This is a genomic window from Bacillus sp. P14.5, assembly GCF_003316765.1.
Taxonomy (GTDB): domain Bacteria; phylum Bacillota; class Bacilli; order Bacillales; family Bacillaceae_B; genus Rossellomorea.
Map to the genome: position 1 here is coordinate 56,025 of NZ_NIJF01000083.1, position 115,343 is coordinate 171,367.

General features: G+C 41.6%; 101 protein-coding genes, 7 pseudogenes and 2 other annotated features (1 of these 110 only partly in view). Of the genes and pseudogenes, 37 read left to right on the plus strand and 71 right to left on the minus strand.

Going from position 1 to position 115,343, the window contains the following annotated elements:
• Both B9Z54_RS14950 and B9Z54_RS14955 read right to left on the minus strand, forming a co-directional pair.
• A protein-coding gene (locus tag B9Z54_RS14950; protein ID WP_113929147.1) for a hypothetical protein crosses the window boundary here: on the minus strand, nucleotides 1-109 show its start. 323 nt of this gene lie to the left of the window's left edge; 109 of the gene's 432 nt are visible here — the first part of the coding sequence; its start codon is at nucleotides 107-109; its stop codon lies off the left edge, out of view.
• Nucleotides 110-494: 385 nt separating this feature from the next.
• Complete coding sequence (locus B9Z54_RS14955; protein ID WP_113929148.1) at nucleotides 495-704, minus strand: hypothetical protein; 210 nt, start codon at nucleotides 702-704, stop codon at nucleotides 495-497.
• A gap of 254 nt (nucleotides 705-958) precedes the next feature.
• Here B9Z54_RS14955 and B9Z54_RS14960 point away from each other — a divergent pair, with 254 nt between their 5' ends.
• Nucleotides 959-1,633, plus strand: coding sequence for an HAD family hydrolase (locus B9Z54_RS14960; RefSeq protein ID WP_113929394.1), 675 nt, complete (start codon nucleotides 959-961; stop codon nucleotides 1,631-1,633).
• A 131-nt stretch (nucleotides 1,634-1,764) separates the two neighbouring features.
• Here the strand turns inward: B9Z54_RS14960 and B9Z54_RS14965 are convergent, their stop codons facing one another.
• The 6 genes from B9Z54_RS14965 to B9Z54_RS14990 form a co-directional block, all read right to left on the minus strand.
• Entirely contained in the window at nucleotides 1,765-2,190 is a 426-nt protein-coding gene (locus B9Z54_RS14965; RefSeq protein WP_113929149.1) for a DUF1801 domain-containing protein, read from the minus strand.
• 171 nt (nucleotides 2,191-2,361) lie between these two features.
• The gene (locus tag B9Z54_RS14970) at nucleotides 2,362-3,225 is read right to left on the minus strand and encodes an alpha/beta fold hydrolase (RefSeq protein ID WP_162785237.1); all 864 of its coding nucleotides are present in this window, start codon (nucleotides 3,223-3,225) and stop codon (nucleotides 2,362-2,364) included.
• 49 nt (nucleotides 3,226-3,274) lie between these two features.
• A complete protein-coding gene (locus B9Z54_RS14975) occupies nucleotides 3,275-3,853 on the minus strand; it encodes a histidine phosphatase family protein (RefSeq protein WP_113929151.1) in 579 nt (192 codons plus the stop codon).
• A 156-nt stretch (nucleotides 3,854-4,009) separates the two neighbouring features.
• Complete coding sequence (locus tag B9Z54_RS14980; protein ID WP_113929152.1) at nucleotides 4,010-4,507, minus strand: GNAT family N-acetyltransferase; 498 nt, start codon at nucleotides 4,505-4,507, stop codon at nucleotides 4,010-4,012.
• Complete coding sequence (locus tag B9Z54_RS14985) at nucleotides 4,500-5,078, minus strand: D-glycero-alpha-D-manno-heptose-1,7-bisphosphate 7-phosphatase (protein ID WP_113929153.1); 579 nt, start codon at nucleotides 5,076-5,078, stop codon at nucleotides 4,500-4,502. The genes B9Z54_RS14980 and B9Z54_RS14985 overlap by 8 nt, the downstream gene beginning before the upstream one ends.
• Nucleotides 5,079-5,186: 108 nt before the next feature.
• Nucleotides 5,187-5,645 (minus strand): alpha/beta fold hydrolase, encoded by a 459-nt coding sequence (locus B9Z54_RS14990; RefSeq protein ID WP_240189947.1) that lies wholly within the window; start codon nucleotides 5,643-5,645, stop codon nucleotides 5,187-5,189.
• A gap of 108 nt (nucleotides 5,646-5,753) precedes the next feature.
• Here B9Z54_RS14990 and B9Z54_RS14995 point away from each other — a divergent pair, with 108 nt between their 5' ends.
• From B9Z54_RS14995 to B9Z54_RS15005, 3 genes are all read left to right on the plus strand, one after another.
• Entirely contained in the window at nucleotides 5,754-6,206 is a 453-nt protein-coding gene (locus B9Z54_RS14995) for an OsmC family protein (protein WP_113929154.1), read from the plus strand.
• Nucleotides 6,207-6,826: 620 nt separating this feature from the next.
• Nucleotides 6,827-7,207 (plus strand): SET domain-containing protein, encoded by a 381-nt coding sequence (locus tag B9Z54_RS15000; protein ID WP_113929155.1) that lies wholly within the window; start codon nucleotides 6,827-6,829, stop codon nucleotides 7,205-7,207.
• 250 nt (nucleotides 7,208-7,457) lie between these two features.
• Complete coding sequence (locus B9Z54_RS15005) at nucleotides 7,458-8,036, plus strand: VanZ family protein (RefSeq protein ID WP_113929156.1); 579 nt, start codon at nucleotides 7,458-7,460, stop codon at nucleotides 8,034-8,036.
• Between the two features lie 35 nt (nucleotides 8,037-8,071).
• On the opposite strand, the gene B9Z54_RS15010 is transcribed toward B9Z54_RS15005, so the two are convergent.
• The 8 genes and pseudogenes from B9Z54_RS15010 to B9Z54_RS15040 all read right to left on the minus strand — a co-directional run bounded on the left by B9Z54_RS15010 (nucleotide 8,072) and on the right by B9Z54_RS15040 (nucleotide 14,951).
• On the minus strand, nucleotides 8,072-8,503 hold the full coding sequence (locus B9Z54_RS15010) for a hypothetical protein (protein ID WP_113929157.1): 432 nt from the start codon (nucleotides 8,501-8,503) through the stop codon (nucleotides 8,072-8,074).
• 179 nt (nucleotides 8,504-8,682) lie between these two features.
• Nucleotides 8,683-9,854, minus strand: a pseudogene (gene tnpB, locus B9Z54_RS15015) (IS200/IS605 family element RNA-guided endonuclease TnpB).
• 311 nt (nucleotides 9,855-10,165) lie between these two features.
• Entirely contained in the window at nucleotides 10,166-10,930 is a 765-nt protein-coding gene (locus tag B9Z54_RS15020) for a nucleotidyltransferase domain-containing protein (protein ID WP_113929158.1), read from the minus strand.
• A 9-nt stretch (nucleotides 10,931-10,939) separates the two neighbouring features.
• A complete protein-coding gene (locus tag B9Z54_RS26525) occupies nucleotides 10,940-11,506 on the minus strand; it encodes a M20/M25/M40 family metallo-hydrolase (protein WP_345840746.1) in 567 nt (188 codons plus the stop codon).
• A complete protein-coding gene (locus tag B9Z54_RS26530) occupies nucleotides 11,413-12,072 on the minus strand; it encodes a M20/M25/M40 family metallo-hydrolase (RefSeq protein ID WP_345840739.1) in 660 nt (219 codons plus the stop codon). Before B9Z54_RS26530 ends, B9Z54_RS26525 begins: the two co-directional genes overlap by 94 nt.
• Nucleotides 12,073-12,234: 162 nt before the next feature.
• Nucleotides 12,235-13,224 carry a M24 family metallopeptidase gene (locus B9Z54_RS15030; RefSeq protein ID WP_113929159.1) on the minus strand — a complete coding sequence of 330 codons (990 nt, stop codon included), beginning with the start codon at nucleotides 13,222-13,224 and terminating at the stop codon, nucleotides 12,235-12,237.
• A 50-nt stretch (nucleotides 13,225-13,274) separates the two neighbouring features.
• The gene (locus tag B9Z54_RS15035; RefSeq protein ID WP_113929160.1) at nucleotides 13,275-13,481 is read right to left on the minus strand and encodes a hypothetical protein; all 207 of its coding nucleotides are present in this window, start codon (nucleotides 13,479-13,481) and stop codon (nucleotides 13,275-13,277) included.
• Between the two features lie 366 nt (nucleotides 13,482-13,847).
• Nucleotides 13,848-14,951 carry a cation:proton antiporter gene (locus B9Z54_RS15040; RefSeq protein WP_345840740.1) on the minus strand — a complete coding sequence of 368 codons (1,104 nt, stop codon included), beginning with the start codon at nucleotides 14,949-14,951 and terminating at the stop codon, nucleotides 13,848-13,850.
• A gap of 228 nt (nucleotides 14,952-15,179) precedes the next feature.
• Between B9Z54_RS15040 and B9Z54_RS15045 the strand changes: the two genes are divergently transcribed.
• On the plus strand, nucleotides 15,180-15,428 hold the full coding sequence (locus B9Z54_RS15045) for a hypothetical protein (RefSeq protein ID WP_113929161.1): 249 nt from the start codon (nucleotides 15,180-15,182) through the stop codon (nucleotides 15,426-15,428).
• A gap of 357 nt (nucleotides 15,429-15,785) precedes the next feature.
• Here the strand turns inward: B9Z54_RS15045 and B9Z54_RS15050 are convergent.
• The 3 genes and pseudogenes from B9Z54_RS15050 to ltaE form a co-directional block, all read right to left on the minus strand.
• Nucleotides 15,786-16,781 (minus strand): annotated as a pseudogene (locus B9Z54_RS15050) (zinc-binding dehydrogenase).
• Between the two features lie 211 nt (nucleotides 16,782-16,992).
• The gene (locus B9Z54_RS15055; protein ID WP_113929162.1) at nucleotides 16,993-17,406 is read right to left on the minus strand and encodes a sporulation protein; all 414 of its coding nucleotides are present in this window, start codon (nucleotides 17,404-17,406) and stop codon (nucleotides 16,993-16,995) included.
• A gap of 340 nt (nucleotides 17,407-17,746) precedes the next feature.
• Entirely contained in the window at nucleotides 17,747-18,772 is a 1,026-nt protein-coding gene (gene ltaE / locus B9Z54_RS15060; RefSeq protein ID WP_113929163.1) for a low-specificity L-threonine aldolase, read from the minus strand.
• 324 nt (nucleotides 18,773-19,096) lie between these two features.
• Between ltaE and B9Z54_RS15065 the strand changes: the two genes are divergently transcribed.
• The 3 genes from B9Z54_RS15065 to B9Z54_RS15070 all read left to right on the plus strand — a co-directional run bounded on the left by B9Z54_RS15065 (nucleotide 19,097) and on the right by B9Z54_RS15070 (nucleotide 21,973).
• Nucleotides 19,097-20,353 carry a helix-turn-helix transcriptional regulator gene (locus B9Z54_RS15065; protein WP_113929164.1) on the plus strand — a complete coding sequence of 419 codons (1,257 nt, stop codon included), beginning with the start codon at nucleotides 19,097-19,099 and terminating at the stop codon, nucleotides 20,351-20,353.
• A 12-nt stretch (nucleotides 20,354-20,365) separates the two neighbouring features.
• A complete protein-coding gene (locus tag B9Z54_RS26220) occupies nucleotides 20,366-20,500 on the plus strand; it encodes a hypothetical protein (RefSeq protein WP_262370752.1) in 135 nt (44 codons plus the stop codon).
• Between the two features lie 240 nt (nucleotides 20,501-20,740).
• Nucleotides 20,741-21,973: an aminopeptidase gene (locus B9Z54_RS15070; RefSeq protein ID WP_113929165.1), complete on the plus strand. Its 1,233-nt coding sequence runs from the start codon at nucleotides 20,741-20,743 to the stop codon at nucleotides 21,971-21,973.
• 73 nt (nucleotides 21,974-22,046) lie between these two features.
• On the opposite strand, the gene B9Z54_RS15075 is transcribed toward B9Z54_RS15070, so the two are convergent.
• Nucleotides 22,047-22,202 carry a DUF3934 family protein gene (locus tag B9Z54_RS15075; protein WP_113929166.1) on the minus strand — a complete coding sequence of 52 codons (156 nt, stop codon included), beginning with the start codon at nucleotides 22,200-22,202 and terminating at the stop codon, nucleotides 22,047-22,049.
• Nucleotides 22,203-22,404: 202 nt separating this feature from the next.
• Here B9Z54_RS15075 and B9Z54_RS15080 point away from each other — a divergent pair, with 202 nt between their 5' ends.
• Nucleotides 22,405-22,605: a DUF2188 domain-containing protein gene (locus tag B9Z54_RS15080; RefSeq protein ID WP_113929167.1), complete on the plus strand. Its 201-nt coding sequence runs from the start codon at nucleotides 22,405-22,407 to the stop codon at nucleotides 22,603-22,605.
• A gap of 182 nt (nucleotides 22,606-22,787) precedes the next feature.
• Complete coding sequence (locus B9Z54_RS15085) at nucleotides 22,788-23,624, plus strand: alpha/beta fold hydrolase (RefSeq protein ID WP_162785238.1); 837 nt, start codon at nucleotides 22,788-22,790, stop codon at nucleotides 23,622-23,624.
• Between the two features lie 710 nt (nucleotides 23,625-24,334).
• Here B9Z54_RS15085 and B9Z54_RS15095 read toward each other — a convergent pair.
• A complete protein-coding gene (locus B9Z54_RS15095; protein WP_113929170.1) occupies nucleotides 24,335-25,198 on the minus strand; it encodes a DUF1206 domain-containing protein in 864 nt (287 codons plus the stop codon).
• Between the two features lie 237 nt (nucleotides 25,199-25,435).
• Between B9Z54_RS15095 and B9Z54_RS15100 the strand changes: the two genes are divergently transcribed.
• The 5 genes from B9Z54_RS15100 (at nucleotide 25,436) to B9Z54_RS15120 (ending at nucleotide 31,524) form a co-directional block, all read left to right on the plus strand.
• The gene (locus tag B9Z54_RS15100) at nucleotides 25,436-25,963 is read left to right on the plus strand and encodes a D-glycero-alpha-D-manno-heptose-1,7-bisphosphate 7-phosphatase (RefSeq protein WP_113929171.1); all 528 of its coding nucleotides are present in this window, start codon (nucleotides 25,436-25,438) and stop codon (nucleotides 25,961-25,963) included.
• A gap of 223 nt (nucleotides 25,964-26,186) precedes the next feature.
• A complete protein-coding gene (locus B9Z54_RS15105; RefSeq protein WP_113929172.1) occupies nucleotides 26,187-28,388 on the plus strand; it encodes an MMPL family transporter in 2,202 nt (733 codons plus the stop codon).
• Between the two features lie 482 nt (nucleotides 28,389-28,870).
• Nucleotides 28,871-29,968: a cyclic nucleotide-binding domain-containing protein gene (locus B9Z54_RS15110; protein WP_113929173.1), complete on the plus strand. Its 1,098-nt coding sequence runs from the start codon at nucleotides 28,871-28,873 to the stop codon at nucleotides 29,966-29,968.
• Nucleotides 29,968-30,783, plus strand: coding sequence for a putative nucleotidyltransferase substrate binding domain-containing protein (locus B9Z54_RS15115; RefSeq protein WP_113929174.1), 816 nt, complete (start codon nucleotides 29,968-29,970; stop codon nucleotides 30,781-30,783). The genes B9Z54_RS15110 and B9Z54_RS15115 overlap by 1 nt, the downstream gene beginning before the upstream one ends.
• A gap of 3 nt (nucleotides 30,784-30,786) precedes the next feature.
• A complete protein-coding gene (locus tag B9Z54_RS15120) occupies nucleotides 30,787-31,524 on the plus strand; it encodes a 3'-5' exonuclease (RefSeq protein WP_113929175.1) in 738 nt (245 codons plus the stop codon).
• Nucleotides 31,525-31,637: 113 nt separating this feature from the next.
• On the opposite strand, the gene B9Z54_RS15125 is transcribed toward B9Z54_RS15120, so the two are convergent.
• The 12 genes and pseudogenes from B9Z54_RS15125 to B9Z54_RS15180 all read right to left on the minus strand — a co-directional run bounded on the left by B9Z54_RS15125 (nucleotide 31,638) and on the right by B9Z54_RS15180 (nucleotide 45,210).
• Entirely contained in the window at nucleotides 31,638-32,399 is a 762-nt protein-coding gene (locus B9Z54_RS15125; RefSeq protein WP_113929176.1) for an SDR family oxidoreductase, read from the minus strand.
• Between the two features lie 33 nt (nucleotides 32,400-32,432).
• Nucleotides 32,433-33,713, minus strand: a complete 1,281-nt coding sequence (locus B9Z54_RS15130) for a TRAP transporter large permease (protein ID WP_113929177.1) — start codon at nucleotides 33,711-33,713, stop codon at nucleotides 32,433-32,435.
• Nucleotides 33,710-34,186: a TRAP transporter small permease gene (locus tag B9Z54_RS15135; protein ID WP_162785240.1), complete on the minus strand. Its 477-nt coding sequence runs from the start codon at nucleotides 34,184-34,186 to the stop codon at nucleotides 33,710-33,712. Before B9Z54_RS15135 ends, B9Z54_RS15130 begins: the two co-directional genes overlap by 4 nt.
• A 73-nt stretch (nucleotides 34,187-34,259) precedes the next feature.
• Complete coding sequence (locus B9Z54_RS15140; RefSeq protein ID WP_162785241.1) at nucleotides 34,260-35,279, minus strand: TRAP transporter substrate-binding protein; 1,020 nt, start codon at nucleotides 35,277-35,279, stop codon at nucleotides 34,260-34,262.
• A 258-nt stretch (nucleotides 35,280-35,537) separates the two neighbouring features.
• Nucleotides 35,538-36,176, minus strand: coding sequence for a GntR family transcriptional regulator (locus B9Z54_RS15145; protein WP_162785242.1), 639 nt, complete (start codon nucleotides 36,174-36,176; stop codon nucleotides 35,538-35,540).
• A gap of 212 nt (nucleotides 36,177-36,388) precedes the next feature.
• Entirely contained in the window at nucleotides 36,389-37,651 is a 1,263-nt protein-coding gene (locus B9Z54_RS15150; protein WP_113929181.1) for a glutamate-5-semialdehyde dehydrogenase, read from the minus strand.
• Between the two features lie 98 nt (nucleotides 37,652-37,749).
• Nucleotides 37,750-38,883, minus strand: a complete 1,134-nt coding sequence (gene proB, locus B9Z54_RS15155; RefSeq protein ID WP_113929182.1) for a glutamate 5-kinase — start codon at nucleotides 38,881-38,883, stop codon at nucleotides 37,750-37,752.
• A gap of 166 nt (nucleotides 38,884-39,049) precedes the next feature.
• Nucleotides 39,050-39,892, minus strand: a complete 843-nt coding sequence (gene proC, locus B9Z54_RS15160; RefSeq protein ID WP_113929183.1) for a pyrroline-5-carboxylate reductase — start codon at nucleotides 39,890-39,892, stop codon at nucleotides 39,050-39,052.
• A gap of 1,079 nt (nucleotides 39,893-40,971) precedes the next feature.
• The gene (locus B9Z54_RS15165) at nucleotides 40,972-41,907 is read right to left on the minus strand and encodes an LCP family protein (RefSeq protein WP_113929184.1); all 936 of its coding nucleotides are present in this window, start codon (nucleotides 41,905-41,907) and stop codon (nucleotides 40,972-40,974) included.
• Between the two features lie 1,320 nt (nucleotides 41,908-43,227).
• A complete protein-coding gene (locus tag B9Z54_RS15170) occupies nucleotides 43,228-43,410 on the minus strand; it encodes a hypothetical protein (protein ID WP_481747799.1) in 183 nt (60 codons plus the stop codon).
• A gap of 131 nt (nucleotides 43,411-43,541) precedes the next feature.
• Nucleotides 43,542-44,452: pseudogene (locus tag B9Z54_RS15175) on the minus strand (NAD(P)/FAD-dependent oxidoreductase).
• Between the two features lie 128 nt (nucleotides 44,453-44,580).
• Nucleotides 44,581-45,210, minus strand: coding sequence for a class I SAM-dependent DNA methyltransferase (locus B9Z54_RS15180; RefSeq protein ID WP_240189948.1), 630 nt, complete (start codon nucleotides 45,208-45,210; stop codon nucleotides 44,581-44,583).
• Between the two features lie 207 nt (nucleotides 45,211-45,417).
• Here B9Z54_RS15180 and msrA point away from each other — a divergent pair, with 207 nt between their 5' ends.
• Nucleotides 45,418-45,933 (plus strand): peptide-methionine (S)-S-oxide reductase MsrA, encoded by a 516-nt coding sequence (gene msrA / locus B9Z54_RS15185; RefSeq protein WP_113929396.1) that lies wholly within the window; start codon nucleotides 45,418-45,420, stop codon nucleotides 45,931-45,933.
• A 1,062-nt stretch (nucleotides 45,934-46,995) separates the two neighbouring features.
• Here the strand turns inward: msrA and katA are convergent.
• Both katA and B9Z54_RS15195 read right to left on the minus strand, forming a co-directional pair.
• Nucleotides 46,996-48,450: a catalase KatA gene (gene katA, locus B9Z54_RS15190; protein WP_162785243.1), complete on the minus strand. Its 1,455-nt coding sequence runs from the start codon at nucleotides 48,448-48,450 to the stop codon at nucleotides 46,996-46,998.
• Nucleotides 48,451-48,781: 331 nt separating this feature from the next.
• On the minus strand, nucleotides 48,782-48,892 hold the full coding sequence (locus B9Z54_RS15195) for a YjcZ family sporulation protein (RefSeq protein ID WP_113929187.1): 111 nt from the start codon (nucleotides 48,890-48,892) through the stop codon (nucleotides 48,782-48,784).
• A 335-nt stretch (nucleotides 48,893-49,227) separates the two neighbouring features.
• Between B9Z54_RS15195 and B9Z54_RS15200 the strand changes: the two genes are divergently transcribed.
• Both B9Z54_RS15200 and B9Z54_RS15205 read left to right on the plus strand, forming a co-directional pair.
• A complete protein-coding gene (locus tag B9Z54_RS15200) occupies nucleotides 49,228-50,451 on the plus strand; it encodes an MFS transporter (RefSeq protein ID WP_113929188.1) in 1,224 nt (407 codons plus the stop codon).
• A 132-nt stretch (nucleotides 50,452-50,583) separates the two neighbouring features.
• Complete coding sequence (locus B9Z54_RS15205; RefSeq protein ID WP_162785244.1) at nucleotides 50,584-51,063, plus strand: hypothetical protein; 480 nt, start codon at nucleotides 50,584-50,586, stop codon at nucleotides 51,061-51,063.
• Between the two features lie 101 nt (nucleotides 51,064-51,164).
• Here the strand turns inward: B9Z54_RS15205 and B9Z54_RS15210 are convergent, their stop codons facing one another.
• The 7 genes from B9Z54_RS15210 to B9Z54_RS15245 form a co-directional block, all read right to left on the minus strand.
• Nucleotides 51,165-52,025, minus strand: coding sequence for a CvfB family protein (locus B9Z54_RS15210; protein WP_113929190.1), 861 nt, complete (start codon nucleotides 52,023-52,025; stop codon nucleotides 51,165-51,167).
• 293 nt (nucleotides 52,026-52,318) lie between these two features.
• Nucleotides 52,319-53,503, minus strand: coding sequence for an MFS transporter (locus B9Z54_RS15215; protein WP_113929397.1), 1,185 nt, complete (start codon nucleotides 53,501-53,503; stop codon nucleotides 52,319-52,321).
• Between the two features lie 371 nt (nucleotides 53,504-53,874).
• Nucleotides 53,875-54,612 carry an STAS domain-containing protein gene (locus B9Z54_RS15220; RefSeq protein ID WP_113929191.1) on the minus strand — a complete coding sequence of 246 codons (738 nt, stop codon included), beginning with the start codon at nucleotides 54,610-54,612 and terminating at the stop codon, nucleotides 53,875-53,877.
• 342 nt (nucleotides 54,613-54,954) lie between these two features.
• Nucleotides 54,955-55,473, minus strand: coding sequence for a YhcN/YlaJ family sporulation lipoprotein (locus B9Z54_RS15225; RefSeq protein ID WP_113929192.1), 519 nt, complete (start codon nucleotides 55,471-55,473; stop codon nucleotides 54,955-54,957).
• 761 nt (nucleotides 55,474-56,234) lie between these two features.
• Entirely contained in the window at nucleotides 56,235-58,466 is a 2,232-nt protein-coding gene (locus tag B9Z54_RS15235; RefSeq protein ID WP_162785245.1) for an alpha/beta hydrolase family protein, read from the minus strand.
• Nucleotides 58,467-58,711: 245 nt separating this feature from the next.
• On the minus strand, nucleotides 58,712-60,649 hold the full coding sequence (locus B9Z54_RS15240) for an endonuclease MutS2 (RefSeq protein WP_113929194.1): 1,938 nt from the start codon (nucleotides 60,647-60,649) through the stop codon (nucleotides 58,712-58,714).
• A 544-nt stretch (nucleotides 60,650-61,193) separates the two neighbouring features.
• The gene (locus B9Z54_RS15245) at nucleotides 61,194-61,472 is read right to left on the minus strand and encodes a YkvA family protein (protein ID WP_113929195.1); all 279 of its coding nucleotides are present in this window, start codon (nucleotides 61,470-61,472) and stop codon (nucleotides 61,194-61,196) included.
• Nucleotides 61,473-61,720: 248 nt separating this feature from the next.
• Here B9Z54_RS15245 and B9Z54_RS15250 point away from each other — a divergent pair, with 248 nt between their 5' ends.
• Nucleotides 61,721-63,319 (plus strand): ABC-F family ATP-binding cassette domain-containing protein, encoded by a 1,599-nt coding sequence (locus B9Z54_RS15250; protein ID WP_113929196.1) that lies wholly within the window; start codon nucleotides 61,721-61,723, stop codon nucleotides 63,317-63,319.
• Between the two features lie 691 nt (nucleotides 63,320-64,010).
• On the opposite strand, the pseudogene recQ reads toward B9Z54_RS15250, so the two are convergent.
• The 8 genes and pseudogenes from recQ to B9Z54_RS15280 form a co-directional block, all read right to left on the minus strand.
• Nucleotides 64,011-66,121, minus strand: a pseudogene (recQ, locus tag B9Z54_RS15255) (DNA helicase RecQ).
• Entirely contained in the window at nucleotides 66,102-66,377 is a 276-nt protein-coding gene (locus tag B9Z54_RS24910) for a hypothetical protein (protein WP_162785246.1), read from the minus strand. Before B9Z54_RS24910 ends, recQ begins: the two are co-directional and overlap by 20 nt.
• Nucleotides 66,378-66,574: 197 nt before the next feature.
• Nucleotides 66,575-66,745 carry a hypothetical protein gene (locus tag B9Z54_RS24915; protein ID WP_162785247.1) on the minus strand — a complete coding sequence of 57 codons (171 nt, stop codon included), beginning with the start codon at nucleotides 66,743-66,745 and terminating at the stop codon, nucleotides 66,575-66,577.
• 106 nt (nucleotides 66,746-66,851) lie between these two features.
• Nucleotides 66,852-67,793: a nucleoside hydrolase gene (locus B9Z54_RS15260; RefSeq protein ID WP_162785248.1), complete on the minus strand. Its 942-nt coding sequence runs from the start codon at nucleotides 67,791-67,793 to the stop codon at nucleotides 66,852-66,854.
• A gap of 196 nt (nucleotides 67,794-67,989) precedes the next feature.
• Nucleotides 67,990-68,193 carry a cold-shock protein gene (locus B9Z54_RS15265; protein WP_113929198.1) on the minus strand — a complete coding sequence of 68 codons (204 nt, stop codon included), beginning with the start codon at nucleotides 68,191-68,193 and terminating at the stop codon, nucleotides 67,990-67,992.
• Between the two features lie 132 nt (nucleotides 68,194-68,325).
• Nucleotides 68,326-68,526 (minus strand): cold-shock protein, encoded by a 201-nt coding sequence (locus tag B9Z54_RS15270; protein WP_006834898.1) that lies wholly within the window; start codon nucleotides 68,524-68,526, stop codon nucleotides 68,326-68,328.
• A gap of 255 nt (nucleotides 68,527-68,781) precedes the next feature.
• On the minus strand, nucleotides 68,782-68,913 hold the full coding sequence (locus tag B9Z54_RS15275) for a YuzL family protein (RefSeq protein WP_113929199.1): 132 nt from the start codon (nucleotides 68,911-68,913) through the stop codon (nucleotides 68,782-68,784).
• Nucleotides 68,914-68,962: 49 nt separating this feature from the next.
• Nucleotides 68,963-69,730 (minus strand): hypothetical protein, encoded by a 768-nt coding sequence (locus B9Z54_RS15280; RefSeq protein ID WP_113929398.1) that lies wholly within the window; start codon nucleotides 69,728-69,730, stop codon nucleotides 68,963-68,965.
• A 174-nt stretch (nucleotides 69,731-69,904) separates the two neighbouring features.
• Here B9Z54_RS15280 and B9Z54_RS15285 point away from each other — a divergent pair, with 174 nt between their 5' ends.
• From B9Z54_RS15285 to B9Z54_RS15305, 5 genes are all read left to right on the plus strand, one after another.
• A complete protein-coding gene (locus B9Z54_RS15285) occupies nucleotides 69,905-71,341 on the plus strand; it encodes a spore germination protein (protein WP_240189949.1) in 1,437 nt (478 codons plus the stop codon).
• Nucleotides 71,342-71,468: 127 nt separating this feature from the next.
• Complete coding sequence (locus B9Z54_RS15290; RefSeq protein ID WP_113929201.1) at nucleotides 71,469-72,581, plus strand: GerAB/ArcD/ProY family transporter; 1,113 nt, start codon at nucleotides 71,469-71,471, stop codon at nucleotides 72,579-72,581.
• On the plus strand, nucleotides 72,578-73,744 hold the full coding sequence (locus tag B9Z54_RS15295) for a Ger(x)C family spore germination protein (RefSeq protein ID WP_113929202.1): 1,167 nt from the start codon (nucleotides 72,578-72,580) through the stop codon (nucleotides 73,742-73,744). Before B9Z54_RS15290 ends, B9Z54_RS15295 begins: the two co-directional genes overlap by 4 nt.
• A gap of 478 nt (nucleotides 73,745-74,222) precedes the next feature.
• Nucleotides 74,223-75,734 (plus strand): HD-GYP domain-containing protein, encoded by a 1,512-nt coding sequence (locus B9Z54_RS15300; RefSeq protein WP_240189950.1) that lies wholly within the window; start codon nucleotides 74,223-74,225, stop codon nucleotides 75,732-75,734.
• Nucleotides 75,735-76,043: 309 nt separating this feature from the next.
• Nucleotides 76,044-77,123, plus strand: a complete 1,080-nt coding sequence (locus B9Z54_RS15305; protein WP_113929204.1) for an AI-2E family transporter — start codon at nucleotides 76,044-76,046, stop codon at nucleotides 77,121-77,123.
• A gap of 284 nt (nucleotides 77,124-77,407) precedes the next feature.
• On the opposite strand, the gene B9Z54_RS15310 is transcribed toward B9Z54_RS15305, so the two are convergent.
• Nucleotides 77,408-77,746, minus strand: a complete 339-nt coding sequence (locus B9Z54_RS15310) for a DUF1033 family protein (RefSeq protein ID WP_113929205.1) — start codon at nucleotides 77,744-77,746, stop codon at nucleotides 77,408-77,410.
• 158 nt (nucleotides 77,747-77,904) lie between these two features.
• Here B9Z54_RS15310 and B9Z54_RS15315 point away from each other — a divergent pair, with 158 nt between their 5' ends.
• Both B9Z54_RS15315 and B9Z54_RS26710 read left to right on the plus strand, forming a co-directional pair.
• Nucleotides 77,905-78,264: a hypothetical protein gene (locus B9Z54_RS15315; protein ID WP_240189951.1), complete on the plus strand. Its 360-nt coding sequence runs from the start codon at nucleotides 77,905-77,907 to the stop codon at nucleotides 78,262-78,264.
• Nucleotides 78,261-78,359, plus strand: a complete 99-nt coding sequence (locus tag B9Z54_RS26710; RefSeq protein ID WP_481747800.1) for a cupredoxin domain-containing protein — start codon at nucleotides 78,261-78,263, stop codon at nucleotides 78,357-78,359. Before B9Z54_RS15315 ends, B9Z54_RS26710 begins: the two co-directional genes overlap by 4 nt.
• Nucleotides 78,360-78,422: 63 nt before the next feature.
• Here B9Z54_RS26710 and B9Z54_RS15320 read toward each other — a convergent pair whose 3' ends face one another.
• From B9Z54_RS15320 to B9Z54_RS15330, 3 genes are all read right to left on the minus strand, one after another.
• The gene (locus tag B9Z54_RS15320; RefSeq protein ID WP_113929206.1) at nucleotides 78,423-78,782 is read right to left on the minus strand and encodes a fluoride efflux transporter FluC; all 360 of its coding nucleotides are present in this window, start codon (nucleotides 78,780-78,782) and stop codon (nucleotides 78,423-78,425) included.
• A complete protein-coding gene (gene crcB, locus B9Z54_RS15325) occupies nucleotides 78,779-79,162 on the minus strand; it encodes a fluoride efflux transporter CrcB (RefSeq protein WP_113929207.1) in 384 nt (127 codons plus the stop codon). Before crcB ends, B9Z54_RS15320 begins: the two co-directional genes overlap by 4 nt.
• Nucleotides 79,163-80,879: 1,717 nt before the next feature.
• Nucleotides 80,880-82,040: a D-alanyl-D-alanine carboxypeptidase family protein gene (locus tag B9Z54_RS15330; protein WP_113929208.1), complete on the minus strand. Its 1,161-nt coding sequence runs from the start codon at nucleotides 82,038-82,040 to the stop codon at nucleotides 80,880-80,882.
• 205 nt (nucleotides 82,041-82,245) lie between these two features.
• Here B9Z54_RS15330 and B9Z54_RS15335 point away from each other — a divergent pair, with 205 nt between their 5' ends.
• The 3 genes and pseudogenes from B9Z54_RS15335 to B9Z54_RS25795 all read left to right on the plus strand — a co-directional run bounded on the left by B9Z54_RS15335 (nucleotide 82,246) and on the right by B9Z54_RS25795 (nucleotide 84,569).
• The gene (locus B9Z54_RS15335) at nucleotides 82,246-82,524 is read left to right on the plus strand and encodes an acylphosphatase (RefSeq protein ID WP_113929209.1); all 279 of its coding nucleotides are present in this window, start codon (nucleotides 82,246-82,248) and stop codon (nucleotides 82,522-82,524) included.
• 269 nt (nucleotides 82,525-82,793) lie between these two features.
• Nucleotides 82,794-83,375: pseudogene (locus B9Z54_RS25790) on the plus strand (5-bromo-4-chloroindolyl phosphate hydrolysis family protein); the annotation flags it as partial.
• Between the two features lie 42 nt (nucleotides 83,376-83,417).
• Nucleotides 83,418-84,569: a toxic anion resistance protein gene (locus tag B9Z54_RS25795; protein ID WP_148952832.1), complete on the plus strand. Its 1,152-nt coding sequence runs from the start codon at nucleotides 83,418-83,420 to the stop codon at nucleotides 84,567-84,569.
• A gap of 531 nt (nucleotides 84,570-85,100) precedes the next feature.
• On the opposite strand, the gene B9Z54_RS15345 is transcribed toward B9Z54_RS25795, so the two are convergent.
• The 3 genes from B9Z54_RS15345 to B9Z54_RS15355 form a co-directional block, all read right to left on the minus strand.
• Nucleotides 85,101-87,020 (minus strand): vWA domain-containing protein, encoded by a 1,920-nt coding sequence (locus B9Z54_RS15345; RefSeq protein WP_113929211.1) that lies wholly within the window; start codon nucleotides 87,018-87,020, stop codon nucleotides 85,101-85,103.
• An 11-nt stretch (nucleotides 87,021-87,031) separates the two neighbouring features.
• Nucleotides 87,032-87,913: an ATP-binding protein gene (locus B9Z54_RS15350; RefSeq protein WP_113929212.1), complete on the minus strand. Its 882-nt coding sequence runs from the start codon at nucleotides 87,911-87,913 to the stop codon at nucleotides 87,032-87,034.
• A gap of 323 nt (nucleotides 87,914-88,236) precedes the next feature.
• Entirely contained in the window at nucleotides 88,237-88,440 is a 204-nt protein-coding gene (locus B9Z54_RS15355) for a DUF6501 family protein (protein WP_113929213.1), read from the minus strand.
• A 188-nt stretch (nucleotides 88,441-88,628) separates the two neighbouring features.
• Here B9Z54_RS15355 and B9Z54_RS15360 point away from each other — a divergent pair, with 188 nt between their 5' ends.
• On the plus strand, nucleotides 88,629-88,973 hold the full coding sequence (locus tag B9Z54_RS15360) for a hypothetical protein (RefSeq protein WP_113929214.1): 345 nt from the start codon (nucleotides 88,629-88,631) through the stop codon (nucleotides 88,971-88,973).
• 2 nt (nucleotides 88,974-88,975) lie between these two features.
• Here the strand turns inward: B9Z54_RS15360 and B9Z54_RS15365 are convergent, their stop codons facing one another.
• The 4 genes from B9Z54_RS15365 to B9Z54_RS15380 form a co-directional block, all read right to left on the minus strand.
• Nucleotides 88,976-89,584, minus strand: a complete 609-nt coding sequence (locus B9Z54_RS15365) for a DedA family protein (RefSeq protein ID WP_113929215.1) — start codon at nucleotides 89,582-89,584, stop codon at nucleotides 88,976-88,978.
• Between the two features lie 35 nt (nucleotides 89,585-89,619).
• Nucleotides 89,620-90,423: a GNAT family N-acetyltransferase gene (locus B9Z54_RS15370; protein WP_162785249.1), complete on the minus strand. Its 804-nt coding sequence runs from the start codon at nucleotides 90,421-90,423 to the stop codon at nucleotides 89,620-89,622.
• Nucleotides 90,424-90,569: 146 nt separating this feature from the next.
• Nucleotides 90,570-91,442 carry a gamma-glutamylcyclotransferase family protein gene (locus B9Z54_RS15375; RefSeq protein WP_113929217.1) on the minus strand — a complete coding sequence of 291 codons (873 nt, stop codon included), beginning with the start codon at nucleotides 91,440-91,442 and terminating at the stop codon, nucleotides 90,570-90,572.
• Nucleotides 91,443-91,709: 267 nt separating this feature from the next.
• On the minus strand, nucleotides 91,710-93,350 hold the full coding sequence (locus tag B9Z54_RS15380) for an AMP-binding protein (RefSeq protein WP_113929218.1): 1,641 nt from the start codon (nucleotides 93,348-93,350) through the stop codon (nucleotides 91,710-91,712).
• A gap of 433 nt (nucleotides 93,351-93,783) precedes the next feature.
• Between B9Z54_RS15380 and sda the strand changes: the two genes are divergently transcribed.
• Complete coding sequence (sda, locus tag B9Z54_RS15385) at nucleotides 93,784-93,918, plus strand: sporulation histidine kinase inhibitor Sda (RefSeq protein ID WP_113929219.1); 135 nt, start codon at nucleotides 93,784-93,786, stop codon at nucleotides 93,916-93,918.
• 399 nt (nucleotides 93,919-94,317) lie between these two features.
• Here sda and odhB read toward each other — a convergent pair whose 3' ends face one another.
• Both odhB and B9Z54_RS15395 read right to left on the minus strand, forming a co-directional pair.
• A complete protein-coding gene (gene odhB / locus B9Z54_RS15390) occupies nucleotides 94,318-95,565 on the minus strand; it encodes a 2-oxoglutarate dehydrogenase complex dihydrolipoyllysine-residue succinyltransferase (RefSeq protein ID WP_113929220.1) in 1,248 nt (415 codons plus the stop codon).
• 19 nt (nucleotides 95,566-95,584) lie between these two features.
• The gene (locus tag B9Z54_RS15395) at nucleotides 95,585-98,347 is read right to left on the minus strand and encodes a 2-oxoglutarate dehydrogenase E1 component (RefSeq protein ID WP_481747801.1); all 2,763 of its coding nucleotides are present in this window, start codon (nucleotides 98,345-98,347) and stop codon (nucleotides 95,585-95,587) included.
• Between the two features lie 691 nt (nucleotides 98,348-99,038).
• Between B9Z54_RS15395 and B9Z54_RS15400 the strand changes: the two genes are divergently transcribed.
• Together B9Z54_RS15400 and bcbE are read left to right on the plus strand one after the other, a co-directional pair.
• Nucleotides 99,039-99,548 carry an Hsp20/alpha crystallin family protein gene (locus tag B9Z54_RS15400; RefSeq protein WP_113929222.1) on the plus strand — a complete coding sequence of 170 codons (510 nt, stop codon included), beginning with the start codon at nucleotides 99,039-99,041 and terminating at the stop codon, nucleotides 99,546-99,548.
• A gap of 566 nt (nucleotides 99,549-100,114) precedes the next feature.
• Nucleotides 100,115-101,338: a bacillibactin exporter BcbE gene (gene bcbE, locus B9Z54_RS15405; RefSeq protein WP_113929223.1), complete on the plus strand. Its 1,224-nt coding sequence runs from the start codon at nucleotides 100,115-100,117 to the stop codon at nucleotides 101,336-101,338.
• Between the two features lie 164 nt (nucleotides 101,339-101,502).
• Here the strand turns inward: bcbE and trpA are convergent, their stop codons facing one another.
• From trpA to shc, 8 genes and pseudogenes are all read right to left on the minus strand, one after another.
• Nucleotides 101,503-102,300 carry a tryptophan synthase subunit alpha gene (gene trpA, locus B9Z54_RS15410; RefSeq protein ID WP_113929224.1) on the minus strand — a complete coding sequence of 266 codons (798 nt, stop codon included), beginning with the start codon at nucleotides 102,298-102,300 and terminating at the stop codon, nucleotides 101,503-101,505.
• Entirely contained in the window at nucleotides 102,293-103,495 is a 1,203-nt protein-coding gene (gene trpB, locus B9Z54_RS15415) for a tryptophan synthase subunit beta (protein WP_113929225.1), read from the minus strand. Before trpB ends, trpA begins: the two co-directional genes overlap by 8 nt.
• Entirely contained in the window at nucleotides 103,492-104,124 is a 633-nt protein-coding gene (locus B9Z54_RS25290; protein ID WP_187444266.1) for a phosphoribosylanthranilate isomerase, read from the minus strand. The genes trpB and B9Z54_RS25290 overlap by 4 nt, the downstream gene beginning before the upstream one ends.
• Nucleotides 104,117-104,911, minus strand: coding sequence for an indole-3-glycerol phosphate synthase TrpC (gene trpC / locus B9Z54_RS25295; RefSeq protein WP_205207720.1), 795 nt, complete (start codon nucleotides 104,909-104,911; stop codon nucleotides 104,117-104,119). Before trpC ends, B9Z54_RS25290 begins: the two co-directional genes overlap by 8 nt.
• 1 nt (nucleotide 104,912) lies before the next feature.
• Nucleotides 104,913-105,938 (minus strand): anthranilate phosphoribosyltransferase, encoded by a 1,026-nt coding sequence (gene trpD, locus B9Z54_RS15425; RefSeq protein WP_113929226.1) that lies wholly within the window; start codon nucleotides 105,936-105,938, stop codon nucleotides 104,913-104,915.
• The gene (locus B9Z54_RS15430) at nucleotides 105,910-106,518 is read right to left on the minus strand and encodes an anthranilate synthase component II (RefSeq protein ID WP_113929227.1); all 609 of its coding nucleotides are present in this window, start codon (nucleotides 106,516-106,518) and stop codon (nucleotides 105,910-105,912) included. The genes trpD and B9Z54_RS15430 overlap by 29 nt, the downstream gene beginning before the upstream one ends.
• Nucleotides 106,515-107,912, minus strand: a complete 1,398-nt coding sequence (gene trpE, locus B9Z54_RS15435; RefSeq protein ID WP_113929228.1) for an anthranilate synthase component I — start codon at nucleotides 107,910-107,912, stop codon at nucleotides 106,515-106,517. Before trpE ends, B9Z54_RS15430 begins: the two co-directional genes overlap by 4 nt.
• A gap of 112 nt (nucleotides 107,913-108,024) precedes the next feature.
• Nucleotides 108,025-108,270: a binding site (T-box leader), on the minus strand.
• 123 nt (nucleotides 108,271-108,393) lie between these two features.
• Nucleotides 108,394-108,647, minus strand: a binding site (T-box leader).
• A gap of 536 nt (nucleotides 108,648-109,183) precedes the next feature.
• Nucleotides 109,184-111,058 (minus strand): annotated as a pseudogene (gene shc, locus B9Z54_RS15440) (squalene--hopene cyclase).
• Nucleotides 111,059-111,229: 171 nt separating this feature from the next.
• Here shc and B9Z54_RS15445 point away from each other — a divergent pair.
• The 4 genes and pseudogenes from B9Z54_RS15445 to B9Z54_RS15465 all read left to right on the plus strand — a co-directional run bounded on the left by B9Z54_RS15445 (nucleotide 111,230) and on the right by B9Z54_RS15465 (nucleotide 114,977).
• Nucleotides 111,230-112,285: a hypothetical protein gene (locus tag B9Z54_RS15445; RefSeq protein WP_113929229.1), complete on the plus strand. Its 1,056-nt coding sequence runs from the start codon at nucleotides 111,230-111,232 to the stop codon at nucleotides 112,283-112,285.
• A 165-nt stretch (nucleotides 112,286-112,450) separates the two neighbouring features.
• Nucleotides 112,451-113,149, plus strand: a complete 699-nt coding sequence (gene pxpB / locus B9Z54_RS15450) for a 5-oxoprolinase subunit PxpB (RefSeq protein ID WP_113929230.1) — start codon at nucleotides 112,451-112,453, stop codon at nucleotides 113,147-113,149.
• Nucleotides 113,150-113,247: 98 nt separating this feature from the next.
• Nucleotides 113,248-114,101: pseudogene (locus B9Z54_RS15460) on the plus strand (5-oxoprolinase subunit C family protein).
• 141 nt (nucleotides 114,102-114,242) lie between these two features.
• Nucleotides 114,243-114,977, plus strand: a complete 735-nt coding sequence (locus B9Z54_RS15465; RefSeq protein WP_113929233.1) for a 5-oxoprolinase subunit PxpA — start codon at nucleotides 114,243-114,245, stop codon at nucleotides 114,975-114,977.
• Nucleotides 114,978-115,343: the final 366 nt, after the last annotated feature.

The window sequence follows — 115,343 nt, forward strand, 5'->3', positions numbered from 1 at the left end:
ACCTGAAGCCATGCATGATCCAGCTTTCACTAAAAAACAATGATGCTATCAAGAAAATCATTATCAGCATCTTTGTTTTTTTGTCTATTTCAACTCTTATGTAAGTCATTTTAAATCAGCTCCTCTTAAAGGGCTGTCATGAACAGCCGCCCCCAATTTAGAAGTCGTCCAAATACACCGGTTCATATTTTATGATAAAAGGAAATGTTATCTGGAAAAGGATTGATAAAAGAAACACCATGAAGAGTGTTGTCAAAAAGTCCATATCACTGAATGTCGTTAGGGTGGCTACAGCGATAATCAGAAGGAAATCCAAGATAACTACCTGACGCCTTCGCTTCGTATTGTTCGTTCCGCAATAAGCGCACTTAATTTTAATTTTACTGCCAGGGTTCGGATGAAATGTCCTTGAATACCTTCCACCTGGAGAGCTGCACCCCGGATTCCCGGCATTTTGGCAACCCCACCATTCCACCTCCCTGTTCATTCGATAATTAGTCCCCGGATTTCGATTTCCCCTCTAATTCTTTCTCAATCTCTTCATCAGAAATTGCGGAAGGTTCATTCAGTTTTTCCATGAAAAACCGGCGAATCACCTGTCCTGTTTCGGAATTATCGATTCCTCTTCTCACTCCGGATTCGATGATGGCAAGCAGGATAAACAAAAATAGAATAATAAGTAAAATTCCAAAAATGAACTCCATTTAATTTAAACCTCCGAATGCTCTTTTGAAAATTTTACCACATCAAGACTTATTTGTGATTAAAGATTCTGAAAATATAAAAAGAGAGCTCAATTGATAGACGATTTCAGCCTTAGAAAGTTTCAATCTAAAGATCACCGGTACCTCTTACAACCGTCCAAATGATGTATGATAAGTTATGACAGAAAACATAGAAAGTATAAATTAAGATTATGGCAGAAAGGAATTAAAGGGAGATGAGAGGTTGTAAAGCAATGCTATTTGATCTGGATGATACATTATTGCATAGAGATGAAGCAGTAGATAATATATTTACCCTTATTTTAGAGAATTGCTATGAAGAGGTTGGACATTCAGCGAAGATTGCAATGCGGCAAAAATTCAAGGAGTATGACAAAAGCTGTTATGGTAATAACGACAAAACAAAAGTACTGAACTCTTTATATGCTAACTTCCCTCCAAAGCATAGGTTGGCAGACCAATCCATCCAAGATTTCTGGAATGAATACTTTCCTAAATGTTTTTCTATAAACCACCAGCATATTAATATTATTAATACTCTAAAGAATGAAGTGAAGGTTGCTATAATAACAAACGGCTCAACTCAAAGGCAGAAAGCCAAAATCAGAAACACAAGATTAAATAACTGTTTTGATATTGTTGTTATTTCTGAAGAAGCTGGATTCAGCAAGCCTGACAAACGTATATTTGAATCAGCTATAGAAAAACTTAATGTGAAACCGGGAGACGCATTATTCGTTGGTGATGACATATATAAGGATATTGGCGGCTCTCAAAATGCTGGTATAAAGGGCATATGGTTCAATCCCCATAGGAGCAAGAATGATACTGATATAAAACCATATGCAGAAATCCAATCTCTTGAAGAATTGCTGCATTTAATTCAAATTCTCAATTTTAAACGATAAAGTATACAGCCTCTGCTAAGCCCAGTCCGAAATCCTTTAACAAATTAAAACAGTAAAAGGGACAGTCCCTTTTACTGCTTTAGCGAAGCAACGTATCATTCCCTGTTATTCTGTGTTTTAGGCACCGGTACTTAAGGTTGATCTGGATAAGTCTTCTGCAAAAACTCCACAGATTGGTTTATCAATTCTTTTAATACTTCCTCATTGATATCTGCCACTTTATTGATATACACACACGCTTTGCCTGAAGTATGCTTGCCGAATTTCTCAAGAAGCTCTTCCCTGTCAGGATCTCCGGTTGCAAAATAGAGACTGATTTTCGTTTTTCTCGGAGAAAATCCTACAAGCGGAGCATCCCCTTCATGACCGGTCTTGTACTTATAGTGGTACGAGCCGAATCCAATAATGCTCGGTCCCCACATCTTAGCCTGATATCCTGTTGTCTCTGTAAAGATATCCAAAAGTTTATATGCATCTTCCCTCTTTTTCGGGCTGTCAACATTTTCGATAAACTCAATTACACTGCTGTCATTTTCTTTGGTTTTTAGTTCGTACATGCAGGTATCTCCTTTCCAATAAATATGTATTTCTTCCCTATTCAGTATAACCTAAAGGCTGTCTTTCTCCTTTTCTCATGGGTGATTTTTTCATTGGGGGTATTTGAAAAGGCTCTGTCAGTCTATTGATAAGTGCTGTAAAAAACAGTAGGAATCGTTCCTGCTTTTACCTTATTTCACCTCTTTAAGTTCAACTGTCCTATTTATCATATTGACTAATTCTTCAATAACAATAGCAGGTTTTTCAACATGCACTGAATGTCCGGTATCCGCCTCGATTTGTTTCGTATTCTGTGTCAGCTTAACCATCAGCTTTTGATTTTGATTCCACTCTTTTGAAGAATTCGCGGCACTAATAACTGTAACGGGCAAATCAGCCGGCAGCGGTTTTGCTTTTAAGATCTGTTGAGCCGATTTGCCTGTATCCCTGAATTCAAAGTAAAGAGATTGATAGGCTTCTGGAGTATGGCCAATATAATTCAACGTTTTTTCATGTTCCGGACCAAGATATTTCCTCCCGACCTTGTGCCTCATCAGTCTTGGAAGACCAGCCAATGAAGTCATATAACCAAATCTGGCAAGAAGGTTGAATTTCTTGATTCTTTTTTGATTAGAAGCATTTTCGATATATTGATTTTCATGAGCTGCGTCTACTAATATCAAACCCTTAGTATCATTGGGATAGGTACTTGCGAATAATCTCATAATCATTCCGCCATATGAATGACCAACCAGAATATACGGCGGCTTCACATCAAGAACACACAACAATTCCTTCAGTTCTTCTACTGAATCCCCGGCTGTCCTCGTCTGTCTTGTTGTCCGGCTCCATCCATAACTTCCCCGGTCGTAAGAGATGACTCTGGCAAATTTTGATATTTCCGGCTGAACAAAACACCAGTCAATTGAAGCGGAACTTAATCCAGCCTCCAAGATTACAGTGAGCGGACCAGTTCCTGAATCCATAACATGTATAGTAGAATCCTTGGTTTTGACCATTTTACCTGGCGGTGGAACTTTCCTGGATCTGTTCATAAACAAGTTCCATGCTGTAAGGGGAAAACCCGCTGCTGCCAACCCCCATCTAGTTACATTGTCTAAGTTCATTGTCTGATTCCTTTTCATTTGTTTTCGCTGATGGAAACGAGTATGTCTTGTAATCTCCATTGTCACTGGAGTATTCCAATATGTTTCGATTCTCGGGAATGCCATGGAAATAGGCACCTATCCCGCCTGTCGTACAGCGGTGCCCGGATATCAATATATTGAGATCCTTCCCACTGACGGTATCCTCCAGTTCGGATAGAAACTCGAAAACTCTTGCAATGAAAGACTCTTCTTTTTCCACTCCCTTATATACCGTGCGGTCAGGAAGCATGCCTTTCACTTTCACTTCTTCTTTTCTTAATCCGTCTGCTTCTCCTAAATCGAACACATTCAGTCTCTCATCTATGACAGGAGATACTCCAGCAGCTATCTCCGCAGTCTGCACCGCCCGCTCTTGAGGAGATGAGTATACATAATCAAATTTAATACTTCCTAAGACGGAGTTTAGTTCCTTGGCTTGGCCAAGCCCCTTTGAATTCAGAGATATACCGTCTCGTCCTTGAAGTCTTCCTTCCCTATTCCAGTCTGTTTCACCATGCCTGACAACATAAATCATGTAAAGCCTCCTAATAAAAATTCCTATTATCCCCAAAAACAACTTTAATCCTCTTTATATCAGCTGTGCCTGCAGCACTGTTCATGATTCTATAATTAAGCGCTTTCTATAAAACTTTGTTTCTAAATATGTGCCGCTAACTCCTGCCCATAAAGACTAACGGCGGCTTATGATAAGGACCATCCTCTTCATGTCTGTAAGGTGCCCATACAAATTATCCTGAAATACAGAAACCGTTTGGAATCCTTTTGCATGATAAAAAGCAGTTCCTTTATAATTGTCTTTTTCCACGTTTATGTATACCTTTTTGATGCCTTTGATAGTCTCTGCTCCCTTGTTCAATAAAAGTGTGCCCGCTCCTTTTCCCTGATGTTCGGGCAATAGATAGATCGCTCCCAATTCCACTTCACCCTCCGCTTTTAGCGTTGAGAAATTTGCGAAGCCTGCAATGAGTCCATTAATTTCAGCTACATACAGGTGGGAAGCCATCAATCGCTTCTTCATCATTTCATTATTATAAGCAGAGGAAAGAAATCGCTGTTGAATCTCCTCTGGAATAATGTCTCTGTATGTATCTTTCCAGCTGGTTTCTGCAATATTCTGTACTGCGGGAATGTCTCCAGCTTTCATTTCCCTGATACTATATTCAGTCATTTGAAATCACCTTCTTATCCTCTTTAAAATCATTGACAATCCAATTTACCGCACCGACTAAATCTTCTGCTATGAAATCAGGCTGAACTCCTTCCCAGGTATGTCGGTGGGTTGTTAAAGAATTCATGCCCCACCCCGTTTTGACAAGGACTTTTCTAGCTCCGGCTGTATTTGCAGCAATCATATCAGAGCTTCCTGTGTCCCCCACTATATAGCACTGTTCGAGCCGGAGATTATATTTCCGCTGGGCTTCCATTAGAAGTCCAATGCGGGGCTTTTGACAAGTGCACCCGTCGTCGGGCTTATGGGGACAGTAGAAAATATCATCAAGGAATGCAGAGTGACTCTTCAATTCTGATTTGATCCTTTCAAAACCATTGAGTAATTGTTCCTCTGAAAAATACCCTCTTCCCACTCGTGTCTTATTGGTGAAGAGAAACACTTTTAATCCTGACTGGTTAAGAGATTTTATTGATTGGGGTGAAAAATCATACAGGGTGAATTCATCAGGATGCATTCCGCCGCCCGTTCCCCCGATCGTGCCGTCACGGTCCAGAAATACAGCTCGCAATTGCCCTCACTCCTTTTCCACTATAATTTTTCCTGTTCCTTTCCCTTTTCGGATAAACTCTATTACTCTCTTCTTAATCAGGCTCCCTTAATCTGTCGTTTTTCACCTTTACTCCATGGCAGCCAGCCAATTGTTCACGCATGCATTTGCCATTTCTCTTTTCTCGATATGAAGCATATGCCCCGCCCCATCTAGAACATTGAAAGAGGCTCTAGTGAACTTTTTGAATACCTCATACTGATCTTCCCATCCACAGATCCAATCTTGTTTGCCTATAAGAAATAATGCTGGTACATTTATGGACTCAAGGCTGCTAAACGGAGCAGATTCCAGAAAGTAGTGGTCAGTACCTTTAAATTCTTTACTGATCGTGCTTTTACCATGGGCAGGCAGATCTATATAGATTCGCTTAAACTTTTCATGTTTTGAAAAAACCGGCTCCAGCCAGGCCTCCATTGCCCTATAATCTGTCCCCATGGAATGAAGAATGAAGACAGGTCTGCCCTCGCCTATAATTTTGTAATGTATCTTGCCATAAGGAACTTCACATTCCATATCTTCCAGCACCTTCCTGTTTTCCTCCCTTAAATAATTTCGACTCAGGTTTGATTTCTCCTCCTGCTGTAGTGAATCTGATAGAATGAATTTACCTATTATGTTACAGGAGGAATTTCAATGGCAGAACATATATTTCATTTAAAAGCAAACTGGCCTGGCTTGAGGAATGACATAGGAGACATCGAAACAAAGAATATGAAAACGGCCATCTCGATTCCAAAAGAGATGGATGGGCCCGGGATTGGGACAAACCCAGATGAGATGCTTCTTGGTGCAGCCGGAACCTGTTTTATTATTACACTGGCAGCAATGATGGAAAGAAGCCGCCTGGATAAAAGTGATCTCACACTTGAATCTGAAGGAATCGTGGATGTCACCAAAGGAATCATAACTTACAAAAAAATCATCCATAAACCACTGATCACTTTGAAAAGTGATGCAGCAGAAAAAGATTTCGCTCTGGCCAGAAAACTAGCAGAGAAGGCCGAGGCATCCTGCATGATCACTCGGGCTATCAAGGGGAATGTAGAGGTTGAACTTCAAGCTGAGGTAGTGAGAGAAGGAGAATAAAAAGGAATGGCGGGGTGATTTACACTAAGTTGTTCCCTTTTTTGATAAACACCCCTATTTACAAATGGCTCTTTTAAGAGCAAATCTTTGTATGCGAGAAGGATCCTATAATTGGAAAACTTCTGAAGCTAAAATAAGTGCTAAAACACTCTATTAAAAGGCTGTTTCTGTTACGCTTTAGAATACGATTCCACCTGCCCCCCTTTACGTAAGAGGATTGGAACGGAAGGAGGACGATCTCCTGCGGGACTAGCGGACGTCTAGTTCCAGCACCTATCCCCTCGGGGTCAAATAACCTCAAGAGAATAAAAGGAAAACCGCCTTTTTTTCTCTTGAGAACATTTGCCTGTCGGGGCTGAACAAGGTGCTTCCACTTTTGATGACAGGTGAGACCCCGCAGGCGCAGCCGAGGAGGCTCACCGCCCGCCCCGCGGAATCGTCCGCCTGGAGCGGAAATCCTTTAATTTTCAACAGCCCCAATCTTTGCGAAAACAGCCTTACAAATTAAAGATATTGAAAAGGCAAGTATCCACTCTTATCTACAAAAGGCTTGATTTCTTCGCTTTCAACTGACAAACTTAAGAAACAGTATTTAATAAGACAGAAATGAAGGTGAAGTCATGATTGAAGTACGTACATCCAAAGTAAGTGACGGAGATTTAAATAGAGGGGTTTTTGCTACCCGTGATATTAAAAAGGGAGAATTAATCCACGAAGCTCCGGTACTTCCCTACCCGAATAAGGAACATGAAATGATTGAGAAAACCCTTCTGGCTGATTATGCCTTTGAATACGGCATAAATCATACAGCTCTGCTGCTGGGCTACGGGATGCTGTTTAATCATTCCTACGAACCCAATGGCACATATGAAATCAATTTTGATAACCACACGTTCGACTTTTATGCATACCGGGACATTAAGGCCGGCGAAGAAATATTCATCAATTATAATGGTGATGAAGAAGACCAGGAACTTCTCTGGTTTGATAAGGAAGAGTAAACAGATTCGCAAGTAAAAACACAATTTGAAAGCTTCCTGAGATGGGGAGCTTTCTTTTTTAAATAGCTGTTTATCCATAAACGCTGCTTTCGGATATGCCCGTATACTAAGGTTTTCTCTCTCATCGGAGTAATTAGCTCTTTTCTTTCTTGCTTACCAGGATAGTCAAGGTGAATTATGGCGTTACCTCACCAACTTTATATTAAACAGCAGCAAAGTTTACGAAAAGAGCTTTTAAAATGGAGGTACTATGAGAACCAGCTTGATTCTTTCACAGGTATTATTCTTTGTTCTATTCCCTATTTGGCTGGAGTTGACGAACTATTTACACCCTATCGTGATAGCCGTCGTTTGGCTCTGCTACAGCTTCCTGGCTGTGTACATTATCTGTCTAGTTAAGGGAGTAATCATTCCTATCAGAAAAAACCTGCTTCATGTTTTAATAGGCTTATACAGTTTCAGTTTACTTATTTTATTATTCATGAGGCCTAATAACCAGGAATACAATGATGTGAACTTCACTCCTTTTGAAACGATCTCTTATTACTTATCTGGAAAAGTGGAATTCCTTGTGGCATTTTATAACCTGGGAGCCAACATCGCCCTTTTTATCCCATTTGGATTGTATTATCGGTATGTCAGCAAATTTTCCGGAGTTGGAAAGCTTGTTATTCTGGCAGCCCTCTGTATAAGCATGATTGAAGGAGGGCAATTTCTGACACACCGCGGAAGTTTAGATATCGATGACTTCGTTCTTAATATTGCCGGGGTGCTTATGGGATATTATATGTTTCCTTTGGTTCAACACGTGTTCAAAGTCAAGAACTAAAGATATTTAAACACCATTTGATTATGATGTACTCTTTACTTTTTTATAGCAAAATACAAACCGGCGGGAAGAAAGATGATCAGCATCAGTAAGATGGAAAATGATAAAGTCATATTCTCGTCGGACTGTTCACGTTCGAGGTACTTTTGTTTCCTTACTGCCTTTCTAAAAGTTCCTTCCTGCACTTCAACCGCTATGGCCTCATCAGTGCTTAAGTTGGTTATTGAAAAGTATCTAGTTCCGACACTGAATTCGTTTGAAAAGTTCCCGGGTAACTCTTCCATGTCGGAATATACAGTAACCTCTCCTATTTCTTTCTCCATAGCTGTTACAATTTCATCAGTCATCACATAGACATAATCATTCCACACTACAAATGAGTACGCCCATGAAGTGGCCATTGCTTTAAACGGGATAAAGAGAAGGACCAAAGATATACCAATCAAGTAAAAGCATTTACGGGACATAAGAATCATCACTCCTAATCAGATTTGAAAACCTTCTTAGCTGATTAGACGTTAGCATTTAAAAAATGTTTCTGTTTCTCTGATGCCGGGTCAGTTAGAAAGAGAAAGAAATTTACTTATTCCAGCGTTGAACTACCAACCACTTACCGCCCTTACAGGTCGCTTGAAGTGGGGGATTCCTAAGAACACAAACCTATTGGTTCGTTTTTGGTTAGGCTATCTCCGCAGTCCCTGCGGTTAATCGCAATGCTTCATTGCGAAGATTTATACTTGCGTTAAGATCCCTTTGATGGTTGCTTTTACAGTTTGGACACGTCCATTCACGCAACGCAAGATCTTTAACGGCTTTATACTTATAATTACATACAGAACATAGCTGGCTGGAAGGGAAATTTTTCGCTGCGGCTACCACCTGTTTACCGTACCATAATGATTTGTATTCCAACATAGACCTGAATTGGGCCCAGCTTACTTCGCTGATCCCTTTTGAAAGGTCTTTGTTTTTACCATATTTTGACAGACAAATCTTCAATGCCGATAATGTCGTGGTTTTTGACTATTTCGGTAGAGATTTTATCCAACATATCTTTTCTTGCATTAGCGATTTTTTCGTGCAGCCGGGCAACTTTCTTTTTTGTTTATTCCAGTTCGAAGAACCCAATTGCCTCCTAGAAAGAATGCGTTGGGCATTCATTATTTTCTTTTCTAGTGTACGGAAAAAGCGGGGGTTTTTATAAGTTGTGCCATCTGAAAGAGTAGCGAAATCCTTCAAACCTACGTCGATTCCGACAGAGGTGCCGGTTTTCTTATAGTGTTGAACTTCTGATTCAGCCAATATCGAAACGAAGAACTTACCTGAAGGGTTTCGTCTAATGGTGGCGTTCATTATTCGGCCTTCCACCTCACGACTCTTGGCAAAGCGAACCAGGCCGAGTTTTGGCAATTTGATGTGTTTATCTTTCACTTGTATATTCCCGTTCACAAACTTTGTGGTATAGGATTGAACAGGATTCTTCTTCGATTTGAAGCGAGGTAAACGATTTTGTTTCTTGTAATACCGTGTGTAGGAATCATGAACGATTTCAACTGATTTCTGAAGGGCAATACTATCGACTTCTTTCAAGAATGAATAGGTCTTCTTGAGATCTCGAACAGCTTTGATGGATTGGTTCTTGTTGAAAAATTCACCTTTCCAATTGTTCTGTGAAAGCTGCCCATTCTGTACCATATCATTTACGATCGACCAATAAGCGTCTTTGTTCTTTTGTTTCCCAACAAAATAGTTGTAGATGAACCGGGAACAACCGAACGTTTTATTGATTAATTCAATCTGTTCGTGATTTGGATAGATCCTGAATTTAAAGGTTTTTTAACATTCAAATGGTTTCACCTCCTGGTAGTAATTATACCAAGAAAGATGGTCCCTTGGGAACATCTGTTTCTTTCAAAGTTTTTTTAGTAGAGACCATAGGCAGGCGATTCATCTCCCCCTTACCGTTGGGCTATGCCCTTCACACGCTTTAAGAGGGAGTTTTCTCCCCATCTTTAGATAAAAATTTAAAAAAGGCGAATTCCCTCTCAGGAATTCGCCTTTCGCAACAGATGTATTGGAATCTTAAATAGTTTTTGAATGCAGCGTAATAACCTTTTACAACTACACATTCAGTTCTCGTTCTTGATTATTTCTCTGAACGCCCGGTTCACTTCCTTGGAAGAAACGACATCACTTTTTTTGAAGAGGGGTGTTTTTTCAGATAGTCGTCTCATCTGTAATTCTATAAATGAATAAAGTGTAACGGAATATGTATCAATGGTCTCTGCGCCGCTTTTTTTCATTTCCACTAACCTCTGAATTTCTTCTTTCAGCTTTAAGTCATACACAGATTGATGGAAAAGGAGGCTGAATGGAACAGGGGGGAAAGTTTCTTTTTCTTTGATCCATAAGCAGCAAAGCAGTCCTCTCAGTAAATGTAGAGTCAATTTGACTGATTTCATGGAATCCCTCTGCCACTTATTCCAATTTGTTTTCGTCATATTATAATAATGATGATAACAAGCTGAAGGTGAAAAAACCAGCTCCTGTAATGGAAAGACCTTCTCGCAAAAGTACTTGTCCTCGATGAGCCTGTCTTCTGTTTGCAGCCACTCCAGCATAGTCGGATTGGATTTCTTTAAAAGCAGCATTGCTTTCTTGAGATCCCAGCCACTTAACTCCAGCTCTTTACCACTTTGCCATTCAATGACATCCCTTTTTTGGTCCAAAGATAGATACCAATTCAATGGATGCTTGTATATAAAGCGGATATCAAAATCACTGGCAGGCGACTCAAAGCCCCAAGCCCTGCTCCCTGCTTGAACAGCATAAAGGATATCGACTTCATGTTCTTGTTCTATTTTATTCAATTCCGCCAGAATACGGTTCTTCATGAACTCACCTCATTCTGAGAGATTTTCAATGACCTTAGCTAAAAGCAATGTCCTCTCGGGAAGAGACGAGATTTCCAAATATTCCTTGTCACTGTGGGCATTGCCCCCTACTGGTCCCATTCCATCAATGGTCGCGATGCCGGCAGCCGAAGTAAAGGAAGCATCTGACCCGCCGCCTGTGGAGGTATCGGTGATTGCAATTCCCATCTCTTCTCCCACTAGCATGATCTTTCGCAGAAGCTGTCTGTTCCGCTTGTTCTTTTCCATAGGAGGTCTGTTGATTTCACCTTCAAGGGTGATCTCAGTGCCAGGAACATCCGTCCTCGAACAGATCTTTTCCATTTTTTCTTCAACCCTGTATCCTTGGTCTGTTTCCGCAATCCTGATTTCCATCTGTGCACTGGCATGGTCTGAAACCGTATTGACAGAGGAGCCTCCTTCAATTAGACCGACATTCACGCTGATGCCGTTTTCGTGATCGTTCAACTCATGCATCTGGATGACCTTATGGGCAAGCTCTTCAATCGCACTTCTTCCTTTCTCAGGCTCAATACCAGAGTGTGCCGCTCTCCCGATGACATTGAGGGTATAATTTCCTTTGCCTCTCCTTGAAGACACAAGTGAACCATCTTTTCTCGCCGGCTCCATGATGAGTGCGTATTTTTTCCTCCTGCTGCATCTATAATAAGTTCTTTTGATGAAGGCGATCCAATTTCCTCATCACTATTCAATATTATCTGCACATTTTTGTAGTGCGGTGAACCTTCTTTTATTAATGCTTTCATTGCAAATAAAAGAGTAACCAGACTGGACTTCATATCAATGACTCCTGGTCCGTAAGCCTTATTTCCATTCCTTCTGAAAGGCCTCTCTATAGCAGTACCAAATGGAAAAACGGTGTCCATATGGGCGATGACAAGGATTTCCGGCTCATCCGCTTCTTTGTGTTGAATGAATAAATGGTTTCCGTATTCTTCCTGTGGTACCTCATGAATCATAAATCCAATTTTCTCATACTCCGCTTTCAATCGACTTCCAACCAAGTCGACTCCGGCTTTGTTGACAGAACCACTGTCGATATTCACCAGTTCTTCTATCAGCTTTAGCATTTCGTCTTGTTTATATTGTATATATTCTTTCACCTTTGTTCTCTCCCAGCTTTCTCACGACTCTTTACGAACGTTTTTTCAATTACCTACTATTATACCATTTAGTTAATGAAAGGTTGGATTTCCAGTAATAAGAATATATTCGGTAATGCGTTCCTTCATGCGGACAGCCGGCAGTTGGTTTGACTGTGACTACTAGCGTATTAAGTAAAATTCTTTTTGGCGCTTTGCCAGGTAAACAACTCTTCCATCAATAAAGGCTATTGGCTCCTCCAAATAAATTGGAACTTCCTGATTCCACTCAGGGATATGCTTCCGGATATTGAATTCAAGAGCGTAGCAAGTATTGTTCTTTATAAGCAATTCTCCCCTTCCTGGAATTTCTTCCTGCCTGTCGTACAGACCGATCAATGGTCCGGCTCCATGGCAGTGTACACCAAGCGGATGAGAATACAACATAGCCTTTATACTATTTTCCCGGCTGGTTTTTATGCTTTCCACGAAAACACGGTTACCGCTCCTGCCTTCTTGAATAGTACTGGACACAATGTCTTCAAACTTTAAAGCTTCCTCAAAAGCTGATATCAAGCCTTTAGGGACGGTTTCTTCCCCTTTCTTCAACACATAAGCAAGCTGCTGTGTATCTGTTGCCAGCCCCAGGTAAAGTATACCGAAATCCAAATGTACAACGTCACCCTGCATGATGATTGTGTTCTCCAATCGGTCTGTCTCTGATCCTTGCCTTTGGATATCTACTGTGGGATAAAAGGAAGTTTGAAAACCAGAATCCACCACCCTTTGTCTAATCCAGTCCACCACATCTTGTGAAGACGTTACTCCTGGGTGGATCACCCGATTGGAAAGTGCTTCTTCAGCAATCTCCCTCGCGAGTTCACATATATGTGGATAGGCAGCAAGTTCAAGTGAACTCCTTGTCTGAAGCCAATCCACCAAAAGGCTTTCAGAGCTGACAAACCTCTCTTTCTCAATCCCGGTTTCCTGGTGCAAAATGTTAAAAGAATTCACTGTCAAACCATCACTCATCGAATGCAGCTTCCCCATATTCACAGCGATGCTGGCTGGTCCCCTTTCCCGGATAATCCTGGCTGCACACTCCCACTGAGTTTCTTTTTTATCCTGCCACACATTTTGATAAAAAGGCTGAAATGCAGGATTCGTACTCACGACAAAGCGATTGATTTCCCCATTAGTATCCTTGCAGAATATAAATATTGTCAGCCTTCTTGAGCTGTCGACAGCAGAAGGAAAAAAGTATGTATGACAGGATCTTCATTGTATTCCCTGCCTATGGTGACCCACATTTCAATATCGTTTTCTTTCATGATTCCGGGTAAAATTGTATGTAATCTTTCATCAAGAACTCTGTCTCTGAATTCGTCTCTTTCTTTCAATCTCATTATTTTTGCAAAACCACTCTTCATCTTTTCGCCCCCTCCTGTATACTTTTCGCCTTTTTATGGGTTGTTTCCTCTTTATCGCGTTAAAGGAATGTTCTCTTATGATTTGCTCACTCTTTCATTTTGCATTTCATTCAAATGTACCAAGGCTTAATGAGCGTTCAGAGCGCCCATTATGATAAGAGGCATCCTCGTATCTTCCGGATATCACCTGGATATCAGGAGTTTTCTTTGAACGAGCAGAGCAGCTCTTTCTTTACGGCTAACCAATGTATAGAAGTGATTTGACTCTCTTTTACCATAACCTTATGCAAGGTGTTAAAACAGCCACTCTCTTTGCGAAAATCTTTTACAGGAGCACAATAGAAAAAGCCGGCCATATGACCAGCTTTAAGGGCTTCGCTTGGAAAACCAACATGATAATGGGTAGACCAATGAACTCTGAATGATCAAAGATAAGACAATGGCCCCGTAAGACAATGATAAAATCGTATCAGTCTGTGCTGCACTTTCTGCTGCCAATCCGAGCAAAAGCGCCACCGACATAGTCCCTTTAATTCCTGACCAGGTAATCAATGATATTTCATCCCATAGAAACTCTCGTCTCCAGACTTTAAACATTTTCAATATCCCTGCAAGCACGAGGAAACGGACTATAAGAGATAACCCAAAGATAATGAATATAAAACCGATATTACCAAAATCAATATGTTTCATGAATTCAATGCCAATCAGCAAGAAGAGAATAGACAAGATACTGGGTTCGACGACCTCCCAAAAGGAATCCAGGTAATTGCGAAGATCCTCCTCCTTATCCGTTGTATCCAGCTTCCAAGAAAGCAGGGCTCCTGCCGAAACTGAAGCAAGCACTCCTGAAACACCGAAATGTTCGGCTGAATAAAAACTCCCATAAGCCAGTACAATGCTCAGCATGACCTGATACTGTCTGTGATGGGTATAATGAAGAATCTTGCTTGCCAACCAGCCGAATACCATTCCAATAATGATTCCTCCAGCAGAAACAAGCAGAAAATCGCCTATTGCCGAGGTCAGCTTAAACCTCTCATCCGACAAATACAGATGGGAAATGACGGTGAAAAGAACGACACTTGTACCGTCATTGAGCATCGACTCCCCTTCCACCACATCTGCAATTTTCGGACTATTGGATGATTTCTTAAGAATCGAAACAACCGAGACCGGGTCTGTCGGCGTCAAAATTGAAGCGATCAACAACGCACCCATAAAAGATAAAGATACCAAGCCGACAAAGTAAATCGCAGCTCCAAACATGAGAACTGCCAAGACCAGACCAAGAGTACTCAGGACACTTATGACGCCTATGTTCTTCTTTAGTCCTTCCGTTTTAAATTGATAGGCAGATATAAAGAGAAGTGCCGGCAGAAACACATTGAAGATCATGTCTCTGGTAATGTTTACGGAAGAAAAGAAGGACGTAAATGATAAAAGGATTCCAATCAGCAGCAGAACCATTGGTACAGGTAAAGTTTTTTTTTTTTGTCGATAGTAAATACCACATATCCAATGAACAAGAGTAAAAAGATGTGAATGTATCCCATGGCTGAACCTCCAACTATAAATCTCTTACTACTCTTTTTCCTTTTCTTTTGCTGATTAAACAGAACCGCCGGATGGAATGTTTACTCTTTCCGCCTGGCGGGTAAATAAACTTCTATAATACTTGCAAGGAGGAATAAGGGTATGCGACTAAGTTCAACCTTGATTTTGGGAGCAGCAGCAGGAGCCGGGCTTCTTATGAGAAAGAAAGAAAATCGCGACAAACTTCAAAACTTCATGGAAAGTACCAAGCAAAAATGGGTAAACCGCAATAAAACAGATTTTACCGTTGAAAAAGCAGGCAATCCTGATCCAGCTGACGTAGAGGATAATACTATGGTCAGTGAGGGAGCTCAAACTTCCGTTCAATATTATAACTCCATTACACAATAAACTCGAAACTATTAAAAAAACCTTGCGCTTGGATGCAAAATTCACAGCTTGGAGAAAAAGTTCTCTTAAAGAGAATTTTCCTCCAAGCTTTTTGCTTTTTACAAAAGGTTGTTTTCGTAAATATTGCTTTCTGAAAAAATCCCAAGAGCCGGATTTTTTCCCGGATGCTATTGTTTCTTCAATGAGGAAGCAGCTCTTTTCTTTCTAGCTTACCAGGTTATTTTCCATGAATGAGGGCGTAATCTCTTGGAATTCATATCAAATAACAACAAAGTAAGCCCAGCAATCTATTATGCCAGCTTTACATGGAGACATCAAAAAAGGCCTTACCGATACTCAGTAAGACCCTCTTTTAGACTATTCATCAATGCGAAAAGCTATCTTCCCTAAATTCTTACTATCCTTTAAGCGTTTAAAGGCCTCTTCATATTCTTCTAATGCATATACACTGTCCACCACAGGGGTTATGCTGTGTTTTTCGATGAATTGCAGCATCTGACTGAATTCTTCTGCACTTCCCATTGTGGAGCCCTTCAGATTCAGCTGTGAGTAGAAGAAGTGACGGATATCAATCTCAACTTTATCCTCGGTTGTCGCTCCAAATGTGGCAACCGTTCCGCCCTTTCTTACTACATTTAAGGATTTTTCGAAAGTTGTCCTCCCGATACTTTCAATAACGATATCAACAGTTTCGTCGTTGAGATCCTCATTCCAGTCACTGTTTGTGGAAATGCTTCGGTCGGCACCAAGCTCCAAGGCTTTTTGCTGTTTGTCTTCGCTTCGGGACGTCACGATCACTTTTGCACCTGCAGCTTTAGCAAATTTCAATAAAAAAGTCCCCACTCCGCTGCCTATGCCAGGTACCAGGACCGTGTCTCCTGCTTTTAATTTTGCCCGCGTAAATAATACCCGGTAAGCTGTCAATGCAGCCAGTGATAACACACCCGCTTCTTCCCAATTCAGATGAGCAGGCTTCTTTTCCACATTAGCAGCAGGAAGCGTAATATACTGGGCAAACGTGCCATGATCAGGAAGACCGACGATTTCAAAGCCAGCTGGCGGAGCTTCGCTGTTTTGACTCTATCCCAATCCCGGATTGATGATCACTTCATCCCCTTCAGCTGCATTTGTTACATCGCCAGCTGCTTCTACTATGGTGCCCGCACCATCTGATCCAATAATTAAAGGAGGCTGTTCTTCTTTATGCCTGGTAAGGACCATAAGATCTCTCCTGTTCAATCCAGCTGTCTTTAATTTAATTTTTACCATGCCGCTATTCACTTCCGGCTCTTGGAAGTCTCTGAGTGAAAGTCCTTCTATTCCTTGTTTCCCCTCATGAATGATTGCTTTCATTATACTCCTCCTTTTTTTATGGCTTTTTCGTAAACTTTGCTGCTAGTAAATATAAATTTTACAGAACACCCCGTTTTTCTGAACTACCCTGGTTGGAGCGAAAAAACTTAGTATACAGGGGAAAAATCCGGTTCTTGGGGTTTTTCCGAGAGCAACAGTATACACGAGACCAGCCTTTTCTATAGAGTAATTCATTCCTTTCTACTTCTGGTTACAGGCTTTTGACAACCTTGATGCTGTCTTCATCCTCGGGATTTACTGCCTGTGGAATATCAACTAATGTTCTTAAGAAAGTTTCTGTTCTTTTATCAGAAAGTGGATGTTCTTTAGACAAAGAAAATTTGAAAGGAACCCTCTTCACTTCTTCTGCTTTTACGACTCCTATCTCTTCCAAAGCAAGACCATGCAGCTCTTTCTCATGATAGGAGAAATCACTGTCTTCCCGGTAGTCATCTTCCCTGACAAAGATAGTCAAAACGATTTTATTCACTTCCTGATCAGACATGCCGCCTTCTATCAAGACTTCACCTTTTAGCTCGCTGCCAGGTGTCAAAGTAGGATTTTCGACGATTGTATCTACTTTGATATTGCCGATTCCAATACTAGATAAAAACTCTTTCCACATCCTTATTCATCCTTCCATTCGGTTTGTCACAGTCAACTATTCAATATGTACAGCAGCCGTTATGTATAGTGCTATTGGTGAAAATGATACTAACTACAGAAGAGAAAAGCAAGAAATCCTATAAGAACCATTCTAGAAAGCGGAAAGGCCCTTTCAGCCCCGGCAGACAAATGTTCTCTGGAGAATAATAGAGACTTTTTTCCTCCAGAGGTTTTTTGACCCCAAAGGGCTGGGGCCTTGGAGCTAGACTCAGAAACGCTAACTAATTTTCGAGCTGAATATTATATACTTCCTTATCTATTAAAAAGAGACCACTCTTTATGAATGATCTCTCATGCTTTTACTCTTCGGCGAGGTTCTTAATAATGGAAATGGTCTTTTTAATATCATCTTTGTTGACATCAAAATGAGTGGTAAAACGAACGAGCGAGGGCCCAAAGGTAACGGCAAGTACTCCTTTTTCCTTAAGCTTCTCCGTAAATTGAGCAGCGTTCATGCCTAACTGAGATACATCAGCGACGACGATGTTGGTATCAACCTCATTCACTATTGTCAAAGAAGGAATCGCATTAAGTCCATTTGCAAGCAGTTCTGCATTATTATGGTCTTCTGACAGCCCTTCTCTCATAGAAGTCAGGGCATATAATCCGGGCGCAGCTATGATTCCCGCCTGTCGCAGACCCCCTCCCAAACGCTTTCTCCATTTTCGGGCTCTTTTGATAAACTCCCTATTTCCCGCTATGATGGATCCGACTGGTGCACCCAGTCCTTTTGAAAGGCAGACTTGGACTGTATCACAGTATTGAGTGAATTCTGTCAGGGGTACCCCCAAAGCCGACGCTGCGTTAAATAATCTGGCTCCATCAACATGAACAGGAATGGCATTCTTTTGAGCTATACTGTAAATTTCTTTCATATTAGAGGAGGGGACAATTGCACCTCCAGCACGGTTATGAGTGTTTTCAATGCAAATTAATGATGTCTCTGGAAAATGTTGATCATCTTCCCTGATTGCCGCTTCTACCTCTAGAGGGTCCATGGCTCCACGCGCCCCTTTGATCGTCCTTGGCTGAACTCCCGCAAAAGCTGAAATTGCACCGGATTCATAATAAAAAATGTGAGATTCAGCCTCCATTATCACTTCGTTGCCAGGAGAACAATGAGTCAGCACAGCTATCTGATTCCCCTGAGTGCCGCTTGTGACAAACAAGGCCGCTTCTTTTCCCAGCAGACTGGCTGCCGTTAGTTCTAGCTCAATGACAGAAGGATCTTCTCCATATACATCATCCCCCACCTTTGCATTCAGGGCGGCCTCTCTCATTTCCTTAGTCGGCTTGGTCACTGTGTCACTGCGTAAATCGATCATGAAACCCACTCCTTTCAATATGTAATTTCCCCTAAGGATCATCAAGTGAAATTATAACACTACTCATAATGTACTGTATTTTTCCTGTTAATTCCAAGTAAACGCATCAAAAATATAATTATAGGAATATTCGGACTATATTCCTTTTTTCTGTGGTAATCTAATGATGATTCCATGCTGGATGCTGAGGAAAATTTTCATGAGAAAGCATTTAATTTCAGGATTCTTTGAGAGGTGATGGGGCTCATTTTCCCAAGCAGCCAAACTCGTTCTAAATACGGGATTATTTTATACTATTACTATAGATAGAGAGGAGATAAAATCATGACGATTGGAAGCAAGATCCGTTACCATCGCATGAAAAAGAAATTAACACAAGAAGAACTTGCAACAGGAATTCTATCCGTCTCTTATCTTTCCAAGATTGAAAATAATCAAACCACCGCTTCTAATGAAGTCATCGAGCTTCTCTGCAGCAGGCTTGGAATCTCTTTGATTCAGAATGAGGATGAAAGCTTGAAGAAAACATTCTCAGAATGGAACAAGGCGCTATTGAAAAATGATTGTAAGGAAGCCATCCGATTATATGAATTGGTCTCCCCGCAAATCATCGACATCGATGACGTCACTCTTCTCAACAGCTATCACATCCTTATGATCCGCTATTATATTTTACTTAAAGATTACGAGAGTCCGAGAGATTCCATCCAAGCAATCGAAAAAGGCTATAAAAATCTTTCTGATAAGCTGAGATTCTACTTTCATAAGTTTGTCGGCAATCTTTATTACGCCAGGGGGAATTATGAGGAAGCCAACAGCCATCTTAAAGATGCGGAACATTATTTTGTCCTGGGAAGCATTTTGGACAGCGAAGAAAAAGCTGATTTATTTTATCTGAAGGCTCTCACATTTGTTCAATTGAGGAAGCATGCCCTCGCGATCCATTATTCCGAGGAATCCCTGACGCTTTATCAAGGTCTGTATCACAATAAAAGGTGTGCAGAGATTCACCTGCTTCTGGGAGTCTGTTATAGACGTACCCAAAACATCAGTGAAGCTATCATCCATTATGAATGGGCCAACGAAATCAGCAAGAACATAGAATATGTTGTGATGAGGGGAAAGGTTGAGCAGAATCTTGGCTATCTCAAGGCAATGGAAAACCGGACAGAAGAAGCCATCGCCCATTATCTGAAAAGCCTCCAATTCAAACATGACGACCAGGACAGCAAACTCACCACCATTCTTGCGCTGGTCAAGGAATATTACAAACTTCAAAGAGTAGATGAAGCCTCCAGCTGGTTAAAGGAAGGAATTCTCTTGTCCACGCAGCAGAGGAATAAAGAAAAGTATTATGAATTCAGGATCTTTGAATATGCAGTTGAAAAACTGGATGAAGAATTTGAATGCTTTATGAAAGACGAGGCCCTTCCCTACTTCGAAAACACCGGGAACCCTCATCTACTTGCACAGTATTCTAAATTTCTTGGTAACTATTATCAGGAAATTAGAAAATATAAATATGCCGCACACTACCTTACTAAGGCAAACGTGGCATATGAAAAAATAATAGGTTTATAGGAGGAGATTTAAATGAAGAAACTAAAAAGAATCACAGTAGCAGCATTGGTACTAATCGCATTATCAGCAGCAGGAGCATCTGTAAGTGCACAGGAAGAGGACCTGCCGCCTGCAAATGGAGTTACACCACTTGTATCAGGCAAATAATTTAAGGTACTTTGCTTAGAGAGAAAGCCACTCTAGGAATTTTTCAAGAAACAGCTATACATCTTGATGAAGAAAACCCTGGTTCCATTACGGAAGCAGGGTTTTTTAGCGCTTTAAAGTGCTAAAAGATACAGTCCCTCTTAACACTTTAACGTATGAAAGCACTCTAATTCAAAATGGTAAATTTACTAATCACATAGTATATTAAGCTTGTAAGCTATTTATAAGGGGGATTCAAACATGGCTTCAAAAGAAACAAAATTAGAGAGATATGCCGATTTACTGATCCGGGTGGGAATCAACCTTCAGGAGGGGCAGACACTCATCATCAATGCCCCTATCACAGAAGCTGATTTCGTGGCACAGCTTGCCGAAAAAGCCTACGAAACGGGTGCAAAAAATGTACTTGTTGAGTACTCTGATGAAAAACTGACAAGATTGAAGATGGAAAAGGCTCCAGAGGAAGGCCTGAAAGACTTCCCGCTTTGGAAGGCAAAAGGCTTTGTAGAGATGGCGAAAGAAAATGCAGCTGTCCTTAATTTAACCGCTCCAAATCCTACTTTATTAAAAGGTATAGATGCTAATCGTGTTTCCATGGCCAATAAAGCCAGCGGCAAAGCTTTTAAAGACTTCCAGCCATTCATCTCAGGAGGGCGGATCAGCTGGCTGATTGCAGCAGTGCCTTCAAAAGCATGGGCAAAAACTGTTTTCCCTGACCTTAGTGATGAACAAGCTGTAGAGGAATTATGGGAAAAAATCTTTTATACCACCAGAGTCGATCAGGAAAATCCTGTCCATCTATGGGAGAAACATATTGAAAATATGACAAAGAACGCCGATCATCTTAATGACCGCTCATTCCGTAAACTGCACTATAAAGCACCAGGCACGGACTTCACAGTGGAACTGCATCCGCAAAGCAAGTGGATATGCGCTCTCTTCACCAATGACAAAGGAATAGACTTCGTTCCAAATCTTCCGACTGAAGAAGTGTTCACCATTCCAGTCCGGAACAGTGTCAACGGTACCGTCAGCAGCACGAAACCTCTGAATTACAGCGGAAACTTGATTAATAATTTCAGCCTCACTTTCAAGGATGGAAAAGTAACCGAATTCAGTGCGGAAGAAGGCTATGATACGTTAAAAGGCCTGCTTGAAACGGATGAAGGTGCATCATTTTTAGGGGAAATTGCATTAGTACCTCATGATTCACCGATCTCAAACACTGATATAATTTTTAATAACACTTTATTTGACGAGAATGCTTCCTGTCATATTGCTCTTGGAAACGCTCTTTCAATTTGTGTTGAAAACGGTAAAAATATGAGCAAAGATGAGCTTAAAGAAATTGGCTTTAACGAAAGCTTGACTCATGTAGATTTTATGATTGGCTCGGAAAACCTCGATATTGATGGTATACGTGAAGATGGCTCCATAGAACCAATCTTCCGCAAAGGAAACTGGTCGTTTTAATCATCGGCTTCTGAATGTCTCTTTACTGAAAAAGAGAGCTGCATCCTAAAAATAGGATGCAGCTCTTTTAATCTTATTTACCAGAGGAATCCCTTTCAGATCCACTCCCATGTTTGGTACCTTTGCTTGTATAGGGTTTAGCAGCTTTTTTCTTCGCACTTTTCTGCCAGCGGTTCCAGCCTTTTTTCCCGGTGCCTTTTCCTGTTCCGCCGCCTTTGCTCTTGCTCACAATATCAACTCCATTATTTGGTCGTACTATTCATTTTGATTGAAGGTCCATTATATCAGAGATTCACTTCCTTGAACAAAAACAGAAGGAATTTTCTCTTATCCGCTCATACTCCCCTCGCTTAAGAAGAAAGCATTATATGTTTTGCCTTATTTTAAATAGGGAATCAAAAAATTGAAGACTTAGAAAGGAGCGATATAATATGAAGGAATATTACGTTGTACCGAACAAAGATGAAAGCGGCTGGTTTGTAAAAATAGAAGATGTTGCTCCAACATCTCTTTTCAATGGCCAGTCTGAAGCGATTGCGGAAGCTGAGAAGCTTGCAAAAGAGAATCAGCCTGCTAAGGTGCTGGTGGAAAACGAAAACAATGAAGTAGTAAGCGAAAAGACATTTTCATAAAATACAGAAAAAAGGTGCCATTTCAACCATTTTTCGATGGTTGAAATGGCTTTTTTCTTTTGTCTTTTAGAAATACCAAATATTACACCTAATATTACAGAAGAATTTCAGATAAAACATTTTCAAGTCATACATTATCGTTTATGATTAATACATCAGGTATAAAAGGAGAACAACTTCTAATGATAAGCAACCTAACTCGGAAGAAGGCTTTATCAGTCGGGGCTCTGCTCCTGCTGACCTTCTCATTAACTTATATTACACTAAAATCACAGATAGCTGAATCTAAAGAAAATTCTTCAGAGGTGTCCGCCAACATCCCAACAGTATTCGTGCACGGCTATAAAGGCACCTATAATTCATTTAAAACAATGTTATACCGCTTTGAAGAAAATAATTGGGCTAAAAGAGAACTCGTAGTATACGTCTCTGCGGATGGAGAAATTACTTGGAGAGGAACCTTAAGTCCCTCATCCAAGCTCCCTTCTCTCGTGCAAATTGTTTTTGAAAAAAACAAAGCTTCCATTTCTGAAACCTCCTCCCGTTTGCAAAGTGTCATGAAGGAACTAAAAAGCAAATACAACGTCGGCCAGCTCAACCTTGTCGGACACTCCATGGGAGGACTGGTTTCAACGAATTATTTACAACAAACTAATGGAAATCTCCAATATCCAGAGACTGTTAAATTCGCTGTAATCGGAAGCCCCTTTGAAGGGATAGCAAAAGAGTCCTATCACCGTGTCAATACTGGTGAAGCTCTAATTGACTTAAGACCTGAATCTGAAGCTCTTAAGAATTTAGTAGTTAATCGGGAGCAATTCCCTGCTGACCTGGAAGTGCTGGCCATTGCAGGAACAGGAGATCAAGTTGTGGAGGTTGAAAGTGCATTTGCTATCCAAAAAATAGTTCCAGAGTCTAATCTGGAGATGAGCCTCATTGAAGATATGCAAATTGACCACAGCGGCCTCCATGAAACAGAAAAGGTCGATAAAATAGTAAAGAAGTTTCTTTGGAACTAGCGAAAAAGCCTTGATTATTCAATGATCAGGCTTTTTTATTTAGTGCGGAAGGTTCCTTATATGGACAATTGACCTAAATAAAAGAAAACAAGAATTCGTATGGCCTATAGCTCTTTTGACTGCATGGATTCTGGAGAGATGAAATTCGATGAAGCTAGATAGCTCTTCTGATTGCATCGATTCTGGAAATTTGAAATTCGATGCGGCCAGATAGCTCTTCTGACTGCTTCGATTTTGGAAATTTGAAATTCGATGTTGCCAGTAAGCCCTTCTGACTGCTTCGATTTTGGAAATCTGAAATTCGATGTTGCCAGATAGCCCTTCTGACTGCATGGATTCTGGAAATTTGAAATTCGATGTTGCCAGATAGCCCTTCTGACTGCATGGATTCTGGAAATTTGAAATTCGATGCGGCCAAATAGCCCTTCTGACTGCATGGATTCTGGAGAACTGAAATTCGATGCAGCTAGATAGCTCCTCTGACTGCATCGATTCAGGCAAATTATATATCGATGCCGGCTCCCAGCAGTTTTAGTTACTCCCTTTTCAGAAGCAAAACCCTTTCCCCTCCCCCTACTCCAAGGACATGCAATCGCGACAACACACCTATTGGTTTACATAACATTTTTATCATAAACCGAAAAGAGACTGCCAACTACTTGGCAGCCTCTCTTGAAAAACTAATTATTATTCTATCTTGAAGTCAGTCCTTAATAAAATGCCATATTCTTATTCTTGCCTTTGAGGATCTGAAATACTCCATAAGCAGCCAGACCGATTGCAACCAAGCCAAGCATCCACTGGCCAAAAGGCTGCTGGGCAATTTCAGATAGTGCCGCATCCAGTCCTTTCGCATTGTCAGGATTTGTTGTAATGGCGGTTTGGATCAAGAAATAGCCTGTCATACAGAAAACCACACCTCTTGCCATTAATCCCGCTTTTCCTGTTTTCTTTCCGAGCTCGTATTCTTTTTTATCCATTTTGCTTCTTTGGAAAGATTCAGTGAACTTTTCGCTGTATCCTTTATAAATTTCATATAGTCCATATCCAATGACTGCCGCACCTGCTGCACCGACTAACCATTGACCGAATGGCTGAGAAAGAATCTGGGCAGTGACCGTCTGCTTGCTTCCTCCGCTTCCTCCGCTGCTTCCCGCATTGGTTGCAAGTTGAAATGCTCTATAAGCCAAACCTGCATAAACAATTGCACTAAAGATAAAACCGATTCTGATTATTATTCCTTTTGCATCGTGTCCCTTGTTTTGGGGATCAGTAATGGCTTCAACGATCTTCCAAATTACATAACCCGCGAGTCCGATGGCCAGAATCCATAATATGATTTCGCCAAATGGTTTACTCGCAATAGAAGCAAGAGCTCCTTGTGTCCCGGTTGTTTCACCTCCAACCCCGATGGCGGCCATAAATGCCAGCACACCAATCAAAACATATACACTTCCTTTTGCGATGTAACCTGCGCGGCCAAGACCCTTGACCCATGGCTTGGCCTCATGAGCTCCTTTCTTGGCCTGATGCGCACCTTTTTTGGCATGTCCTTTTGCCGTTTCAGTATTCATATACCTGCTCCTCTCGCTTTCTCTTATTTCTATGCTTCTATTTTTGGATTCCCGAATATAGGGTAATGAAAACTTCTCTTTGCTCCGGTATTATAGTTTTAGAGAGAAAAGTAAATACTAATTGAGGAAATCTATTCTTTAAAGAGGAAAAATTTCCGACTATTTCCCCGGAAAGCGCAGAATGCGACAAGAATTGACCCCTCTGGGATATTATGTATATAAAAAGGGAGAATAACAGTGAATAAAGCGATTTTCTTAGACCGGGATGGAGTAATAAATGAAGTTTTGTCGAAAAGAGTGAAGTTCGTCAATGGATTATCTGATATTTTTTATCTGGAAAAGGTACCTGAAGCAGTTGCGATTCTTAACGGCGCCGGCTACAAAATTTTTGTGGTTACCAATCAAGGTGGAGTCGGACTGGGTTACCTTTCTTCTTCGAGGTTGGATGAAATTCATAACAAAATGAAGCAAGACATAGAAAAGCATGGAGGAATTATTGAAGAGTTTTCAAGCTGTGTACATAAACCATATGAAGGCTGTTTATGCAGAAAGCCTGAAGCCGGGATGCTGCTTGATCTTGCGGAAAAACACGAAATTGATTTATTACAAAGCTATATGATAGGTGACCGGGAACCGGATATTGAAGCTGGCCAAAAAGCAGGCTGTTTGACCATCCTGATAGCAAAAGATGATTCGAAAAAAATCGCAGATTACAGCTTCCCCTCCCTCTATCAGGCAGCTAAATGGATTGCCGCAAAAATTTGAGTTTTGCGGTTTTCAGGCACTATTGGTAATTGGTTTAAGGATACTAAGGATCACAGTTTATCCCCCTCTTAATTCTCACGCAGTTGATTGTTTTGCATGAACGAATATACCTTTCTCTGAAAAGAGACTTCTCCCCCATATTAATATTTGAATCTATTAACCTATAAAAGTAAACTGAATAAGTGATGAAATGTTCTTTATTCTTAGATGAAGGAGCAGGAAAATGAAGTTTATTTCTAAAAATGTCACCAAGCTATATAGATTATATTTGGCTTTATGGGTACTTATTGCAATCGGACTCGGATATTTCGCTGCAGGGCTTCCCGGAATCCTTGGCGGTGACGGATTCCGTACGGAGGGTGAGTTTGAAAGGGTCAACGAAATACTTTCTGAAGACTTTGACTTCCCTGAGAACACTCTTCTTCTGCTTTTCCAACAAGAAAACAAAAGCGAAAATGAGTTTGAAAGCGGTATTCAATCCGTACTGAGTGAAATTAATGAGTCTGTCAGTGTCTCTGGAATCCAGTCCCCGCTTGAAGATGAATCATTAAGAGATGGGGGGACGGCTTATGCAGCCATTACCTTCCATCAACCCAGCATCGAGGCTGAGATCAAGAGCATTCAAGAAACAATAGGAGATGAAGAGAATGTAGTATTGACAGGTGGTCCTGTCATTTCTGCTGATATCAATAAAGCCAGTCAGGATGACTTGAAACGTGCTGAACTTATAGGTCTTCCTGTTGCTCTTCTGGTGCTTCTTTTTGCTTTCGGCAGCATCATTGCTTCCATTGTTCCAATCATCATTGGAGCCGTTACTGTCATATCTTCTTTCGGAATATTGACGCTGCTTGGCGAAAATGTGGAGTTGTCTGTTTTTCTACTTAATGTCGTTCCAATGATCGGCCTTGCGCTTAGTATCGATTTCGCTCTCCTATTCATCAATCGGTACAGAGAAGAGCTGATGGAGTCTGATAAGTTGACAGCCATTAAGACGACCATACAGACAGCGGGAAGATCCATCATCTTTTCCGCCGTCTGTGTATTCATCGGATTGGCGGCCATGAGCGTGATTGAGATTGATCTCTTCCAGACCATTGCGATTGGCGGGATGGTTGTTGTATCCATCGCTGTCATCTCTTCCCTGACGCTGCTTCCAGCTGTTTTGATAATTTTAGGGCCTGCTATTAATAAATGGATGGTGATCAAGCGAAAAGAGGATGCATCGAAAGGCTGGCGTGCCTTCGCCCGTTTTGTGATGAAAAAACCATTGTTGATTTCACTCTCAGCCCTGGGTATTTTAATCATAGGGATCCTGCCTATAGGAAATATGAACCTTTCCATACCGGATATCGACTCTCTTCCGGAAAGCTATGAGTCCCGCCAGGCCATTGAAACCATACAGGATACATTCAATACGGATGAAGGCAGCCAGGTGTACGTCATTGCTGAACGTTCCGGCGGCTGGACCAGTGAAGAAGGATTAGAGGAAATAGACAGATTGCTGTCCGAGCTTGGTGAAGATAAAATTGTGGATTCAGTCACATCCATATACACTGAAAGCGGTATCGATTCACCTCAAGCATTATTCGGAGCTCTTCAGGTGCCTGAGACCCGGTCTTCATTGGAACCTGTACTCGATTCTCTTATTAAAGATGATAAACTCCTGATTCCCATTACTCTGTCAGAGCAAGAGTCTTCCGAGGAGGCCAAAGAATGGATCAGAGACTGGTCTTCAAGGGATTGGGATTATTCCCTTTCTTTTGGCGGAGAAGTGAAATTCAACCAGGAAATCTTTGATGAAATTTATGACAAAGTGGCTTTGAGCATTGGGATCATTTTAATTTCAACCTATTTCATTCTGATGATTGCTTTCCAGTCTATCATCATTCCGTTGAAAGCCATTCTGATGAATGTGATCGGTTTGACGTCTACGTTTGGTATACTTGTATGGCTGTTCCAAGGAGGACATTTCGGGCTTCAAGCTTCTGATATCGCACTTGTCCTGCCCGTCCTGGTCTTCAGTCTCGTCTTCGGACTGAGCATGGACTATGAAGTCTTCCTTATTTCCAGGATTCATGAAATCTACCTTCAGACTGGTGATAATACCCACGCAACCATCGAGGGACTGACTTCGACAAGCAAGATTATCACTTCGGCCGCCTTGATCATGATGGTTATTACCGGTGCATTTGCTTTTACGGGTGTGATGCCTGTCAAACAAATCGGCGTCGGAATCGCCATTGCGATTTTCATAGATGCGACGATCATAAGGATGCTCCTAGTCCCTTCCCTTATGAAGCTACTTGGAGATTGGAACTGGTATATCCCATTTTCAAAGAAAATAAAAAAGCAGGAAAAAGTGAAGATTTTTCTGCTTAATGAGGATGCTAGTACAGAGGAATTTTCTGTACTGGCTTTTTTTTAAGGCTCTTTTCGTAAACTTTGTTGCTATTTAATATGTAATTCGGAAAATAATGCCGGAATTCCCCCGAAATATCCTGGTAAGCAAGAAAGAAAAGAGCTACACCCTCCGTTTATAGAGAAAACCTTCGTATCCGGGGAAAAATCCGGCTCTTGGGATTTTTCCGAAAGCAACAATCAATGCGAAAACAGCCTTTTTTATTGAAATTAGAGCAAAATCATGAAACACATCCCCTTCTATGGTAAGGTAGCATGTAGAATGGCCTTGCAGAGCGGGTAGTAGTGGCAGACACTTTAAACTATCATATTATTTATGAGAAGTCTTATCCGTTCTTGAATAACCAAACTTTAGAGCAGAGAGTGGCGGGCATGGCTGACAATCCAGTTATCCTGTCCCCCTGCAGTTTTCTGCAATGCATTTCTACTGCACACAGTTGTGTGAGCTTTTATAATGAAATTATTATCGATGGATAAGGAGGCTGGCAGATGAAGAAAGCCGAATTTTATAACATGATTAAAGCTTCATATCCATTTGACCACTTATCGGATGAGCAGTTGGAGCACTTGGTATCAGATGCGCAATTCCAAAAGTTTGCTAAAAATGAATTTATTTTTCATGAAAAGGAATCACAAGAAGAACTTGATGTCTATTTTTTAATGTCAGGAACAGCCAAAAATGTTCTGCACAGACCTTCAGGCAAGCAGGTATCGCTGCGTTATTATTATCCCGGGGACCTTGTCGGCCTGATGATCCTTTGGACAAGCGGCGACATGAGCTTTTCTGTGCAGGCTATAGAAGAATGCACACTCTTTCGTTTTAACAAAAAAGTTTTCTTCGATATGCTCACCAATAACAAAGAGTTTTCTCAAATCATTTTTGAAAGTGTTGGAAACCGGATGAAAACTCTATATGACGAGATTAAATATAAGGAATCTCAGGAAGAATCAGCTGATCTGTCCCTGTTCAGGACAAAAGTCAATATTTTAATGGAGACACCCGTAATCCTTCCGAAGACCTCTACGATGGAAAAAGCAGCTGAAAAGATGCTGAACGAGGAATCTGAAGCTATCGTCATCTGTGATGAAGAGGGAGCATTAAAAGGACTTGTAACCCAAACTGAAATTCTCCGCTACTTGACCAGCCCACGGGAAGCTCCATATGTAGACGAGTGGATGAATAAGAAGCCTTATTGGGTGCGGGATGAAGCTTTTGCCTACGAAGCCCTTTCCTTTTTTAAATATGAAGGGGCCAAATATGTTCCAGTACTCCGGAATGGCATTGTAGTAGGTTTGCTGACAGGGTTGTCTTTTGTCAATATTCATGATTCCAGCTACCTGGATCTCTCCTACAGTATCCAGTCGGCTTCTAGTACGGAAGACCTTGTTCCCTTATCGCCGATCGAAAACACGACATTCACTTCCTTCATCAGCGGTCTTCTCCTGCAGGACAGTTTTGCTTATAATGTCAGTGAAGTCCTGACGAATTACAATGACCGGCTGTACCGCAAAGTCATCCTTCTGTCAGAAGCGGAAATGGCAGCGGAAGGATTCGGCTCCCCCCTGTCAACTATTGTTTTATTGTGATGGGCAGCCAGGGACGTGGCGAACAGTCCTTTAATACTGACCAGGACAATGGGATAATCCTTGCAGATTATGATCATCTCGCCAATCCAAAAGCAGTGGAAAATTATTTTGAACGATTCACACAAAAGATCAATACAAAACTTGCTCTATGCGGATTTCACGAATGTACAGGGGGAATCATGGCCAAAGAGCTAAAATGGCGCAAATCATTCAGCCAGTGGCAGGCTGCGATTAATGACTGGCTTTATGAAATAGACGCAGAAGAAGTACAAAGCTTTACAATGTTTTACGACTTCAGGCCGATTTTCGGTGACTACAGCCTTGCTGAAGATACCCGTTCCTATATAGCAAAAAAAGCGCAGAAATCCCTGAATCTTCAGCAGCTGCTGAGAAAGGATGCTATCCGCTTCCGTATACCGATCAATGCCTTGGGACGGATCAACCTCAAAGGAAGAAACAAACGTTTTAATATTAAAAAAGCAGGGCTGATGCAAATCGTGAATATGGTTCGAATTCATTCCATCAAACACGGCATTAAGGAAGTCAATACCGTTCAGCGCCTTGATGCATTGAAGGAAATGAAGGTCTTTCACCCGCGAGATGCGGAAAATGCGAAAACAGCCCTTCATTATCTGCTCTACTATCGTTTGAACCAGAACCTTTCGGAACTGGCTGAAAACCACGAGCTGACAAACGAGTTAGAAGTTGAACAGCTTACTAAAGAAGATAAACGAAAACTAAGAGAAGCACTTCAAATCGCCAATCGAATGCAGCAAGTCATGGAGATCAGCTTCAATCGCAACCGGGTGGTTTAACATATGAGTGATGCAAAATTTAATGTGGGATATCGAATAATCAAATACTATCTTTGGCATAGATATCTTTTTAAGAAACAAGTAGAAAAAGAAAAGAAGAATCCTTCTTATCAAAAGTTGAAGCGGATGCTGAAGGAATTTGAGCAAGAAAAACCGCTACTGCAGCAGCAAAAACTGCCGAACTGCACCTTTACCATCTTCGACCTCGAGACCACAGGATTTTTCCCTGAAATCGGGGACGAGATTGTCTCCATTGGAGCAGTCAAAATGCAGGGAGAAAAGCTTCTTGAGCAAAAAACATTTTATGAAGTCATTAATCCTCTGCAAACCGTTTCCGCAGAAACCAAACAGTTTACCGGTTTAAAGCGTAAAGACTTTATCAAAGCGAAAACACTCCCTGTGGGGTTAAAAGAGTTCTTGGACTTCTGTAAAGGCACCATTCTTGTAGCACATCCTGCCTCTTTCGATATCAATTTTCTGCAAAAAAGAATCGGAAAATGGGATCTTCCGGCATTTGATCCCGAATTCATCGACTCTTATGCTCTTGCCAAAGAGCTTCTGGGTGTAGAGGAATGCTATTTAGATGATTTAGTAAAGAGGTTTCATATCAACAAGCGAGCCCGCCATCATGCTTTGAATGATGCCATCATGACAGCGGAGATTTTTCAGAAGCTGCTAAAGTTATGTAAAGAGAAAAAAATTGATACGATTAAAGATCTGCATGAAGTTGCAGGAATTTAAAAAGCAGAGACAGCTGTCTCTGCTTTTATTATACTATTGGATATTCCAAGTACTTGGGGCTCTTTCTGAACAGGGAGAGCAGCTTTTGGCTATTTTGCTTAGATAGATATTTCTTACCTGCCGAGCCAGCCGCCATCCACAGCAAGCAGGTGTCCATGAATATATTTGGATGCCTCAGAAGCCAGAAAGACCGCTGTTCCTTTAAAGTCTTCCGGTTTTCCCCATCTTTCTGCCGGGATTCTGTCCAGTATCTGTTTACTGCGGACGGGATCGTCTATAAGTGCCGTGTTCATATCTGTTGCGATATAGCCGGGAACTATGGCGTTAACATTCACACCAGCCTTTGCCCATTCATTTGAAAGTGCTTTTGTCAGTTGAGCCACCCCGCCTTTTGCTGCTGCATACGCTGGAACTGTGTATCCTCCTTGATAAGAAAGTAAGGAAGCGAGATTGATAATTTTCCCTTCTCCCTTGGGTACCATATAGCGTCCAGCTTCCTGACATAACAGCCATACCATTTTCAAATTAATCGAAAGAACATCATCCCAATCAGATTCAGAAAAGTCAACTGAAGGTGACCGGCGCTGTATGCCTGCATTATTTACCAAGATGTCTATCTTTCCAAAACCTGCGACTACTTTAGGAATCGCTTCCTTTACCTCCGTTTTCTTTTCAAGATCACAAGGGATTATGGTACATTTTCTGCCAAGCTTTTCAATTTCCTCTTTTACCTCTTTCATCTCAAGGTTGCGTTGAAGTAAAGCAATATCCGCTCCTGCCTCTGCCAGGGCGATGGCCATCGACTTGCCTATTCCACGTGTAGCACCAGTGATGGCTGCAACCTTTCCTGTTAAATCAAATAATTCCTTGCCCATATGTATCTCTCCCTTTCAAAAACTCATAATAATTTACTCTATCAAATTAGGAATGAATGTAACCAGTTCAGGGAACATCACAACCAGTACTAATACAAAGCAGAGCACAAGTACAAATGGAATCGCGCTTTTCATAGCATGATCCAGTTTTACTCCTGAAGCTGAACAAGCAACAAACAGGCAAACTCCAACTGGAGGAGTTAGGGTTCCAATCGCAATATTGATGACGATCATAACACCAAACACAAGTGGATCCATTCCGGCTGCCAGGGCAATCGGCAATAGGATCGGAACAAACATAATCAACAGCGCAAGCCCTTCAATGAACATACCTCCAATAATAAAAATCAAATTGATTACCAATATTATGAAGAAGGGACTGTCTGAAACGCTTGTAATAAGATCACTTAAAATTTGCGGAAAATTGTGGCTGACTAGAATCCAGCTGAATAAAGAGGAAGCAGCTATGATCAACAGTACATTGCCGGAAGTAACAATAGCTTCCATAAAAATAGATGGCAATTCCCGGATCTTAATACTCTTATAAACCACCAAACCCAGAATCAATGTATAAACTACAGCGATGACACTTGATTCAGTGGGTGTGAAAACTCCTGTTAGAATTCCTCCAACAATTATGATAGGAGCAAATAATGGCAAAATGGCTTTCTTGAAGCTGTCTGCAAAATATTTTATTGAAAAAGACTTTGCATTTCCAACTCCATACCCATATCTATTGCATATTACCCCTGAAACCACCATAAGTAATACCCCGATTAACAAACCTGGAATAATTCCTCCCAAGAAAAGCTTCCCGACTGAGATACTGGCTATTCCCCCTAACACCACCATGGGAATACTTGGAGGAATAATGATTCCAATTGATCCGGAAGCGGCTTGTAATGCAGCTGCAAATCTTGCAGGATATCCCATCTTCACCATACTTGGTGTCATGACACTGCTGAGAGCGGCCGTATCCGCAGGAGCCGACCCTGATATCCCTCCCATCATCATCCCGGAAGTGACACTCACATAACTCATTCCGCCTTTGGTCCATCCAATGATAGAGTCGGCAAAATTAACGAGCCGTTGAGTTAATCCACTTTTGTCCATTATCACCCCGGTCAGCATAAAGAAGGGGATGGCCAATAATGTGAAGCTATTCATCGAAATGAACATCTTTTGTGGTATCACCAATAATGGTACGGTTCCTTCCCACAAAATGGTGACGATAGCAGCCACACCCAAAGAGATACCGACCGGCACTCCCACGATAAGCAGTAGAAAAAATGCTATGAACAATAATGCAATCATAGTCCCTCCTCCTTTCGTCCGTCTACTATCACTAATATAAGAAATACAATGGCTATCAGACTGGACAGCGGTATGATTGAATAAATGATTCCCAGATTAATAGGGAGTACAGACGCCATGCCAGAAATACTTACTAACATAAATTGATACCCCTGCCATAGTAATACGGCAAAAAAGAAACCTGTAATTAAATGGACCAGTAATCGTAAAACTTTGGAGAATCTGCCTAACCGGTCTGCGATTACTGTGATCGCAATATGTTTCTGTTTATAAACACCCATCGTAATGCCCAGGAACATCAGCCAAACAAAAATATAACGGTCAAGTTCTTCTGCCCAAACCATACCGCTTGAAAACACAAAGCGAAGGACTACCTGTAAGAAAACAAGAGTTATTAGAACTGCCAAAAGAAGCAGTACAGAATAAATAACAAGCTTTTCAAGGATCTGGCCGAATCGGTTTAACGTCCTCAAAAGATCCTCCTCCATTCAAATATGTAATAGAAAGAGGCTAAAATTGCTTCCAGCCTCTTTATTAAAATTTCTGCTATTTTGTATTAATGATCTGCTGAATGAGATCTTCCCCAAATTCATCACTATATTTTTCATATACTGATTTAACTGCCTTTCTCCATTCATCTTTATCAGGGTTCTTTTCGATGGTTAATCCGCCTTCTGTTTCAAGGTAATCTATCTCTTTCTTTTCATTATCACGGATCAGCTTTCTCTCATAGTCTCCTGCTTCCTTTGCCGCTTCCATCAGGGCCTCTTGGTTTTCTTTTGAAAGTCCATCAAACTTATTAGGATTCATAATCAAAAGCATTGAGGTGTAAGTATGGCCATCCATGACCATGTAGTCTTGAACTTCATACATTTTAGAACTCTTTATAGCAAATACTGGACCCTCTTGACCGTCAACCACCCCATGTTGTGCTGCCATATATAGTTCCGAAAAAGGCATTGGAACTGAATTTGCGCCAAGAGCCTCTGTCGTAGAAATCAATACCGGCCATTCTGGAGTTCTGATTTTCAATCCTTTCAAGTCTTCTGGTGACTTCAAAGGCTGTTTGCTGTTCAAGAAGTGCCTGAAACCTGACTCCCAGTAGTTCATCACCTTGAAACCGCCTTGTTCTTCTGCCTCTTTTGCAAGCAACTCACCGACTTCGCCTTGAAGTACTTTATCTACATGCTCAGAATCTCTGAAAAGAAATGGCAGATCAAAAATTGAAAATCTGGGATAGTACTTCGTGACGCTTCCTGATGCCACCAATGAAATATCAACTGTGCCTAATTTCGTTCCCTCAGCCAGTTCCCCTTCATCGCCAAGTTGGCTGCTATGATAAACATCAATTTTAACTTTTCCATCTGTTTTTTCTGAAACCAGTTCTGCAAACTTATCAGCACCGGCATGGAATTGTGATTCTGTCGGCTGGTTATGACCCAATTTCAATGTAATTTCCCCTGACTGACCATCTGAAGCACTACTTTGACTCTTGCCGCACCCCGTTGACCCCATCATTAAAATGACGGCAATAAGTAAGATTAAACCCCTGAATTCTTTTCTCATCATTTCTCCCCCTTTATTGAAATGTTTGTATATAGAACAGCCAAAAAAATAGCTGCAGATACTAAATTGACAATTAGTTTATGTACTATCCAAAATGGAAACGCTATCATTTGTTCTCAAAAAAATTTTTCGCGGTTCATTAATCTTCTAAATTTAGAGATTATATATAATAATTAAGATTATATATAATTTATTAACGCGTGTAAAGGGCTATTATATATAATTTTAATCTTTATATATAATAGCCCTTTATCTTGCCTATTTGGAGACCATTTTCATAATATGTTCTCTAAAAACATGTTTCGCTCTTTCTATATCTTTGTCCTCCAGAGTTTTAATAAGTTCCAGATGATATTGATATACTTCTTCCGGAAGGATTCGTACTTGAGGGTTCAGGATAGTGATGTACCTTCGAATATGGGTGTTTAACATGGTCCAAATCCTCATATAAATATCTACCCCTGCCCACTCAATAATGGTTCTATGAAATTCCATGTCCAGCTCTGACTGAACAGCATAATCCTGTTTCCCATATTTCATCCTGTCAACAATATCGTACAATTCGCCGAAATCTTTCTTTGTCAATTTCGGCAGGATATACTCGATTGCATTTGTTTCTATTTCAGCTCTCAATGAAAACATATGATACATTTCGATCGGATTAATTTCTGTCACGAAAGCACCTTTATACTTGATTGTATTAATAAGTCCTTCTTCTTCCAAACCCCTAAGTGCTTCTCTAACAGGGACCTGGCTGATTCCAAGCCTCTTAGCAACCTCAGTTTCTACAATTCTATCGCCTGGCTTAAGATTATTTTTAATGATGTCTTCCCTCAGTTGCTGTTTCACTTCATCTTTTAACGCAACGAGTGAGCTCCTTTTTTTCACATTCTCCATTTCATCCATCCCTTTATAGAAAAAATCAAACAGCATTTTTAAAATTATTATATATAATCATAATGATTATATATAATAACAGCGATGTATTCAAGTCGTTATCTCTATTATAAAGAAACAAGCACTGGTATAGTACGAATATCCCTTCAAAACTTTTACAATTTTAAAAAATGCCCCTTGAATAAAATTCAAAGGGCATTTTCTATTAATATTTATCGAATTTGACCATTACCAGTCATCATATATTTAACTGTCGTTAATGCAGGCAGTCCCATAGGTCCGCGGGCATGCAATTTCTGAGTTGAAATACCGATTTCAGCACCAAACCCAAGAGCGCCGCCGTCAGTGAATCGGGTGGATGCATTATGGTAAATGGCAGCTGCGTCCACTAAGGTCATGAACAATTTAGCTGTTTCTGCATTTTCCGTGATGATGGCTTCTGAGTGCTTTGTACCATATTGCTCAATATGATCGATAGCATCAGCTGTTGCAGAGACTGTTTTTACAGCAATGTCCAGGCTAAGATATTCGTTTGCCCAATCCTTTTCTCCTGCCGGGGTGCATCCTGGGATGACTTTACAGGCATACTCATCACCATGAGCTTTTATATTATGATTTTTGAGTGTCTGGATGAGGAGGTCTTTATTTACCTCAAGCCAGTCTTGATGAATGATCACTGTTTCCGCAGCATTACAGACGGCAGGACGGTCTGTTTTTGCATTCACTAGAATATCCAATGCCATTTTGACATCCGCTTCTTTATCAATATAGATATGGCAGTTTCCAACGCCGGTTTCTAGAACAGGAACCGTTGCATTATTGACGACTGCGTTTATCAAAGCTCCGCCTCCGCGAGGAATAAGAACATCCACATGCTCTTTCATGGTGAACAGCTGCTGAGTGGCTTCACGGTCAGTCGTATTAATAAATTGAACTGCTTCTCTCGGGATTTTTGTATTTTCAAGGGCATTGTGCATGACATCAACAATTGCTTTGTTTGAAGTGATCGCATTGGACCCTCCCTTAAGCACAATGCTATTACCTGATTTTAATGCCAATCCTGTTGCATCAACCGTTACATTTGGACGCGCTTCGTAAATCATGCCGATTACACCGAGTGGCACTGTCACTTTAGCAACATCCAAACCATTGTCAAGCGTCCAATCACTGACAGTCAAGCCAGTTGGATCTTCAAGCTCAGCGACTTCGCGTAGGCCTTTTGCAAAATCGAAAATGCGGTCTTTCGAAAGTGACAGGCGATCCATGAATGCTTCGTCAAATCCTTTTTCACGTCCGCGGGCTAGGTCTTTTTCATTAGCCTCAAGGATTGTTTCAAACTGTTCTTCCAGTGTTGAAGCGAGTGTTTTCAGTGCTTCATTTTTCTCATCCGTAGTTAGTAGTGATAGTGATTTGGCTGCTTTTTTGGCTGCAATTGCTTGTTCTTCAACGTTAGTTTTGTTTACTGTTAATGTCATCCAATACCTCCACATTTTTTGGTTTTTATAGGTACATTCATTTAATTTAAACATCCGGTTCTGTCCGAACAGCGGTAGTATCAGCATTCAAAGAACTTTTACACTCCAACTGGAATCGGCACTTCTATATGACATACCAGGTGGTCGATTTCAATTGCTGCATCTTCAAATTGCTTCAATTCTTCGTCCGGCATACTGCTGAATTTTTTTAATTCTTCAGAACCATAATTGACGACTCCAAGACCAATTTCTTCTCCGCTCAAATCAGCAATCCGGATGACCGCTCCGCTCTTGAAACGTCCTTTGACAGAATAAATACCCGAAGCATTAAGACTCTTCTTGCTTTCAACAATAGAGGCTCTTGCATCGTTATCGATGGTGATTTCGCCTTCTGGTCCAGAATTAAAGGCGATCCACTGTTTCTTGGTATTTAGGTTGACTACATCTGGTTTCGTTTTAAAATATGTGCCTTTAGCATCTTCTTGTACAGCATCATAGATGATATTGGCTACACCAGATTTTCCAAGGAACGCAGGAATTCCAGAAGCCATAGCGATTTTAAATGCATCAATCTTGGAACGCATGCCGCCGGTCCCGACTGAACTTCCTGGTTCTCCGGCCATATCTTCAATATCCTGAGTGATTTCGTTCACCTCTTCCAGAAGTTCCGCCTCCGGATTCTTACGAGGGTCATCATTGTAAAGACCGTCAATATCAGAAAGAATGATTAATTTATCTGCATTTACCAATCCTGCAACTTTCGCAGATAAAGTATCGTTATCACCGAATTTCAAACGGTCGATTGTCACTGTGTCATTTTCGTTGACAATAGGAATAATTCCTCGTTCAAGCAGAACATTTATTGTGTTTTTAGCATTGTTATATCTGCTTTCATCAGAAAAGTCACTTCTAGTGATGAGAATTTGAGAAGCCACATAACCATTCGATAAGAATAAATCAGAATATGCTTCGATTAACAATCCTTGACCGATAGATGCGGCTGCTTGCTTTTCAGGCAGGGTGCTGGGACGTGTCAGACAGCCTAGTTTTCTATATCCTGCGGCTACTGCACCGGATGATACAAGCAACACTTCATGCCCATCATCTTTCAAGCGTACGACTTCGTCTGTCAGACGCTCCAGCTTTCTGCGGCTCATCTCCCCGTGAAGGCTTGTTAAAGAACTGCTTCCAATTTTGATTACGATTCTTTTCTTAGTTGTGTCCGGAGACATCATATCACTCCTGTTAAATAGTATTTATTGATACTTTACCGCTTTAAAGCACGAAGAGGGACAGTCCTTTTCAGTGCTTTAATGCGTTAATTGACTAAAATTTAATTGCGTTAAGAAGCCTTCCTCAGCTGCATTTTAGAGCTGAGGATAAGGCTGAATTTAATAATTAGTTGGCAACAAGTACCTTTTTGAATTGGGAACTGATTTCTTTTGAACGTCTTTCCGCACCTTTGACGGCTTGAGCGATAGCTTCGCCTCCGCCAAATTTTTCTAGTGCATCCAGTCCTGCTGCTGTGGTTCCATTCGGGGATGTAACATTTTTGCGTAACTGTGCGGGTGTTTCTTCACGCTCCATGATCATTTTCGCCGCCCCCAATATAGTTTGTGCTCCGATCTGACGCGCTACTTCCGGTTCAAGGCCGCTGTCTTTTCCAGCTTTCTCGATATGTTCCATCAAATAGTAGAAGTAAGCTGGGCCGCTTCCGGCAATGCCTGTGAAAATATCCATTTTTTCTTCTTTAATTGTATATACCTCGCCGATCGACTCTAATAATTCTTCTGCAAGCTTCATATCCATATTGGTCGTATATTCTCCTGCGGCAATTGCTGTAGCCGATTCTCTCATCATGCTGGATGTATTCGGCATGACCCTGATGACCTTCTGGCCGCGGGGAAGTCCTTCTTCCATATGTTCTGTAGTAATTCCCGCGAGAACGGAAAGAATAACTGTATGGGGACTGACAAGATCTTTGATAGATTCAAGTACAGTATCAATATCCTTTGGCTTCATAGCCAGGATCAGCATATCTAATTCTTCAAAATTTAAATCATCTTTTATAGTAGCAGTTATATCATATTTTGCTTTCAGTTCTTGTAAACGCCCTAGATTACTTCTGTTTGATACGATAATTTGTTCTGCCGGAATTGTTTTGGATTCAACCATTCCTGAAATCATGGCCTCTGCCATATTACCTGCACCTAGAAAAGCAACCTTTTGTTTGTTTAGCAAATATATCCTCTCCCAATCAGTTCTTTATGTTCGTATTTTTGTTCGCTCTTTTTTCAACGTTTACAATCGTAACACGTAGAAAATCAGAATCAAGTGTTTTGAACAATGTTTAGTGTATATGGTTGAATTAATGAGTGAAAGCGTTACCATCTCTCCTTGGACTATCCAAATAGAGAATAATCCCTGTTTTTCCCACGAGAGGACGTTAAACAAGGATTTTTATTTACTCTTTTTTTCCAGAAGTCTTCTTTGCGGACTTTTTGCAATTCCTATGAAGACGAATATTAGCTAATCTATAATTAGCTGGGAAAAGTACCCTTAAGTCATGGAGCTAAGAAGATAATGGCATAATTAACTGGGAAACGTACCATTAAGTCAAGGGGCTAAGAAGATAATGGCATGATTAACTGGGAAACGTACCATTAAGTCATGGAGCTAAGAAGATAATGGCATGATTAACTGGGAAACGCACCATTAAGTCATGCAGCCTAAGAAGATAATGGCATGATTAACTGGGAAACGTACCAATAAGTCATGGAGCTAACAAGATAATGCCATACACATTTCAATACATCCATTATTTTCGTAATAAGGTCTCCCTTTTGTTTAGCAGCCTTTCGAATCTGCTTGATTCAATGTAAAAGTTGATTTTAGAAGGATAAAGAGTCGACTAAATCGTTTTCAAAAAGCCTTTTGTCCTGAGGAACTTCGATAATTAAAGATTCATATACTTACTTTACAACATTATTTGATGTAGTACCGATGGAGGCACACACTTTTATTGACGGTTTTATTATAAAGCAAGGCTTTATTAGGGGGTAGTTTTCTTATTTCTCAACATTGATTGGAGTGGAAGGTGCACGATCTCCTGCGGGACTAGCGGGACAGATGAGACCCCGCAGGCGAAGCCGAGGAGGCTCAACGCCCGCCCCGCGGAGTCGTGCAGCTGGAACGGAAATCAACACTTTTTCGTGAAAACTGAAATGAAAAAGGCAGAATCCCTCTTTGAAGTGAGGGATTCTGCCTTTAAAATTATTGTTGACTTTTTCAGTACCCGCTCTGCCCAGGTCCTTTACTGATCATTGGTTCAAAAACTCTTGTAATTCTGCTTTATTGGTTTCAAAGTCCACTTCCAGTACGGCACCAGCCTGCTGGTAGTAGCCATCTGTGTAAGAGTCAGCTACAGGGATTGTCAACTTTTCAATATCACTGCTGTTTCCGAGCAGGATATCTTTAACAACACCGATTTGATCCAGCTTGCTCATATTTGTTTCAATATATGGCTGAGCCGCCCCGATCATCTTCGGAAGCTTTGTTACACTTCCAAGGCTGAGGGCTTCGTCTTTGACCGCTGCGATAACTTCCTGCTGTCTTTTCACGCGCCCATGGTCGCCTTCTGCATCGGCACGGAACCTTGCATAGCCGAGAAGTTCCTTACCATTCAGCTCTTGAAGTCCTGGTTGAAGTGATACTCCGATGTTTTCCGACATTGCTTTTTCAACATTCATTTCAATTCCATCCGGAGCCAGTATATCGATGGATTGTTCAAAACCTTTAAAATCGACAATCATATAATACTGAACATCAATATCAAAGTTGTGCTTCAATGTCTCTCTCAGCAAATCCGGGCCTCCAAGGAAGAAAGCTGTATTCAGTTTATAGTTCTGGTAGCCGGGAATTTCCACATACATGTCTCTCATGAAAGAAACCAATTTCGTCTCATTTGTCTTGGGATCGATTTGGGCAATCATCATCGTGTCTGTACGGGATTGTTCTTCACCTCGGCTGTCCACGCCCAGCAGCAGGACATTGATTCTGCCGTTTTTATCTTTGACTCCATTAAAGGTATAATCCTCTTCCTTATGGTTATTTCCTTCTCCCGAAGCCATCTGGGTGCCTTGGTAAAACTGCACAGCTGCGTAACCGACCAGTATTGCTATCATAAATAATAGGAAAAGAACGAGTTTCAATCCTCTTCTCTTCTTTTTCTTTTTATAATCCATACGTGAATTCATACATGCACCTTCTTTTACTTAGGTTCTTTTTGCCTTTCCTGCTTCTGCATCCTGAAAGGGATTCATCATGGGAAATCAGTTGTTTTTTATCTTCTGCATGTTTCTAGTGTATTAGACGAAATACTGCACAAAAAGTTTCACTAGTAAACTACTAAGTGATTGTATAGCATAAAGATAAAAATAACAATACTTATTTTGAGATAGGATAAAAGCGGTATTTCTCTTTCTTTCTGACGTGTCTCTTCCTTATTATATAATACTTTGTACTATTGCTTATATAAAAATAACCCATACAACTAATGGATTCTGTTTTGAAATACAAACTTTTATTTAGCCAAAGGAATGGTGGATTGATTCGCACCCAAAAAGCAATTCTTTTGATCTCCGCGGGGCGTGCGGTGAGGCAAGAGCAGAAGCGGCCGTACAGAGACGGGCAGATTTTAGTGCTCTCGCATGAGATAAAGGTATCACGAAGAGCGATAGCGATTCGATGATCATTTCCTTGGAATTGAATAGCGATACAAACTGGAAGTCATTTAAGCATAAAAGTCCAAAACCCGACTTTTTCTCATAAAAGCCTTTCAACTTATAAGGAAATGAGCTGGATGACTTATCCAATAAAGTGGAATGGCCCCGCTCAGCGGCGTGCAGGCTGGACTGACTCCGCATTATATAAAGGAAACTCAACAAACATAGTGAGTTGATATTGACTTATCGCCAGGAGAGAGACCGAAATTTGCTAGTCGCTGACCGCTGGAGCTGGATGAGCCTCCTCGTCGCGCCTTTAAAAAAGTGGAATGGCCTATGTCAGGCCCGACTGGCAAACATTCCCAAAAGATAAAGGCGGTCTCTCCTCTCTTATTCTCTTTAGGTTATTTGACCCGAGGGGTGGGTGCTGGATCTAGCTTGGGAATGGCGTTCCAGTTGGTACTTAACCTTGGTCTCACCTGTCACCCAGGAGGCCGCTCACCTTCCGATCAATCATTGCTGGATTTTATAATTAACCACTCCTTTATATAGGGCTTGATAGTGTATAGAAAATTGCGCCAAAAGTTTTGAAGAACATTTATCTCTGTCATTTTCTATTTAGGATTCATCATCTATTACCAATGGAACAAATTCACCAGCAGGAATGCCATTAAATCAAAAAAAGGAGTGTCAAAATCAATTCGATTTGACACTCCTTTTGATTAGTAATTGTTAGTTTTGCACTCGAAAGCAGAACCCGTTGCCATACAATATACCTTTTTCATCTCACTTCTTTAAAAAAATGCATTATCCTGTTTTACTGTTGGTTCTCTCAGTAAAACTAGACACCCGTTAATAACTGAACTGTGATTCTATAATATTTTCTTGCCGGCCATTTTTCTTGCTCCTGCCAATAAAACTGGATATAAACCTGTTTTCAAGCTTATAGAGGGCAGTATACAAGGTATCTTCCTTCACATGAAGATTACTTTCCGACCGCTTCTCCATTTCTTTAACAAGTTCAAATTCGTTCAAATCTTTTCATTCAGCAGCAATAACGAGGTACTTCCTTTAACTTATTCCCGATTAAACATTCCTTCACCTATCTAGAATAGTGAGGTACTGATTGGTCATAAATAATTTGAAGGGTTTGTAAAGCAATTTTTCTAACTTTTTTCCGACAAAAGCTTTTTGTGAATCCAAATGGCGGCCATGGAACCATCCCCCATTGCAGTGGAAACCTGTTCAGAGTGAGCGACGATATCTCCCGCTGCCCATACATCCTTAACACTTGTTTCTTTAGAACGGGCATCCGCATTAATATGTTTATTATCCATGATTTCAACACCCAGCTGCTGTGCTAGTTCGGTGTGAACCTTGTTTCCGCCAAATGCGATAAACCCTCTTTCACCTGTGATTTCCACCCCGTTATCAAGACGGACGCCTTTAAAGTCACTATCTCCTTCTACGATTGCTTCTGATATGGTACCTTCTACAAATCTAATATTCATATCTATTAATTTTTTTTCGTTTCCTCAGATACTTCCTTGTTTTCATGATTGACAAAAGTGATTTCATCTGTCCAGTATTGAATGGTCAGCGCCATCTCTGCACCCGCTTCACCAGAACCGAGTATTACGACTTTTTTATGTCTTACTTCATATCCGTCGCAATCTGGACAGACATAGACAGACAGCCCCAGGCACTGGGAAAGGTTTGCGATTTCAGGAATATTATCCTTGACTCCGGTTGCCAGCAAGAGTTTCCGGCCCACATAGTGATAACCGTCTTTTCCATCTAATATAAATTCCCCTTTATCTTTCCTGACATTAACAATCCGGTCCAATTGAAACTCCACACCATAGGTTTCCGCCTGCTGTCTGCCTAGAGAACGAAGTTGTTCACCGCTGACCCCATCCGGCCAGCCCAGCAGGTTATGATAGGAGCGGCAAATGGCCGAACGACCGTCATTCGAATCCACGACCAATATGTCATGTTCATATCTCCCAAGCTGGATCGCCGCCTGAAGCCCCGCTATCCCTCCTCCAATAATAATGCAGTCATATGTTTTTTTCACGAAAGTCCCTCCTCAGTTGGATTTACTCTTGAGCGCAAGTTCTGGCTGCAAAAGCAGAATATTATCTATCCCTGCCTGTCATCCAATCAATAGTTATCATTTTGCTTGTCCTGTATTTTTATTCTTTTCTATACTTTCTTTTTCCTTAGAATCAGTGATTGAAACTCTAGTTTGGAGTCCACCGCATGAGGAGGCAGAACGACCATATTCTCAATAGAAAAGAAAGGTGAAACCAGCTTTTGGATGTCAACGGATGTATGGAGCGAAAAGAACCGCTTCGGCTCAAAGATATCACCTTCCCATATCCCTTCGCTATCGATGCCTCCGTACAACCCCATATAAAAGAGACCTCTTTCTTCCAGCACCTCATGTACATCACGCAGCACATTTTCAATTTCTTTTCTTGGGATATGCAAAAGAGAGTTCATTGCCCAGACCGCACCAAATTTCTTCTCTAGCCGATTCATTTCATCAAGGCTCAACACCTCTGCCTCCAGCCCTTTTCCCCTGCATATCCGTACCATTTCAGGAGAGATATCTATAGCCAGAGGCTGGATTCCATTCTCTTTAAAAAACAAGCTGTCTTTTCCTGGCCCTGCTCCCAGGTCCAAAACAGAGGAACTATTCTCCTCAATCATCCAACCAAGAAAATTTTCTCTTTCTGCAACTTTCCATTCTGGATCCTCTTCTTGGCTTCGCCTCTGTGCTTCAGCATCGTAACTCACTATAAGATTTTCTTTCAAAATTTGATCAATCATCATACCCCTCCAACTCTATTCTTCTCAGGCATCCATGACTTTTCCCTTTAGATTTGGAATCCTAAACATTACACGTCAGAAAGAAATACCGAATCTCAGTATATTTTTATTGTAGTAAGAAAAAATAGGTGATAAAATTCTTTTATCGTTTACCACTTTAATAGACGAAAGTATATACTCTGGGAGTGTGCTATTACTATGAAACAAATTGAAAAAGCAACATTTGCAGGCGGATGCTTCTGGTGTATGGTGAAACCGTTCGACCAGCTTCCCGGAATTGAAGGAATCGTTTCCGGTTATTCCGGCGGCCATGTTCAGGACCCTTCATATGAAGATGTCAAAAAGGGTGACAGCGGTCACTACGAGGTTGTTCAAATCACTTTTGATCCATCCTTATTCTCATATAAACAGCTTCTGGATTTATATTGGCCTCAAATAGATCCCACCGACGACGGAGGACAATTCCAAGATCGGGGAGATTCCTACCGGACAGCTATCTTCTATCATAATGAACAGCAGCGTCAATTGGCAGAGGAAACAAAAAAAGAAATTGAACAAAGCGGTCGCTTCAGTAAGCCGATCGTTACCAGAATACTTCCTTCTGCGCCTTTTTATCCTGCAGAAGATTACCATCAGGATTTTTACAAGAAAAACCCTAAGGAATATAAAGAGGACCGAGCCCAATCGGGACGGGATGAATTTATAGAGAAAAATTGGAAATAGCTACATTCAGTTTTTAAGCAAGAGGGAGAAGCTGCATCAGGCATACTCCCTCTTTTTTGTGTTCAACAAATCCTAAGGACAGATTCCTCCCAGGGTACGAGGACTTTTCTCTTTGAATGGAAAAGCAGCTGTTTAATATTTTACTTGGGAGAATTTGCGGTGATTTATGCTATAAGGCAGTTCATATTTAATACTAACAAGCTTTTAAAAAAGAACCTTTTTATTGAAGAATGAAACTTCGCCTCTTCACTTTCTTCCCCACTTTCACTCAATTTTTGAGTTTTAAGAGCATTTACTGCTCATACTAAAAGAATAGAAAGGGTGAAGAGAAATGAAGAAAAATCAACCTCTTGAAAAGGCGGGAGACAAACGTGCGGGCGCTTATGCCGGTCATGGTGCCTATCTGGATGTGAAAGAGCCTTATCAGGGAGATTCTGTCAATGAACACTGAATTTGTCAATGAAATTATCGGCAGGGAAGAAATCAAACAGCAAAATGATAACCTTTAAACTGAATCCACAAGACCCCCGTTTTTAGCGGGGGCACTGAAAATCTACAGTAATTTATAAAGGAACTAGTAATTAGAGGCACTTATCAGCAAGAATCAATGACCTTTAAATAAATAGAGGGAAAAATTCCTCTTATTTACTAAAATGCACTGAAAATGGCATAAATAGAGGGAAAAGTTCCCCTTATTCGAATTAAAACACTAGAAAATATGCGCTTTTTTTCATATAAGGGGAAAAACTCCCTCTATTTACTTTAGATTGCACTGTAATTTGCAATTAGCGGGAAAATCTCCCCTTATTTTACGCTGGATACTTAATTAAGGAGCGGACGGCTTCCGCTATAAAGCCCACTCCATAGTCTGTCATCTCTACGGAGTAGAACAACTTGAACAGAAATCAATACTTTTTTAGAACCTGAAGTGAAAAAGGCAGACCGCTCTTTTAAGTGAGCGGTTCTGCCTTTTTACCTCTTTTTGGACTTTTCAGTTCCCCAATATTTAGCGGGGGTCTTTCAAATGAGAAAAAACTTCCTAATTGAGAATATAATTGGTCATCATTTTACTTCTTGAGGAACCTGCAGCCCAAGTCCATCTGCAACTCTTCTTCCATATTCAGAATCGGCTTTATAGAAATGGCTTATTTGCCTGATTTTGATTTCATCACTTTCTACAGGGCTCATTGCTCCGACCACCGTTTCGATGAGGCGGTCTTGTTCTTCGCTGCTCATCAATCGGAACAGATCACCTGCTTGGGTGTAATGGTCGTTATGATCATAGGCAGTGCTTTCTGCCAGTCCAGAAACAGTGAAAGCCGATTGGTTATCCTGTGGTGATTCCTGCGGCCCTCCTGCGCTGTTCGGTTCATAATATACCGAACTGCCGCCGTTGCTGTCAAAACGCATTTGCCCGTCACGCTGATAATTTCTGACTTCATTCTTCGGTCTGTTGATGGGAAGGGCGTTGTGATTTGCTCCTACACGATAACGGTGAGCATCGCTGTATGCAAAAATTCTTCCTTGCAGCATCTTATCAGGTGATACTTCAATACCTGGTACAAGTGTACCTGGTGAGAATGTGGCCTGCTCAACCTCGGCAAAATAGTTTTCCGGGTTTCGGTTGAGAACCATACGCCCCAATTCGATCAATGGATAATCCTTATGAGACCACACTTTGGTTACGTCAAATGGGTCAAAACGGTACGTGTCTGCATCTTCAAGCGGCATAATCTGCACATACAGCTTCCACGCAGGAAAATCTCCCTGCTCTATGCTGTTGAATAGATCTTCCGTGTGATAATCAGGGTTAGCCCCCGCTATTTTCGCCGCAACTTCATTCGTTATATTTTTTACACCCTGCTCAGATTTAAAATGATATTTCACCCATACTGCTTCACCTTCTTTATTCACCCATTTGAATGTATGGCTTCCATAGCCGTTCATATGGCGCAGGGTCGCCGGAATTCCACGGTCCCCCATCAAGTATGTAACCTGGTGAAGAGATTCAGGAGAAAGAGACCAGAAATCCCATACAGCAGTAGGGTTCTTTAAATGTGTCTGCGGATGGCGTTTTTGAGTATGAATAAAATCAGGGAACTTAATCGCATCCCTTATAAAGAAAATCGGAGTGTTGTTTCCCACTAAATCATAGTTTCCATCCTCAGTATAAAACTTTATCGCAAATCCTCTGGGGTCACGGACGGTGTCAGCAGAACCATTTTCACCTGCCACTGTTGAAAATCGGATAAACATTGGTGTGCGCTTGCCTTTTTCTGATAAGAATGCTGCTTTAGTGTATTTACTAAGATCATTGGTTACCTCAAAGTACCCATGGGCACCTGTCCCTTTAGCATGTACGACACGCTCAGGCACACGTTCCCGGTTAAAATGTGCAAGTTTTTCAAGTAAATGGACATCTTGAATCAATGTTGGTCCACGAGATCCAGCCGTCATTGAATTTTGGTTATCACCAACTGGAGCGCCCCAGCTTGTTGTTAACTTATTGTTTGTCAATTTCATTCACCTCTTATTTTTTTGTAGATGATAATGATTACAATCTAATAATAACACCATATACTTTAAAATCAATACTTTTTTATAATTATTATAAATAAAAATCGATTTTAATTTGTAATCATCCATTTAATACACTATATGAATGTTTGGACTTTGTTTAGAAGTGATGATTTTTAATATAATGGAACATCCCTCTTGGTTACCCCGCTGGAAACGAAATTAGAGGTATTCTAAAACCCGCATCTGCTGATACGTCGTATGTTAAATCTGTCTCGATTAGAGAAAGAAAATGAAAAAGACCCGGCAATCTGCCGAGTCTATTCTGTATTTAATAACCATAACCGCCGCCAAATGCACCGGCACCTACGACCACTAACAAGATGAACAACACAACGATTAATGCAAATCCCCCAGCATAACCACCATGGCCTTTACTCATATGGATAACCTCCTTAAAGTTGGATTCATATTCAACATATTCAGCTTCAAATTATCCGTGCGGGCTGGCCCTCTTCAGTTGATTCAAAAAAACAGTATCTGAAAATTACTACAATATGGTAAAATACATACAGATAAATCAAAGGAGGAACTAACATGTTAAAAACATTCACTTCATTACCAACTCATCAAGGAGGAGTGAACGGTTAATTCTGCTTTCAACTTACGGTTGTTCCGGATACTTGCTTGCCAAATGCTTGTGAAAAATACGGACTGATTAACAGCCCACTCCTGCCTTCTATTTAAAAAATTTGATAGAAACAGGAGAATGTTAAATTGAAAAAACAAACGATCGCATCACATAATATCAGAGCTTTATTTTGGGTTCAGTTTTTTGGCACTATCAGCTTTCTTCAGCCGGTCATTACCCTTTTTTACATGGAAAGAGGATTGAATTCTTCCGATATCCTGATTGTCCTGATGTTCTGGAGCGGCGCTGTCCTGCTTGGAGAAGTGCCAACCGGCATTTTTGCAGATCGCTTCGGCGCCAAGGCTTCTTTCATCACTGGATCCATATTGAAATTCATAAGCATTGCCTTGCTGCTTTTCGCTTATGAACCCTGGATGTTCTTTTTGTATAGTGCTTTGAATGGATTTTCTGTGACATTCTTTTCCGGCGCTGATGAAGCGCTCATCTACGATTCCCTGAAGGAAAGCAAAGAAAATGACTTCATGGACAGGGCAATGGGAAAAATCCAGTCAGCAGGATTCATTTCTTCCATCTTTGCCGTTCTTTTCGGATCATATATGGCAAAGGACCTGCAAGATGATCAATTTCAATTATTGATTCTGCTTTCTCTTGCTTTTCACGTTGTGGAAATCATCTTTGTCATGACTGTTAAGAATCCGAAGATTGAAACTGCTTATCGGGAGAACCCTTTTTCTCAGGTTAAAGAAGGATTGACTGTTATTCGAAAGGCGCCGCAGCTTTTAATCATGTTCTTGAATGTCACACTGGTGTTTATCCCGGCTGGAGCTGTGTACGGCTATTTCGATCAGCCTTTGATGACGGATGCCGGACTGCCCGTCTATTTGCTTGGTGTTATGTACGCTGGTTCCGCTTTATTAGGGTACTTTGCCTCCAATTCGATTGGATGGCTGACAGGGAAGTTTACGAGGATTTTCTTGATGCATGCGACCGGCTTTTTGGCAGTCGCCGGATTGCTATTTTCTGCCCTGATGTCACAGACTCTCTGGATGGTGATTGGCGCCTTTTTCCTTTTACGATATGTGAGGGCGATCCGATACCCGATTTATTCTCAGCTCAGCAACGATCTTATTCCTTCTGGGATTAGAGCAACGACGATATCTCTGCTCTCTATTGTCGATTCCGCACTTGATCTGCTTGTGTTTGGCGTTCTGTCTTATGTGGCACTGAATGGATATGAAGCTGTGCTTTATGGATCAGCCGCCATCGCGCTGATCGGTACGCTTTTGCCTATCAAGAAAGTGAAACGGGAAACTGCAGAGGAAGTTTTGGCTCGTATGAAGAAGAATTGATTTGAAGAGGAGCCATTGATTTGGCTCCTCTTTTTTCTTCCTAAGGAAAGTTTTCTTGTGATTGGGAGCTGGATTAGGGATTCCCACATTAATTTTTTTGCGGGGGTTTACAATAGCTATTTCAGTTTATCATTGGTCCGTATTCTTCCTTTGCGGGCCATTATCTTGGCTGCTCCCTCTTCTCATTGGCCCGTATTCTTCCTTTGCAGACCGTTATCTTGGCTGGTTCCTCTTCTCATTGGCCTGTACTCTTCCTTTGCAGGCCGTAATCTTGGCTGGTTCCTCTTTTCATTGGCCCGTATTCTTTCTTTGCAGGCTATTATCCATGCTGTTCCCTCTTCTCATTGGCCCGCATTCTTCCTTGGCGGCCCATTATCTTGGCTGTTCTCTCTTCTCACTGGCCCGTATTCTTCCTTTGCGGTCCGTTATCTTGGCTGTTCTCTCTTCTTATTGGCCCGTATTCTTTCTTCGCGGGCCATTATCTTGGCTGTTCTCTCTTCTCATTGGCCCGTATTCTTTCTTTGCGGGCCGTTTCCCGCATTTATACCGAACCTCCTTGGCCTGCATCTTTTCTTTCAAAACACAGCCCACACGCTTATTAATAATCTTTAAACACACAGCAACCCGAAAAGAGACTTGTATTGAACCTAGCCTTGAAGATTCTTTCAATAAAAAAACGCAAAGGCAGCCACCTTTGCGTTTTAAGAGAATGTTTACTTCTTATAGTACGTCCATCCTTCTTCTTGATAGACAACTCCATCTTTTAACAGCTTACCCATGGCTCTTTTGAAAGAAGCTTTGCTCAGGCCAAGCTTATCTTTTATTTCTTCCGGAAGGCTCTTATCCCATAAAGGCATTGAACCGCCTCTGCTGTCCATATAGTCGGTAATGATGTCAGCATCCTCACCCATTTTGTCTTGTTTCAATGGAAGGAAAGAGACATTGAGGCTGCCGTCGTCTTTTACATCGATCACACGGCCTTCCACCAATTCACCGAGCCTCGGCTCTTCCCGTCTTTCATTTTCGTGAACAAAGCAGCGGTATCCCTGCTCGGTCAGGAAGAATGTTCCCACTCTCAACAAACGGTATACACGGCCGGTTACTTTTGCTTTCATCATTTCCTGAGACGCCCGCCTAGCGATTTGGCCGATAATATTTTCAGTAGCCAGCTTTCCATATAAGCGTCCATTCTTATCAGGCTTTAGGGACAAATACAGCTTATCCCCTGGTGCTGGCCATAAATCTTCATAAATGGGAAGATCATCTGAGGAGACAAGGATATCTTTCATCAATCCAATATTAACAAAAACTCCAAGACCTGACTTCACATCCACTACTTCTGTCCATCCATATGACCCTATCTGAATTTTCGGGATATGCATGGTCGCCGTCAACCTGACTTCCTTGTCGTGAAATAGGAATACTTTCACGTCGTCGTCAACCTCAATTTCACCGTCTACCTGACTGTGATGCAGCAGCACATCTTCTTCTCCATTTGTTAAAAAGTAACCAAAATCCACTTCTCTATCAACCGTTAAAACCTGGACGGTTCCGGCCTCCAATTCTCTGAACATTACCTGTTTCCTCCTAAATAACTTGTTATTTACTTTATCTTTACCCAATGGTTTATACCTGACTCTATTTTTGAAGAGAAAAGAACCCATTTTAAGCGGAAATCAACATCTAATAGTGTTAGTACTGTTGTCTTTAGAGCCAGTAAGATTCTTATTCTTTTGCCGCTATTCTTTGACTTCTGCAATGGTTAGACTTCAATCTCTAACCCTTATAAAAGCGATCTATACACTCTTTATTTATCTGTTCTCTTTGAAGAAGAATCCTCCAAAACTAACCCTTGGCACCAGGCTTTTTACAATGCATTTAAATCCCTGATTTCTCTGTCTTTTGGCAGCAGCCACGTCAAGACACCTGCAAGCGGCAGAAAGCTGCAAAGAATCATGACAAATCGGATGCTGTATAAATCGGCCAAGCTTCCAAAGAGCACAGACCCCACTGCTCCCATTCCAAAAGCCAATCCAACAGTCAGACCGGAAACCATCCCTATCTTCTTAGGCAGCAATTCCTGTGCATAAACGACTGTTACACTGAAGCTGGATGAAAGGATGAACCCGATCAAAAAGAAGACAGGTATGACAATCGCCAACGGCAAGTAAGGCAGAATGAGCGTTAATGGAGCAGAGCCGAGCATTGAGAGAAAAATGATGTTTCTCTTCCCGAATCTATCAGCCAGCGGTCCGCCGAAGAACGTACCAAGGACACCAGCAAACATGAATGTAAAAATATACAACTGCGCCTGCCGGATGGTCAGTCCGTAATCTTCTATTAGATAAAATTGATAATAATTTGTAATGCCTGCGCCATACCAAGACCTGGCGAAAACAAGGAAGACAACCAAAATCATTGCCATCTTGATTTTTTTATGTATTCCTTTATTAACTTTTATTTTCTGTACCTGTTTCTTCTTTTTTAATCCACTCTCTAAGGACAGCCTTTTTTTATACCATTGTGACACCCGGACAAGAATTATAATTCCAATCCCTGCCGCTAGTGTAAAAAGCAAGGCCCCTTTCTGGCCAAGAGGTACAAAAATGAACGCCGTGATGATGGGGGCCAGTGATTGTCCCGTATTGCCTCCGACTTGGTAGATGGATTGTGCCAGCCCTCTCTTATTACCGGCTGCGAGATAGGCTACCCGGGATCCTTCTGGATGAAAAATCGCTGAGCCGAAACCTATAAAGAGTACTGAGAATAAAAGAAAGATAAAGTTGTTGGATAAGGCGAAGCCGACCAAGCCCATCAGACTCGACAGCATACCGAGCGGGAGAAGGAAAGGACGGGATTTAATATCTGCATAATAACCGAAAACAGGCTGAAGAAGAGAAGAGGTCATATTCAAAACAAAAGCAATCCAGCCAATTTGTGTGTAGCTCAGGCCAAGCGACTTTTCTACAATTGGAAACATTGCCGGCACCACGGCCTGAAGAGTATCATTGATAAAGTGCCCTGAACTGATGGCCAGCAGGACTCCGTACATTGTGGCCGTGCGTCTCGTTTCCTCTTTATTCAGAGTTTGCCCCAATCGTTTCAACTCCTGTTCAAAAGTAAATCTATTTCATGCTATGAAAGTCAACCTTACAAGTATAGCTTAATTAATAGGAATAGAAAATAATAATATTGTTTTAATTGACTTTCTTATTTTAAGATCCATTGTACTGAAAAATCAGCCCGGAAAATTTGTGGGCTTAAGGATTATTCATTGATATCCTGCCACATTCGGCAATCGGCAAAAACCTTCATCAACTAAGTACCCATATTTTGAAAATAGGCAGGACAATTTGCACGAGCACTGCCAGCAATAAGCCATATTGCTCAGACCTCAAAAAAAACTGGCGACAGGTTTCCCTGTCACACAGTCCTTTGAGTATTATTTCCCTTAATTGTATTGACTGCTTGTTTTAAACTGGAGTAGGTTTGGATTTTCTGAAAGTCGATTCCAAGATTCACAACAGTTTGGACTATATCCGGTGTCATTCCGGTGACTTTCGCTTCAACCCCGATTAATTCCAACGAATCAATCAGCTGGAAAATGATTTGAGCCACATAGGTATCAATGATTGGTACGCCTGAAAGATCCAGTATAAAGTAGTTAACTTTTAGCTGTGCACTTTTCTCTAGTGCTTTTTCCAGCATCAACTTCGCCCTGCTTGTGTCAATATCCCCTACAAGCGGCAGTACTGCTATATCATCAGAAATCGGTATCACAGGAACTGATAACTCAAATAAAGCTTCTTTGGAATTTCTTAATTGGTCTGCTTGGTAATCTACGAAGGGCAGGCTGAAATAACAGGTAACCTCTCCTATATCAGTTTCCAGGATATTTAACATATTATAAAACTCATCAATCGTCATATTGTGCTTCTTCGCATGTGATTTCAGGAGATCACCTAATATGGTCCTGTATTCCGGAAACTCATTCAGCATTTCCTCCAGGCTGGCATTTAATGTAGCACATTGAGTTCCAGCCTTTTTCCCCCAAGCTTTAAAGTTTTTCTTGCGCTCGTCGTGTCCCAGTACAAAGGACTTTGCGAATAAATTGACCAGCTCTTCTCTCATTGTGAGCAAATCATTGGAAATTGACTGCATTTCAGGGTACTTTTTTGTCTGGATATCCGTGACTTCTTGAGCAAGCTCACTGCTTTTTTTAGTACCAGGCTGCAGAATTCTTCATAAACTTTTTCGTTAGACATTTAAACACCCTCTTTGCCTTTCTCTTATATCTACAATAACACTTTCTCTACTATTAAAGTGTATATTAAGAATGCAGGGAGATTCAAATGATATTATTCAGCCGCAGTTGCCAAAAGATATAAAACGGATGTTTATAGTATTGTGTATTTCCTTAATATAGGCTTTTTTTCCCGACCTGAATTATTACTTCAGTAATAAAAATAACCTTCCCGGCAAAAGGGAAGGTTTCTGTTGAGTCTATTGAATATTTGTGAATAGACCGGCAGCCCTCTCTTCAATACGTTCTCCCAGGTCTTCCACCGGACGGCCGCTATGGACCTGATTTCGATATTTTTTCATATCCTTGATGAGTTCATTATCGGTGGTTACAAAGACGTTCTCAATGTTTCCGTCCACACTCTTCACCGCTTGTTCTATCTTTTCCTTGAGATCGGCATCAAAGCTCTTGGCCAGGCGGTTTTCCAAAACAATGGCTGTATAGGCATCCTTGCCCTTGGTATACACGTAAGCACGTTCTACTTCATAGAATTTCATTACTTTGTTTGCCATCCGGTCTGTCTTCCCATAAGCAGGGTCGGCGGGGTTTGCCTCACCATATATATTATTTCCTCCGGAGTTTGTAGTGTTGTAGCGGACCTGCTGAACACCCATTCCTCCACCTTCGCCTTCCTGCCCAAGGTTCTCATCATTATTTAATGCGCAGCCTGCCAGAAATGTCATCATCATCATGATCATTGAGCACAATAATTTTTTCATAACGTGACCTCCTTTATCTTCTCCACCTAGAGTTTCCAAATTCCAAGAAAAAATACTGAGCAGCAGGATCTTCTTAGATCAGCTAAGTGTACCAGTATCCGGCTGAAGGAAGTACAACGCAAAAAGAGGCTGGGGCAAAACCTTATAAAAAGCTCTTTTCAAAAGAATGTGTCTGAGTATAAAGAAAGGATTTCCGCTCCAGGTGCACGACTCCGCGGGGCGGGCGCTGAGCCTCCTCGGCTTCATAAAAAGCGGAAGCGGCCGTTCAGCACCGTACGGATTGTAGGGCTCCTGCATGAGATAAAGGAATCACGAAGAGCGAAAGCGATTCGATGATGACTTATCGCAAGGAAGGAGACCGAAATCCGCTAGGTGCTGGCCGCTGGAGCTAGATTCGCCTGCGGGGTTACGTTCCAGTGGGTACGTAACCTTGGTCAGCCCCGACAGGCAAATGTTCCTCAGAGAAAAAAAGGCGGTCTTTCCTTTTATTCTCAGAGGGTTGTTTGACCCCGAGGGGCTAGGCGCTGGAACTAGACGACCGCTAGTCCCGCAGGAGGTCGCCCACCTTCCGCTCCAATCCGCCTACGATCAGGAACTGGCGGATAACCTAATCTAAAAAGTAACATCTATAAGGTAAGAGCCTAATAACCAAAATGAACCGCATGAGATCAAGTATGTAACCTTGATCTCATGCGGTTTTATTTTCGATGATTTCTACTTGCAACAATTAGTTTTCTACTTTTGTCCCAGCCTCTTATAGATCAACGTTCAATACCAATTTCGTCGAGGAAAATGTGACCTTCTGGTGTTTGATCGAACACAAATTCAATGGTATTAATGTTTTCAATTGGCACATCAAATTTTTCAAAGGGGATCCTGAAGGTCTGAAGTACAGGTTCGTGTGAATTCCCGTATCGCGCCTTTTGATAAAACACTGTTTTACTTTGCTGTATATGGAGCGCTGGAGCAAGTTTTAAGGCTTCCCCCAAAGACACTTCCGACGCTTTTCCATCCTTCGTAATCACACGGATTGTGAAATCGGAGGCTTCCTTCATGCTGTCCATGCTTGCAGCAGAAAATGTGAATACATCCTCTTTAGTGACAGTTTCTTTTCTAAAATAATCCTCCGAAAACTCCAGTTGGAATTTTCCCGGGTTTGAATAGCTTTCATCCCATTTCAGGTAGACTCCATGATTTCCCCTGTCTTCATTCTCCCGGGATTTCAAGACACCTTCCTTCCAGCTTCTTAACCTTACTGCCTTGAAGGTAACCTCCGCACTATTTCCGGTAACTAGATCATAGTCATTTTCAAAATCATTGATCACTTGGAATCGGTTATCGCTGTACCGATTGATATAGGTGGTGTCCGGAAGCCACTTAAGTGCATAGCTGTAATCCTGAAACATAGGTCTATATTCTTCTTTCCCTTTCAAAGTGGCGTCAAGGAATCCGGAAATATAGGTTTTGGCAATCTGCCTCTGCTCCTCCCCTTCCAGAAGAGGCTTCTTATTGATGAATAGATTCATTGGCAGTGAGGTATCATTATCGCCCCAGACAGTATTAAACTGTCCGTGATTGGCTCCATGAATATAAAGGGAAGATTTGAACCACTCCCCTTTACCGCTGAATGTCAGGCCATCATATTGACGATCACCGCTGTACTCGGAAACATCACTGTCATACGAGCCGTGAAGAAGCAGATAATTGACATCTTCCAGTTGGACCGGCTTCTCACCCAATGTAAAATAATCTGTTGGAGCTATAGAGATAACCGACTTGATTTTATAATCGAAACGAAAGGTCACCATTCCATTATTCGGATACCGGTCCAGCTTATTAAATTCAGTTGCCACTGCTGCTGCCTGTCCGCCGCGGGAATGTCCAAGCAGGGCAATGTTGTCAAAATCGACTTTATTATAAAGCTCTGTGTTTTCCGATTCATGGAACTCTTCAAACTGGCCCAGGTGCTTCAGCATCATCCACGCCCTTGTACTTATCTCATTATTCAAGCCTCCCGACCAAGAAGAGGTATTCAAAAAATTTTCATCTAAAGAGACTGCAATATAACCTCTGCTGGCCAGGAGTTCTCCCAAATAGGCATATCCCTCATCCGAGAAGTCCTCCATTGCATGATTTCCATGGACCATCAATACCAGCGGAAACTTGCCTGCTCCCTCAGGCATCCATACGGTCCCATTCACTGGGAGCTCTGTCCGGTCAAATCCCCAGTACCACGTCCTGTATTTGTTCCAGCCCCCAGTCACCAAGGAGGCATTCAAAGAGTCTGTTTCATATTCTGCCCCTTCAGCGAATTTCGGCCGCCTTTTATCCGTTCCACTTCCATAAGTAAAGGTCTTGACCTCGTACCCCCCCATCTTTGAAGGGTCCTCTGCCTTGAGATCTTTAGGTACCGTATCTGTTACAGGAGGTTGGTATCTATCAAATCCAGGAGACCACACCCAAAGAGCAAATCCAGCACAGCACAAAAGGCCAAATCCCAGCATAATCACAGAAAAAGGCTTGGTCCTTTTTGAGTTCCACCAATAACCTGCAGCTCCTCCAGCCAGTATTCCCGCTCCTATAATCACATAGGTTAAAGGCAGGATTTGATAGGCAGCCCTTACCTGGGAAAAAAGAATGACCAAAAGAATCACAGAAGATAAAACGACAGCCAGAAATCGGTTATTCATTTTTTTAATCAGTATGATAATGGGATATAAGATATATGGACTCAACGCAGCCGCCAATACACCAGGAATGAACACAATAAGAAAATCAACTGCAGGACCCAGGCCAGTTTTCAGGCCGATGCCGAAAAGAGCCACAAAGAACAGTAGCATGAAAAAAGCTCCTGCTGCAGCTCCCTTCCATGCCTTTCGGAAGAAATCTTCAACTGCATTCCAAGCAGATAGAACACGCTTTTTCACACGCAGAAAGACGGCATTCTTTTTCTTTATTTCAATTGGTTGTTTTAATTGTTTGTTCGGTTCCATAAGACTTCCACCTTTTTTATTCTCCAACGCCATTATATCAAAGTTGGTGCACTTTTACGGTTTAAAATTTTGTAAATAATACTGTATGACTCACAGACTCATTATCTTCCTTAGTCAAATTCCCTGCATGAAGAATTCCTTAGACAGTTGAATTCTCCTAAAATTTATACCGGGATTACCAAGCCAACAATATTCAACCTGTAATAAAGAAAAGCTGTTCCCGGAAAAGGAACAGCTTTTCTTAATCATTCGTGCGCATCATGAATGATGATTGTTTGTTCATCATGCCTGCGGTTCATTTGGTGGTTCTTCTTCCGGTATTCTTTTGATTTAAAGACGATATCGAAATCATAGTCTTCCGGATACAACTCTTTTGCTGAAATATAAAGTTCCAGCCGTTTATGGTTAATCTCTCTTTTTTCACCTTTGATCAGCACAGAGTAGCAGCCCGTTTTATCTGGACCTTTCTCAACTATTCCTATTTCACCTGCAGGGCTGACTTTTACATTGTCTCCCATCACAAATTGGGCAATTTTTGTTTTGCTCTCTTGTCTTTTTGGCTGCTCTCTTCTTGCATAGCGGTTGACAGCCACCTGTTTCTCAAGTTCTTTCCGTTTCTGGTACTCTTCTGGAACGGCAGTGTATTTCTTGACCTCTTTATAAGTCACTTTATGGGCAGCCTCAACTATAGCAGGGTGCATACCCAGCTTGAGGGCAATTGAAAAGGCCTGGCTTTCTCCTCCTTTTCCGACGATAAGGCGATACGTTGGTTCGAGCGTATCAAGGTTAAATTCCATCGAACCGTTGATGAACCCTTTCTCTCTTTCGGCAAAATCCTTGATTTCACTATAGTGGGTAGTGGCGAGCAGTGTGGCTCCCTTGTCATAAAGCTTTTGCAAAATGGCGGTTGCAAGTCCCATCCCTTCTCCCGGGTCCGTCCCCGAGCCAAGCTCATCTAACAATATCAAACTTCTGTCACTAGCTTCCTGAAGTATTTCAATAATATTTTTTATATGCGAACTAAAGGTGCTCAAGTTCTGCTGCAGGCTCTGCCCATCCCCAATATCCAGGAGTATTTTCTGGTAGATACCGATATGGCTGCCTTTTTCCACAGGAACATGGATACCGCATTGAGCCATCAGCGTGAGCAAACCCACTGTTTTGATCGAAACTGTTTTTCCTCCGGTATTCGGTCCAGTGATCAACAGGGCGTGAAACTCTCTTCCCATCTCTATATTCAGGGGAACAGCAGCATTTCCGATAAGAGGGTGTCTTGCATTTTTTAATAAAATATAGTGAGACTCGTTTAGTTCCACCGGATTGCCGCCTATCGCTCTGCTGTACTTCGCTTTGGCAAAAAGAAGGTCATAATTGATCATAATTTCTACTGCCAGCTTCAATTCTTTCTCGTGCTGCTGTACAAGCCCTGTTAAATACAGCAAAACACTTTCCACTTCAGACTCTTCTTCCATTTTCAGATGCATTAATTGATCTTGCTGTATTCCTGCTTCTTCCGGTTCGATATAAAGGGTGGAGCCCGATGCAGATGAATCCAGCACTGCGCCCTTGATTTTGGCTTTGTACTCTTTTTTAACAGGAATAACGTATCGTCCTGCCCGTTGACTGACGATCGCTTCTTGAATGTAAGCTTTATACTTATTGGATTTAATCATACTGTTGACTTTCTCTTTGAGCCTTTCCTCCTGGATGCTGATTTGTTTCCTGATCTTCAGCAGCTCTTTTGACGCATAGTCATCCACTTGGCCGTTACGAATACAGCGGTTGATTCCATCATACAGATGCGGCAGGTCTTCGATGGACCAGACATAAGACGAAACCCTCGGTGCAATGAATTCTTTATCTTTCATGAACCTTTTTAATTTTCCGCAGCAATCCAGAAATAAAAGCAGCTTAAGAAACTGGCCGGCCCTAAGTGCTGTTCCCTTATTCATTTGGTTAAGAATGATTTCAATTCCGTCAAGCGCATGAATCGGCACACTCTCGCTTTTTTTCAGAATTTCTACTGCTTCTGTAACCTCATCCAGCCATGCAGAGATTTGGTTTTTATTAAAAGATGGCGAAATAGCTTTAACAAGCCCTTTGCCAGAATCAGTCAGGGCATAGTTTGCTATTTCGTCTTTGATTTTTTGAAATTCCAGTTGTTTAAATGTATTTTCGTTCAATTTTTATTCCTCCAGATTTTGTTTTGGAACGGACTCTTTTTAAATAACTTCTTTGAGGCATTTCCGATTGGAATGGTCTCTAGGAGCTATCCTGAGTCCTCTTCTTTACTCAGCTATGATTTCCCTTACGCCTTCCTGACCACCTTACTTCGATTGGCCCCTGCCCTTTTCTAACTTGACTAATCCGTTTTTGAACACAAAAAAACCGCAATGAACAATGTCCATTACGGTTTTCGATATCATACAAAGGGAAGGCTCCAGCAGCTGAAAGATTGCACAAAAAAACTGTGCGTGATCGACACAGTGCTGCAGACAGGTGTTTGCATGCTATGATCATTGTTCTTAACTCATCAGTCATAAAGACATACTTAAATAAGCTTGTGGACAGTGATTTTTTCTGCCCTGCCTTCATGAATGACCGTATAAAATTACGGATTAGTTAAGAACGACACCTAACATACTTCATTTCCCCTTTTGAGAGATTTAATATTTACAACTACATAGTATTCCAACTAGACTGCATTTGTCAATCTCATACGCAGATTTAGAGTTTGACATCATATTTATTCTTCAGCTCTTCTGGCGCCATCTTAATCATCTGCTGCAGTATTAATGTAAACACCGCAATATCATCCACTATCCCAAATATGACGAGCCAGTCTGGAATTAAGTCGAATGGCAGCAGGATGTAACCAAGGATAAAGCCTACTGACAAAAGTTTTTTCCATACCTTCACAGATGGTGACTTAAAAAATGCGACTAAAAACGGAATTGACCTTCTGATGTTGAAAAGAAATTTTAATCTGCTGATAAACCGTGCCAATATTCCTTACCTCCTTTTGAAACACTTACCATTTATATACCACACTTTCCGTTGTTTATCTTTTTATAGTTATTTTATTCCTTATTTAATTATACAGGCTCAATCAAGAACATGCTCTCTTTAGCATCATAAGGCAGAAAACAACTAAAAAACAATCTATTTTCTGTGGCAAATCCACTTTGAGATGTGAATTTATCCGCCGAACATGTTATAATCTCTTAGATATGATTGATGGAGGTAATTACTAAATGATTCAAGTATCAGATGTAAGTCTGCGTTTTGGTGATCGTAAATTATTTGAAGATGTAAATATAAAATTCACTGCTGGAAACTGTTACGGCCTTATCGGTGCGAACGGTGCAGGTAAATCCACTTTCCTTAAGATCCTTTCCGGAGAAATCGAATCTCAAACCGGCAATGTGTCCATGACACCTGGAGAGCGGATGGCTGTCCTGAAACAGAACCACTTTGAGTACGAAGAACATGAAGTATTGAAAGTTGTCATCATGGGTCATACCCGCCTGTATGAAGTGATGCAGGAAAAAGACGCTATCTATATGAAGGCCGACTTCTCTGATGAAGACGGCATGAGGGCAGCAGAACTTGAAGGCGAATTCGCTGAATTGAACGGCTGGGAAGCAGAATCAGAAGCCGCAATTCTTCTTAAGGGACTTGGAATCAGCGAGGACCTTCACACGAAGAAAATGGAAGATTTAAATGGCGGCGACAAAGTAAAGGTATTGCTTGCTCAGGCGCTGTTTGGAAAACCGGAAGTCCTTCTTCTGGATGAGCCTACTAACCATTTGGACATCGCTGCCATTCAATGGCTTGAGGAATTCCTGATCAACTTCGAGAACACAGTTATCGTCGTATCCCATGACCGTCACTTCTTAAATAAAGTTTGTACCCATATTGCCGACCTTGATTTTGGAAAAATCCAAGTCTATGTCGGAAACTATGATTTCTGGTATGAGTCCAGCCAGCTGGCTACAAGAATGGCTTCAGACCAGAATAAAAAGAAAGAAGAAAAAATCAAAGAACTGCAAGCGTTCATCGCGCGTTTCAGTGCGAACGCTTCAAAATCTAAACAAGCTACTTCCCGTAAGAAGCTGCTGGATAAAATCACACTTGATGATATCAGACCGTCATCACGTAAGTACCCTTACGTACACTTCAAACCAGAGCGCGAAATTGGGAACGACCTTTTGAGGGTCGAAGGTATCTCTAAAACGATTGATGGCGTTAAAGTATTGGATAACGTAAGCTTCATCATGAATAAAGACGATAAAATTGCTTTGGTCGGCAGTGATGAAATCGCGAAAACGACCCTGTTCAAAATTCTTGCTGGCGAAATGGAGCCGGACAGCGGTACCTTTAAATGGGGAGTTACGACTTCTCAGGCCTATTTCCCTAAAGATAACTCGGACTATTTCGAAGGCAGTGAGCCCAATCTTGTCGAGTGGCTGAGACAGTACTCTCCTAACGATCAAAGTGAATCCTTCCTGCGAGGTTTCCTGGGCAGAATGCTCTTCTCTGGAGAAGAAGTCATGAAAAAACCAAGCGTTCTTTCCGGTGGAGAAAAAGTTCGCTGCATGCTATCGAAAATGATGCTGAGTGAAGCCAACGTTCTTCTTCTGGATGAACCGACGAACCACTTGGACCTGGAGTCCATCACAGCGCTGAACAATGGCCTTGAGAACTTTAAAGGTTCCATGATTTTCTCTTCTCATGACCATCAATTCATACAAACAATCGCTAACCGCATCATCAAGCTCGACTCTGAAGGAATCATCGACAAACAGATGACTTATGATGAGTTCCTTGAAGCTACAGCGGTTAAAAATTAACGTTTATTTTCTTTAAAAAACAGCCTTTTTCTGAAGGCTGTTTTTTTTGCAGGGGAAAACTGATAGCGGAATCAATCTGATAAAAGTTGATTTATGATCTACCCAAAAGCACTTATGTACCATTATTTTTGATGAAAATTCAGGCTTTCCCCTGGAGGGCAAATATATTATACAGTAATATTCAAAAGGCAGAATGGCTCACTACATAGAGCTATTCTGCCTTTTTAACTTCAGATTTATAAGAAGTGTTGATTTTCGCTCCAGGTGCACGACTCCTAGGATCGGGCGACCGGCCACCTCGGCTTCCCCTGTAAAAAAGTCCAAAGTTACGCGCACCTTGGCAACCCTGGGCATTTTAGGTACCGCTCCCGTCTGAAGTTCTTACCACCTCGGTCACCCGGGCATTTTCCGGGCCGCTCCCGTCCGAAGTTCTTGCCACCTCAGTCACCCGGGCATTTTTCGGGGCGCCATCGTCCAAAATTCCCGATACCTCGGTCACCCTGGGCCGACATTTTAGAAATCAGCAGACTTTCAAGCCCCCCTTGGAGGCTGTTTTTCTAAAAGCCAGCTTTTGAATTACCATAAGCACTTCTGTTCATATATTTTCAGTAAAAATTCAAGGGTTTCATTTTTTTCTACTTAAAACTATTAAAGGCACGCCCTTACATTCCCGGGCGTGCCTTTTAACCATCTATTTAACTGCCATGACACGTTCATGAAGAAAAACTTTTATTTGAAAATAACTGATATCATCAGGAAGCTCTTCCTTGATCGGCTTTAACTTTTCGCCTCCTGTTTTTTCCACTGCCAGTTCAATCATTTTCCGCTCTTCGTCCGAGAGGAACGCTTCTGTGTTTACTTCCATTCCTTCTTCAAAGCATTGGAGGATATGATTTTCAACAGTGGTTAAAGACAGATTCCGTTCTTTAGCTATTTCCTGGAGCATGAGACCTTCTTTATACAACTTGTAAGTTATTAAGCTGGATGGCTCGTCCTCTTTTTATTTCCTGGATCCGACTGGGCGTTTTCTTCTTTATACTGAGATATCGCTTGCAGAAACTGCGAACCGTATTTTTCACTTTTGTGTGCCCCCACACCTTTTACATCGAGAAATGCGGTACTATCCACAGGCAGCTTGCTGCACATATCCCTGAGCGTCTGATCCGAGAAAATGACAAATGGAGGAACTCCTTCTGAATCTGCCAATTCTTTTCGTATTGCTCTTAGGATTTCGAAAAGCTCATCGTCTTCTACAGCATGAGAAACTTTGCCGGCTTTCATTGTCTCTTTTCGCAGCACTTTTTCTTTTCCCTGAAGAACATTCTTACCTCTTTCATTAACCCTCAGCACAGGAAAAGTTCCACTCACAACCGTGATGTATTCTTCCGAAATCAAAAAATCGATGAACAGGCTGATTTCTTTTTGTTTTTGCTCTTTCATCAATCCATATGTGGATAGTTTTTCAAAACCGAATTCTTTGATTTTTTTATTCTTAGAGCCTGCAAGGACTTGGCTGACCAGCGAATTTCCGAATCTCTCCCCCATCCGAATCATGCAGGAAAGCACCATCTGTGTCTCCTTTGTCACATCTATCGCCTGACGGTCGTCTGTACAATTGCTGCATTTTCCGCATGGAGCAGCATCATCACCAAAGTAATGAAGAATAAATTCCTGCAGGCAGCCTTCTGTATGGCAGTAATCCACCATCTGCCTAAGCTTCAGAAGTTCTTGTGTATGCCTTGCGGGGTCCTGGGAATTCTGCGAAATCAGGAATCTCTGAATTTGTACGTCTTGAGGGGAATATAGGACAACACATTCACTTTCTCCGCCGTCACGGCCGGCTCTTCCAGCCTCCTGGTAATAGCTTTCCATATTTTTCGGCAGTTGATGATGGAGGACATATCTGACATTTGATTTATTAATCCCCATCCCGAAGGCGTTGGTTGCGACTATCACTTGCAGGTTATCCTTCAAGAACTCTTCCTGCATCTCGTTACGCTGAACATCACTCATGCCTCCATGATACTTGCCGACCGAGAAGCCCTGCTTGTTCAGTTTATTATATAAAGAATCCACTTCTTTTCTGGTTGCAGCGTATATGATTCCCGATTCATTCTTATTTGCTTTTACATAGTTCATAGCGTACTGGCTGCGGTCCTGTCCTTTGATGACTTTAAAAGAAAGATTTTCCCTTGCAAATCCAGTGATATAGGTATTCTCCTTTTCAATTTCAAGGGAAGAACAAATATCATTCTGAACTTGAGGTGTTGCTGTTGCGGTTAAGGCCAGAACGACTGGATTGCTGGGCAGTCCCTTCAAAAGGTCCTTGATTTTAAGATAGCTTGGACGGAAATCATGGCCCCATTGAGATATACAGTGTGCCTCATCTACCGCCACCAAAGGAATAGGAAGGTTTCGGAGGTACTGCACGAAATAGGGAGATTCCAGCCTTTCCGGCGCAATATAGACCAGCTTATATACTCCTAGTTCGGCCTCGCTCAATCTTCTTTCAATCTCAGCATGGGTCAGGGAACTGTTTATAAACGTGGCAGGGATGCCCGTCTGGTTTAAGGCATCCACTTGATCCTTCATCAAAGAAATCAAAGGAGAAACGACAAGCGTGATTCCTTCCAGGAGCAGCGCAGGGATTTGGTAGCAAATGGACTTCCCTCCACCAGTAGGCATAATTCCGGCTGTATTATGGCCAAACAAGACACTCTGGATAATCTCATCCTGCCCCGGCCTGAAATTTTCATATCCGAAATATTCTTTCAGGTAATTTTTAGCATGGTAAATATTCATCGCTATAACTCCTTATTAAAACCAATTGCTCTGGTCCTATTCTTGTTACTTCCATTATAAACCCCATACTCTCTGAGGTCGATGAAAGCCCACGGTTTTCACAAGGAATTTTTTCAGCCGTTGTTCCTTTTTTACTACATGAAATTTTGCTTAAATTCGTCACCTCAAAATGCAATCCATTCTGTGGCATGCTCATTGTGATTTTATTTCTTCCCTGAAAAGAACCATTTCTACAACTCTCTTTTCGCTGCTTCAAAGGAAGGATTCCCGCTCGTGCTCACGACTCTGCAGCCTTCAGGAACTTTGTTGTAACGCTGGCTCCCCCCCAGGAGATCGCCGTTCTCAGCTATGAACTCTCCCGGTTAGAGAACACTAAGTGGAAACCAACACTCTTCAAGATAATATGGAAAAGACCCATTGAATACTCAATGGGCCTTCATTCATACTGCCTTATTAGAACCAGCGGAATCCCGGCTTTTCGCCTTTTTCTTTCTCTTCTTTTTCCACAGTCGCCTCTGCTTCTTCTGCAGGGATACCTCTCCAAAATACATCCCATACATTATGTTTAGGCTTTTCTTCGGCAGCTTGAACTTCTTTTTCTATATCAACATTTTTCTTTGACATGAAAATACCTCCTTTGAATTTCTTCATGGTCTTGCCGGTAGGGAAATCGACATTACATTCTATTCAAAGAGAGGCATATCGTTTAGGCTGATTGCCTATTTTCATTTTAATTCCCCTTTATTTTTCCCATGAGCCTGCGCAAAACATCTTTAATGAAATCTTCATAGTTGAAATTAATGTTAATGAAATGGTTTGCTTGCGGTTCATCCTCCATGTCCCTGAAATCAGCATAGGTAAATCCTTGAGTGAGTTCTTCGGTTGAAATCTGCACATTCTTTTGGACAATTGTTACTGTATCTGGTTTTGTTAAAAGATATAATGTATATAGATCATGCAGAGGAACACCTTCCAAACCAGGTTGAAGTTTTTCATAAGCTTTTTGATAATATTGAAAGATGGGAAGGTATATCTCTTTAAACGGGTTCTGGCTCTTTTCAGCTAAAAGTTTGATATGTTCTTCCTTCAACTGCGCATATTGAGTAACATTGAGCGGCGCGAGATATACCGGCAGTCCTGATTCCAGAACAAAATTCGTTGCGGTCGGATCGCCATGGAAGTTGGCTTCCGCAACAGGCGTCACATTTCCAGGCACTAAAAACGCCCCTCCCATCAAATAAACTTCTTTAATGCTGTCTTTAATAAATGGATAAAGGTTGAAGGATAAGGCCATGGAGGTATTTCTTCCAATATCTACGAAGTAAAGATCATCATTCTCTGAAATGATTTCGAGGATATGACTGAATGGCTTAGCTTCGTAAGTGAAGGTATCGGGTATTTTAATAGGACCGATTCCCTCTTCACCATGAATTTCAGGATAATAAGGTTCATATTCTCCCGTTAATGGGCTGGAGGCACCAGTGATCACTGGTATATCTTCCCTTCCGGCCAAGTGTAAGATATACGCCGCATTCATAGTTGCGTCTTCTTTACTTACATTTCCAAAGCCAGTGACAATCGCTTTGACCTGTATCTCCGGACTGCTTAAAGCATAGATGATTGCAAAGGCATCGTCTATGCCAGGGTCTGCAAACAAGACTACTTTTTTCATTGAAAACACACCTTCCGGAAAAATTCCTGACATTCCAGCATATTCAAACAGGAAGGAATTTAGCCTTGAAATTAATTGAGTCACCTTACTGCTTTACAGCATTAAAAGGGACATTTCCTCTTAGTACTTTAAAGCGGTAAAGCATTCAACTAAATAAAAAACTTCCTATTGAATAGGAAGTTGAATGATCACGGTACTATTTAGTTGTCGGATGTGGATTATCCACAACTTGAAGAACTTCTGATGAAGGGACCATTTCGCTTTTGCAAAGCGGACAGTGAGGTGTTTCCTCACTTTTGAAGTTATCTCTCATCCAGCCTTTGCAGCCTTCAGATGAACATCTCCAAATCTTTGTATCTTCTGTTTTGATTTCTTCTTCATTTCTTCTTCCAAATGCCATCGTGTCATTACCTCCTTTGATATTACAGAACCGATTTCCGGCTGATGAGAGGCCTGTTTTTAAACCGGTCTGACAAGAATAGCTACCCTGTTACTGGTGGGTAGCTATTCTTTAAGCATCAACGCACTAAAATTATAATTTTACAACGTTAGCTGCTTGTGGTCCGCGGTTGCCTTCAACCACTTCGAACTCCACACGCTGACCTTCGTCAAGAGATTTGAAACCTTCACCAGTAATCGCACTGAAGTGTACGAATACGTCGTTTTCGCCTTCAACTTCGATGAATCCGAAGCCCTTTTCTGCATTAAACCATTTTACTGTACCTTGTTTCATGAGTAGAATCCTCCAAGCAATAAAAAAATTTAATATGTTACTTTTTAAATGTAAAAATTCACATATTATAAAAAGTACCGGCGAAGAAAGGCGATCACTCTTTATAATATGTGAATGGCTTTCGATTTTGCGGTGTTCCGTTATTAATTCTGATACACCTATTATAGTACATTAATTGATTTTGTCAAATATGTAAATGGTAATGCTTTCCGTTTTAATTTGAGCAGGAGAGCCTGAGCCGGCCCCCCTATGACACTATTTCTTGCTTCTTTTCCTGGAGGAATCCGCTCTCACTCCGCCTGGCAGTTCACTTGTTGTAGTGCCTTGGCCCTCAACCTGCGAAGATCCCAGACCCGCTTTGGATGGGTCCTGTTTTTTCTTTGCCATGATATCACCCCGTAAGTTAGTATGACTAAACCAACGGCATTCTATGTCTTTAATTTTCGATTTGGCTTTTCATCTTCCACCCATCAATAGAGAAGCCGCCCAATTTGGAAAGGACATATTTACTTAGCTTTTCATACATTTCCGTCATTTGACCTGCTTGAGATATTTTCATCGCTTTTTGGAAAAGTTGAGAAAATTCCTCATCGGGAAATGGGTTCTTCAGGTATTTCTTAAGATACCTCTTATCATTTAAATAAGCACCTACTTGATAGAAAGGAATCTCCTCTACTGAAAGGAACCGGCAGTATTGATCAAAAAGTATATTTAAGGAGTTTTGATAAACAAACATGATTTCTGCCTCTTCCTTTTCATGCATGTCTTGAAGGTTATCAAGGGTATCCCAAATAGAATACTTCATAAACTCCAATTCAATATCACCGATTTTATTAAAGGGTTTACCCAGCCATACACCTGCCTCTTCTTTCAGTCCTTCCACAGTTCCCTCTTTATCCCACAGGATTTCCCCTGTTGCAAACTGTACAGCTGCATGGGTTGTCCTGCTGTTATAATCCTCTTCAAAATACTTCCTTATTTGGACAGGGGGATTACAGAAATATTCAATCAAGTAACCCCCCACAATTTTGTTCCCCCTTTCCCTCCATTCCTTCCCTTCTCTAAGAATTAAATGGACATCGATATCTGAACGTGCTGAAGGGTTTCCTGTTACAAAGCTTCCGCAAACCAGTGCACCTGCAAGGTCTGAAGTATAGTGGAAATCATTCAAAAAAACCTCCAGTGCTTTCCTCCAATTTTGCATTTCCATCACTGCTTTCTTTCCTGATTCCGTCAAAAATACGGTAATAATTTCACAATTCGGGGACAAAATACTAAAAAATATAGGTTAAGGATGTTTGGGCATGGTATTCAAATGGCGTGAAAAGAAAAAAGAGAAGAAGAAAAATCAATAGCCCACAGCCTAAACTTCGAAGGCTTGAAAGAAGAAATAAAAAACTCTTTGAAACAAAGTGCAGATCTCGCATTTCATGAAATTGAAAAAGAAGAACACAGCCTATTGATCATCTATTTAGATAATATCATAAATTCAGACCAACTTCATCAACATATTATCAAACCATTAGAAAGAACCTCCGAAGAATTGGACCCAAAATCAATAGCAAATAATATCAATATCGGCAAAATTTCCATAACTAATAAACTCATTGATATTACAGAAGCTATTCTAAACGGAAACGTCTATATTTATGGACAGGGTCAAGCTTGCGGAGTCCTTGCCGATATTGCAGAAAAAGCAAGCCGCTCTCTTGAAAAAGCAGAAACCGAATCACTAGTTTTCGGTCCTAAAGTCGCGTTCACAGAAGATTTATCAACCAACATGAATGTGATTCGGACGAATATCAATGACCCGAATCTATGTGTTGAAGAATTTATTCTAGGTTCCCGGGTAAAAACAAAAACCTATCTGATCTATATAAAGGATATTGCTGAGGAAGAAAACGTACACACTATTAAGCAAAGAATGAAGGACCTTGAAGTTGACAGTATTATAGACAGCTCTGTTCTGGCTCAAATGATAGAAGATAATTCATTTACAGTTTTTCCTCAGCTCATAACCACTGAACTGCCTGACCGATTCAGTATATCTCTTTTACATGGAAAATTGGGGATCCTTGTAGATAGAAGCCCGCAGGCCATTATTGGCCCATCTACCTTTTTGAACTTCTTTGAATCAACGGAAGATTTATATATGAGATGGAATATGGGAACATTTTTGAGGATGCTGCGGTTTACTGCTATCATGCTGTCTGTTTTGTTGACACCTGCCTATGTGGCTGTACTGACCTACCATTATGAAGTAATCCCCTCCTCCTTGCTGGTTTCGCTCGGAGAATCACGGTCGAAAGTCCCTTTTCCCCCAGTATTTGAGGCTCTACTACTGGAGTTCATCATTGAACTGCTTCGGGAAGCAGGCGCCAGGCTTCCTACTAAGGTCGGCCAGACAATGGGTATCGTAGGAGGTATCGTTATCGGGCAGGCAGCGGTTGAGGCAGGTTTCACAAGCAATATTTTAATCATTATCATTGCCATCAGTGCTCTGGGTTCCTTTACCGCTCCCAGTTATGCTATCGGGACGGCTGTTCGGATCATCCGTTTTCCCATCATTATTTTTGCAGGGCTTTACGGGGGGGTTGGAATCGTTTTTGCCTTTTCATTCCTGTTGATTCACCTTTTGAAGCTTACGACTTTGGGAAGGCCCTATCTATCACCCATCTACCCGCTTAACCTATCAGATCTAAGGTACAGTTTATTCAGGCTCCCTTTTCAGTATATGGGAAAAAGGCCGGAAGCTAATTCCCCTGTCGATTCAGAGAAAATGAGGGCAAAAAAGAAAACAGAAAAAAAGATGTAGACGAATGATCAAACAATGTAACGACACAGGATGGCCATATAAACTCATATACATTGTAATCGTTCAGATGATTGAAAGCAGTCAGCCTCCTGCAAAAAAATGATTAGAATGATAAAGGATTGTGTCCATGAAAATTAATGTTGATCCTCCCAAAAGCTTAATGTTCAATTCATTTTTCATTATGTTTGTGGTTCACTCGGCACAAACTGGTGTCGGTATCGCGGGTCTTCCGAGAATCGTTTTTCTTGAAGCCGGTAACGATGCATGGATTTCCATCCTTATTGCCGGTATCATGCTCACAATTTCAACGGCAATCATTGTACTACTTTTAAAGAATTATGAAAGTGCTGATCTTTATGGCATCCATAAGGATCTTTTCGGAAAGTGGATTGGCAGTTTTTTCAGCCTCATCTATATCGGATACATGGTAGTAATCACTTACCTTGTTATCATGCATTATACCGAAATGGTACAGGCCTGGATTTTCCCTCAGATGCCTACTTGGCTGCTTTCTGCTCTATTGATCTTCCTTGGGGTATACGCTGTGTTGGGAGGAGTCAGAATCATAGTGGGATTAAGCTTTATGGCTTTTATCCTGACAGCCTGGCTTATTTTTGTCATCTATGCTCCCTTGAAATACATGGATTATACTCATTACTTCCCGATAATGGATCATAGTTGGAAAGAGCTTGGGATGGGAACCTATAAGACCGCATTCTCTGTTATTGGATTCGAACTTCTCCTTCTTCTCTACCCTTATGTAAAAGACAAAAAAAAGGTCTTGAAATTTTCTTTATTTGGCATTGCCTACACCACCTTCATCTATTTTGTAGTCACCTTTGTTTCCATAGGATTCTTCTCTGAAATGACATTAGAGAAGACGATCTGGCCTGTACTTTCGATGTTCAAAATTGTCCGCATCCCTAACCTTGAACGGTTTGAATTTATCGCGGTATCCTACTGGATGCTGGTCATCCTTCCGAATATCTGCTTATACCTTTGGGCTGCGACCAGAGGTGTGAAAAGAGTATTCGGTTTTAAGCAAAAGAAAGCAATCTATCTATTTGCAGTACTTTTGTGGATCAGCACATTCTTTATTGACCAGAGAATTGAAATGAATACTTTCACGGATAAAGTTGCTACAGTGAGCTTTGGGCTCACTTTCATATATCCCTCATTGCTACTAGGATTAGTTCTGATAAAGAAGTTTTTCAAAAAGAAGAAGGGGGAATCTCTATGAAAAAGCTTCCTTTGATATTTTCAATCCTATTGGCTTCGACTTTGCTGAGCAGTTGTGTAGAAACAAGATACCTGGAAAAACAGGGACTGATCACCGGAGTTGGGTACGACGTGTCAGAAAAAGAAAAGAAAATCAAGGGAACCATCGTGTTCTATCAGTTCAACCCATCCATGAAAAACTTATCTACTGTTATTTCATCAGATGCAGAAACAAGTAAAGGGATCAGGATGTCTGCCAACATGGAGACTGACCATAATTTGGTTTCGGGACAACTGCGGGTTGCTCTGTATGGTGAAGAGATTGCAAAAGCTGGCATTAACTCCCTTGTTGACTCTCTTTCGAGGGATGCTTCTATAGGAAATATGATATTTTTAGCCGTGGCCAGTCCAACTGCAAATGAAATCCTGTCATTCCAGCCAAAGAGCCAGCCCACCAATATGGGAACATACCTATATAATTTAATGCAGCTGAATATACAGAACGAAGTGATACCCAATCCAACCCTCCAAGAATTTATGACTAGCTATGGTTCGGTTGGAAAAGACCCCATCCTCCCCTACCTTTCTATTGTTAAAGGAAAGGTTGGCATCACCGGCTTCGCACTGTTTTCTGATGATAAACAGGTGGGTGTGCTGGAACGGGAGAAAATCTTTTATGTTCGCTCATTACTTAACTCATTAAAAACTGGCACCACAGAAGTAGAGATACCCAGGGATAAGTTTGAAAAAGAGATAGAACAGGCGGAACCTCAGAGGAATCATAAAGATGAAGAGAACACAATGGAAGAAAATTTCCATATAACAATGGATAATATTAAAAATGATTATAAAATTAATTTAGTTGATAAAAGTATACCTTCTTTCGATATTAAGCTGGAATTAGAGTCAAGGATCCTTGAAATGACTGTCCCTCTCAATTTATCAGAAGCCAAAGTTCTTAGAAAGCTGGAATCTGAATTGGAAAATTCGATGAAAGAGGAAGGAATGAAAGTAATTAGAGAATTGCAGGAGACAGGTTCTGACCCCATCGGATTCGGCACACACTACAGGGCTTCAAGCAGGGGGAAAGAAGTGACCAAGAAAATATGGGCAGAAAAATATCCTGAAGCAGAGTTCAATCTGAATATAGAGTTAAAAATCGTCCGGACAGGGATTATTGATTGACCCATCCATATGCAACGAGTCTCTTGGTATTCATAGAGTAAACAACTTAGCGAAAACAGCTTCATTGGCGATGGATAAATTACTAGTAGTTTTAAAAGAAGAATGTACCACTATTCCTTCAGTCGATGATATCTTTTGCATTAAGCCGGATCTGCTAATAAGGGAAAACTCTCCTTGGTAAATTACTAGAGATTTTCCCCACATCTACTTTCTGATCACTTCCTTGCTGCGGCAGCTTCGGCTTTCTAAAATGTACTTTAGTTCTCGCCATATGGATGTTTTCCCTATTTACTTTTAAGTGCCACGTTATTCTAATCGTAAATTATGGAATTTTGTCCCTGCACAGCTGCGGCAACTATTATGTTCTCTCGTCCAGGTAAACCGCCTAAATGACGTAAGATTTGAAACTCTTTCATTTGTATATATCAAACCTGTCAATTTTGCATTATAATGTCATCATTAGCAGAATTTTGGAGGTTTGAATGTCAATATATCACGTTTTTCAAAAAAAATGTTCTATAATTATATTTTGGGTTCGCTGATAGCCGTTCTCGGGGTCGGCTCCGTTTTCATCTTTCAGACTTTGGAACTTCCCGCTGGAGAATATCAATATATGATTTTCACAATATTCCTCTCACTCATTACCATGTTTTTAACTGAATACCTTGTCTACAGCAGGCATATCCGACCGATAAAAGCCATCTACAAGGATCAACAACATTCTTTAGAAGCCCTTGAACGAGCTTTCAACCACAGTTTGAACTTTCCTGTGCTGACGGTCAGAAGAATCATGCTTCCCCATTTCCTAGGGCTGGCTGTCCCTGCGACTGTCCTCACTTATCTATTCATTCATGCGGAACTTTTGAACTTGCCTTATATCTATATTGGCTATGCCTGGGCAGGAGCATTCCTCGTCGCTACAATGCATGCACTCATTGAATTTTATTTAACATTTATAACCGCTGCTCCTCTTATTACAGATCTAGCGGATAAGGCGCAGAAATTATATAAAATTGATCTTTTTAAAGATAAACCCTTTTACCTCAGTTTAAAAAGAAAGCTATTGGCAGGTTCCCTTTTCCTTGCCCTTTTCCCGGTATTGCTTTTCAGTCTTGCATCACAAATCCGCCTTTCAATCACATCGGTATCTCAATCAGATTATTGGAGCTGGGCTGGACTGCTGATTCTGATCATTGTGGTGCTCGCCCTCCTGGGGACCATCCTTCTTTTCAGTAACATCGAACGTCCTGTAAAAGAGCTGCAAACGGGATTCCAAAATATTGAACAAGGAAAGCTGAAACAATTGAAAAATCCATATTCAGATGAATTTTCCGACCTTGTCAATGGTTTTAACAACATGGTGGCCTCCATACAAGTGAAAGACAAGAAAAATGAGCAATTGATAGCCAGTTTCTTTGATGTCATAGCAGGGGCATTGGATGCCAGGGACCCTTACACTGCCGGACATTCCAAACGCGTCGCCCATTACTCCTCAGAAATTGCTGAAAGTGCCGGTTGGGCTCCAGACAAGATCGAATTACTTAGAAAGTCCGCCCTTCTTCACGATATTGGAAAAATCGGTATACGTGATGATGTCCTGCTGAAGGAAGGAAGACTGTCAGAGGAAGAGTTCGCCCAGATTAAGCGGCACCCTGTAATAGGCGCCAAGATACTTGATGGAATTGATTTGACAGAGGAGCTTCTCCCCATCCTCCCCGGAATCAAGTATCACCATGAAAGGATAGATGGAAAAGGGTACCCGGAAGGACTTTCCGCGAATCAAATACCGGAATTTGGAAGGTTGATTGCCGTTGCGGATGCTTATGATGCCATGACATCTGACAGACCTTACAGGAGAGGAATGAGCCCATTGAAAGCTTTATCCATTCTTCAAGAAGGAAAAGGGACTCAATGGGATGCTGATTTTGTGGAGCATTTCATCTCAATACAGCAAACGCAAATAGCCAAAACGGCTTCTGCCAACAGGTAGAAGCTTCTTCTTTGTTAAACAGGAAATAATAAAGTAGATTATTGTGTAAGCCATTAAGTTTCAGCGCCCGAGGGTCTGTATCCACTTGAACGGACTCAGCCCCTTGACTCAAATGACCAGGAGAGAATAATAGGAAAGAACCTCTTTATTCTCCGGATCATTTGCCTTTCAGGGGCTGACCAGGGCGCTTCTGCTTTTGTTCTTTAGTTTAGAACACTATAATTACAAGTTTTAAAGGGAAGAATAAAGAGAATATATAGAGGAAGGGACTAGATAGAGTCCTTTCAGTATTTTTTAGGAGTGAAATGTATGCCTGAGGGAAAATGGTTTCGCAGGGGCTATGCCGTTGCACTGATATTATTAATCATCTATTTGGGTACTTTGGTGGACTTCATCTTTACCCCCATCACCGTTTTGATCACAGCTCTGTTCGGTCCAATTGTGCTGGGAGGTATCTTTTATTACCTATTGCGGCCGCTTGTCAATTTGCTGGCCAAAAAAATGCCAAGACCCTTAGCCATCATGCTCATCTATCTGGCTGTAATCGGTTTGTTTACTGGAGTGATTTTCTATGTCGGTCCTATATTTCAGAGACAAATCAACAGCCTGATTGAAAACACGCCGCAGCTTATTCAGAATTTCCGTGATGCCCTGCTGAATTTGCAGCAAAATGAATGGGTTTCCCGGTTCCAGAACGGAGAGCAGTTCTCTTTTGAAGAGATTACCAACCGTCTGACAGACTACCTGGACGAAACGGCATCTACACTTGGCAGCAACCTGATGAATATCATCAGTACTGTGACCAATATTGTGGTTTTAATCATCCTGATTCCTTTCGTCCTTTATTATATGTTGAAAGATGGAAACAAGCTATCTGGAAGAATTTTAAAGCTCGTTCCCCATAAACATGAAACTGAAGGAAAGAAAGTACTTAGTGATATGGATGAAGCACTAAGCTCTTACATCCAAGGACAAGTAATTGTAAGTTTTTGTGTAGGTGTACTGGTTTACATCGGATACTTGATTATCGGCCTGGAATATTCACTGGTCATTGCCTTGTTGACAATGCTGACTAATGTCATTCCATTCATCGGTCCGTTTATCAGCTCTGTTCCGGCAGTCATTGTCGGCTTCCTTCAAGAACCGATTATGGCCTTGTGGGTCATCATCGTTATCCTGGTTGTTCAGCAGATTGAAGGAAATCTAATATCTCCTCAAGTCATGGGCAGGAAACTCGATATACATCCATTGACCATCATTCTTCTCTTAGTCGCAGCAGGAAAATTTGCAGGCTTCCTCGGTCTGCTTCTTGCGGTACCGACATACGCAATTTTGAAAGTTATATTTACACATGTCTACCGGTTCATCAAGTTGAGAACAGATTTATAACACAAGGTTCCGAAACACTATGAAAAAAGCAGGAATGAGAGGTGTCCACTTCATTCCTGCTTTTTTAAAGTATTGCTCCTGAAAGTTGAAAGTATCCTGCATATTACAGTGCCGGATATATAGAAAAGTACCAAGATTTAAAAATAATTCTCCTGTTATGAAAAAGCTGATTTCGCATATAGTGCTGCTTTCGGAAAAATTCCAAGAGTTGGATTCCCCTCTGCTAATAAGGTTTTCTCTCTAATCCGAGAAAGTTTACGAAAAGAGCCTATGAAAAAGAGAAATCATCTTTCAAACACAACGGAAAACCTCTGTTTCTCTTCTTCTGTAAAATCTTTCACACTTTCACCCTCCATGAGGATCAGACCATGATATTGCTGCAAATCATCGTCACACGCTTCGCAAAAAACCTTTTCTCCCTCATTCCAGAAGGCCGCAGTATTCTTTTTATGCTTTGCGTGTTGATACTTCTGTCTATAATCCTCAACAAGGTTCATAAATTTCTCAAAGGCATCTTTTTCACTTGTATAGTGTATTTCCTCTTTAATATCCTTTTTCCAATCAGAAAAGAACCACCAAGGTTCCGCTTCCCCTGAAATCTTGACTATTTTCCATGATGTCATTGAAAACACCTCCGAATCCTACGGATAAATTGTACAAAATTTTCGCCAGGATAGAAAATCATTTGCTTAAGTTTAACTATGAACAGAAGTAGATTCACCTTTTAGACAAGTTTTAGAAGGACAAGGCATATAGTGATACTGATAAAGGAGGTTTTTCAATGAAATTTTTTGTATTTAAAAAAGGGTCTCTTATTCTTTTTATTATGGGGTTTATAGCCCTCTCGCTGGGTGCATTCTGGATGTTGATGCCTAAGGAGTCTTATCCGACTGTAACGATGAGTGGAGATAACCCGAATGTACAAGTGATTGAAATGGTCACCGGAGAGTTCTCGTCTGAAACTGAGAGCGGAGAAAAGATTGAATCATACAGATGGGATCCGGGAACAATTGTAGTAGAAAAAGGCAAAGAAGTACAATTCCGTATCTATGGAGTAAACGGGAGGGCCCATCCGTTTTATATTGAGGGCACTGATGTAAGGGGAACTGTAAAAAAGGGGAAGAGTCGATTTTCAATGTGACATTTGATAAAAAAGGAACCTACAGGCTTGTTTGTGAAACGCATGAAAAGATTGAGAATGGAGGGCCGATGATCGGATATATTGTCGTCAAATAAAATGAGACTGTCTCATCAACCGTTTGACCAGTTATTACCGGCCAGACAGATGAGACAGACTTTTTAAAATAGATTTTCCACTCCGGTTAAACCTAAGAAAACTGCTGCCAAGCCACCCGCATAACTCAGGGCCAGATAGTAAATCGCTCTTCTTCGTTCTCCGCTAATTCCCAAAGTTAAAGCCTCTACCATAAAAGTTGAATAAGTTGTGAATGCACCAAGAAACCCTATTCCGAGAAAAGCATATGCTTTCCCTTCAATTTCCAAACCCAGAAGCACACCAAGCAAAAATGCACCTGCCCAATTAACCGTTAGTGTACCCAGGGGAAGACTTTGACGAAAACGACGCTTGATGACAGAACTGATTGCAAATCGGCTGACTGCTCCCAAGAACCCGCCAGCTGCTATTGCCAATAGAATCATCCTCTCTCTCCTCTCCGCTTTCCTGTTTGAAATCCAGCCCAGGCAAATACAAGTCCACCAAGTAAACTTAGGATTAAATATAAAAATGCCAAGTAGAAATGTCCGCTTTTCAGCATCAATACCGTTTCTGCACTAAAAGCAGAGAAAGTAGTGAATGAACCAATCATTCCCGTTCCAGCAGCCGCTGCCATTTCAGTTGATACCCTGCCGTTCTTCAGCCATGCTTCTGTCAATAGCCCCAACAAAAAAGATCCTGCCAAGTTGGCCGCAAGCGTTCCATAAGGAAACACAGGAGGATTAATGCCAAGTAACAGATTGCCCATGAGGTACCTTAACAGGCTGCCTGCCGCCCCGCCTAATCCTATAAGAAAATAGATCATAACCATATCCCTCTCACTATGTAGATGAAAAGCTGTCCTGCCTATTTGTAGAAATAATTCCAAATAAAATACTTCTAAAAATACGAAAAGCACACTCCCCTATTGTAACTCTATGGAGTCGCAATAAAAAGAAGTGTGCCTCTATTCAAGTCTTACTATATTTTTCCCTTTGGTTTGTATGATTTACACACCGGGTTCAATCATTGATAAATTGCCCTAAGACAATGAAAGCCCTTCCTCTCAGTCATCCTTATGGCTCCTAGGCCATGCCAGTGAGAATTAGGGGAAAATCTAGCAATAACATGTATCATACAAATCTCATTCTGATTGCATCGGATAATGTTGAGCCTTTTTTGCTGGATTGAAAAAGGCCTCCTTATCTTCTCCGGATCAAATCGTCCGGTCAGCATAAGGATCAAAAAAATCGATCAAGCTGTAGTTGATCTTCAGAAGAAAATTTTTCGATGTACTACTACGGAGATTAGTAGTCAGTAAGACCTGACTTATGGCGTTTCTTCACCACAAATAATAACTATACACTTTTCTGTAAGTCTTGTCAACATGTGATCGCCCTGTTTTAAAAAGACTGCTGGTTTCACCGTCGGCATCTTGTCTCATATATTGCAGAACGAATAAAAATTCCCCTCTTTTCGAAAAAAATGCGGCCGTTAGAAAAGTGATGGATTTCCACTTCAGGCGAACGACTCCGCGGGGCGGGCGGTGAGCCTCCTCGGCTTCATAAAAAGCGGAAGCGGCCGTTCAGCGACGTAAAGATTGCAGGGCTCTCGCATGAGATAAAGGAATCATGAAGAGCGTTAGCGGTTCGATGAAGACTTATCTATATAAAGCGGAAATGCCCCGCTCAGCGGCGTACGGACTGGACTGACTCCGCATGAGATAAAGGAAACACAACAAACGTAGTGAGTTGATGTTGACTTATCGCAAGGAGGAGGCAGGAAAGTCCGCTAGCCGTTGGGGCCTAGCAGCTAGATTAGCAAGGAGAGAGACCGAAATCTGCTAGTCGCTGGCCGCTGGAGCTAGATGCGCCTGTGGGGTTACGTTCCAGTGGGTACGTAACCTTGGTCTCACCTTTCATCAAAAGTGGAAGCGCCCTGCTCAGGCCCGACAGGCAAGTGTTCTCTTGAGGTTATTTGACCCCGAGGGGCTGGGCGCTGGAACTAGACGTCACGCTAGTCCCCAGGAGGTCACGAACCTTCCGTTCCAATCAAATCATTGCTAGCATTTCTATAGTTAACTGCATCTCGTTAATATTAATTTTAGCGCAAAAGTGTATAGATAATTGTGCCACATATATTGAAGAATAAGTAGATCTTTCATTTGCTATTCAGGAAACATCTTGTATTACCAATTATCAGATTTACCAGCAATACCGTTAAATCAACAAAAAAGGAGTTTCAAATCGCAGTGAATATGACACTCCTTTTGATGTGTAATTGTTAGTTTTGTAATCGAAAACAGAAACCGTTAATAAAATAGACTGTTTTCGTATTAATTTTCCTTTCGGGAAATCCAATTACAGGATCCCCCCGAATAGTAAGGTTTTTCTTTCTAAATAGATTGTCCTATGCAAGCATCCGCCAAAACAGAAAAATCTAAAACGCCCTGGACAGTTACCCAGGGCGTATACTAATAAAATTATTTTTGTATCAAACGAATCCACGGAATATCTTGAGATTCTCCTCTGGATTAGTTAAGGTTATCCTGCTGTTCTCTTATTCCTGAATGCGCCGGCGGCGGCAATCAACAAAAGACCAAAATAAAGATAAACAGGATATAGAACAAGCTGGCTGTTTACATGGCTGCTGCTTTCATCTTGTACCTCCTCCTTTTCCCTGTCTTCTGGTTCTTCAGGAAAGGCAGGAAGCATGCTTAGCAGTTGTTCATCACCATCCAAGGTATAGACCAAACCGCCCTTGCCATCAATTGCAATCAGGTCTTCCTCTCCCATTAAACTGGTATAAACAATCTCCTTGTCTGAGAAAAACTCTTTCCCGTCGATGGCATACCTTTCCCCTTCAGGAATAATATTATGCCTGAATTGATTCAGTCCATACTTCAGCAAAGCCTCTGTATCCTGATAGACAGCCGCCTTGGATTGGGCTTTTAATAAAACGACAGCGATAGAGAGGTTTTCGCTGGCGGCAGTGGTAACAAGGGTGTGTTTCGATTCATCCACGTATCCGTTTTTACCGCCGGTCACTTCAGGGAAAACCATTTCCCCTTTAACCATCTTATGGTGGTTAAATAGAGTCGTCTCCCAGCCTTCCCCTTTCCACTCTACCTGTTTCAAAGAGAACAGTTCCTGAAAATCTTCATTTTTCATAGCATATGCGATTATTAGCGCCATATCACCGGCGGTAGTATAGTGATCTTCCTCATATAGACCATGAGGATTAGTGAAATGGCTGTTTTGGACCCCTGCCTTCTCCTCCAGGAATTTATTGATATTTTTGCTGAAGTTTTCGACAGAACCATCCAAATGCTCTGCGATGGCTGCAGAAGCATCATTTCCTGAGTTAATCATCATTCCGATTAAAAGCTGCTTAAGGGACATTTGTTCTCCTTCAATTAAATAAACAGATGATCCCCCTGTCTCAGCTGCCTCCTTGCTGATGGTCACCATGCTGTCCAGTTCTCCCTTTTCAATGGCGTATACAGCTGTGGCTACTTTCGTAATGCTGGCAGGAGACATGCGCTTATTGGCATTTTTAGAATAAAGAACTGTCCCTGTATCTGTGTCTATCATGATTCCGCTTTCGCTTAATAGATTTGAGGGCTTTTGATTCTCTTCTGTTTCTGCCATCACTGATGGTATAAAGGAGTAAAATAATATGAGTGCAATTACGAACTTTTTCACAGAAGGATGTCCCTCCTAAAAATTATTTAAAATAACATTAAACATTTTATCAGAAAATTGCGCTTCTCAATCATTGAAATCAAAATTTAATAAAGCTGTGAACGTTTCGTTATGGGCATGAATCGAAAGACCATTCATAAAATGGAAGATTAACCATTTCTCTGTTAGGGAATAAAAGAAATGACGCTTTTACAGGAGGATTGACATGAAGAGAAAAGTACACATTATTGTTGAAGGACATGTTCAGGGAGTAGGGTTCCGACACTTTACAAAAACCAAGGCAGATGAACTGGATATTACAGGGTGGGCCAAGAATCTGGATAATGGCGCTGTAGAAATCAAAGCTCAAGGACAAGAATCCCCTATTGAGGAATTTGTCACGTTTGTCAAAAACGGAGCTAGCCCTTCTTCAAGAGTGGACGTTTGCCATATAAATGAACTGCATACAGATGATCAAGCGGAAAAGAGATTTAAAACCCTTTAGGTTGAAAGAACGCACTTCTTGAGCAGTTGGTCATGGCTGCAGGAGTATCCATGGCAGCTATCATAACATAGGCGATTCCGTTCCTCTTTCCAAAAATTTAAAGCTGACCCTGCAGCAGGTCAGTTTTTCTTTTTCCTACACAACTCAAGAGAAAATTATCCTGTAACTTATTCTTAGATATTTGCAGGATTTTTGAAACTTTTATAGTATTCATTCGTAATAAATAGTATTGAAGCGTTTAATAAAGTACGATTTAAGGAGTAGATCATATGAAATCGCTGCCTCTAACGTTCTTAAAACTTTTTTTAGGAATTAATGGGTTTTTCATTGCTTTTCTTGTAATGATTTTCGGATTTGAACAGTCGTTTCCAGCAGGGATGGTTGGCGGAATTGCCGCTGCCTTTCTAGCCTCCACACTCGGGAAATGGGTATACACAAAGAGATTTCTTAAGAAAAACGGAATTTCCTTACAGGATTACCGTTATATCGATAAAAATCTGAAAGAAGCCAAATCAAAAATCAAACGTCTGCAGAAGGCTCAGTTCCAAGTCCGATCCCTGGGTGCCTTCAAACAGATTCTTGAGCTGAACAGACTCGCCCGAAGGATATATGCCATTGTCCGCAAAGAGCCCAAGAAGTTTTACCAAAGCGAACAATTTTTCTTCTATCATTTGGACTCTGTGGTGGAGCTTTCGGAAAAATATACTTACCTTGCCACACAGCCAATTAAAAATGATCAAGTATTTCAATCAATAAAAGATGCCAAGCGCACACTCCACTCTCTGGAGGATTCGCTTCAAGAAGACCTGATGAGTGTCCTTTCCAATGACATCCAAACCTTGGATTTCGAACTGGATGTAGCACGGAAAAACAAAAATAAAAGGAGCAATCTCATGAACTCAAATCATTCAACTGACTATAAAAATGATGATTTAGAAAGTCTTTTGGCAGATCCTTTTGCCGGGAATAAATCTGAAGAAACTGGAGTCATCAATGCGCCTGTCATGCTTGCCGACCGCCTTACACCTGAACACAGGCAGAAAGCGCAGGATATCGCTAAGCAAATCGACATCGGTAACAGCCAGGCAATTCTGGAGTACGGGACTGCCGCACAGACACAAATGTCTAACTTCTCCCACTCCATGCTTGACCATGTTCAAAAGAAAGATGTAGGTCCTATAGGTGATGTTCTGAACGATTTAATGAAAAGGCTGAAAGAGATGAATCCCGAGGAACTTTCTGACGAGAAAAAAGGATTCGTTAAAAGAATGTTTGGGAAGTTGTCCAGTTCCATCCAAGAGGTCCTGTCTAAATATCAAAAAATCGGAAGTCAAGTTGATCGAATCTCTGTGAAGCTTGAGCATTCCAAAAATGTTCTTATTGATGATAACCGGTTCCTGGATGAATTGTACGATAAAAACAAAACTTATTTTCAATCCCTGAATATTTATATTGCTGCAGCAGAACTGAAGCATGAGGAGTTAACGACTGTTACCATTCCTGCTTTAAGGCGGAAAGCTGAATCTTCACAAGATGATATGGGATATCAAGAAGTCAATGACGCCATGCAATTTCTTGACCGCCTGGAAAAAAGGATTCATGATTTAAAAATCAGCAGACAGATGACCATTCAGACAGCGCCTCAGATCCGTTTGATCCAAAATACAAATGGCGCACTTGCAGAAAAGATACAATCTTCAATTTTGACAAGTATCCCTCTATGGAAAAATCAGATTGCTATCGCACTAACACTGTTCCATCAGAAGAAAGCTGTTCAAGCACAGAAACAAGTTTCAGATACCACCAACGAGTTATTATTGAAAAACTCTCAAATGCTTAAAACAAACAGCATAGAAGCAGCAAAAGAGAATGAGCGGGCTATCATAGATATGGAAACATTGAAGAAAACCCAGGAAAATCTAATTTCCACAATTGAAGAAACATTGAGGATCCAGCAAGAAGGACGTTCGAAGAGACAACAAGCGGAAAAAGAATTGATTTCCATGGAAAATGATCTGAAGAACAAGCTCCTGCATCTTAAATGAGACAATAAAAAAAGGCTGAACCACAGTAACGGGTTTTGTTTTCGAGTACAAAACTAACAATTTCACATTAAAAGGAGTGTCAAATAGCTTTGAATTTGACACTCCTTTTTTGGTGACTTAACGGTATTCTTACTGGAAAATCTAGTCAAATGATGCTATAAAATGTATTTTAAATAGCAAATGACTGAGATTCTTGTTCTTCACGATTGGTGACGCAATTTCCTATACACTTTTTATTCCCACTATTAATATGAAGGAGAGTTGTTAATTAAACTTTTTGTCGATAGCAGTTATACCGTCAGCTGCCATCACCAATATCAGCCCTAGTTCAAAGGTGTGATGCAAGTGCAATTCTTCCATTAAGCCTCCTCCCTTTAGAATAGTATCAAAATGTATGTAATTGAAATTGAGAGTTGTTCACTTGTTCACTTGTTTTCTCATGAACTATTGGCTTATTTCTATATATTATCCGTTACAGCTTTCAGCAAAACTATAATAAAAATGCCTGCCACAATACGAGGCAGGCTTTCCTTAAATACTTTTAATCAACAGGCGTCTCAGCAGAGGAAAGAGGACATCGGGGAGCTCTTCCACATCTGATACTAGAATGCTGAATTTCCCATAGATATTTTCAATCATTTTCCGCTGAGCTTCCGTTATGTCTTCATTTGAAAGGAAGACATTGATCACTTCAATACCCTGTTTTCTGGCTTGCAAAACCGCTTCATGTGTATCCACGATCCCATTCTGTTCATAGCTGAAGGCAGCTGGTTCACCATCTGAAAATACCAGGAGGAACTTCTGTTTTTCACTTCGCTGCTGCAGTCTTTCTGTCATCAACCTGATTGCAAAACCATCACGGTTATCCTCTTCTGGCTGCAGGCTCATGATTTCGGCGCCGGTTCCCGGCTTTAGACTGCTCCTGAAATCAAGAACGGCTTTCATATAGTTCGGCTGTTTTGTCTCTGTTGCATGGTTCGTATCTTCCCAGAATCCCACTACTTCATGTGGAACCCTTACTGATTTTAAGGATTCATGAAATAAGGTGATACCGAGCTTTGTTTGCTCCATTTTGTCATACATCGAGGCTGAACAATCTACCAAAAGGGAGAAGACGGCGTCAATTTCTGTTGATGGATTTTGTTTCTTATGAAAGAGTCTCGGGTTGTCATCTGTCAAAAATCTCAGCAGCTTCTTATTCAACCGTCCGAAATGCAGGTCACTTCTTGGCTGGATTTTCTTATGTTCCAACGTTTTTTCAATCATTTTCTGAAGCTTCTTCTTGTACGGAGAAATCAATCCTTTATTATTATCATAGGATTTCATTTCTTCATAGTTCGGGACATCGGGTTTCAAGAAAACCGGATAGGCGAATCGGTTTTCTTTTCCGTATTCTGTCTCCCCGCCACCTTTTTCCTCATCGCGGTCCTGCCGGGCTGCTTCCATTTGAGAAAAATCCTTATTAGCGGTCTCTTGCGATGAGCCTTGGACCATACCAAGCGCTTGATCACCTTCATCTCCTTCTCTGACTCCATTGCCCATTAAATCCGATTTCGAACCTTGATCAAGGTCAAATTGGAGGAAAGAATCCCCTTTATCACTTGTTTCCCTGTGCCAGGTCCTCATTTCTTCCTCAAACACTTCTTCTTCTCCAGTACTTTTTTCCTCAAGAGTATTATCATTTTGAAGAGGATCTTTTCTTTTTAAATCTTCTATGGTCACTCCTTGCTCATCTGGGGAGTACACTTTTTCAGGAAGATGAAAATACTCATTCAGCATATCTTTTTCAAGAATCTCCTCGAATACTTCCATTAATTCAAGACAAATTCTACTGACATCTCCAGTCGAAGTTGTTTCATACAACTTGGATAGAGTACTGCTAATATAAGGCATGGCAAGGTCAATCCGCTCATTGATGGATGAAGCTTGTTCCAAAGGTGACTTTGCATTGAGAATAAGATAAATACTGTTAAACAAAGAGTCTGTAAACACACTTTTCACTAGATTTACTTTTAATTGTGATTGAAAATGCTGTCGGTACAGGCTTCTTCTCGTTGCAAAAGCCTTTTTTGTACCTGGCCTCTCCCTCTTGCAAATCTCCTCCAAGCGAATGTCTTCACCCAGAACAAATAATTGTTTGCCAAGGCTTGGAAGACGTGTCGACTTCACCTTTTGGATGTACTTAGCAGTTTCTGCAACATTTGTATGTTTTAAATTGCCGATTGTCCTTAGAAAAATATCACTTTTTAATCCATGAAGTTCTTCCAGCTTGCTTCTGTGATCCCAAAAGTGTGTTACAAAGACTTTTTCATTGTTGATATCCAAGTAGGAATGAGGTCCATACTCGAGCTCCATCTCGCTGTTTTTGGACAGGGTCTTGACCAGGTCAGAAAGTTCCATAAATAGAAATGAATCGATTGTTTCATCGTTGAACTGAATAAATCTCTGCATGCAATCAACCCTTACTCAAATAAAGTTTCTGCGATATTTAGGATGGCGGCTTTTTCTCTATCATCCTCCAGCTTGTCAATGATACCCCTCTGAATTGCTCTCAGTGAAGGAAGATAAACAGCAAGATCGCAGGCATCAATCAGCGCCCTTATGGAAGCAGCTTCTTCAGAAATCTGTCCATTCCGAACCTGTACCAGCAAATCTGAGGACAAGGAGATGAACTTCTCTACCAGCTTTTCGTCCTGGAGTTTACTTTGTGCCATAAGGACGGTCTTTAATGTTTTACCGCTTATATAAGGAACATCAATGACCACGAACCTGTTTTTCAATGCTTCATTCAAAGGAACGGTTCCAACGTACCCTTCATTAATCGCAGCTACAACCCCGAATGTTTCGGCAGCTTTGATGACTTCTCCAGTAAACGGATTCGTAATCATCCTTCGATAGTCAAGCACCCCATTGAGAATCGGGAGTGTTTCAGGCTTCGCCATATTGATTTCATCTATATAAAGAAGGTGACCTTTTTTCATCGCTTCGATTACAGGGCCTTCAATGAATTCAATTGTATTCCTGCCGTCCCTTTCGGCAATCGTCTTGTAACCAAGCAAGGCTTCAGCATCCATATCAACGGAACAATTGATACTGTGCATCGGCTGAGCAAATAGAGATGAAAGAGTTTCCGCAAGCTTTGTTTTTCCAGATCCAGTCGGCCCTTTCAGCAGCACATTCTTTCCCATGGCTATGGCGATCACTGCATCTTCCAAGACAGCCGAGTCTTCTGCTGTATATCCCCCTTCCCCAATCAGTGTCACATCTTCACTATTGGCAAATTTGCCTTTTCTATTAATTAAAATTCCTGAAATAGCTTCAGGCAATTGATGATGTATAGACATAATAATACTTCCTTCCTATAACGTAATTCTGCACTAGAGACCATTCTACATGTAAAAACGTTTACACTGCAACGATTGTAGTTTTATGAGTTTCGGAGCGGTTGCAAGGAGTGAAGAAAACAGGTGATTCCTTTAAAATCAACCATAAGAATGGATTATCATAGCACCGTTTTCCGCCAACCATCCTGCCTGGGCACAAACCAAGCAATGTGCTTATATCTCACCACAGAAAATACAACCCTACTTGTTGTTTTACCCTATCATACCCAAAAAAAGGAGTGAATCGCTTATGCAATTCACTCCTTTTTATAATTCCTTCCTAGTTACGCTTCTTCAAAGTAATCTTTATAGAAGCCGCCCATCTTACCGCTGTCATCAATGACAAAAACATAATCTTCTGATTCGTTTTTAACCTCGTAGGTTTTACCGGGTGTTAACACATTTTCAACTTTGTACTTTGCAGCGTTTGTATGTATACATTTTACGGTTTTGATGGAAGGACGGTTTGTCCAATCTCGATGAATCATTATAGATTCTCCTTTCACTGTCTTTCTCTTTAGTATATTCTCCAAAGTCAGGCAGTTCAATAGCCTCTCTGTACATTGGACAGTATTTTTACTATCTCAAGCCTTCCTTTGGATAAGGACAACGGGCTGTCTCGTTATCTTATTAGATGTTATAGTAAGAATATACATTATTTGAGAGGTTGTAAGCAATGAAAAAACTATTAAACCGGCTGCTGGCCACCTTGATTTGTGTGTCTTTGATTTATTCTGCTGCACACCGTCCGACTGAACAGGATTTTAATAGATGGCTTAAGAATGAATACGGTCTTTCCTGCGGTGCCGCTTCTTGTACAATGAAGGATGGGGAATCAGATGAATTCCGGACTCTCATTATAACAGGTTCAAGAACTAAAGACGGATACCTCCTGTTTAATACTGTGTCAAGAACATTCGAAGGCAAAGAAGGAAAGCGGACAATCATCAAGGCTATCGGTTTTTTGGGAGGATATTATCCCCTTGTGGAAGAGATTGACCACAGCATGCCCAGCGGTTAATTCTATTCCCCTCCTTTTACGATGGACCGTGATGACCGTCTCCTCTTCCGGTAATAAAGATACCCAATCATAATGAACATCACAGCACCAGCCGCGGCAGCTATTGCGATGGATAGGTTTTCAATGATCAGCGTGAACGTAGAGGGAAAAAGCCTTCCTATTTGAAAATAAATCATGCACCAAATAAATGCAGCAGGATAAGCCGCCATCATGAAGGTGCGAAAGGATATTCCTGAAGCACCAGCTATATAAGGCATCACCAAGCGGACCCCAGGGATAAAATAACTAAAGGAAATCCCGATTGGCCCGTACTTTTTTAACCATGATTGAGCTTTACGGAACAGCCTTTGCGATTTGGAGGTTTCCATTTTACTCAGAACACGAACCTTTGCCAATCTCCCGACTCCATAACCAAAAGTTCCTGAACTTATGATCCCCATGTAGGTTGATGTAAAAGCTAGTGAAGGCGAATACCCCCTCCATTCCGTCAGCACGCCGGAAAAGGCAGCGGCTGCTTCATTGGGGAGCGGCAGCCCGATGAAAATCAACCAGCTGAAAATAAACATGGCAAAATAGCCTAAATCATCTACGAGTTCTATCAATAGAGCCATGCTCTTCCTCCTGTCTTAAAAAGCTATCAGGTTGTTTATCTATTATACACCCAATAATCATATTCGGCGTATAGATTAAATCCCAGCTTTTTTAAAACAGGAGATGAATGGCCTTGTCTGGCTTGGCAAGTTGCAAGCACAGCCCCTTTATTTTTGGCATGCTTCAATCGGAAGTTGACCATTTCAGTATAAATCCCCTGATGTCTGTATTCGGAAAGCACCCCGCTCCCGTTCATAAACATCGTCCTGCCATCGCTGCTGAACCTGTAATTACTGTATCCTGCCGGTTCGGAATCCTTGCGCGCCAGGATATAACCCCCATTCCTGTAGGGAGAAGCAATATAATTTTTCCTTTGTTCAAAAAGATTGGCATATTGGTCTTTATGATAATTCCAAACGATTGAAGACACTTCTACTAAATCATGAATCTCCTCGTCAGTTTTTACATTTGTCAATTGGATACTGCTGTTTTGGGAATTTTCTGCAGGCATATCATTCAACTCTTTCAACATGAAAGCAAGCCCGTCATATCTGTCTGTGATTTCAAATCCATCCTGCTCTAAAATAGGAGCAACTCGGCGGCTCTCAGACCTTTCCAGCCAAAGACTGAAATGATTCTCACCAAAAAAGCTCTTCACCTTCCCCCATTTTTCCATTAGGGTGTCAGAATCCGATGAGGTTAACTCTATCACTTTATTGCTGAACACATTCTTCATTCTTGGGTTTTTTACCGCTTTCAACCCGGGTTGATCGATTGTTTCTGTATAAGAGGGTATCCATTCTTTTTCATAATCCCAATGGTGGGCACCGATAGCATTTATAATTTCCTCGTTTTTCATTATTTTCACCTTTATCATAATTACTTTTCGATCCTTTTGATTCTGATATAATTAATGAAGGCCGCGTCAGTTCAGCCTGAAACCTCATACCGATTTTAAAAGGGCTGTTCTGCAAGCGGGCAATAATATATCCGGCTATTCACAATTTATTCGGATAAAAGCCCTACAACTTCCTGTTCGGACATACCCAATAATAGAAGCTGTTTCTTTAATTTTTGATGATACTCCTGGCTGACAAAAGGTCTGGAGCCCCTCAAGATCTCTCTGGCATAATGAGCAGGCGGCCGGGTTTCTTTCCCCCTATGATTCACAATGAAAGTCAGCACATTTGGAATCACCACATCATTGACTTCCACGTTCACAAGTGCGGCACGATATCTGCCTGGTACCACACCCTCTCTTTCATAAAGATAGTCAACGGCCTGGAAAGGAAGCCTGTATACTATGCCTTCTGTCGAGCCGCCATCTTCTATGATATCTCCCCGTCCTCCATCTTCCACTATGAAGGTATATTTCATTGAGTAACCCTTCAAAGTCCCTTTACCCAGTGGTTCCTGGAAATGGTGATCAACCCCCGCAAGCTTGAACCTTTCGAGATCCATGCAAGATCCATAGGCAAAGTAAAGAAGAGATTCCGGTCTTTTTTCCATAAAGGTATGTAATGTCCAGTCCCCTGACGCTATATGTTCTTTGAAAAGAGAGGATTGAAACCCGGTATAATAGATGACTTCAACCACACCTTTATCTGCTTGGACATCCGCTGTGTGTCTTAAATAAAGGTTGTCATCCCTGTTTTCTTGGTAGTCTTCCAAATCATCAATTGCTTTCAGTACATTTTGGTTGATTTCATATATTTCTCCAAACACCCTGGCATTTCCTTCTTTAAGAGCTGGATAGCCTTCACCGGTATCGTATAGCTCACCTTTAATCCATGCCTGCTCAGAGACCAGTCTGGAATTATTTAAATAGTGATGGTATTTTTGATTTTTCCTTAAGGATCCGTAGACAAAAATTTTCATATTTCTATGTGTCCTCCCTGGTGAATTATAAAGTAGCGGTTACCAGCAAACTTATTCCCTCTTCCATTTGTCTTTCAACACTATATGAATAAACTCCTTTTTTCAACCGCGTATGCATCCAAAATGTTGACAGAAAGAAAGAAAGAAGCCAGCAGCTTGTAATAAGTGCCGGCTTCGTTTCAGTTGTGGCTGTTTTCTCATATATAGTTGTTTTCGAATATTCCCTGGACTCCTCTATAGCAACAAAGTTAACGAAAAGAGCCTTATTTATTGATGCAGCGCCTTCTTCTCTGCTTCTTCTTTCAGCCTGAATTTTTGGATTTTACCTGAAGCTGTCATAGGATATTCGTCTGTAAATTCGATATAGCGAGGAACTTTATGCCTTGAAATCCTGCCTTTGCAATATTCACGCAGCTCATCTGCTGTTGCTGTCCGGCCTTCTTTAAGGATGACCCAGGCCATGACCTCTTCTCCATATACTTCATCCGGTATTCCAACTACTTGGACATCCTGGATCTTTGTGTGAGTATATAAGAACTCCTCGATTTCCCGCGGGTAAATGTTTTCCCCGCCCCTGATGATCATATCCTTCAGCCTACCAGTGATTCTGCAGTACCCTTTCTCATCCATGACTGCCAGGTCCCCTGTATGGAGCCATCCATTTGAGTCAATGGCAGCAGCAGTAGCCTCCTCATTTTTATAGTAGCCCTTCATCACATGGTAGCCTCGTGTACAAAGTTCACCCTGTGTTCCGAATGCTACCTCTTCATCTGTGCCCGGCTTTACAATCTTCACCTCTACATTTGGAAGTGCCCGCCCTACTGTTTCAACGCGAAGTTCAATTGGATCATCGGTCCTGGTCTGGGTAATTACAGGAGAGGCTTCTGTCTGACCATATGCTATGGTGATTTCATGAGCCCCCATCCTTTCGATAACACCCTTCATGACCTCAATCGGACAGTTGCTTCCTGCCATTATTCCTGTCCTGAGAGATGAAAGATCGTATTGGTCGAATTGGGGATGATTCAATTCCGCGATGAACATTGTCGGTACCCCATGCAGCCCTGTACATTTCTCATTCTGGACTGTTTCTAGCACCGTTTCAGGATTGAATTCCTGAACGGGAACCATCGCCGCACCTACCGAAACACATGCCATGGTTCCGAGCACGCAGCCAAAACAGTGAAAAAAAGGAACCGGGATGCACAAACGGTCCTGCTCGGTCAATTTCATACACTGTGCAATATTGTAAGCATTATTGACTATATTGCTGTGAGTCAGCATAACACCTTTAGGAAAGCCGGTCGTTCCTGAAGTATATTGCATATTTATTACTTCATCAGGCTGCAGGCTTTCCATGCGCTCGTCCAGCTCAGACTCTTCAACCGAATCAGCCATATTTAATATATCTTGCCAATTGTATGTACCACTGTAGCGCTTTTCACTGAGGACTATGACATTTTTCAGGTTGGGCAGGCGTTTACTGTCCAAATCCCCCGGCTGGGAGTGTTTCAGCTCGGGACAAATTTCATAGATCATCTCGATATATGAAGCATCACGGTATTGATCCATTAAAAGAATCGTGGTTGCATCAGACTGTTTCAGCAAGTATTCCAGTTCCGCAGTACGGTAATTTGTATTGACCGTAACCAAAACAGCCCCCATTTTCCCTGTAGCAAACTGACTGGCGAGCCACTCGGGAGTATTTGTCGACCAAACCGCCATATGCTCCCCTTTCTGAAGTCCCAATCCCATTAAGCCTCTTGCCACTCTTCTGCAATATTGATCGAACTCTTTGTAAGTCATCCTAAGATTGCGGTCACTGTAAATGACGGCATCTCTTCCCCCTTGCAATTCAGCCTTCTCTTCCAGTAATCTTCCAATGGTTACATTCAATAAATTTGACAAAGTATATCCCCCATTCAGACGAAAAGATTATTCCTTAGTGGATTGGAAAGTTATCTGCTTTACCTGATGCAACTCCACATCACCCGCCTTAATATTATCACAAATTTTTGAATATTTAAAATACCGGAAAGGTTATAATGTGATGATATTTAAAACTCGCAGTCTTAGCTGTAGAAACATATGCACGAAAAGATTCTGCCCTCACAAAGTTGTCCCGCAATGCAGGCTATTTAGTTTATATCTGCTGAGGAAACACCTCTATATTAGCAAGTCGTTTGACCAAAATGCTAATATACCTATCTAACTATAAAAGCTGGCTGGTAAAATCTTCTGTGTATAATTTTAGAATACCCCTTTTCTTCTGAACAGATAAAAGGTAAAATAAATGAAAATATAGAAAATTCTATATTTTAATTCTCCTAGGAGGTTTTCCATGAAGATTATGAGTAATGAACAGTTGGTTGCAGCTTATCGGAACGCAGAGAAGACCGGAACTGATCGTGACTGGATTCAAATGTTGAAGAAGGAGATTCATAGTCGAGGGATAAGGCCAAGCAGGAAGATTTAATTACCATTACAATACTTATTAACTTAATTTGAAGTACCCCCTGAGTGAAAAATTTTTGAGAGAGCCTGCGCAATGGCTTTCTCATTTTTTATGCCGATTATTCTTATAGATGGTCCCTGAATTTTCCTGGGAAAATCACAACTCTTGAAATGCCCTTTAAAAAAGGCGTTTTCACATATGTTGTTGCTTTCGGAAAATAATTTCCCTCCCGGATACTTAGTCTAATCTGAGTGAGCAGCTCTTTCCATCTTACTTATCAGGATTTTTTAGGTCAATTATAGAGTTATCTTAAGAAATTCATAATTCATAACAACAATGCTTATGAAAAGAGCCTTAAAAAAATTGAGCCAATTAAAAAACCCCAGCAGAATTGCTTCTGCTGGGGTTTTTTCATCTCGATTATCCTTCAAGCAATAAGTCTTCAGGATTTTCAAGAAGGTTTTTAATTGTGGAAAGGAACCCGACCGCTTCTTTACCATCAATGATACGGTGATCGTAAGAAAGGGCAATATACATCATTGGACGATTTTCCATTGTGTCCTTATCGATTGCAACCGGACGCAGCTGGATTGTATGCATTCCAAGGATACCTACTTGAGGTCCGTTTAGTATCGGCGTGGAAAGCAATGAACCAAACACACCGCCGTTTGTGATGGTGAATGAACCGCCTTGCAGATCACTCAACGCCAGTTTGTTTTTTCGGGCTTTTGTGGCAAGCTCCATGATTTCTCCTTCGATTTCCGCGAAGTTTTTACGGTCACAGTCCCTTACTATTGGTACCACAAGGCCATCATCAGTTGAAACCGCGACGCCTACATCATAATACTGTTTAAGGACAACTTCGTTACCATCGATTTCTGCGTTTACGTAAGGATACTTCTTCAATGCAGCTACGACTGCTTTTGTGAAGAATGACATAAATCCTAAACGCACATCATGAGACTCAAAGAATTTATCTTTTTTGCGTTTACGCAGTTCCATCACAGCTGACATGTCAATTTCATTGAAAGTTGTAAGCATTGCTGCGTTCTGCTGAACCTCTACAAGACGTTTGGCAATCGTCTGGCGGCGGCGTGACATTTTTTCACGCACAACTGGTTTACCATCATCTTTCTTAGGCGCAGCTGCTGGTTTGCTTTCAGATGCTGCCTGTTTAGAAGGAGCAGACTGAGACTTGCTCTCGTGTGCTTCAATATCTTGTTTACGTACTCTTCCAAGCGGATCTGTGGAAACCTGTGATAGATCAATTCCTTTTTCACGAGCCAGCTTACGAGCGGCTGGAGATGCGATGACGCGCTCTTTTTTGCTGTCTTCCTCATCCTTTTTGGAAGCAGTGTCTCCCTGCTGCAGTTCTTCTTCAGGAGCTTCCTCTTTTTCCTCAGCTGCATTCCCGGAAGATGCAGGCTGCTGTCCGCCTTCACCAACAATCGCAATGACTTGTCCTACTTCTACGGTATCTCCCTCTTCAGCTTTTAACTCCTGAATGGTTCCCGCCTCTTCCGATATTACCTCCACGTTGACCTTATCTGTTTCAAGTTCAACAATGTATTCCCCTTTTTCTACATATTCGCCCGGTTGTTTAAGCCATTGAGCGATTGTACCCTCTGTGATGGATTCTGCTAATTCTGGTACTTTGATTTCTGCCACTTTGTCTTCCTCCTCCTATTTATCTTGTCAACGCTTCGCTGATGATTCTGGATTGCTCTTTTTTATGGACGATCGGTTCGCCTTCTGCCGGGCTGGAACGTCTGCGTCGGCCAACGTAATCAACGGTTACACCCTCAGGGGCAATATCACGCAAGCGAGGTTCCGCAAATGTCCATCCTCCCATATTCTTCGGCTCTTCCTGTACCCAAAGCAATTCTTTCAGATTAGAATATCTTTTCATAATCTCTGTAATATCCGATTTAGGGAAAGGGTATAACTCTTCGACGCGAAGAATGTGAACCCAATCCAAATCTTCTTTCCCTTTCAGGTTTTCTTCGAGATCAATAGCCATTTTCCCGCTGGAAAGGACGATTCGTTCCACTTTTTCAGGGTTTTCACCAAGACCAGGCTGCTCAAGGACTGACTGGAACTGTCCATTGGCAAGCTCTTCAGCAGTAACCGCTGCGAATTGATTTCTCAACAGGCTTTTTGGTGTCATGATGACAAGCGGCCTTACTTCTTCTTTTTGAAGGATAGCTGCCTGCCTGCGAAGAATGTGGAAGTATTGTCCTGCTGTAGAGCAGTTGGCAACTGTCCAGTTAAACTCCCCAGCCATTTGAAGGAAACGTTCAAGCCTTGCACTGGAATGTTCCGGCCCTTGTCCTTCGTATCCATGAGGCAGAAGCATGACAAGTCCTGATTTTTGTCCCCATTTCGCTCTTCCCGCTGAGATGAATTGATCGAACATCACTTGAGCGGTATTTGCAAAGTCACCAAATTGGGCTTCCCACAAAACAAGGGTTTCAGGAGCAAAGACATTGTAACCATATTCATAACCAACCACAGCCGTTTCCGTTAAAGGACTATTAAATACGGAGAAGGATGCGTTTGAATCTTTTAACTGATGAAGAGGGATCATTTCCCTGCCAGTTTCATGATCGTGCAGTACCAGGTGGCGCTGGGCAAACGTGCCTCTTTCTGAATCCTGTCCTGTCAGTCTGATTGGAGTACCTTCTTTAAGGATAGTTGCAAACGCAAGCGTTTCTGCATGTGCCCAGTCGATTTTACCCTTTCCTGAGAACACGCCTCCGCGCCTTTGCAGGATTTTCTCAAGTTTCTTGAATGGAGTAAAACCTTCAGGCCATTGCAGCAGCTCATCATTCAATCCCTGAAGCTGATCAAAGTCAACACTGGTGTCGATATCCGGGAAGCCGTTCGTCACGTCTTCTGGCGGATTCATCACAATATCAGGATTTTCATCTTTTGTAGGCACTTTTTCATATGCCGCTTTCAGTGTATCTTCAATATCCTTCTCCATCTTAGCTGCCTCTTCCTGGGTAACGATACCTTCTGAGATCAGCCTTTCTTCATAAATCTTGCGTGGAGTTGGATGATTTGTAATTCTGTTATACATCACAGGGTTCGTCACCATTGGTTCATCCATTTCGTTATGTCCGAAACGTCTGTATCCAATCAAATCTATCACGAAGTCCTTACTGAATTTATTACGGTATTCGTATGCCAGTACAGCAGCAGCAAGACACGCTTCGGGATCATCCGCATTCACATGGACAATCGGAACCTCAAATCCTTTTGCTGTATCAGATGCATACTTGGTTGAGCGCGAATCATAGCTTTCTGTCGTAAATCCAATCATGTTATTGGCAATAAGATGAATAGATCCCCCAGTATTGAAACCGCGCAGTCCGCTCATATTGAACGTCTCTGCCACCACTCCTTCTCCCGGGAAAGCTGCGTCTCCATGAATCATGATCGCGTAAGACGTTTCAGGATTTTGTTCAGGATAGCCTTTCTGTTCTCTTTCCTCTTGTGCCGCTCGTGTATATCCAGCCACAATCGGGCTGACAACCTCCAAGTGACTTGGGTTATTGGCTAAAGTTACTCGTGCTCTGGCTGTATCACTCACACCGATTTTACGGTCGGCACCCAAATGATATTTTACGTCACCCGTCCATCCATAAGTAATTCCGATTGAACCCTCAGAAGGAATCAGGTCCTTGCTTGGTGCGTGCTGGAATTCAGCAAATATCATTTCATACGGCTTACCGATTACGTGAGCAAGCACATTCAGGCGTCCGCGATGGGCCATCCCGATATTGATCGTTCTTGCTCCATTTTCAACAGAATAGCGAACAAGTTCATCCAGTAAAGGAACCATGTTATCAAGGCCTTCAATGGAAAAACGTTTTTGTCCGACAAATGTGCGGTGGATGTATTTCTCAAATCCTTCCACTTCGGAAAGGCGTTTCAAGAGGGCAATTTTTTGCTCCTTGCTTGATTTCGACAGAATGGACCCTGACTCAATCTTGTTTTTCAGCCAGCTTTTTTCTTCCAATTCATGTACATGAGCAATTTCATATGCCAGCTTGCTTGTGTAAACCTTCTTTAGATGGTTGATTGCATCAAGTCCGTTTCGCACATCAGAGGGTGCTTGTGGACAGATGAATTCAACCGGGATTCCTCTAAGGTCGTCCTCAGTCAGATTGTATTCTTGCATATCAATTCTTCTTGTATCCTTATCACGGTCGTTTAAAGGGTAGATATCCGCAGCAAGATGTCCATATGTACGGATGTTATCAGCAAGATTCACTGCGGCTACAACTTTTCCAAAATCATGATTTCCTGCTGTCAGGGACGCTGCGGATGAAGATTGTGCTGCTTCTCTATCTGCAGCTGCAGGTGGACCCCATTGATCAAAAAGTTCTTTCAGTTCGGGATCAATTTCATCAGGGTTTTCCTGATATATTTCATACACTTCCATTATATAACCGAGGTTAGGTCCATAAAAGCTTTCCCATGGTCCAGCCTGGTTTGTTGATTGTCTTTTCACTTTGAAAAACCTCCAACCATTTCGCCATTCAAATTTTTATTTAAATTATTGGAATACTATGTAAGTATAGTATTTTAAAAGAAATATAAACCGCTTACAGCAATATTTTATCACTCTGAAGTAAAGAGATAAAGCATTTGTAACAAAATCTTTAAAATTTCGCCAACTTTTCGAAACCGTGTTTCCGTGGAAAAGTTATCCACTATTTTGTGTTTAATACAGAATTTAGATTATTCTGAAATAGTAATTTGCATTTAGCCAGCTTTTGATGTTGTAGCCTCCTGCGACATTACCATTTTTCATAAACCATCTTACTACTGTTACCTAAAAAACCAAATATTTTTTTTGATTTTAAACACTTTTTCGTATATTTTTTAAATTAGCCGGCATTCCGGTATTCACACCCGATTTTTCTCCTCTTATTTAATAACTCTCCTTTCCCCGCTTAGTAATTTGAACTCTACATATTTTTCTTATCCCTTCTTGTCATGAAGTCAAACATGATTGAGGAATGCACGGTATGAACTGCAGGGCAGCCGCCTGCATATGATGTATGAGTATATTGCGGAGTTTCTCCATCTACAGGACTATTCTTTATTTATAAATTGAAGAGGTGATAAGCATGTTTCCCTGGAACTCATTCTTTCCTTTAAATAAAAATATGAAAGATATGATGAAGAACATGAACCCGGAGGATGTGGATCAATATGTAAAGGGGGTCATGAAGCAGATGTTTCCAAGTGACTGGCAAGGAACACAGAATCCCGGCGATTTCATGAATAATATGAACAATATGATGGGCGGTAAACAAAATGGTCCCGAAAAAGACCAGGAGCGGCATGAAAACAATCCAAAAATACCGGTTAATGTCTTTGAAGCCCTTGAGCACATTTATATCCACATTAAGTTACAAGATGAAGAATTGGTTAAAAACATGAAAGTGTTTCACACCTCAAATCAGGCTATTTTAGAAAATATTCCTTCCTCAGGGGAGCGGCAGGTGATCACTCTTCCTTCTCTTGTAAAAAAGAAGGGTTCTTCAGCTCAATATAAAGACGGCATCCTCGAGATAAAAATCCCGAAAAGCATCGATCTTCAATATACAGAGATAGATGTTGCTGAAAGAAAATGACCTCCCGCCTAATTCCTTTATAATGTAAGATGATATTGGTTTAAGGTTAAATGTCAATTGGGAGGGGAATAAAATAGTGCTGAAAATCATATTGCTGAAGCATTAGGCTAAGAGCATATATTTCTGCTGGATTATGCTGACTGTCCTCACTGCTTGTTTTATTTCGGTTTTTTAAAATATCGTCCATTTGTTCCAAGTCCCGGATAAGGTTTTAAGACGCGGAATTTAACCTTGATTCTCAGGAAAGCAAAAGAGGAACGGTCAAATTCCCTTCTTCTTTTGATGCTGTTACATAATAAATCATTTAAAATTTCTTCTTAGGGAAATTCGATGGAGAATCTCCTTAATAATAGCTTTAATAAATGCGAATTAGATTTACTCATGAATCAACTTGGCGGATTGTTAGGATCTTTTTATCTCAATCAAATACCTTGACTCCTCTCCATCTCTTTTTCTCCTGACAACTGAGCGCTCTACCCAATAAATGACTTTATCCGACTGCATGAAATCCTCTTTTTTGAAGACACTAAACGAAGTGAATGAATTTGTCTTTTGGAGGATCAACTATGGAACATAAAAAGAAATGGGACTTATTTGCGCTTTCTTCTATCCCGCTTGTAATGACGCTTGGGAACTCCATGCTGATACCTGTACTTCCTACCATGGAAAAGAAGCTGGGGATCAGCGGTTTTCAATCAAGCATGATCATTACCGTGTATTCCCTTGTTGCTATTCTTTTAATTCCCATCGCAGGGTATTTGTCCGACCGGTTCGGACGCAAGAAAATCATCATTCCCAGCCTTATCATTGCCGGAATTGGCGGAATCATCTCGGGATGGGCATCCTGGCAAATGAAAGATGGTTATTGGATTGTACTAGTCGGGCGCTTCATACAGGGAATTGGGGCCGCGGGTGCATTCCCGGTTGTCATTCCTACTGTGGGGGATATGTTCGAGGATGAAACAGAAGTGACAAAAGGACTGGGATTGATAGAAACTTCCAACACCTTTGGAAAGGTACTCAGTCCTGTGCTTGGCTCACTGCTTGCAGCTTGGATCTGGTTCATTCCGTTCTTTTCTATCCCAGTATTTTCACTCATAGCGATCATTTTGATGTTCTTCTTAGTAAAAGTACCGAAGAAAGAGAAAAAAGACGAAAAAACTCAGACAGTCAAGGAGTTTGCTAAAGAGATTAAAGAAATCCTTGGCAAGGAAGGAAAGTGGCTTTCCGCTATATTTATCATCGGAATCGTCTCGATGTTCATCCTTTTTGGCTTTCTTTTCTTTTTATCAAATGTACTGGAAACTAAATACAAAATTGATGGAGTATTAAAAGGGCTTTATCTCGCCTTGCCCCTGTTATTCTTGTGCGCTACTTCTTTCCTGACCGGGAAATTCATAGGCAAAAACAGGACAATGATGAAATGGGCCATTGTAGCTGGAATGTTATTAGGGGCAGGAGCACAAGTTCCGATATTTTTCACTGAAGGAAAATGGATGCTGTTGATATTTCTCTCATTAGCCAGCATTGGAATCGGTGCTGCATTGCCTTGTTTAGATGCTTTGATAACAGAAGGAATCGAAAAAGAGCACAGAGGCACCATCACCTCTATTTACAGCAGCATGAGGTTCATCGGTGTGGCGGCAGGTCCTCCTATTGTAGCTTTGCTTTCAAAGGGAGTTACTTTCATGATCCTCATTGGCATTAGTGCGGTTTCTGCTTTCTTTGCTTTGTGGCTGATCAAACCTGAAGCGCAGGAAGAGGGAAAGATTCAGCCGAAGGTCACATGATTCCGATGCAATTCTTACTAAGTTATAAGTTAATGGTAGGCAAGTATTCCATTCAGGTGAGGGCATTTTGATAAAAAACACAGGGAGCCCGGCGCAAATTCTGCATTTGACGCCGGGCTCCTTTTTTCCATGTGGTAGATCAATATATATAGGGTCAGACTGACTCAGGATACTGTGGTTTTTCCATCAGCTGCCCCGATGAGTTCTTTTACTTCCATTATTTTGTTTTCTTGAAGAAGCTGGATAATTCTGCTTCCAACCACCACTCCATCAGTGATTTCAAGGAAATCGCGGACATGGTCTGGTGTAGAGATTCCGAAACCCGCAAGCACCGGAACCTGGCATACCCTTTTCAACTCCTCGAAATGATGGCTCAATGATGAGTTAAACTCTTTGACAGCACCTGTGATCCCATTGATCGTCACTGCGTATAGAAAACCTTCTGTCGCCTGTGCTATTGTTTTTAACCTGTCATTGGAGCTGGTTAGTGAAGCCAGCTGTATCAATGCTATTCCTTCTTTTTGGATAAAGGGTTTTAAAATATCGTTATGCTCCATCGGCAAATCAGGAATGATCAAACCATCAATACCAGCTTCTGTACAATCTCGGGCAAATGTCTGTAATCCATATTGCAGAACAGGGTTGAAATAGGTCATGAAAATGATTGGTATGCCGATTTCCCCCTTGTGCCTGGCCTTCTTCAGTACTTCGAATATCCCCTTAAGAGTCGTTCCTTCTTTAAGAGCTCTCTTTCCAGCTTCCTGTATGACCGGGCCATCAGCTGCCGGATCCGAAAAGGGAATCCCAATCTCTATGGCGGAGGCACCTGCCTTTTCCAGAAACGTCACCTGATCCACGAGATGGTCCAATCCCCCGTCTCCTGCCATAATGTACGGAATAAATATTCCCTGTCCTTCTGCTTTTAATTTCCCTAAAGCTTCTTCAAGAAATTTTTTACCCATGCCGTTTTCCTCCTATAATTGATTTGACCGTTTCCACATCCTTATCTCCTCTGCCGGATAAACAGATGACAATACTCTCTTCTTCCTTCATCGAGGCAGCCAGCTTGACACCATATGCTGCAGCATGAGAGGACTCAAGAGCCGGGATGATTCCTTCTTCCATTGAGAGCATTTTAAATGCATCGAGGGCTTCCTGGTCAGAAACCGCTGTATAGTTCACCCGGTTGATTTCTTTCAAATGGCTGTGTTCAGGGCCTACACCAGGGTAGTCCAGTCCGGCTGATATGGAATGTGCCTCCTGTATCTGCCCGTGTTCATCCTGAAGGACATACATCATCGCCCCATGAAGGACGCCTGATGTTCCTTTGGTCAAGGTGGCTGCATGTTTATCTGTATCAATTCCAGCACCTGCTGCCTCAACACCATACAACTTCACTTCTTTGTCGTTTATAAACGGATAAAACATACCCATTGCGTTGCTGCCTCCGCCTATGCAGGCAACGACAGCGTCCGGCAGGGAGTTTTCTTTCTCTCTGAACTGATTCTTCGTTTCGATTCCGATCACACTTTGAAAATCCCTGACCATTTTTGGAAAAGGGTGCGGACCTAATACAGACCCGATAATATAGTGAGTATCCTGTACATGGGAAACCCAATAGCGCATCGCTTCATTTACCGCATCTTTCAGCGTCGCACTTCCCTGCCTGACACTGATGACTTCTGCTCCAAGAAGCTCCATTCGGAAAACGTTAAGCTTTTGGCGCTGGATGTCTTCCTCGCCCATGAAAATGACACACTCCAGATTCAGCAGCGCGCAAACCGTCGCGGTTGCAACTCCGTGCTGCCCGGCCCCTGTTTCGGCCACGATTTTCTTTTTGCCCATCCTGACAGCAAGCAGCGCCTGGCCAATCGTGTTATTGATTTTATGTGCTCCAGTATGGTTTAGGTCCTCTCTTTTCAAATAGATTTTCGCTCCCCCTGCGCGTTCAGTGAGATTGGCTGCCAGGTAAAGAGGTGTTTCCCTTCCTATATATTCTTTCAAGTAGTGCTGAAGTTCTTTCAGGAAGCCTTCATCCTTGATGGCTTCCTCATATGACCGGTCCAGCTCTTGTACTGCTCCCATAAGTGTTTCTGGTACAAATTGTCCCCCAAAACGGCCGAAAAGCCCTTTTTGATCTGGTTGTGCATACATCATTTTATTTCCTCCCTTATATTTCCGCTGCTCTCTTTGGCCTTTTTAATGAACTCGGTAATTTTCTTAACATCCTTCGTTCCATTGGTTTCTACACCGCTTGATACATCGACCATAAAAGGGTTAACCTCTTTGATGGCCCGGCTGACGTTTTCTATATTCAATCCTCCTGCGAGGATAATTTTTTGAGGAATGTTTCGGTGGTTTAGGTAATTCCAATCAAAGGCCGTGCCATTCCCCCCATTTCCTGCTCCGTGACCGCTGTCCAGCAGTATCAAGTTTCCAGGATAGCCCTGAATTCCGGCTAAGTCGGTTTCCTTTTTTATGGATACAGCTTTATATGCAGGAACCTGCAGGGCTTCAATAAATTCTTGTGTCTCTGTTCCATGCAGCTGTACATAGTCAAGAGCGGCAGTCTTCACTGTATCGTTTATTTCTTCCTGGTCTGCGTCGACAAAGACTCCAACTTTCAAAACAGATGCGGGAATGACCTTCCCTATTTTATTTGCATCTTCAGGAGAAATCCTCCTCCTGCTTTCTGCAAAAATGAACCCTATTGCGTCAGCTCCAGCATGAACGGCTGCTTCAGCATGCTCAACTGTCATGATTCCGCATATCTTTACTTTAACCAAGCAGCGCTCCCTCCTTATATACTGCAAAAGCCACAATGGCTTTTCCCGCATCATTACTCCTCATAAGTGCTTCCCCAACCAATACTCCGTCCGCACCAGCTTTAACCGCCCTGGCGCTATCACTTCTTTCCTTGATCCCGCTTTCACTGATGATGACCCTGTTTTTATCATTCAATAGAGGAGCCAGTCTTTCTGTATTAGCCAAATCGACATCAAATGTTTTGAGATCACGGTTATTGATGCCAATCATTTTCGCATCCAGCTCCTTCGCCCTTTCTGCTTCTTCTTCATCATGGACTTCAACCAGGACCTCGAGGTTTTGAGATAATGCATACTCATAAAGCTCCTTCAGCCTTTCCTGGGGCAGTGCAGCCACGATCAGAAGAATGATATCGGCTCCTGCATCCTTAGCTCTGTCTATTTGAATTTCATCTATAAAGAAATCCTTGCATAACAGCGGCAAGTTCACTTCCCTTCTCACTCTCTTCAAATCATCAATGGAGCCTTTGAAGAATTGCTCATCAGTCAGAACGGAGATAGCGGCCGCTCCGCTGGTCTCATAGATTTTAGCCTGCAAAGCCGGCTCAACAACTGTGACGATATCTCCTTTTGAAGGAGAAGCCCGCTTTATTTCAGCTATGACTCCCATTACAGAGGAGGAATGCAGTCTAGTGTAGAGCTTTTGTCCTTCATTTCTATGCAAATTCTCTTTCTCAAACCCGAATTCTTTCAAATGAGCTGATTCCTGTTTTTTTCTTTCAATAATCTTATTTAAAATGTCTGTCATGTCACATAACCTTCCTTCTTACATGCTGGGAATAACTCACTGTTCTTTGTAGCTTTTCAAGTGCTGCACCGCTTTCAATGGATTCTCTTGCCAATTTGACTCCTTCGGCGATTGTAGTAGTTTTTCCATTTGCAAATAGGGCAATGCCGGCGTTGAATAGGACTGTGTCTAAATGGGCTCCTTCTTTTCCTTTAAGGATTTGGAGAAGGATTTCCGCATTTTCTATTGCATCACCGCCCCTTATCTCTTCATTTGGATATACGGGGAGACCCGCCTCATCAGGTGTGATGGTAAACTCAGTTATGTTTCCTTCCGCAAGAAGGACTAAATGATTCTCTCCTGCTAAAGAGGCTTCATCCATAAACCCTGCTCCATTTAAAACGACCGCGCGTTTTCTTCCCAGTTCATGAAGAACAGAAGCCATTTTCCCAAGCATATCCCGTCTGTAGATTCCTAATAATTGAGTATCAATTTGTACAGGATTCGTCAGCGGGCCAATCATATTGAAAATGGTCGGGATTTTAAGCTCTCCCCTGACTTTCATGATTTTCTTTAAGCGGGTATGAACATACGGAGCATACAGGAATGCCAGCCCATTGCTCTCAAGCATTTCATGAATTTCCAAGCTGTTAAAATCAAGCGTAATCCCCAAATGCTCCAGAACATCAGAGCTACCGGTTTTGCTCGACACACTGCGGTTTCCGTGTTTAGCAACTTTAACCCCGGCGCCTGCCAAAACAAAAGCCGTGGTGGTGCTTATATTGAAGCTTTGGGATCCATCGCCTCCCGTTCCGCAAATATCCATAACATCTGAAGAAGGAAAAGGCTGAAAATTTGCACGCTCACGGAGCAATTCGACCAGCGCTGATATTTCCTTTACAGTTTCACCTTTCATTTTCAAAGCTGTCAGAAAGGAGGCGACTTCGCTATCGGTTGTTCCATCTTCCAGAAGTAAGTCTACCGCCGTTTTCATTTCTCCCTTTTCAAATGAAGTTCCATCAAATAATTTTTGTAGAAACTCTTTCATTTTCAGATTCCTCCTTCAGTTGGATAAAGTTTTTCAGTATTTTTTTCCCAAGCTTTGTGCCAATCGATTCCGGATGGAACTGGACACCGAACACTGGATATTGGAAATGCCTAAATGACATGATTTCATGATCATCCATCGATACAGCCGCGGTTATTAAGACGGGCGGTAGTGTTCCTTTCTTTATAACCAGTGAGTGATACCTCATCACTTCCACGGGCTGAGGGATATAGTGAAATAATGCAGAATTATTATGTCTGATCAAGGATGTTTTTCCATGCCGGATATTATCTGCTCTGACTACTTCTCCTCCAAATGCCGCTGCAATTGCCTGATGCCCCAGGCATACTCCAAGAATAGGTGTCTTGTCATAAAAATGCTGGACAACTTCAATGAGAACGCCGGCATTCTCAGGTCGGCCCGGACCCGGAGATAGGACGATAGCCGAAGGATTTAGTTCTTCAATTTTTCCGACTGTCAATTCATCATTCCTTTTTACGAGTACGTTTTCTCCTAGTTCACAAAGATATTGATATAGATTGAATGTAAAAGAATCGTAATTATCGATTAACAAAATCATTTTGCCACCTCGATTAATGCTTTCGCTTTATTGATGGTTTCTTCGTATTCCTTTTCAGCTTCAGAATCGTAAACGATCCCTGCACCTGCCTGTACAAAGGCATATTTATCTTTGATCACCATTGTTCTGATAGCCAATGCCATGTCTATGTCCCCATTCACTGAAATGTAACCGACGGTTCCTGAGTACACACCCCGCTTACAGTTTTCCAATTCATTGATGATTTTCATAGCAGCTATTTTTGGTGCCCCGCTGACTGTTCCTGCCGGAAGGCTCGCTGTGATGACATCCAGGCTGTCAACCGATGGATGAAGCTTTCCTTCCACTTCCGACACCAGGTGCATCACATATTTGTACCGCTCGACCAGCATATACTTTGTCAAAGTGATACTCCCCGGTTCACAGACCCTTCCGAGGTCATTTCTGGCCAGATCCACAAGCATGCGGTGTTCAGCAAGCTCTTTTTCATCCTCTTTTAACTCTTTCTCCAAACCGGTATCTTCTTGTTCATCCAAGCCCCTCCTGCGGGTTCCGGCAATCGGATTGGCCGTAACCATTCTCCCCCTCACCTTAATGAAGCTCTCAGGGGAGGTTCCAAGCACCACATAGTCTTCAAAGTCGATAAAGAACATATAAGGAGACGGATTGCTTTTTCTTAATTTGCGGTAGTAAGCAAAGGCATCACCGGAGAATTCAGACTTGAATCTTTGCGATAACACAACTTGAAATATTTCACCGGCAAGTACCTGTTCCTTGGCTTCTTCAACCATAGCGATGAATTGTTTCTTCGATAGCTGAGACTCGAAGGAAAGCGGGACCGCATCGTTCTCATCCTGTACAATTTCTACTTTACGAATGGCTTCTTCCATTTCATCCAGCATCTCCCCGGGATTCTGAGCAGACCTTTCATCGAAGCCTTTCAAAGCAAGCAAAATCACTTTGTTATCCAAATGATCGAACACAATTATTTTTTCATAGAACATCAGATGGACATCTGGCATTTCCAGCGCATTTTCCGGAATCCCCCCGATATTTTCAAATTGACGGATATTATCGTAACCGATATAACCCACCGCTCCGCCCTCAAAAGGAAAGCCCTGGTTAACACCTGATGTTCTGGCGAAGATCCTTTTCAATATTTCAAATGGATTGCTTTCAGAGTGGAATACGTCCCCTGAAGAGAGATGACTTTCTGTTACTGTGCTGCCATCCGCCTTGAATTCGAAAAAGGGATTGCTTCCAAGGAAGGAATATCTCCCTGAGTTTTCATGCTTCAGCGAACTCTCCAGCAGAAACTTCCGGCTGCCCCTCAACTTTTTAAAAACACTGACTGGCGTTAGTTCATCAGCATTCAATTCTCTCGTATAAATTTGGATATTCATCACATTTTCCATCCCTGTTTCCTCCTGTTAGTACCGTGACAGTCACGCCCCGGTATTTGTCGATTTTCTTTTCAAGTGTCCATAGAATAAAAAAAGTCCCCCATGAAAACAGATATACTGTTTCATGGAGGACGATTGTAATCGCGGTGCCACCTCACATTGAAGTTCCTAGAGAACTCCCTCTTCTTCAGGTACGTGAAAACAATCAGATACCCTATCCTTTTAACGGCGGAACCCCGGACTGCCCTACTTCTGTTCAGGCAGCCTCTCACAAGTCCATTCAACAATACCCCTCGTGCCGGATTCTCATCTCCGCCGGCTTTCTGTAACGATTTTGATATTATCTACTACTCTTGTTCAATGATTTACAGTATGAAATTGTCCAAACACCAAAGTGCAGCTTCAGGAACCGGCCATGGATAACAAGTAGAGAGTTATCCAGAGGTTGACCTTATCATTTCTCAGCAATAAAAAAGGGTTTCCCGTCCTTATAAATAAGGACGGGAAACCCGTGGTACCACCTTCGTTGACTGTCTGACAGCCCGCTTAGCCATATCGGAGAAAAACTTCTCTAATATGTGTCTCTTATATCGATGAGACGTTCGTCAAAGCCTACTCTCGAAACAAGCCGATTTCGGTTTGAAGGCTCGGAAGTCCATTCACATCCATGATTCACACCAGTTCACACCAACCACTGGCTCTCTTAAGTGATCATCGGAAGCTACTCCTCTTCGTCAGCGCCGATCCGTTTTGTAATTGTTTATAATCATAATACGAAATAAAGTTAGAAGTCAATAGGCATTAATCAGAATTTTTGTTTTTTATCAAGTGTGGGTTGAAAGACATTAAAACTTAATCAAACCACCAGTGAGAAATGGTGGTTTCCTCTCTGACTTGGAGCCTCTCTTACCGGCCAAGGCTAAAAAGATCCACTGATTTCATCAGCAATTTATCCACAATGAAAAAGTTTTAAAAAATAAGCGGAGAAATTCCGCTTATTTGCTAAAAAGACGTGAAAACTGGTCCACTTAGCTGTGCTTAAGCGGAAAAATTCCGCTTATTTACCCCATATCGAATGCAATTTCAAAGCTTAGCCGGAAAAATTCCGCTAATTTTTGATTATTCATGACCTTCACAGCTAAACCGCCTGCTTGAATGGTAAGAAATTTTAGGTATACCAACTTATCTCCTCATGAAGGGAGATTTTCTCTACTTCGCTATAAGCTCGCTGGAATCCCCGGCATAGCCAGGTGTTTTCAGGGCCATGAATAAGATGGACAGGCTTAAGAATCTATGAATTTATTTCTATAGTTAGCCAGTGTCAGGAGAGGCCAACTATATTTATAACTATGATAGTTAATATAAAACCTTCCCGGCAGCCCTGCTCCTGTAGGGTAATTCGTCCGCCAATCTTCACTGTCGACCAGCACAATGAGCGCTTCTATTCCCTTCTGTATTTCCTTGGTCGGGGAATCACTAGCCGCAATCAATGCATCCAGGGCCCAGGCTGTCTGTGAAGGCGTGCTGCTCCCGAGCGAAATATACCTCTTTTCTTTATCGCTGCGGCAGGATTCTCCCCAGCCTCCATCATTGTTTTGAATACGATACAGTCATTTTTTCGCTCTCTTAATTGCTTCTTCTTCATTTTGGACACCGGCTGCTGTCATCCCTGTGACGGCGGCCCAAGTTCCATATATATAACAAATCCCCCATTTTCCATACCAAGACCCGTCTTTTTCCTGATAGCGGATTAACCATTCCACGCCCTTCTTTACTTGAGGATTTTCCATTTTCAGCCCGGCATCTTTACCTAAAAATTCAAGCGTCCTTCCCGTTAAGTCTGCACAGGATTTGTCTGTCGCCGCGTCTTCGGCTCCGTCCATTGGAACCCAGGACAAAATTTCCTTATTTTTGTTTTTCTCAAATGCCGGCCACCCTCCGTCCTCGTTCTGCATGGATAATGTCCAACTCACTCCCCTGTCCCAGGCATCCTTCTTCAATCTATCTTGGAAAGCCTCAAATTTCACAGCCCTTAAAGCAGCAGTCGTATCATCAACATCCGGGTTGATAGTATTACTGTGAGAAAAACCCCACCCTCCTGGAGCTGTTCCAGGTGCTTCTGAAGCCCAATCTCCCTTTTTTGTGTGCTGATGTTTAAAGAGGTATGAGTTCGCCATGACAATGGGAGTTGAACTGCTGTTCATTCCTGAGGCTTGAAGGGCATGAGTGATTAATGCAGTATCCCATACTGTAGAAGTCGAGTTTTGGATATGAGGAAAGCCTTCTCCTTTACATTGGTAGGACAACAGTGCTTTTATTGCATCAATAACCAAGGGATGATTCCTGGAATAACCTTGTGAAAGCAAAGCAAAAATCATATAAAAGGTTGAACTGAAATAACTGTAAAGACTGCCGTCCTTTTCAATTCTCCCGAACATATAATCAAGCGCGGTCTTTTTGCTGACAGACCTCAAATCGGCTGGAATAGCAGCTATTGCTTCCAGTCCCTTTGAAACCGATTCTATAAAGGTCCTCTCTTCTTCACGAAAAAGATTACAACCTTCTTTTTCTATCACAAGAAAGGAAATATCAGGAATCCTGCGGTTCCTTCTGATATACTTCTCGCTTTTCAGCAGAAGAAGCGGCGCCAGATGGACCCTGGCATAGGCACTAAAATCCATGAAGCTGACAGGAAAATATGAAGGCAGCAGAAGAATTTCTATAGGAACAGGGAAAAATCGATCCCATGGATACTGCCCGTGAACAGCGAGCATGAATTTCGTCATGGAATGAGCTTTATCAAGCCCCCCTTGTGAAAGGATATATTTTCTGGCTTTTACCATGTTCTCATCCGCTTCTTGGACGACCCCGCTCCAAAGAAGGGAGAAATAGGCTTCAACTGTTGCGGACAGATTCCCTTCATCTTCATCATCAAAGACCTTCCAGAAGCCATGAATGGTCTGCTGTGATAAGAGTCTTCCCGCAAGTGCCGCGGTTACTTTTTCTTTTTTGATTCCTAAAGACTTAATAAGTACAATCATATACGCATCTGTCATCAAACTGTTTTCAAAGCAATAGTGCCAGGATCCGTCACTTTTCTGGTTTGCTATCAATCTGTCTCTTAATCTGATAATTTGATCTGCAATATTAGCTTCCATGATTACACCGCCTTTTTCAGGAAGGATATCTACTAATATATTCAGGGTTTTAGCTTACATGCCCTGCAGTTTAATCCTGAAGTTCGATAATTCTACATATCTTTCAGCGGAAATTATTCCCTTTTTTATATACTATAAGTAACAAAACCTTTTCCCAAAGGGGGAAATAATATGATGGAAGCTGCACAAAAACCAAAAAAGAAGTGGCTGCTTTTTCTTTCGCTGACCACATTGATACTAGTATGTAATTTTTTCGTTTACCGTCTTGAAGAAGTCCCGGAAGGAATGGTTATTGGTTCAATTGTCGACATGATGCTTGTAATTCCACTATTAGCTTACTTTTTTATCATCCGCCGCCGTCACTCGTTCAAAACATTATCGCTTGTCATCGCTGCAGGTTACGGTGCTGCCTGGATCATCATCCCAAATGATCATTTATCATCGCTGCCGTTTTTTAAATACCTGCTCTTTGCTGCCGAGGGAGCACTCTTGCTTTTTGAACTGTTTATCGCATTCCATATCATCAAGACACTGCCTAAGGTATGGAAATATACGAAAGAACTCAAAGCGGTTAATGGCGACTTTTTTCCACACCGCTTAGAGACAGCCATTCAAGAAAAGATGTCAGCACCCCTTTTTATTAAGATTTATCTGACAGAGTTGTCATTATTCTATTACAGCTTGTTTTCATGGAAGAAAAAACCTCTAATGACTGAAGATTCCTTCACCCTTCATCAAAAGACGAGTACTATCCCGCTTTATATTATGATTATTCACGCCATTCTGCTTGAAACCATCGGCCTTCACTACCTGCTTCACCAGTGGACTCCTATCGTTTCCTGGATCCTGCTTGCATTGAATATGTATACAGTATTTTTCATCCTTGCCCAAATACAGGGTTTCCGCTTGAATCCTGTGAGGATTACGGATGACCAGCTCATCATACGGCTTGGTTTTGCCAGCAGAATCAACATCCCTTTACAAAAGATTGAGTCCATTAAAGACTATGAACCTCCTGAAAAAATCGGCAAAGAGACTGAAAAAGTTACTTTTAAAGCAATTGCGCCTGACTTCATCGAAGAAAAGCCCCAAATCGAAATTTTATTAAAGGAATCACAAAAAGCCTTTTTCCTTTACGGTTATACAAAAAGTGTATCTCAAATTCATATCAGGCTTGATGATCCCTCTGCCTTTAAACTGTCGCTGACCAAGAAAGTTACATTCTGATACTAGTCTGCATCCTGATTTTTTATAAAGCTGCTCTTCCAATAATAACTGGAGAGCAGTTTTTTCTGTACGAATGCTCATCCAATGCTTCTATCCATGTCTTTCAGTCCTTTATGTTAAAATTGATATAGAATTCAGAATGTTGATGAAGGGATGTGATTTTTTATGACCTATACTATTTATCCACTTGGAGATTCTGCGCTTATTGTCGATTTTCATAACTCTGATGAAGAAAAACTATCAAATATACTAACTTCTCTAACTCATGCTCTCATATTACCCATGCATGATTCCTTCATAGAGGCGGTGCCCTCCTATAACACAGTTACCGTTCACTATAATCCCCTTAAAATTAAGTCTGACTTTCCATATAAGGTAATGGAGAACACAATGATTGAAATAATAGAAACCATGGAGATCACAAACAAAAGGAAAAAGACTGAAACTGTCACCATTCCGGTTCTATATGGGAATGAATATGGACCCGACCTCCCAGTTGTTGCCCAACACAATGATATGTCAATTGAACAGGTGATCGAGATTCACACTCGTGAGCTCTACACAGTAGCATTTCTGGGTTTTTCCCCGGGCTTCCCTTTTTTAAGAGGAATGTCACCTGCTATTTCCACACCAAGACGGCAAAGTCCGAGGATTAAAATCGAAGCTGGTTCTGTAGGAATTGCGGGGAGCCAGACTGGTGTTTATCCTGTTTCCTCACCTGGAGGATGGCAGATCATCGGCAGAACTCCTGTGAAAATGTTCGATCCGGATGACCAGGAAAACCCTGCCCTTCTCTCACAAGGAGACTTGCTGAAATTCACACCGATAACAAAAGCAGAATTCGATCGAATGGAGGAAGGCTGATTATGGGTTTCTCAGTAGAAAAAAGCGGCTTGATGACAACCATCCAGGATAACGGCAGGACAGGCTACCGCAATATCGGCATGCCGGTCAGCGGCCCAATGGATACCATCGCCTTCCGTCTTGCCAATCTTTTAGCAGGTAATGAGGAAAGTGCGCCTGCATTAGAAGTCACCATGCAGGGTCCTGTTCTCCATTTCACTTCAGACACCGAACTGGTACTATGCGGAGCAGACTTGAAGCCTTCCATCAACCATGAACAGATATCCAACAATAAACCTTTACTTATAAAAAAGGGGATGTCCTTCGTTTCGGGTTTGCTGCAGAAGGAATGCGCGTGTATATTGCCTTCAAGGGCGGAATCAAAATGGATAAACAGCTCGGAAGCTGCAGCACCTATACACCAGCCAAGGTAGGAGGCTATTATGGGCGGCCTTTAAAAGCAGGGGATAAAATTGAGTTCAACCATCAGGGCCATACAGAAAGAAAGATTTCCTGGTCAGCATCTCCCTCCTTTTTCACCTATCTTCATAAAAAAGAAGTGAGAGTCCTCAAAAGCAAGCAGTGGAATTGGTTTACAGAAGAAGCCCAATCCAGCTTCTTCTCAGAAGAGTTTACCATTCAGGCAGAGTCCGACCGCATGGGGTATCGATTGGACGGCCCTAAGCTCATGATGAACGAGGCACGGGAGCTGGATACAGAAGGAATTGCTACAGGGACCATTCAGGTTCCGCCAAACGGCCAGCCCATCATTCTCATGGCGGACAGCCAGCCGACCGGCGGCTACCCGAAAATAGCAAATATCATCACCGCCGACCTGCCTGTGATTGCCCAATTGAAGCCGCTTGAAAAGATACAGTTCAAAGAAGTAACTTTAGAAGAGGCTTATAGAGCTTTAACAACGATTGAGGATGATTTTAAAATAATCAAGGCCGGGATTCGGTTAAAGATGTGAAGGCAGATAAATTATTGCTCCATACTAAAGGATGACCGATGGAGCATGATGAGTATTCAAACAGCAAGTGATAGAAACCTAGAGTTGAATTAGAAACATACTGAAAGTCACTAATCCAGATGATTAAAACAGGAGGAGATCATCATCAATATCGATTTAAACTGCGACCTTGGAGAAAGCTTTGGAAGCTACTCGAAAGGCAATGACGAAGAAATTCTGAAAAGAATAACTTCCGCCAATATTGCTTGCGGCTTTCATGCAGGTGACCCAGAGATCATGCTTAGAACTGTTCAGCTCGCCCTGAAAAATGGTGTTAAAATCGGAGCCCATCCAGGATACCCCGATCTTCAAGGGTTCGGCAGGCGCCATATGGATATTCCTTCAGAAGAAATCTATTCGCTCGTCCTATATCAAATCGGGGCTTTGGAAGCTATTGTTAGAGCACAGGGAGGTTCCCTGTCTCACGTCAAGCCGCACGGAGCACTCTATAACCGGGCAGCAAAGGATTTAGAAATAGCGAGAAGCATCACTAAAGCTGTCCATGATTTCAACCCTTCCCTGACGTTATTCGGCCTGGCAAACTCTTACCTGATAACAGCGGGCGAAGAATTTGGGCTTCATACTGCAAGCGAGGTCTTTGCAGACAGAACTTATCAAAATGACGGCACCCTCACCCCCAGGCACCAGGAAGGAGCTGTTATACATAATGATACGAAGGCGCTCTCCCAGGTAGTCAAAATGGTAAAAGAACATAAAGTGATTAGTACGGACGGGATGGAAATTGAGATCAAGCCTGATACCATCTGCCTGCACGGAGACAATGAAAACGCCCTCCTTTTTGCTGATAAAATATTGTCTGCTTTGAAAGATGGTTAGCTTTTTATACAGGGCTTTATGCGTGACCGGTTCCTGGTGCCCAAATTAGTATCTGAAAGTGCCAGCTTGTTTGATTGGAATCCATTTTAGCTGGGGGCTATATTTTATGATGCAGTCAGTGGCGGAACGGGGTACATCATAAGGAGTATTTCTCGATTTGATGTCCCTCGCCGGCGGAGCGCGGTACATCAAGTAAAGTTTTTCTCAGTTTTGATGCCCCTCGCTGGCGAAGCGCGGAGCATCAAAAAGTGTAACTCTCGTTATGTGTGCCATTGGTAAAACGGGTTCAACAAGGCTATACCGAAAACACTATTACCTATACCAGGCTGAAGGATACTCTTCAAGAAGCTTGAGAAGGAACACGAT

Excerpts from the sequence above, each read along its gene's own strand:
- B9Z54_RS15260 (WP_162785248.1), bottom strand. The coding sequence starts at position 67,793 with ATGAAAAAAGTAGTCTTGTTTGCAGACCCTGGCATAGACGATGCCTTT.
- B9Z54_RS14970 (WP_162785237.1), bottom strand. The coding sequence starts at position 3,225 with ATGAACAGATCCAGGAAAGTTCCACCGCCAGGTAAAATGGTCAAAACC.
- B9Z54_RS15355 (WP_113929213.1), bottom strand. The coding sequence starts at position 88,440 with ATGATTCATCGAGATTGGACAAACCGTCCTTCCATCAAAACCGTAAAA.
- B9Z54_RS15035 (WP_113929160.1), bottom strand. The coding sequence starts at position 13,481 with ATGAAGAGTGGTTTTGCAAAAATAATGAGATTGAAAGAAAGAGACGAA.
- B9Z54_RS14995 (WP_113929154.1), top strand. The coding sequence starts at position 5,754 with ATGGCAGAACATATATTTCATTTAAAAGCAAACTGGCCTGGCTTGAGG.
- B9Z54_RS15400 (WP_113929222.1), top strand. The coding sequence starts at position 99,039 with ATGTTTCCCTGGAACTCATTCTTTCCTTTAAATAAAAATATGAAAGAT.
- trpB (WP_113929225.1), bottom strand. The coding sequence starts at position 103,495 with ATGATGTATGCACAACCAGATCAAAAAGGGCTTTTCGGCCGTTTTGGG.
- trpA (WP_113929224.1), bottom strand. The coding sequence starts at position 102,300 with ATGGGTAAAAAATTTCTTGAAGAAGCTTTAGGGAAATTAAAAGCAGAA.
- proB (WP_113929182.1), bottom strand. The coding sequence starts at position 38,883 with ATGTCTCCGGACACAACTAAGAAAAGAATCGTAATCAAAATTGGAAGC.
- B9Z54_RS15250 (WP_113929196.1), top strand. The coding sequence starts at position 61,721 with ATGATTCAAGTATCAGATGTAAGTCTGCGTTTTGGTGATCGTAAATTA.
- B9Z54_RS15370 (WP_162785249.1), bottom strand. The coding sequence starts at position 90,423 with ATGAAAAACGAGGAAATTATAAATGCTATCGGTGCCCACCATTGGGAT.
- trpE (WP_113929228.1), bottom strand. The coding sequence starts at position 107,912 with ATGGAAAATGTGATGAATATCCAAATTTATACGAGAGAATTGAATGCT.
- B9Z54_RS15220 (WP_113929191.1), bottom strand. The coding sequence starts at position 54,612 with ATGCAGTCAATTTCCAATGATTTGCTCACAATGAGAGAAGAGCTGGTC.
- B9Z54_RS15195 (WP_113929187.1), bottom strand. The coding sequence starts at position 48,892 with ATGAGTAAAGGCCATGGTGGTTATGCTGGGGGATTTGCATTAATCGTT.
- B9Z54_RS15350 (WP_113929212.1), bottom strand. The coding sequence starts at position 87,913 with ATGTCTATACATCATCAATTGCCTGAAGCTATTTCAGGAATTTTAATT.
- B9Z54_RS15000 (WP_113929155.1), top strand. The coding sequence starts at position 6,827 with ATGATTGAAGTACGTACATCCAAAGTAAGTGACGGAGATTTAAATAGA.
- B9Z54_RS14975 (WP_113929151.1), bottom strand. The coding sequence starts at position 3,853 with ATGATTTATGTTGTCAGGCATGGTGAAACAGACTGGAATAGGGAAGGA.
- B9Z54_RS15320 (WP_113929206.1), bottom strand. The coding sequence starts at position 78,782 with ATGATTCTATTGGCAATAGCAGCTGGCGGGTTCTTGGGAGCAGTCAGC.
- B9Z54_RS15305 (WP_113929204.1), top strand. The coding sequence starts at position 76,044 with ATGCCTGAGGGAAAATGGTTTCGCAGGGGCTATGCCGTTGCACTGATA.
- B9Z54_RS15010 (WP_113929157.1), bottom strand. The coding sequence starts at position 8,503 with ATGTCCCGTAAATGCTTTTACTTGATTGGTATATCTTTGGTCCTTCTC.
- B9Z54_RS15310 (WP_113929205.1), bottom strand. The coding sequence starts at position 77,746 with ATGACATCATGGAAAATAGTCAAGATTTCAGGGGAAGCGGAACCTTGG.
- B9Z54_RS15105 (WP_113929172.1), top strand. The coding sequence starts at position 26,187 with ATGAAGTTTATTTCTAAAAATGTCACCAAGCTATATAGATTATATTTG.
- bcbE (WP_113929223.1), top strand. The coding sequence starts at position 100,115 with ATGGAACATAAAAAGAAATGGGACTTATTTGCGCTTTCTTCTATCCCG.
- B9Z54_RS15365 (WP_113929215.1), bottom strand. The coding sequence starts at position 89,584 with ATGGCTCTATTGATAGAACTCGTAGATGATTTAGGCTATTTTGCCATG.
- B9Z54_RS15150 (WP_113929181.1), bottom strand. The coding sequence starts at position 37,651 with ATGACATTAACAGTAAACAAAACTAACGTTGAAGAACAAGCAATTGCA.
- B9Z54_RS15110 (WP_113929173.1), top strand. The coding sequence starts at position 28,871 with ATGAAGAAAGCCGAATTTTATAACATGATTAAAGCTTCATATCCATTT.
- B9Z54_RS15430 (WP_113929227.1), bottom strand. The coding sequence starts at position 106,518 with ATGATTTTGTTAATCGATAATTACGATTCTTTTACATTCAATCTATAT.
- B9Z54_RS15045 (WP_113929161.1), top strand. The coding sequence starts at position 15,180 with ATGCGACTAAGTTCAACCTTGATTTTGGGAGCAGCAGCAGGAGCCGGG.
- B9Z54_RS14960 (WP_113929394.1), top strand. The coding sequence starts at position 959 with ATGCTATTTGATCTGGATGATACATTATTGCATAGAGATGAAGCAGTA.
- B9Z54_RS15395 (WP_481747801.1), bottom strand. The coding sequence starts at position 98,347 with ATGGAAGTGTATGAAATATATCAGGAAAACCCTGATGAAATTGATCCC.
- ltaE (WP_113929163.1), bottom strand. The coding sequence starts at position 18,772 with ATGATCGATTTACGCAGTGACACAGTGACCAAGCCGACTAAGGAAATG.
- B9Z54_RS15265 (WP_113929198.1), bottom strand. The coding sequence starts at position 68,193 with ATGGCATTTGGAAGAAGAAATGAAGAAGAAATCAAAACAGAAGATACA.
- pxpB (WP_113929230.1), top strand. The coding sequence starts at position 112,451 with ATGACCTATACTATTTATCCACTTGGAGATTCTGCGCTTATTGTCGAT.
- B9Z54_RS15360 (WP_113929214.1), top strand. The coding sequence starts at position 88,629 with ATGAAAAAACTATTAAACCGGCTGCTGGCCACCTTGATTTGTGTGTCT.
- B9Z54_RS15130 (WP_113929177.1), bottom strand. The coding sequence starts at position 33,713 with ATGATTGCATTATTGTTCATAGCATTTTTTCTACTGCTTATCGTGGGA.
- B9Z54_RS15375 (WP_113929217.1), bottom strand. The coding sequence starts at position 91,442 with ATGAAAATTTTTGTCTACGGATCCTTAAGGAAAAATCAAAAATACCAT.
- B9Z54_RS15210 (WP_113929190.1), bottom strand. The coding sequence starts at position 52,025 with ATGTTCAGAGAATTGGAGGCCGGAACCGTCCAGGTTTTAACGGTTGAT.
- B9Z54_RS15055 (WP_113929162.1), bottom strand. The coding sequence starts at position 17,406 with ATGTGGAAAGAGTTTTTATCTAGTATTGGAATCGGCAATATCAAAGTA.
- B9Z54_RS25795 (WP_148952832.1), top strand. The coding sequence starts at position 83,418 with ATGAACTCAAATCATTCAACTGACTATAAAAATGATGATTTAGAAAGT.
- B9Z54_RS15020 (WP_113929158.1), bottom strand. The coding sequence starts at position 10,930 with ATGAAGAACCGTATTCTGGCGGAATTGAATAAAATAGAACAAGAACAT.
- B9Z54_RS15295 (WP_113929202.1), top strand. The coding sequence starts at position 72,578 with ATGAAAAAGCTTCCTTTGATATTTTCAATCCTATTGGCTTCGACTTTG.
- B9Z54_RS15315 (WP_240189951.1), top strand. The coding sequence starts at position 77,905 with ATGAAATTTTTTGTATTTAAAAAAGGGTCTCTTATTCTTTTTATTATG.
- B9Z54_RS26220 (WP_262370752.1), top strand. The coding sequence starts at position 20,366 with ATGAAGAAACTAAAAAGAATCACAGTAGCAGCATTGGTACTAATCGCA.
- B9Z54_RS15225 (WP_113929192.1), bottom strand. The coding sequence starts at position 55,473 with ATGAAAAAATTATTGTGCTCAATGATCATGATGATGATGACATTTCTG.
- B9Z54_RS15165 (WP_113929184.1), bottom strand. The coding sequence starts at position 41,907 with ATGAATTCACGTATGGATTATAAAAAGAAAAAGAAGAGAAGAGGATTG.
- B9Z54_RS15215 (WP_113929397.1), bottom strand. The coding sequence starts at position 53,503 with ATGTACGGAGTCCTGCTGGCCATCAGTTCAGGGCACTTTATCAATGAT.
- B9Z54_RS24915 (WP_162785247.1), bottom strand. The coding sequence starts at position 66,745 with ATGTCAAAGAAAAATGTTGATATAGAAAAAGAAGTTCAAGCTGCCGAA.
- B9Z54_RS15120 (WP_113929175.1), top strand. The coding sequence starts at position 30,787 with ATGAGTGATGCAAAATTTAATGTGGGATATCGAATAATCAAATACTAT.
- B9Z54_RS15040 (WP_345840740.1), bottom strand. The coding sequence starts at position 14,951 with ATGGTTCTGCTGCTGATTGGAATCCTTTTATCATTTACGTCCTTCTTT.
- trpD (WP_113929226.1), bottom strand. The coding sequence starts at position 105,938 with ATGAAAGAGTTTCTACAAAAATTATTTGATGGAACTTCATTTGAAAAG.
- B9Z54_RS15125 (WP_113929176.1), bottom strand. The coding sequence starts at position 32,399 with ATGGGCAAGGAATTATTTGATTTAACAGGAAAGGTTGCAGCCATCACT.
- B9Z54_RS15290 (WP_113929201.1), top strand. The coding sequence starts at position 71,469 with ATGAAAATTAATGTTGATCCTCCCAAAAGCTTAATGTTCAATTCATTT.
- B9Z54_RS15280 (WP_113929398.1), bottom strand. The coding sequence starts at position 69,730 with ATGCAAAATTGGAGGAAAGCACTGGAGGTTTTTTTGAATGATTTCCAC.
- B9Z54_RS15085 (WP_162785238.1), top strand. The coding sequence starts at position 22,788 with ATGATAAGCAACCTAACTCGGAAGAAGGCTTTATCAGTCGGGGCTCTG.
- B9Z54_RS15140 (WP_162785241.1), bottom strand. The coding sequence starts at position 35,279 with ATGAGAAAAGAATTCAGGGGTTTAATCTTACTTATTGCCGTCATTTTA.
- B9Z54_RS14965 (WP_113929149.1), bottom strand. The coding sequence starts at position 2,190 with ATGTACGAACTAAAAACCAAAGAAAATGACAGCAGTGTAATTGAGTTT.
- sda (WP_113929219.1), top strand. The coding sequence starts at position 93,784 with ATGAAGATTATGAGTAATGAACAGTTGGTTGCAGCTTATCGGAACGCA.
- B9Z54_RS15445 (WP_113929229.1), top strand. The coding sequence starts at position 111,230 with ATGATGGAAGCTGCACAAAAACCAAAAAAGAAGTGGCTGCTTTTTCTT.
- B9Z54_RS15335 (WP_113929209.1), top strand. The coding sequence starts at position 82,246 with ATGAAGAGAAAAGTACACATTATTGTTGAAGGACATGTTCAGGGAGTA.
- B9Z54_RS15080 (WP_113929167.1), top strand. The coding sequence starts at position 22,405 with ATGAAGGAATATTACGTTGTACCGAACAAAGATGAAAGCGGCTGGTTT.
- crcB (WP_113929207.1), bottom strand. The coding sequence starts at position 79,162 with ATGATCTATTTTCTTATAGGATTAGGCGGGGCGGCAGGCAGCCTGTTA.
- B9Z54_RS15275 (WP_113929199.1), bottom strand. The coding sequence starts at position 68,913 with ATGGCAAAGAAAAAACAGGACCCATCCAAAGCGGGTCTGGGATCTTCG.
- B9Z54_RS15270 (WP_006834898.1), bottom strand. The coding sequence starts at position 68,526 with ATGAAACAAGGTACAGTAAAATGGTTTAATGCAGAAAAGGGCTTCGGA.
- B9Z54_RS15180 (WP_240189948.1), bottom strand. The coding sequence starts at position 45,210 with ATGATTGATCAAATTTTGAAAGAAAATCTTATAGTGAGTTACGATGCT.
- B9Z54_RS15145 (WP_162785242.1), bottom strand. The coding sequence starts at position 36,176 with ATGGAGAATGTGAAAAAAAGGAGCTCACTCGTTGCGTTAAAAGATGAA.
- B9Z54_RS15095 (WP_113929170.1), bottom strand. The coding sequence starts at position 25,198 with ATGAATACTGAAACGGCAAAAGGACATGCCAAAAAAGGTGCGCATCAG.
- B9Z54_RS15005 (WP_113929156.1), top strand. The coding sequence starts at position 7,458 with ATGAGAACCAGCTTGATTCTTTCACAGGTATTATTCTTTGTTCTATTC.
- B9Z54_RS15345 (WP_113929211.1), bottom strand. The coding sequence starts at position 87,020 with ATGCAGAGATTTATTCAGTTCAACGATGAAACAATCGATTCATTTCTA.
- B9Z54_RS15115 (WP_113929174.1), top strand. The coding sequence starts at position 29,968 with ATGGGCAGCCAGGGACGTGGCGAACAGTCCTTTAATACTGACCAGGAC.
- trpC (WP_205207720.1), bottom strand. The coding sequence starts at position 104,911 with ATGACAGACATTTTAAATAAGATTATTGAAAGAAAAAAACAGGAATCA.
- B9Z54_RS14980 (WP_113929152.1), bottom strand. The coding sequence starts at position 4,507 with ATGACTGAATATAGTATCAGGGAAATGAAAGCTGGAGACATTCCCGCA.
- B9Z54_RS15065 (WP_113929164.1), top strand. The coding sequence starts at position 19,097 with ATGACGATTGGAAGCAAGATCCGTTACCATCGCATGAAAAAGAAATTA.
- B9Z54_RS15070 (WP_113929165.1), top strand. The coding sequence starts at position 20,741 with ATGGCTTCAAAAGAAACAAAATTAGAGAGATATGCCGATTTACTGATC.
- B9Z54_RS15235 (WP_162785245.1), bottom strand. The coding sequence starts at position 58,466 with ATGGAACCGAACAAACAATTAAAACAACCAATTGAAATAAAGAAAAAG.
- B9Z54_RS14955 (WP_113929148.1), bottom strand. The coding sequence starts at position 704 with ATGGAGTTCATTTTTGGAATTTTACTTATTATTCTATTTTTGTTTATC.